100 protein-coding genes and 2 pseudogenes (3 of these 102 only partly in view) are annotated in these 113494 nt (G+C 64.7%); 60 read left to right on the forward strand and 42 right to left on the reverse strand.

Going from position 1 to position 113494, the window contains the following annotated elements:
* From AC5P5W_RS12740 to rpmH, 4 genes are all read right to left on the reverse strand, one after another.
* Nucleotides 1-332, reverse strand: the start of a protein-coding gene (locus tag AC5P5W_RS12740) for a polysaccharide deacetylase family protein (RefSeq protein ID WP_495221191.1). 2341 nt of this gene lie to the left of the window's left edge; the window shows 332 of its 2673 coding nt (coding positions 1-332); it begins with the start codon at nt 330-332; its stop codon lies off the left edge, out of view.
* Nucleotides 333-447: 115 nt separating this feature from the next.
* Nucleotides 448-2163: a membrane protein insertase YidC gene (gene yidC, locus AC5P5W_RS12745; protein ID WP_014648955.1), complete on the reverse strand. Its 1716-nt coding sequence runs from the start codon at nt 2161-2163 to the stop codon at nt 448-450.
* Entirely contained in the window at nt 2163-2657 is a 495-nt protein-coding gene (rnpA, locus tag AC5P5W_RS12750; RefSeq protein ID WP_080053031.1) for a ribonuclease P protein component, read from the reverse strand. Before rnpA ends, yidC begins: the two co-directional genes overlap by 1 nt.
* Before the next feature lie 5 nt (nt 2658-2662).
* Entirely contained in the window at nt 2663-2803 is a 141-nt protein-coding gene (gene rpmH, locus AC5P5W_RS12755) for a 50S ribosomal protein L34 (RefSeq protein WP_005411729.1), read from the reverse strand.
* Nucleotides 2804-3058: 255 nt separating this feature from the next.
* Here rpmH and dnaA point away from each other — a divergent pair, with 255 nt between their 5' ends.
* The 15 genes and pseudogenes from dnaA to AC5P5W_RS12830 all read left to right on the forward strand — a co-directional run.
* Nucleotides 3059-4390 (forward strand): chromosomal replication initiator protein DnaA, encoded by a 1332-nt coding sequence (dnaA, locus tag AC5P5W_RS12760; RefSeq protein WP_014645405.1) that lies wholly within the window; start codon nt 3059-3061, stop codon nt 4388-4390.
* Nucleotides 4391-4665: 275 nt separating this feature from the next.
* On the forward strand, nt 4666-5766 hold the full coding sequence (gene dnaN, locus AC5P5W_RS12765) for a DNA polymerase III subunit beta (protein ID WP_005411731.1): 1101 nt from the start codon (nt 4666-4668) through the stop codon (nt 5764-5766).
* 991 nt (nt 5767-6757) lie between these two features.
* Nucleotides 6758-7852 (forward strand): DNA replication/repair protein RecF, encoded by a 1095-nt coding sequence (gene recF, locus AC5P5W_RS12770; RefSeq protein ID WP_197574698.1) that lies wholly within the window; start codon nt 6758-6760, stop codon nt 7850-7852.
* Between the two features lie 112 nt (nt 7853-7964).
* The gene (gene gyrB, locus AC5P5W_RS12775; protein WP_014645407.1) at nt 7965-10424 is read left to right on the forward strand and encodes a DNA topoisomerase (ATP-hydrolyzing) subunit B; all 2460 of its coding nucleotides are present in this window, start codon (nt 7965-7967) and stop codon (nt 10422-10424) included.
* A gap of 67 nt (nt 10425-10491) precedes the next feature.
* Nucleotides 10492-11340 carry a CPBP family glutamic-type intramembrane protease gene (locus AC5P5W_RS12780; RefSeq protein ID WP_197574697.1) on the forward strand — a complete coding sequence of 283 codons (849 nt, stop codon included), beginning with the start codon at nt 10492-10494 and terminating at the stop codon, nt 11338-11340.
* A 71-nt stretch (nt 11341-11411) separates the two neighbouring features.
* Nucleotides 11412-12218, forward strand: a complete 807-nt coding sequence (locus AC5P5W_RS12785; RefSeq protein WP_014645409.1) for a M48 family metallopeptidase — start codon at nt 11412-11414, stop codon at nt 12216-12218.
* Between the two features lie 132 nt (nt 12219-12350).
* Nucleotides 12351-13544 carry a tetratricopeptide repeat protein gene (locus tag AC5P5W_RS12790; protein ID WP_014035419.1) on the forward strand — a complete coding sequence of 398 codons (1194 nt, stop codon included), beginning with the start codon at nt 12351-12353 and terminating at the stop codon, nt 13542-13544.
* A 143-nt stretch (nt 13545-13687) separates the two neighbouring features.
* A complete protein-coding gene (locus AC5P5W_RS12795; RefSeq protein WP_049408447.1) occupies nt 13688-14356 on the forward strand; it encodes an energy transducer TonB in 669 nt (222 codons plus the stop codon).
* 94 nt (nt 14357-14450) lie between these two features.
* Nucleotides 14451-15212 carry a TonB-system energizer ExbB gene (exbB, locus tag AC5P5W_RS12800; protein WP_005411738.1) on the forward strand — a complete coding sequence of 254 codons (762 nt, stop codon included), beginning with the start codon at nt 14451-14453 and terminating at the stop codon, nt 15210-15212.
* Between the two features lie 61 nt (nt 15213-15273).
* Entirely contained in the window at nt 15274-15699 is a 426-nt protein-coding gene (locus tag AC5P5W_RS12805) for an ExbD/TolR family protein (protein ID WP_005421196.1), read from the forward strand.
* A 3-nt stretch (nt 15700-15702) separates the two neighbouring features.
* Nucleotides 15703-16116 carry an ExbD/TolR family protein gene (locus tag AC5P5W_RS12810; RefSeq protein ID WP_005411740.1) on the forward strand — a complete coding sequence of 138 codons (414 nt, stop codon included), beginning with the start codon at nt 15703-15705 and terminating at the stop codon, nt 16114-16116.
* Nucleotides 16117-16289: 173 nt separating this feature from the next.
* The gene (cls, locus tag AC5P5W_RS12815) at nt 16290-17750 is read left to right on the forward strand and encodes a cardiolipin synthase (RefSeq protein WP_014645411.1); all 1461 of its coding nucleotides are present in this window, start codon (nt 16290-16292) and stop codon (nt 17748-17750) included.
* 40 nt (nt 17751-17790) lie between these two features.
* Nucleotides 17791-18060 (forward strand): hypothetical protein, encoded by a 270-nt coding sequence (locus tag AC5P5W_RS12820; protein ID WP_014645412.1) that lies wholly within the window; start codon nt 17791-17793, stop codon nt 18058-18060.
* 9 nt (nt 18061-18069) lie between these two features.
* On the forward strand, nt 18070-18813 hold the full coding sequence (locus tag AC5P5W_RS12825; RefSeq protein ID WP_014645413.1) for a pyridoxine 5'-phosphate synthase: 744 nt from the start codon (nt 18070-18072) through the stop codon (nt 18811-18813).
* Nucleotides 18814-18955: 142 nt separating this feature from the next.
* Nucleotides 18956-19192: pseudogene (locus AC5P5W_RS12830) on the forward strand (PA0069 family radical SAM protein); the annotation flags it as partial.
* A gap of 159 nt (nt 19193-19351) precedes the next feature.
* Here the strand turns inward: AC5P5W_RS12830 and AC5P5W_RS12835 are convergent.
* A complete protein-coding gene (locus tag AC5P5W_RS12835) occupies nt 19352-19576 on the reverse strand; it encodes a helix-turn-helix domain-containing protein (protein WP_012478633.1) in 225 nt (74 codons plus the stop codon).
* Nucleotides 19577-19656: 80 nt separating this feature from the next.
* Here AC5P5W_RS12835 and AC5P5W_RS12840 point away from each other — a divergent pair, with 80 nt between their 5' ends.
* The 7 genes from AC5P5W_RS12840 to AC5P5W_RS12870 all read left to right on the forward strand — a co-directional run bounded on the left by AC5P5W_RS12840 (nt 19657) and on the right by AC5P5W_RS12870 (nt 28878).
* Nucleotides 19657-19992, forward strand: coding sequence for a hypothetical protein (locus AC5P5W_RS12840; RefSeq protein WP_012478634.1), 336 nt, complete (start codon nt 19657-19659; stop codon nt 19990-19992).
* A 150-nt stretch (nt 19993-20142) separates the two neighbouring features.
* A complete protein-coding gene (locus AC5P5W_RS12845) occupies nt 20143-21234 on the forward strand; it encodes a PA0069 family radical SAM protein (protein WP_021204599.1) in 1092 nt (363 codons plus the stop codon).
* A 299-nt stretch (nt 21235-21533) separates the two neighbouring features.
* Nucleotides 21534-22322 (forward strand): hypothetical protein, encoded by a 789-nt coding sequence (locus AC5P5W_RS12850; protein ID WP_232418926.1) that lies wholly within the window; start codon nt 21534-21536, stop codon nt 22320-22322.
* A 118-nt stretch (nt 22323-22440) separates the two neighbouring features.
* Nucleotides 22441-22914, forward strand: coding sequence for an NIF family HAD-type phosphatase (locus AC5P5W_RS12855; protein ID WP_021204601.1), 474 nt, complete (start codon nt 22441-22443; stop codon nt 22912-22914).
* A gap of 619 nt (nt 22915-23533) precedes the next feature.
* Nucleotides 23534-24835, forward strand: a complete 1302-nt coding sequence (locus AC5P5W_RS12860) for a tyrosine-type recombinase/integrase (RefSeq protein WP_012478638.1) — start codon at nt 23534-23536, stop codon at nt 24833-24835.
* 90 nt (nt 24836-24925) lie between these two features.
* Nucleotides 24926-26767 carry a hypothetical protein gene (locus AC5P5W_RS12865; protein ID WP_021204602.1) on the forward strand — a complete coding sequence of 614 codons (1842 nt, stop codon included), beginning with the start codon at nt 24926-24928 and terminating at the stop codon, nt 26765-26767.
* Nucleotides 26768-26805: 38 nt separating this feature from the next.
* Nucleotides 26806-28878 (forward strand): hypothetical protein, encoded by a 2073-nt coding sequence (locus tag AC5P5W_RS12870; protein WP_005414981.1) that lies wholly within the window; start codon nt 26806-26808, stop codon nt 28876-28878.
* On the opposite strand, the gene AC5P5W_RS12875 is transcribed toward AC5P5W_RS12870, so the two are convergent.
* The 4 genes from AC5P5W_RS12875 to AC5P5W_RS12890 all read right to left on the reverse strand — a co-directional run bounded on the left by AC5P5W_RS12875 (nt 28841) and on the right by AC5P5W_RS12890 (nt 35084).
* Nucleotides 28841-29266, reverse strand: coding sequence for a hypothetical protein (locus AC5P5W_RS12875; RefSeq protein WP_146033496.1), 426 nt, complete (start codon nt 29264-29266; stop codon nt 28841-28843). The genes AC5P5W_RS12870 and AC5P5W_RS12875 overlap by 38 nt on opposite strands.
* A gap of 244 nt (nt 29267-29510) precedes the next feature.
* On the reverse strand, nt 29511-30932 hold the full coding sequence (locus AC5P5W_RS12880) for a UvrD-helicase domain-containing protein (RefSeq protein ID WP_012478642.1): 1422 nt from the start codon (nt 30930-30932) through the stop codon (nt 29511-29513).
* Nucleotides 30922-32031: an ATP-dependent nuclease gene (locus AC5P5W_RS12885; protein ID WP_495221224.1), complete on the reverse strand. Its 1110-nt coding sequence runs from the start codon at nt 32029-32031 to the stop codon at nt 30922-30924. Before AC5P5W_RS12885 ends, AC5P5W_RS12880 begins: the two co-directional genes overlap by 11 nt.
* Before the next feature lie 83 nt (nt 32032-32114).
* Nucleotides 32115-35084: a Tn3-like element TnShfr1 family transposase gene (locus AC5P5W_RS12890; RefSeq protein ID WP_024945956.1), complete on the reverse strand. Its 2970-nt coding sequence runs from the start codon at nt 35082-35084 to the stop codon at nt 32115-32117.
* Between the two features lie 210 nt (nt 35085-35294).
* On the opposite strand from AC5P5W_RS12890, the gene AC5P5W_RS12895 reads away from it, so the two are divergent.
* Genes AC5P5W_RS12895 through AC5P5W_RS12905 form a run of 3 tightly spaced genes read left to right on the forward strand, consistent with a single transcriptional unit; the run spans nt 35295 to nt 37144 of the window.
* Nucleotides 35295-35591, forward strand: a complete 297-nt coding sequence (locus tag AC5P5W_RS12895) for a double zinc ribbon domain-containing protein (protein WP_194774148.1) — start codon at nt 35295-35297, stop codon at nt 35589-35591.
* 7 nt (nt 35592-35598) lie between these two features.
* Complete coding sequence (locus AC5P5W_RS12900; protein WP_011638900.1) at nt 35599-36165, forward strand: recombinase family protein; 567 nt, start codon at nt 35599-35601, stop codon at nt 36163-36165.
* 19 nt (nt 36166-36184) lie between these two features.
* Nucleotides 36185-37144 carry a cation diffusion facilitator family transporter gene (locus AC5P5W_RS12905; protein ID WP_201938546.1) on the forward strand — a complete coding sequence of 320 codons (960 nt, stop codon included), beginning with the start codon at nt 36185-36187 and terminating at the stop codon, nt 37142-37144.
* Between the two features lie 15 nt (nt 37145-37159).
* On the opposite strand, the gene AC5P5W_RS12910 is transcribed toward AC5P5W_RS12905, so the two are convergent.
* From AC5P5W_RS12910 to AC5P5W_RS12950, 9 genes are all read right to left on the reverse strand, one after another.
* Nucleotides 37160-37792, reverse strand: coding sequence for an ATP-dependent nuclease (locus tag AC5P5W_RS12910; protein WP_445393484.1), 633 nt, complete (start codon nt 37790-37792; stop codon nt 37160-37162).
* A 686-nt stretch (nt 37793-38478) separates the two neighbouring features.
* On the reverse strand, nt 38479-39813 hold the full coding sequence (locus AC5P5W_RS12915) for an MFS transporter (RefSeq protein WP_005414984.1): 1335 nt from the start codon (nt 39811-39813) through the stop codon (nt 38479-38481).
* Between the two features lie 165 nt (nt 39814-39978).
* Nucleotides 39979-40218 carry a hypothetical protein gene (locus tag AC5P5W_RS12920; RefSeq protein ID WP_005414985.1) on the reverse strand — a complete coding sequence of 80 codons (240 nt, stop codon included), beginning with the start codon at nt 40216-40218 and terminating at the stop codon, nt 39979-39981.
* 39 nt (nt 40219-40257) lie between these two features.
* The gene (locus tag AC5P5W_RS12925; RefSeq protein WP_012478643.1) at nt 40258-40896 is read right to left on the reverse strand and encodes a hypothetical protein; all 639 of its coding nucleotides are present in this window, start codon (nt 40894-40896) and stop codon (nt 40258-40260) included.
* A 19-nt stretch (nt 40897-40915) separates the two neighbouring features.
* On the reverse strand, nt 40916-41647 hold the full coding sequence (locus AC5P5W_RS12930; protein WP_012478644.1) for a HupE/UreJ family protein: 732 nt from the start codon (nt 41645-41647) through the stop codon (nt 40916-40918).
* Nucleotides 41644-44781 (reverse strand): efflux RND transporter permease subunit, encoded by a 3138-nt coding sequence (locus AC5P5W_RS12935; RefSeq protein WP_012478645.1) that lies wholly within the window; start codon nt 44779-44781, stop codon nt 41644-41646. The genes AC5P5W_RS12930 and AC5P5W_RS12935 overlap by 4 nt, the downstream gene beginning before the upstream one ends.
* Nucleotides 44782-44790: 9 nt before the next feature.
* Nucleotides 44791-46026 (reverse strand): efflux RND transporter periplasmic adaptor subunit, encoded by a 1236-nt coding sequence (locus AC5P5W_RS12940; RefSeq protein ID WP_005411786.1) that lies wholly within the window; start codon nt 46024-46026, stop codon nt 44791-44793.
* A complete protein-coding gene (locus AC5P5W_RS12945; RefSeq protein WP_012478646.1) occupies nt 46023-47273 on the reverse strand; it encodes a TolC family protein in 1251 nt (416 codons plus the stop codon). The genes AC5P5W_RS12940 and AC5P5W_RS12945 overlap by 4 nt, the downstream gene beginning before the upstream one ends.
* A 90-nt stretch (nt 47274-47363) precedes the next feature.
* Nucleotides 47364-47732: a hypothetical protein gene (locus AC5P5W_RS12950; protein WP_012478647.1), complete on the reverse strand. Its 369-nt coding sequence runs from the start codon at nt 47730-47732 to the stop codon at nt 47364-47366.
* Nucleotides 47733-48153: 421 nt separating this feature from the next.
* Between AC5P5W_RS12950 and AC5P5W_RS12955 the strand changes: the two genes are divergently transcribed.
* The 6 genes and pseudogenes from AC5P5W_RS12955 to AC5P5W_RS12980 all read left to right on the forward strand — a co-directional run bounded on the left by AC5P5W_RS12955 (nt 48154) and on the right by AC5P5W_RS12980 (nt 51850).
* Entirely contained in the window at nt 48154-48741 is a 588-nt protein-coding gene (locus AC5P5W_RS12955) for a cyclin-dependent kinase inhibitor 3 family protein (RefSeq protein WP_012478648.1), read from the forward strand.
* 120 nt (nt 48742-48861) lie between these two features.
* A pseudogene (locus AC5P5W_RS12960) lies at nt 48862-49716 on the forward strand (PA0069 family radical SAM protein); the annotation flags it as partial.
* Between the two features lie 57 nt (nt 49717-49773).
* The gene (locus AC5P5W_RS12965) at nt 49774-50379 is read left to right on the forward strand and encodes a hypothetical protein (protein ID WP_229653730.1); all 606 of its coding nucleotides are present in this window, start codon (nt 49774-49776) and stop codon (nt 50377-50379) included.
* A 67-nt stretch (nt 50380-50446) separates the two neighbouring features.
* Complete coding sequence (locus AC5P5W_RS12970) at nt 50447-50629, forward strand: hypothetical protein (protein ID WP_041863994.1); 183 nt, start codon at nt 50447-50449, stop codon at nt 50627-50629.
* Between the two features lie 291 nt (nt 50630-50920).
* Nucleotides 50921-51124 carry a hypothetical protein gene (locus AC5P5W_RS12975; RefSeq protein WP_046427592.1) on the forward strand — a complete coding sequence of 68 codons (204 nt, stop codon included), beginning with the start codon at nt 50921-50923 and terminating at the stop codon, nt 51122-51124.
* A 207-nt stretch (nt 51125-51331) separates the two neighbouring features.
* Nucleotides 51332-51850, forward strand: a complete 519-nt coding sequence (locus AC5P5W_RS12980; protein ID WP_141098666.1) for a hypothetical protein — start codon at nt 51332-51334, stop codon at nt 51848-51850.
* 96 nt (nt 51851-51946) lie between these two features.
* Here the strand turns inward: AC5P5W_RS12980 and AC5P5W_RS12985 are convergent, their stop codons facing one another.
* The 3 genes from AC5P5W_RS12985 to AC5P5W_RS12995 all read right to left on the reverse strand — a co-directional run bounded on the left by AC5P5W_RS12985 (nt 51947) and on the right by AC5P5W_RS12995 (nt 55244).
* Nucleotides 51947-52657 carry a 2OG-Fe(II) oxygenase gene (locus AC5P5W_RS12985; protein WP_197574810.1) on the reverse strand — a complete coding sequence of 237 codons (711 nt, stop codon included), beginning with the start codon at nt 52655-52657 and terminating at the stop codon, nt 51947-51949.
* Nucleotides 52658-52765: 108 nt separating this feature from the next.
* Nucleotides 52766-53782, reverse strand: coding sequence for a class 1 fructose-bisphosphatase (locus AC5P5W_RS12990; RefSeq protein ID WP_197574808.1), 1017 nt, complete (start codon nt 53780-53782; stop codon nt 52766-52768).
* Between the two features lie 259 nt (nt 53783-54041).
* The gene (locus AC5P5W_RS12995; protein ID WP_014645417.1) at nt 54042-55244 is read right to left on the reverse strand and encodes an amino acid aminotransferase; all 1203 of its coding nucleotides are present in this window, start codon (nt 55242-55244) and stop codon (nt 54042-54044) included.
* 171 nt (nt 55245-55415) lie between these two features.
* Between AC5P5W_RS12995 and AC5P5W_RS13000 the strand changes: the two genes are divergently transcribed.
* Nucleotides 55416-57509 (forward strand): TonB-dependent receptor domain-containing protein, encoded by a 2094-nt coding sequence (locus AC5P5W_RS13000; protein WP_197576149.1) that lies wholly within the window; start codon nt 55416-55418, stop codon nt 57507-57509.
* 79 nt (nt 57510-57588) lie between these two features.
* Here the strand turns inward: AC5P5W_RS13000 and AC5P5W_RS13005 are convergent, their stop codons facing one another.
* Nucleotides 57589-57933, reverse strand: coding sequence for a hypothetical protein (locus tag AC5P5W_RS13005; protein ID WP_197576148.1), 345 nt, complete (start codon nt 57931-57933; stop codon nt 57589-57591).
* Between the two features lie 146 nt (nt 57934-58079).
* On the opposite strand from AC5P5W_RS13005, the gene AC5P5W_RS13010 reads away from it, so the two are divergent.
* The 3 genes from AC5P5W_RS13010 (at nt 58080) to ligD (ending at nt 62059) form a co-directional block, all read left to right on the forward strand.
* Nucleotides 58080-58478 (forward strand): hypothetical protein, encoded by a 399-nt coding sequence (locus AC5P5W_RS13010; protein ID WP_164077265.1) that lies wholly within the window; start codon nt 58080-58082, stop codon nt 58476-58478.
* Between the two features lie 164 nt (nt 58479-58642).
* The gene (gene ku / locus AC5P5W_RS13015; RefSeq protein WP_032958403.1) at nt 58643-59563 is read left to right on the forward strand and encodes a non-homologous end joining protein Ku; all 921 of its coding nucleotides are present in this window, start codon (nt 58643-58645) and stop codon (nt 59561-59563) included.
* A 3-nt stretch (nt 59564-59566) separates the two neighbouring features.
* Nucleotides 59567-62059, forward strand: a complete 2493-nt coding sequence (gene ligD / locus AC5P5W_RS13020; protein WP_164077264.1) for a DNA ligase D — start codon at nt 59567-59569, stop codon at nt 62057-62059.
* Between the two features lie 75 nt (nt 62060-62134).
* Here the strand turns inward: ligD and AC5P5W_RS13025 are convergent, their stop codons facing one another.
* The 4 genes from AC5P5W_RS13025 to AC5P5W_RS13040 all read right to left on the reverse strand — a co-directional run bounded on the left by AC5P5W_RS13025 (nt 62135) and on the right by AC5P5W_RS13040 (nt 65126).
* Entirely contained in the window at nt 62135-62527 is a 393-nt protein-coding gene (locus AC5P5W_RS13025; RefSeq protein WP_075075938.1) for a hypothetical protein, read from the reverse strand.
* Between the two features lie 127 nt (nt 62528-62654).
* On the reverse strand, nt 62655-63683 hold the full coding sequence (gene adhP / locus AC5P5W_RS13030; protein WP_014645423.1) for an alcohol dehydrogenase AdhP: 1029 nt from the start codon (nt 63681-63683) through the stop codon (nt 62655-62657).
* A 96-nt stretch (nt 63684-63779) separates the two neighbouring features.
* Nucleotides 63780-64418 carry a bifunctional 4-hydroxy-2-oxoglutarate aldolase/2-dehydro-3-deoxy-phosphogluconate aldolase gene (eda, locus tag AC5P5W_RS13035; protein ID WP_014645424.1) on the reverse strand — a complete coding sequence of 213 codons (639 nt, stop codon included), beginning with the start codon at nt 64416-64418 and terminating at the stop codon, nt 63780-63782.
* Between the two features lie 117 nt (nt 64419-64535).
* On the reverse strand, nt 64536-65126 hold the full coding sequence (locus AC5P5W_RS13040; RefSeq protein ID WP_014645425.1) for a cysteine dioxygenase family protein: 591 nt from the start codon (nt 65124-65126) through the stop codon (nt 64536-64538).
* A 240-nt stretch (nt 65127-65366) separates the two neighbouring features.
* Here AC5P5W_RS13040 and AC5P5W_RS13045 point away from each other — a divergent pair, with 240 nt between their 5' ends.
* Nucleotides 65367-66422, forward strand: a complete 1056-nt coding sequence (locus tag AC5P5W_RS13045) for a LacI family DNA-binding transcriptional regulator (RefSeq protein ID WP_041862907.1) — start codon at nt 65367-65369, stop codon at nt 66420-66422.
* A gap of 106 nt (nt 66423-66528) precedes the next feature.
* Here AC5P5W_RS13045 and phhA read toward each other — a convergent pair whose 3' ends face one another.
* Nucleotides 66529-67422, reverse strand: a complete 894-nt coding sequence (phhA, locus tag AC5P5W_RS13050; RefSeq protein WP_134967038.1) for a phenylalanine 4-monooxygenase — start codon at nt 67420-67422, stop codon at nt 66529-66531.
* A gap of 125 nt (nt 67423-67547) precedes the next feature.
* Here phhA and AC5P5W_RS13055 point away from each other — a divergent pair, with 125 nt between their 5' ends.
* A complete protein-coding gene (locus tag AC5P5W_RS13055; protein WP_049446786.1) occupies nt 67548-68033 on the forward strand; it encodes an Lrp/AsnC family transcriptional regulator in 486 nt (161 codons plus the stop codon).
* A 39-nt stretch (nt 68034-68072) separates the two neighbouring features.
* Here the strand turns inward: AC5P5W_RS13055 and AC5P5W_RS13060 are convergent, their stop codons facing one another.
* On the reverse strand, nt 68073-69065 hold the full coding sequence (locus AC5P5W_RS13060) for a patatin-like phospholipase family protein (RefSeq protein ID WP_032958418.1): 993 nt from the start codon (nt 69063-69065) through the stop codon (nt 68073-68075).
* 204 nt (nt 69066-69269) lie between these two features.
* Complete coding sequence (locus AC5P5W_RS13065; protein ID WP_164077262.1) at nt 69270-70289, reverse strand: TIGR00266 family protein; 1020 nt, start codon at nt 70287-70289, stop codon at nt 69270-69272.
* Nucleotides 70290-70446: 157 nt separating this feature from the next.
* Here AC5P5W_RS13065 and AC5P5W_RS13070 point away from each other — a divergent pair, with 157 nt between their 5' ends.
* The gene (locus AC5P5W_RS13070) at nt 70447-72717 is read left to right on the forward strand and encodes a TonB-dependent receptor (RefSeq protein ID WP_049408885.1); all 2271 of its coding nucleotides are present in this window, start codon (nt 70447-70449) and stop codon (nt 72715-72717) included.
* Nucleotides 72718-72850: 133 nt separating this feature from the next.
* Here AC5P5W_RS13070 and AC5P5W_RS13075 read toward each other — a convergent pair whose 3' ends face one another.
* Nucleotides 72851-73690: an acid phosphatase gene (locus AC5P5W_RS13075; RefSeq protein ID WP_049408886.1), complete on the reverse strand. Its 840-nt coding sequence runs from the start codon at nt 73688-73690 to the stop codon at nt 72851-72853.
* A 258-nt stretch (nt 73691-73948) separates the two neighbouring features.
* On the opposite strand from AC5P5W_RS13075, the gene AC5P5W_RS13080 reads away from it, so the two are divergent.
* Complete coding sequence (locus tag AC5P5W_RS13080; protein WP_032962353.1) at nt 73949-74827, forward strand: hypothetical protein; 879 nt, start codon at nt 73949-73951, stop codon at nt 74825-74827.
* Between the two features lie 11 nt (nt 74828-74838).
* Nucleotides 74839-76041: a DUF4785 domain-containing protein gene (locus AC5P5W_RS13085; protein WP_046427650.1), complete on the forward strand. Its 1203-nt coding sequence runs from the start codon at nt 74839-74841 to the stop codon at nt 76039-76041.
* Between the two features lie 130 nt (nt 76042-76171).
* Here AC5P5W_RS13085 and AC5P5W_RS13090 read toward each other — a convergent pair whose 3' ends face one another.
* Complete coding sequence (locus AC5P5W_RS13090) at nt 76172-76993, reverse strand: ABC transporter ATP-binding protein (RefSeq protein WP_164077261.1); 822 nt, start codon at nt 76991-76993, stop codon at nt 76172-76174.
* 151 nt (nt 76994-77144) lie between these two features.
* Between AC5P5W_RS13090 and AC5P5W_RS13095 the strand changes: the two genes are divergently transcribed.
* The 5 genes from AC5P5W_RS13095 to AC5P5W_RS13115 all read left to right on the forward strand — a co-directional run bounded on the left by AC5P5W_RS13095 (nt 77145) and on the right by AC5P5W_RS13115 (nt 82292).
* Entirely contained in the window at nt 77145-78347 is a 1203-nt protein-coding gene (locus tag AC5P5W_RS13095; RefSeq protein WP_164077260.1) for a DesA family fatty acid desaturase, read from the forward strand.
* Nucleotides 78344-78676: an EF-hand domain-containing protein gene (locus AC5P5W_RS13100; protein WP_164077259.1), complete on the forward strand. Its 333-nt coding sequence runs from the start codon at nt 78344-78346 to the stop codon at nt 78674-78676. The genes AC5P5W_RS13095 and AC5P5W_RS13100 overlap by 4 nt, the downstream gene beginning before the upstream one ends.
* 198 nt (nt 78677-78874) lie before the next feature.
* Complete coding sequence (locus AC5P5W_RS13105) at nt 78875-79693, forward strand: hypothetical protein (RefSeq protein ID WP_164077258.1); 819 nt, start codon at nt 78875-78877, stop codon at nt 79691-79693.
* 76 nt (nt 79694-79769) lie between these two features.
* On the forward strand, nt 79770-80582 hold the full coding sequence (gene mutM / locus AC5P5W_RS13110; protein ID WP_014645439.1) for a bifunctional DNA-formamidopyrimidine glycosylase/DNA-(apurinic or apyrimidinic site) lyase: 813 nt from the start codon (nt 79770-79772) through the stop codon (nt 80580-80582).
* 105 nt (nt 80583-80687) lie between these two features.
* The gene (locus AC5P5W_RS13115) at nt 80688-82292 is read left to right on the forward strand and encodes a glucan biosynthesis protein (protein ID WP_164077257.1); all 1605 of its coding nucleotides are present in this window, start codon (nt 80688-80690) and stop codon (nt 82290-82292) included.
* Nucleotides 82293-82816: 524 nt separating this feature from the next.
* Here AC5P5W_RS13115 and AC5P5W_RS13120 read toward each other — a convergent pair.
* The 3 genes from AC5P5W_RS13120 to AC5P5W_RS13130 are packed head-to-tail and all read right to left on the reverse strand — an operon-like array spanning nt 82817 to nt 84886.
* Entirely contained in the window at nt 82817-83437 is a 621-nt protein-coding gene (locus AC5P5W_RS13120) for a thymidine kinase (protein ID WP_008264720.1), read from the reverse strand.
* Nucleotides 83438-83446: 9 nt separating this feature from the next.
* Nucleotides 83447-84175, reverse strand: coding sequence for an SEL1-like repeat protein (locus AC5P5W_RS13125; RefSeq protein WP_032962363.1), 729 nt, complete (start codon nt 84173-84175; stop codon nt 83447-83449).
* 39 nt (nt 84176-84214) lie between these two features.
* Nucleotides 84215-84886 (reverse strand): SEL1-like repeat protein, encoded by a 672-nt coding sequence (locus AC5P5W_RS13130; protein ID WP_014645443.1) that lies wholly within the window; start codon nt 84884-84886, stop codon nt 84215-84217.
* A 99-nt stretch (nt 84887-84985) separates the two neighbouring features.
* On the opposite strand from AC5P5W_RS13130, the gene AC5P5W_RS13135 reads away from it, so the two are divergent.
* A complete protein-coding gene (locus AC5P5W_RS13135; protein ID WP_197574340.1) occupies nt 84986-86962 on the forward strand; it encodes a UvrD-helicase domain-containing protein in 1977 nt (658 codons plus the stop codon).
* A gap of 84 nt (nt 86963-87046) precedes the next feature.
* Nucleotides 87047-87571 (forward strand): GNAT family N-acetyltransferase, encoded by a 525-nt coding sequence (locus AC5P5W_RS13140; RefSeq protein WP_032962369.1) that lies wholly within the window; start codon nt 87047-87049, stop codon nt 87569-87571.
* 131 nt (nt 87572-87702) lie between these two features.
* Here AC5P5W_RS13140 and AC5P5W_RS13145 read toward each other — a convergent pair whose 3' ends face one another.
* Entirely contained in the window at nt 87703-88353 is a 651-nt protein-coding gene (locus tag AC5P5W_RS13145; RefSeq protein ID WP_014645449.1) for a YceH family protein, read from the reverse strand.
* A 101-nt stretch (nt 88354-88454) separates the two neighbouring features.
* On the opposite strand from AC5P5W_RS13145, the gene AC5P5W_RS13150 reads away from it, so the two are divergent.
* The 5 genes from AC5P5W_RS13150 to plsB all read left to right on the forward strand — a co-directional run bounded on the left by AC5P5W_RS13150 (nt 88455) and on the right by plsB (nt 95046).
* Nucleotides 88455-89378, forward strand: a complete 924-nt coding sequence (locus AC5P5W_RS13150) for a 5'-nucleotidase, lipoprotein e(P4) family (protein ID WP_032962372.1) — start codon at nt 88455-88457, stop codon at nt 89376-89378.
* Nucleotides 89375-90100 carry an orotidine-5'-phosphate decarboxylase gene (gene pyrF / locus AC5P5W_RS13155; RefSeq protein WP_014645451.1) on the forward strand — a complete coding sequence of 242 codons (726 nt, stop codon included), beginning with the start codon at nt 89375-89377 and terminating at the stop codon, nt 90098-90100. The genes AC5P5W_RS13150 and pyrF overlap by 4 nt, the downstream gene beginning before the upstream one ends.
* Before the next feature lie 218 nt (nt 90101-90318).
* The gene (locus AC5P5W_RS13160; protein WP_495221192.1) at nt 90319-91140 is read left to right on the forward strand and encodes a S1 family peptidase; all 822 of its coding nucleotides are present in this window, start codon (nt 90319-90321) and stop codon (nt 91138-91140) included.
* A 316-nt stretch (nt 91141-91456) separates the two neighbouring features.
* Entirely contained in the window at nt 91457-92410 is a 954-nt protein-coding gene (locus AC5P5W_RS13165) for a hypothetical protein (protein ID WP_197574339.1), read from the forward strand.
* On the forward strand, nt 92410-95046 hold the full coding sequence (plsB, locus tag AC5P5W_RS13170) for a glycerol-3-phosphate 1-O-acyltransferase PlsB (RefSeq protein WP_495221194.1): 2637 nt from the start codon (nt 92410-92412) through the stop codon (nt 95044-95046). The genes AC5P5W_RS13165 and plsB overlap by 1 nt, the downstream gene beginning before the upstream one ends.
* A 100-nt stretch (nt 95047-95146) precedes the next feature.
* Here plsB and AC5P5W_RS13175 read toward each other — a convergent pair whose 3' ends face one another.
* Complete coding sequence (locus AC5P5W_RS13175; protein ID WP_032962381.1) at nt 95147-95350, reverse strand: YdcH family protein; 204 nt, start codon at nt 95348-95350, stop codon at nt 95147-95149.
* Nucleotides 95351-95441: 91 nt separating this feature from the next.
* Between AC5P5W_RS13175 and ttcA the strand changes: the two genes are divergently transcribed.
* The 3 genes from ttcA to AC5P5W_RS13190 are packed head-to-tail and all read left to right on the forward strand — an operon-like array spanning nt 95442 to nt 98143.
* Nucleotides 95442-96362, forward strand: coding sequence for a tRNA 2-thiocytidine(32) synthetase TtcA (gene ttcA, locus AC5P5W_RS13180; protein WP_032962383.1), 921 nt, complete (start codon nt 95442-95444; stop codon nt 96360-96362).
* Nucleotides 96363-96398: 36 nt separating this feature from the next.
* Nucleotides 96399-97304: a recombination-associated protein RdgC gene (locus AC5P5W_RS13185; RefSeq protein ID WP_005411825.1), complete on the forward strand. Its 906-nt coding sequence runs from the start codon at nt 96399-96401 to the stop codon at nt 97302-97304.
* 59 nt (nt 97305-97363) lie between these two features.
* A complete protein-coding gene (locus AC5P5W_RS13190) occupies nt 97364-98143 on the forward strand; it encodes a M48 family metallopeptidase (RefSeq protein ID WP_111205511.1) in 780 nt (259 codons plus the stop codon).
* Between the two features lie 325 nt (nt 98144-98468).
* Here the strand turns inward: AC5P5W_RS13190 and AC5P5W_RS13195 are convergent, their stop codons facing one another.
* Complete coding sequence (locus tag AC5P5W_RS13195; protein WP_014035467.1) at nt 98469-99335, reverse strand: methylglyoxal synthase; 867 nt, start codon at nt 99333-99335, stop codon at nt 98469-98471.
* Between the two features lie 166 nt (nt 99336-99501).
* On the opposite strand from AC5P5W_RS13195, the gene AC5P5W_RS13200 reads away from it, so the two are divergent.
* Complete coding sequence (locus AC5P5W_RS13200) at nt 99502-101910, forward strand: ATP-binding protein (RefSeq protein WP_197574338.1); 2409 nt, start codon at nt 99502-99504, stop codon at nt 101908-101910.
* Here AC5P5W_RS13200 and AC5P5W_RS13205 read toward each other — a convergent pair.
* The 3 genes from AC5P5W_RS13205 to AC5P5W_RS13215 form a co-directional block, all read right to left on the reverse strand.
* Nucleotides 101896-103341, reverse strand: coding sequence for an FAD-dependent oxidoreductase (locus AC5P5W_RS13205; protein ID WP_032962391.1), 1446 nt, complete (start codon nt 103339-103341; stop codon nt 101896-101898). The genes AC5P5W_RS13200 and AC5P5W_RS13205 overlap by 15 nt on opposite strands.
* A 61-nt stretch (nt 103342-103402) precedes the next feature.
* The gene (gene gltB / locus AC5P5W_RS13210) at nt 103403-107857 is read right to left on the reverse strand and encodes a glutamate synthase large subunit (RefSeq protein WP_197574337.1); all 4455 of its coding nucleotides are present in this window, start codon (nt 107855-107857) and stop codon (nt 103403-103405) included.
* Between the two features lie 174 nt (nt 107858-108031).
* Nucleotides 108032-108421 (reverse strand): I78 family peptidase inhibitor, encoded by a 390-nt coding sequence (locus AC5P5W_RS13215; RefSeq protein ID WP_197574336.1) that lies wholly within the window; start codon nt 108419-108421, stop codon nt 108032-108034.
* A gap of 111 nt (nt 108422-108532) precedes the next feature.
* On the opposite strand from AC5P5W_RS13215, the gene AC5P5W_RS13220 reads away from it, so the two are divergent.
* Nucleotides 108533-109591: a DNA topoisomerase IB gene (locus tag AC5P5W_RS13220; RefSeq protein WP_014645460.1), complete on the forward strand. Its 1059-nt coding sequence runs from the start codon at nt 108533-108535 to the stop codon at nt 109589-109591.
* On the opposite strand, the gene AC5P5W_RS13225 is transcribed toward AC5P5W_RS13220, so the two are convergent.
* Nucleotides 109579-109887: a hypothetical protein gene (locus AC5P5W_RS13225; RefSeq protein ID WP_197574335.1), complete on the reverse strand. Its 309-nt coding sequence runs from the start codon at nt 109885-109887 to the stop codon at nt 109579-109581. The two genes, AC5P5W_RS13220 and AC5P5W_RS13225, sit on opposite strands and share 13 nt — an antisense overlap.
* A 217-nt stretch (nt 109888-110104) precedes the next feature.
* Between AC5P5W_RS13225 and AC5P5W_RS13230 the strand changes: the two genes are divergently transcribed.
* From AC5P5W_RS13230 to AC5P5W_RS13240, 3 genes are all read left to right on the forward strand, one after another.
* A complete protein-coding gene (locus AC5P5W_RS13230; protein ID WP_014645462.1) occupies nt 110105-111211 on the forward strand; it encodes an SDR family oxidoreductase in 1107 nt (368 codons plus the stop codon).
* 116 nt (nt 111212-111327) lie between these two features.
* A complete protein-coding gene (locus AC5P5W_RS13235; protein WP_197574334.1) occupies nt 111328-112743 on the forward strand; it encodes an XVIPCD domain-containing protein in 1416 nt (471 codons plus the stop codon).
* 3 nt (nt 112744-112746) lie between these two features.
* A protein-coding gene (locus AC5P5W_RS13240; protein ID WP_053495446.1) for a hypothetical protein crosses the window boundary here: on the forward strand, nt 112747-113494 show its 5' portion. It continues 65 nt past the right edge of the window; 748 of the gene's 813 nt are visible here — the first part of the coding sequence; its start codon is at nt 112747-112749; the stop codon falls past the right edge of the window.
* Nucleotide 113494 carries a 1-nt sliver of a serine hydrolase gene (locus AC5P5W_RS13245; protein ID WP_197574342.1) on the reverse strand. 1121 nt of this gene lie beyond the right edge of the window, so a 1-nt sliver of its 1122-nt coding sequence is all that appears in the window; its start codon lies beyond the right edge, outside the window; the stop codon is cut by the window's right edge — 1 of its three bases falls inside, at nt 113494. The genes AC5P5W_RS13240 and AC5P5W_RS13245 overlap by 66 nt on opposite strands.

A 113494-nucleotide genomic window follows, 5' to 3' on the forward strand; every position in this document is an offset into this window, starting at 1 on the left:
AGCAGGGTGTCGAGCTGCGCGGCGATCGCCGTGCGCTGTTCCAGGCCATCGTGGAACAGCTGCTGGCCCACACGCGTGGAGGTGACGCGGTCGGCGGCCGATTGCTGTTCCTCGTCTGCCAGCAGCACGATGATCCGGCGGTAGCCGTCGAGCTGCTTCTGCAGCGCCGCCAGCAACGGCGCGGCGGCCGGATCGGCGGCGGCTGCGGCCTGCGCGCTTGGCTGGGTGACGGTGGTCGCCGGCGCCTTCGCGTCCTTGTCGCCGCAGCCGGCAACAACCAGGGTCAACAACAGCGAGGGCAGGAACAGGCGGAACGACGACGCACGCGGCATGGCGGACTCGAAGGTGGGAGGAACGGTGTGCCGGCGATTCTACCGCCGCATGCGAAAAGCCCGCCTTGCGGCGGGCTTTTGCTGGGGTCAGCCGGCCAGCGGCCGGCTCTACCGATTACTTCTTCTTGACCGGGGCCGGAGCGGTGGTGGCCGCAACCGGCTCGCCGCCATGGCGCTTGGTCATCCACCACTGCTGCAGCAGGCCCAGGCCACCGTTGACCACCCAGTACAGGACCAGGCCGGACGGCATGAAGGCCATCATGACGCCGAACACCAGCGGCATGAACTGCATCATCTTCTGCTGCATCGGGTCCATGCCCGGTGCCGGGGTCAGCTTCTGGGTGAACCACATCACTGCCACGTTGATGACCGGCAGGATGAAGTACGGGTCGCGTGCGGTCAGGTCCTGGATCCAGCCGAACCAGGGCGCCTGGCGCAGTTCGACCGATTCCACCAGCACCCAGTACAGAGCGAAGAAGATCGGCATCTGGATGAGGATCGGCAGGCAGCCGCCCATCGGATTGATCTTTTCCTTCTTGTACAGCTCCATCATCGCGGTCTGGAACTTCTGGCGGTCATCGCCATAGCGTTCCTTCAGCTGCGCGATGCGCGGCTGGAAGCGGCGCATCTTGGCACCGCTCTTGTACTGGGTCGCCGACAGCGGGTACAGCACCAGCTTCAGCAGCACCACCAGGCCGACGATCGCCCAGCCCCAGTTGCCGACCAGCTTGTGCACCTGGTTCAGCACCCAGAACAGGCCCTGGCCGATCACCGCCATCATCGAGAAGCGGCTGTAGTCGACCACGCGGTCCAGGCCCGGCACGTCTTCCTTGGCGATCAGGTTGACCAGCTTCGGGCCGACCCACAGGCGGGCCTCGGTGCTGGTGGACTGGCCCGGGGCCACGGTGAAGGCCGGGCCACGCGCTTCAATCAGGTCACGACCGGCCACCTGCGACAGCACGTAGTGCGCGGTCTGGTCCTTCTGCGGGATCCAGGCGGTGAAGAAGTGATGCTGCAGCATCGCCAGCCAGCCGCCGGTGATGTTCTGGTTCAGTGCGCCGTCGTCCAGGTAATCCTTGAACGCACGACGCTGGTACTTCTTGTCGTTGTCGTACCAGGTGGCGCCGTTGAAGCTGAACGAATCCGGGTTGGTCATGCTCCGCGACAGGATGGTCGGGGTGCGGTCCAGGGTGCGGTAGACGTAGCCGTTCCACGGTGCGGCGCCGGCATTACTGACTTCGTCCTTGAAGCGCACGGCGTACTCGTTGCGCGAGACGGTCAGGGTGCGCTTGATGGTCACGCCGTTGTCGGCGGTCCACACGAACGGGATCTGCAGTTCGTTCTGGCCCTTGGCCAGCACGAAGTCCTTGGTATCACCGACCAGCTTGAAGCCGTCAGCGCCGGGAACCGGGGTGTTCTTGTCTTCGCTGGCCCAGCCGCTGATCGCGCTGTACGGATGCGCGGGGTCTTCGGTCAGCAGGCGAACCGGCGGGCTGCCTTCGTCCTTGGTCTGCGGGAACTGCAGCAGCTCGGCATCCAGCACACGGCCGCCGTCCAGCACCAGGCGCAGCACGTCGGTGGTGACGGTCACGCGCTGGCTGGCCGGGGTGGCGCTGGCCTGGGCCTGCACAGCGGCCTGGCCCGGCGCACCCGGGACCTGCGCGCTGGGGATGCTGCCCGGGGTCGCGCCCGGAACACTCTGTGCAGCAGCCGGGGCCGACGTGGTCGTCGGTGCCGGGGTCGGAGCAGCCTTTTCACGGCTCCACTCCATCCACAGCAGCACGGCCACCATCAGCCAGGCAAAAATGAGGAATACGCGGGTCTGGTTCATCAGCGGACAGGCTCGGCGGGGCCGGGACGCGATGCCGGCTCGGTCAAAGAAGGAGTTGCGATGCCATCAGGCGGCGGCATTGTGCCGTCCACGCCCGGCGCGGGCAATGCACGCAGGCGACGCAGCAGGCGCAGGAAGGCCTGGCGGATCTCGTCGTTGCTGGCGGAACGCGCAGCACTACGCGCCACGACGACGAAGTCGCCTGGCTGGATTTCGGTACGTGTCTGACGCAGGATGTCGCGCAGGACGCGCTTGATCCGGTTACGCCCCACGGCGTTCGGATCAACCTTGCGGGAAACCGCCAGACCCAGCCTGGCCGGCCGGTCAGCCGGCAGCCAGTGCAGGGTCATCAGCGGATCGGACACACGGCGGGCGCCGTTGAAGACCGTTGAATATTCGGCACGCGTGCGAACCCGCGCAGAGCGAGGGAATCGCTTGCGCGGGTCTGCAGTATTCACTGTCGAAGGGATTGCGTCTGCCGCGGGGTGCGGCATGGCAATCAGGCGCTCAGGACTTTGCGGCCCTTGGCGCGGCGACGCGACAGGATCTTGCGGCCGTCAGCGGTCTTCATACGGGCACGGAAGCCGTGGTCGCGCTTACGCTTGAGGTTGCTGGGCTGGTAGGTGCGCTTCGTGGCCATTGGGGGCCTCTCGTATGAATGGGACGGAAAGAACCGGAAATTCTAGAGAGGTACCCTACCCCGCGTCAACCCCTGGCAGCTACGCGAATTCACCGGGCTGTGCAATAGCTGTGGATGTTTTTGTGAATAAGTAGGGGACAAGCATTCCGAAGGCGGGCGCTCGGTGGTAGTCTGAGCCATCCATTTCCCCCCTTTCCGGCCTGTGTTTGGGCGCCTTGTCGCGTCCATGCCCCGGCCACCGGACGATTATTGCTGATGGATGCCTGGTCCCGTAGTCTCGAGCGCCTCGAAGCGGAGTTCCCGCCGGAAGACGTTCATACCTGGTTGAAGCCGCTGCAGGCCGATCTGCGCGTGGACAGCCTGGTGCTGTATGCACCGAATGCCTTCATCGTCGACCAGGTCCGCGAGCTGTACCTGGCCCGGATCCGCGAGCTGCTGGCGCATTTCGCCGGTTTCAGCGATGTTTTTCTTGAAATCGGCTCGCGCCCGCGCCCTGTGGAGGCGCAGAACGCGCCGGTTTCCACGCCGTCGGCGCATGTGTCCAGCGAACCGCAGGTGCCCTTCGCCGGCAATCTGGACAGCCACTACACGTTCGCCAACTTCGTCGAAGGCCGCAGCAACCAGCTGGGCCTGGCCGCCGCCTTCCAGGCAGCGCAGAAGCCGGGCGACCGGGCGCACAACCCGCTGCTGCTGTACGGAGGCACGGGCCTGGGCAAGACCCACCTGATGTTCGCCGCCGGCAACGCCATGCGCCAGGCCAATCCAGGTGCAAAGGTGTTGTACCTGCGTTCGGAACAGTTCTTCAGCGCGATGATCCGGGCCCTGCAGGAAAAGACCATGGATCAGTTCAAGCGCCAGTTCCAGCAGGTGGATGCGCTGCTGATCGATGACATCCAGTTCTTTGCCGGCAAGGACCGCACCCAGGAAGAGTTCTTCCACACCTTCAACGCGTTGTTCGATGGCAAGCAGCAGATCATCCTGACCTGCGACCGCTATCCGCGCGAAGTCGAGGGCCTGGAAGCGCGCCTGAAGTCGCGGCTTGCCTGGGGCCTGTCGGTCGCGATCGAACCGCCGGACTTCGAGACCCGCGCCGCGATCGTGCTGGCCAAGGCGCGCGAACGCGGTGCCGAGATTCCCGATGATGTTGCGTTCCTGATCGCCAAGAAGATGCGCTCCAACGTGCGCGACCTCGAGGGCGCGCTGAATACCCTGACCGCCCGCGCCAACTTCACCGGCCGCGCGATCACCACCGAATTCGCCCAGGAAACCCTGCGTGACCTGCTGCGCGCCCAGCAGCAGGCGATCAGCATTCCCAACATCCAGAAAACCGTTGCCGACTACTACGGCCTGCAGATCAAGGATCTGCTGTCGAAGCGTCGGACCCGCTCGCTGGCCCGTCCCCGCCAGGTCGCCATGGCCCTGACCAAGGAACTGACCGAGCACAGCCTGCCCGAGATCGGCGACGCCTTTGCCGGTCGCGATCACACCACGGTGCTGCATGCCTGCCGCCAGATCCGGACCCTGATGGAGACCGACGGCAAGCTCCGCGAGGACTGGGACAAGCTGATCCGGAAGCTGAGCGAATGATGCACGGATGCCGATGAGGCGTCATCGCACAAAACGGTGCAGAATCCGGTAGCAAGCGCGGGACACGTTGTGGATAAAAATGCCGTTTGAAATCGCGCCAGATTTATCCACAGCTTTCCCCACCCCTTGGGGGTCGGTAATGCAGAGGGTTTCGAGGTCTGAAATACCTTTAATTACAAAGACTTAGCATTGTTTTCCAGCGATTCTGTCTCTACCAGCACCACCAAGCTTTTGATTTATTCCACATTTTTTAAAGCATAGGGGCACGGAACCACATGCGTTTCACACTGCAGCGCGAAGCCTTTCTCAAGCCGTTGGCACAGGTCGTCAACGTGGTCGAACGCCGCCAGACCCTTCCGGTTCTGGCCAATTTCCTGGTCCAGGTGCAGAACGGCCAGCTGTCGCTGACCGGTACCGACCTGGAAGTGGAGATGGTGTCGCGGATCGCGGTTGAAGATGCCCAGGACGGCGAAACCACCATTCCCGCCCGCAAGCTGTTCGAGATCATCCGCGCCCTGCCCGACGGCAGCCGGATCACCGTCTCGCAGACCGGAGACAAGATCACCGTGCAGGCCGGTCGCAGCCGTTTCACCCTGGCCACGCTGCCTTCGAACGACTTCCCGTCGGTGGATGAAGTGGAAGCCACCGAGCGCGTGGCCATCGGTGAGGCGACCCTGAAGGAGCTGATCGAGCGCACCGCGTTCGCGATGGCCCAGCAGGACGTGCGCTACTACCTCAACGGCCTGCTGTTCGACCTGCGCGGCGATGCCCTGCGTACCGTTGCCACCGACGGCCACCGCCTGGCGCTGTGTGAAACCGATCTGGCCAAGCCCAGCGGGTCCAAGCGCCAGATCATCGTGCCGCGCAAGGGTGTGACCGAACTGCAGCGCCTGCTGGAAAGCGGCGATCGCGAGATCGAGCTGGAAGTCGGCCGCAGCCACGTGCGCGTCAAGCGCGACGATGTCACCTTTACCTCGAAGCTGATCGACGGCCGCTTCCCGGACTACGAAGCGGTGATTCCGATCGGTGCCGACCGTGAAGTGAAGGTTGATCGCGAAGCGCTGCGCGCCTCGCTTCAGCGCGCCGCGATCCTGTCCAACGAGAAGTACCGCGGCATCCGCGTGGAAGTCTCGCCGGGCAACCTGAAGATCAGCGCGCACAACCCGGAACAGGAAGAAGCCCAGGAAGAGATCGAAGCCGACACCACGGTCAGCGATCTGGCCATCGGCTTCAACGTGAACTACCTGCTGGACGCTCTCTCCGCCCTGCGCGATGAGGAAGTCATCATCCAGCTGCGCGATTCCAACTCCTCGGCGCTTGTACGTGAGTCCAGCAGCGAGAAGTCGCGCCACGTGGTGATGCCGCTGCGTCTCTGACAGCTGCTGTTCCACGTGGAACCGAACGACGCCCGGGATCTTCCCGGGCGTTTTTTTTGCAGGTTCCACGTGGAGCATCTAGAAGACGCAGTTCTCCGGACGACGTCACTTCCGTCGATGGGCTCGGTTGAAATCCGTTGCCTTTCCGGGATGTTCGTCTCGATCGTTGAAAACAGGATCGCTGGTTCGTAGCAATGACGAGTCGCGATTGATCGAAAGTCCAGGTGCAGGATCCGATACTCGTCGCCTGTCCCCAGATCTGGCCTGACAGGGACCGATGATCCTGCATCGCGGCGCGATGGACTTCCCTCTGCAAACGCCGCTGTCCACAGGGAAGATTCGATGCAGACTGGGGCAAGCCTAGCTTCTAAATCTGGGTATAAATCTAAAGCATGGTGGTGATGGTAAAGCCAGATCTCGTGGAAAAACACCTTATCTGACTGATTTAAAAGAAATTTATGCGCCTGAAACCCCCTGTATATCGGCCTCCCAGCCTGGGGGGGAACCTGTGGATAGTTTCGAAGGCATGGCAAAAGGGCTTTTTTATCCACAGATTGCCCATACCTTGTGTATAAGTCATACAGGGCAGCTGTGGACAGCGTGGAACGATCGGTCTGAATTCTTTGAAATCTGTGGAACCGCCCAGGGCATGGGACCGTAGATTTCAAGGAATCTGCAGGTTCATCCGCTGGTACTCGTCGGCGACGAGGCAAGCGCTGTCCACGGCATCGCCTGAAATCGGCGAAATCCAAGGCTCACACCCCCGCTACCCTTCGCAGAATCGAAGGATTTCCGGGCTTGCCGAGACCCGCATCTGCTGGGATGAGGAAACAGCGCCACGTGGAACCAGCGGTCAGGGCGCAGGCAGACCTGCGGTAACTGCTCCATAGCTGGCCGGATAGCTGGCCGGGCACGTCCGGCTTGACCGATGCAGTAAGCTGATGAATTCCCTGCCCCTCTGCCGCCCCGTGCGGATGGTCTTTCGCGCCCCATGCTTATCCGCCGCCTCGCCCTGCACCAACTGCGTCGCTTCAATGCGGTGGAGCTGTCGCCCCAGCCGGGATTGAACCTGCTGACCGGCGACAACGGTGCCGGCAAGACCAGCGTGCTCGAGGCCCTGCACCTGATGGCCTATGGGCGCAGCTTCCGTGGTCGTGTCCGCGATGGATTGGTGCGCCAGGGCCAGGAAGCGCTGGAAATCTTCGTGGAATGGGACGAACAACGTGCCAATCACCCGCCGCACCGCCGAAAGGCCGGCCTGCGGCACAGTGGCCAGGATTGGAAGGGGCGCCTGGACGGCGAAGACGTGGCCCAGCTCGGCAATCTGTGCGCAGCGCTTGCGGTAGTCACATTCGAGCCAGGCAGCCATGCGTTGGTCAGCGGTGGTGGTGAACCCCGCCGCCGATTCCTCGATTGGGGCTTGTTCCACGTGGAACCTGATTTCCTGTCCCTGTGGCGCCGGTATTCGCGGGCACTGAAACAGCGCAATGCCCTGCTCAAGCAAGGTGGCCCGTCGCGGATGCTGGATACCTGGGATCACGAACTGGCTGAAGCCGGCGAACCGTTGACCAGCCGTCGGCAGCACTACCTGGAGCGTCTGCAGCAGCGCACCGTGGCGCTGGCTTCCAGCCTGGCCCCGCAGCTCGGCATCCAGGCACTGGAACTCAGCCCGGGCTGGCGTCGGCACGAGCTCCCTCTGGCCGATGCGCTGCTTCTGGCCCGGGAACGTGACCGCCAGGCCGGATACACCTCGGTTGGTCCGCACCGGGCAGACTGGAGCGTGGATTTCCACAGCATTCCGGGTCGCGATGCGCTGTCCCGCGGCCAGGCCAAGCTGACGGCATTGACCTGCCTGCTGGCGCAGGCCGAGGACTACGCGGAACAGCGCGGCGAATGGCCGGTGATCGCATTGGACGATCTGGGCTCGGAGCTGGATCGCACCCACCAGGCGCGGGTTCTGCAGCGCCTGCTCGGTGGGCCGGCGCAGATCTTCATCACCGCCACCGAAACGCCGGCGGCGCTGCAGGAACTGACCCACATCGCCCGGTTCCACGTGGAACATGCACAGATCGTGGCTGTGCCATAGTGGGCACACCAGGGCCGCTCGACCCCGGCTGGTATAATTCGGGTTGGAATCCTTTCATTCTCGGCACATCGCTCCAAGCGGTGGCCGACCTGCGGAGCCTACGGCAAGCGCAATGAGCGACGAACAGAACACCCCGGCAAACAACGGCAATTACGACGCCAACAGCATCACCGCCCTGGAAGGCCTGGAGGCTGTCCGCAAGCGACCCGGCATGTACATCGGTGACGTGCATGACGGCACCGGTCTGCACCACATGGTGTTCGAGGTTGTCGACAACTCGATCGACGAAGCGCTGGCCGGCCACGCCGATCACGTTGCAGTGACGATCCACGCCGATGGCTCGGTTTCGGTATCCGACAACGGTCGCGGCATTCCGACCGGCAAGCACGAGCAGATGAGCGCCAAGCTCGGTCGCGAAGTGTCGGCTGCCGAAGTGGTGATGACCGTCCTGCACGCAGGCGGCAAGTTCGACGACAACAGCTACAAGGTGTCCGGCGGCCTGCACGGCGTCGGCGTCAGCGTGGTCAACGCGCTGTCGCAGAAGCTGCTGGTGGACGTGTTCCAGAACGGCTTCCACTACCAGCAGGAATTCAGCAACGGCGCCGCCGTGACCGCGCTGGCCAAGCTGGAAACCACCACCAAGCGCGGCACCACCGTGCGCTTCTGGCCGTCGACCGTCGCCTTCCACGACAACGTGGAATTCCACTACGACATCCTGGCTCGCCGCCTGCGCGAGCTGTCGTTCCTGAACTCCGGCGTCAAGATCGTCCTTGCCGACGAACGTGGCGATGGCCGTCGTGATGACTTCCACTACGAAGGCGGCATCCGCAGCTTCGTGGAGCATCTGGCCCAGCTGAAGACCCCGCTGCACCCGAACGTCATCTCGGTCACCGGCGAGCACAACGGCATCGTCGTGGATGTGGCGTTGCAGTGGACCGACTCCTACCAGGAGACGATGTACTGCTTCACCAACAACATTCCGCAGAAGGACGGCGGCACCCACCTTGCCGGCTTCCGCGGTGCGCTGACCCGCGTGCTCAACAACTACATCGAGCAGAACGGCATCGCCAAGCAGGCCAAGATCAACCTGACCGGCGATGACATGCGCGAAGGCATGATCGCGGTGCTGTCGGTGAAGGTGCCGGACCCGAGCTTCTCCAGCCAGACCAAGGAAAAACTGGTCAGCTCCGACGTGCGCCCGGCGGTGGAAAACGCCTTCGGCGCGCGCCTGGAAGAGTTCCTGCAGGAAAACCCGAACGAAGCCAAGGCGATTGCCGGCAAGATCGTCGACGCTGCGCGTGCACGCGAAGCGGCGCGCAAGGCCCGCGACCTGACGCGCCGAAAGGGCGCGCTGGATATCGCCGGCCTGCCGGGCAAGCTGGCCGACTGCCAGGAAAAGGACCCGGCGCTGTCCGAACTGTTCATCGTCGAGGGTGACTCGGCAGGTGGCTCGGCCAAGCAGGGCCGCAACCGCAAGAACCAGGCGGTGCTGCCGCTGCGCGGCAAGATCCTCAACGTGGAACGCGCACGCTTCGACCGCATGCTGTCCTCCGACCAGGTGGGTACGCTGATCACGGCCTTGGGCACCGGCATCGGCCGTGACGAGTACAACCCGGACAAGCTGCGTTACCACAAGATCATCATCATGACCGACGCCGACGTCGACGGCGCCCACATCCGCACCCTGCTGCTGACCTTCTTCTACCGTCAGATGCCGGAGCTGATCGAGCGCGGTTACGTCTACATCGGCCTGCCGCCGCTGTACAAGATCAAGCAGGGCAAGCAGGAGCTGTACCTGAAGGACGACCCGGCGCTGGACAGTTACCTGGCCAGCAGTGCGGTGGAAAACGCCGCGCTGGTGCCGGCCACCGGCGAACCGGGCATCGAAGGCCTGGCGCTGGAAAAGCTGCTGCTGGCCTATGCCGCCGCGCTCGATTCCATCGAACGCAATGCCCACCGCTATGACCGCAACCTGCTCGAAGCGCTGGTCGATTTCGTGCCGATGGACATGGACAGCCTGCGCAATGCCGGCGAAGGCGAAGGCCTGGATGCGCTGGCCAAGCGCCTCAACCAGGGCAGCCTGGGCAGCCCGCGTTTCAGCCTGGAACTGCAGGAGGCCAACGAGGAGCGCCCCGCCGCCGTGCTGGTGACCCGTCGCCACATGGGCGAGGAGCACATCCAGGTGCTGCCGCTGTCGGCGTTCGAAAGTGGCGAACTGCGTGCGATCCACCAGGCCTCCAAGCTGCTGCACGGGCTGGTGCGCGAAGGTGCAACGATTTCCCGCGGCGCCAAGTCGATCGAAGTCGACAGCTTCGCGAAGGCGCAGAACTGGCTGCTCGAGGAGGCCAAGCGCGGCCGCCAGATCCAGCGATTCAAGGGTCTGGGTGAAATGAATCCGGAGCAGTTGTGGGATACCACGGTGAACCCGGAGACCCGTCGCCTGCTGCAGGTGCGCATCGAGGATGCGGTCGCTGCCGACCAGATCTTCAGCACCCTGATGGGCGATGTGGTCGAACCGCGTCGTGACTTCATCGAAGACAATGCGCTGAAGGTCGCCAACCTGGATATCTGACACAATCGGGACCTGGCCGGTGCGCGGGGAGCTGCACCGGCCTTCGTCCCTTGAACGCAGGTACCTGATGTCCGCATCCGCCCCGGTCTCCGCCGCTCCGCCTCCGGTTCCGCCGCCGTCTACCCCGCCGCGCGCCGTGGCACCGTTGGCAGGTTTCTTCATCGACCTGGGCATCGCCGCCGTCACCCTGGTCGGCCTGAGCATGGTCATCGGACTGTTCTGGGGCTTCTACCGTGCGATCGTGGTCAGCCGCGCCAACGTCGCGGCCAATGGCGGTGCACTCACACCTGACAACGCCGGCGCGGCAGTGGGCCAGCCCGGGGCCCTGGCCCAGATCCTGATGGCCCTGATCGCCACCGGTGGTGCCGCGCTGCTGCTGTACTTCTGGCGGCGCCCGGCGAACGCCGGCGAACGCCTGGCCTCGCGACAGGCGCTGCAGCGTCCTTCCACCTGGGGCTGGACCCTGCTGGTGGCCACGCTGATCGTGGTTGGCAGCAACGGCGTCGCCTTCCTTTCCAAGCAGTTCGGCATCGAGCCGGTGCCGACCAACGTGGAACTGATGCAGAGCGCGATCGCGCGCTTCCCGTTGTTCCTGGTGCTGTTTGCGGTCGTTCTCGCCCCCGCCTACGAAGAGCTGCTGTTCCGTCGTGTCCTGTTCGGGCGCCTGTGGCAGGCCGGCCGCCCCTGGCTGGGCCTCATCCTCAGCAGCCTGGCGTTCGCCCTGGTCCATGAAGTGCCCGGTGTCAGCAAGAACTCGCTGCTGGGCATGGCGCAGCTGTGGCTGGTCTACGGCGGCATGGGTGCCGCCTTCTGCTGGCTGTACCGCCGCACCGGCACCCTGTGGGCGGCGATCACGGCGCATGCGCTGAACAACGCGGTGGCGCTCGCCGCAATGGTGTTCCTGGGGTCAACGTAACGCCGTGCCCGCTTGACGAAAGATTAAGCAGGTACGCTACACACTGCGCACATGAACACGGGGGCGGACCCATGAAACAACTGCTGCTGGCTCTAGTCATCACCACCGTGGTCAGTGCCTGTGCGACCACCACCTCGCCAACCGGAAGACGGCAGATGGTGGGCGGCGTATCGCAGGCACAGCTTGACCAGCTCGGCGCGCAGGCGTTTGCCGAGACCAAGCAGAAAGAGAAGATCAGCACCGATGGCCGCCAGAACGGCTACGTGCAGTGCGTGGTCAACGCGTTGGTCGCGCAGTTGCCGCCTCAGTACCGTGGCGTACGGTGGGAGACCGCCGTGTTCGTCGACAAAGAACCGAACGCCTTTGCCCTGCCCGGCGGAAAAGTGGGCGTGAACACCGGCATTTTCACCGTCGCCAAGAACCAGGACCAGTTGGCTGCCGTGATCGGCCATGAGATCGGCCATGTCATCGCGCGTCACCACGAAGAACGCATCACCCGGCAGATGGGCGCGCAGACCGGCCTGGCCGTGCTGGGCGCGCTGGCCGGTGCCGCCTATGGCGATGGCGCCGCCAGCACGGTCAACCAGCTGGGTGGGATGGGCGCGCAGGCGGCCTTCCTGCTGCCGGGTTCGCGCACGCAGGAAAGCGAGGCAGACGTGATTGGCCAGCGGCTGATGGCGCAGGCTGGATTCAACCCGGCCCAGGCCGTGGACCTGTGGCAGAACATGATGGCCGCCAGCGGTGGTCGCAGCCCGCAATGGCTGTCCACCCACCCCGATCCGGCCAACCGGATCCAGGAGCTGCGACGTGATGCACCGGGCCTGACGCCGGTCTACCAGCAGGCGCAGGCGGCCGGGCTGCGGCCAAAGTGCGGATGAGTGCGCAGTTCTATGCTGTATTGCAGCACATAAAACGATTTCTCACGCCATCTGTTTCTGATACGTTTGGCGGCTCAGATTTTTCTGACAGTCCGACTTTGCCGCTATCCGGCGGTTCGATCGAGGTGAACGATGATTTTCCGTAACCACAAAGCTGTGCTTTCCGTCCTCGTCGCGACCGCCCTGACCGGCGCCGTGGTCACCGATGCCTTTGCGCAGTCCTCGCGTTCCTCCGACCGTGGCAGCCGCGGCGGTAGCAGCAAGCAGGCCAAGGCCGAACCGCTGTACCCGAATGCGACCCGCCAGGAGCCGACCGCCAAGGCCTCGGCCAAGATGGGCAGCAAGCTGCAGAAAATGATCGACAGCTACAACAAGGAAAAGTTCCCGGAGACGCGCGAACAGGCTGACGCGATCCTGGCCGACAGCGCTTCCAACGAGTACGACAAGTCGCTGGCCGCGCAGCTGGCCTCGCAGGCCGCCTACCAGACCGACGACGTGCCGGGCGCCATCGCGTATCTGAAGCAGGTGATCCAGTTCAACGGCCTGGACAACAACGGCCACTTCCAGTCGATGCTGATGCTGGGCCAGCTGCAGCTGCAGGAAGACAAGACCGCCGAAGGCCTGGCCACCCTGGACAAGTACTTCGCAGAGAGCAAGTCGACCAAGCCGGAAGAGCTGATCGCCAAGGGCCAGGCGCTGTACCAGCTGGAGCGCTACCAGGAAGCGATCCCGGTGCTGAAGCAGGCCATCGCCGGCGCCGCCGAGCCGAAGGACAACTGGAACCAGCTGCTGATGGCGGCCCTGTCCGAAGCCGGCCAGACCGGTGAGGCCGTGCAGGCCGCAGAAGCGCTGGCGGCCAAGAACCCGACGGACAAGAAGGCCCAGCTGAATCTGGCCAACATGTACATGCAGGCTGACCAGATGCCGAAGGCCGCCGCGGTGATGGACAAGCTGCGCAGCAGCGGCCAGCTCACTGAAGAGCGCGAGTACAAGCAGCTGTACTCGATCTATGCCAACACCGAGAACAAGGAAAAGGACGTCATCGCGGTCATCAACGAAGGGTTGCAGAAGGGCATCCTGAAGCCGGATTACCAGGTCTACCTGGCGCTGGCCCAGTCCTACTACTACTCCGACCAGGTGCCGCAGGCGATCGATGCGTGGCAGAAGGCTGCCCCGCTCTCCAAGGACGGTGAGACCTACCTGAACCTGGCACGCGTCCTGCATGCCGAAGGTCGCGTCCCCGAGGCCAAGCAGGCCGCCCAGCAGGCGCTGGCGAAGGGCGTGAAGAACCAGGCGGATGCCAAAAAAATCATCAACCTGAAGTAAGTAGGAATAACGCCTGAATGCCTGCTCAGTTGATGCGCAGGCGCTCAGGATTGGTATAAGCTTGGAGGTTCCTGCGGTGTCATGCACCGCTGATCAGGGATCCCGCCCCCGGGATTCCGGCCCCACTATTGAGCTCTTGGCGCATGACGGAACAACTAGTCGTTCACCGGTACGAACAACCCGATGACAAGGGGCTGAGCTGGCCTCGCATCGTCGGCATCGCGTTTGTAATTGCCCTGCATCTGGCCGCCTTCATGATGCTCCTCATTCCCGCCGTGGCTCCCAAGGCCGTCGCGGAGAAGGAGCGCAACGTCATGGTGACCATCGTCGACGCGCCGCCGCCGCCCCCACCGCCGCCGCCGCCGCCGCCGCCGCAGGATACTCCGCCACCGCCGGTGAAGAATCTGTCGCCGCCGAAGCCGTCGCCCGTACCGCCGCCGCCGCAGGCGCCGGTCGTGGACGTGCCGGAGCCGCGCCCGAACGATATCGTCACCCCGCCGTCGCCCCCGTCGCCGCCGGCTCCGCCGACCTCGATCGAGGCCAGCGTTGACATCTCGTCGAAGGCCATGAATCCGCCGCGCTATCCGCCGGCCGCCTTCCGCGCGGGTATCCAGGGCGAAGTGATCCTGATCATTGATGTCGATGCCAACGGCAACGTCACCAATGTCACGGTGGAAAAGTCCAGCCGTAACCGCGACCTGGACCGTGCTGCGATGGAAGCAGCTCGCAAGTGGCGCTTCAACGCCGCTGAATCTGGCGGTAAGAAGGCGGCAGGTCGCGTTCGCGTCCCGGTCAACTTTGCGCTGAACTGATGCGTCCGGGTGGCCCTCCGGCCACCCCCGCTCCCGGTTCGATTGTTTAGCTTAGCTACACCCTTTATCACCACACACAACAAAGGTAAGCGTCATGCTGCAGGAAATTTTCATCGCCGCTGCTGCCGGGGGCAATCCGTCCAACGCCCTGTCGCAGATGGGCTTCGAGCACCTGATCCACGAAATGACCACCAAGCCGGGTGATTTCGCGGTTTCCTGGGTCGTGCTGCTGACCCTGATCGCCATGTCGGCCATGTCCTGGTACTGGACCGTCATCAACATCTTCCGTGCCACCCGCCTGAAGAGCGCCGCTGACCGCGTCGTCAGCCTGTTCTGGGACACCCCGAACGCGCAGGACGCCATCCGTGCGATGGAAGAGCAGCCGGCTTCGGAGCCGTTCTCGAAGATCGCCCTGGACGCTGCCCAGGCCGCTGCCCACCACCAGCGCGCTGAAGGCGGTGCTACCGGCGGCGTCGGTGAGAACCTGAGCCGTTCGGAGTTCGTCGACCGCGCTCTGCGCCAGGCCGTCACCCGCGAAAGCAACAAGCTGCAGTCGGGCATGACCCTGCTGGCCACCGTCGGCGCGACCGCTCCGTTCGTCGGTCTGCTGGGTACCGTGTGGGGCATCTACGGCGCGCTGATCAAGATCGGTGCCACCGGCTCCGCTTCGATCGACGCCGTTGCCGGCCCGGTGGGTGAAGCGCTGATCATGACCGCGATCGGTCTGTTCGTCGCAATCCCGGCCGTGTTCGCCTTCAACTTCTTCAGCAAGATCAACAGCGCGACCATCAGCAAGTTCGATACCTTCGCGCACGACCTGCACGACTTCTTCGCCACCGGTTCGCGCGTCCGCTAATTGCGGCGCGCGTCACCCAGCGACGAAGTAAGTAGTCACCAAGATCTAGACGGAGCCCGTTATGGCTTTCAGTAGTGGTAACAGCGGCGGCCCCATGGCCGACATCAACGTTACGCCCCTCGTGGACGTGATGCTGGTGCTGCTGATCATCTTCATCATCACGGCGCCCCTGATGTCCCACAAGGTCAAGGTGGATCTGCCGGAAGCCAACCTGATCCAGAAGCCGGAAGATGCTGAAAAGCGTCCGAACCCGATCACGCTGGCAGTCAAGGAAGACGGCTCGATCTACTGGAACGACGAAGAAATCAACAAGCAGACTCTCGAGTCCCGCTTGGCGACCGCCGCACAGCAGACCCCGCAGCCGCCGCTGAACCTGCGTGGTGACCGCACCACCAAGATGCGCGTCATCAACGACCTGACCAAGGTCGCGCAGGAACAGGGCATGCTGGACGTCGGCTTCGTTGCGACCAAAGAAAAGGGGCAATAAGCCATGGCATTCAGTAGTGGTGGTGGCAAGGGCCCCATGGCAGACATCAACGTCACGCCCCTCGTGGACGTGATGCTGGTTCTGCTGATCATCTTCATCGTGACCGCGCCGATCATGACGTACCCGATCGCCGTGGACCTGCCGCAGCGCGTGCTCAACCCACCGCCGCAGCTGGTCGAACCGCCGCCGCCGATCGAGCTGAAGATCGACGCCAGCAACCAGGTCTCGTGGAACAACAGCCCGATCAATACCAGCGAGCTGCAGCAGCGGATGGAGCAGGAGGTCCAGCGTGACCCGACCAACCAGCCGGAACTGCGCATCGACGCCAGCCCGGATTCCGAGTACGACGTGATGGCCAAGGTTCTGGCCGCCGCGAAGAATGCTCAGATGAAGAAGATCGGATTTGTGCAGCAGTAAACGCTACACCGCAATACAACAGTCATGACGCGACTGCAGACGCCCCTGGAAACAGGGGCGTTTTTTTGTGTTCTCGTCGTGGCGCACGGGTTGGGGTCAGATCCCTTTTCCTGAGGAAAGGGATCTGAGCCCATCCGACCCCATCCGGCAGCAGGCGCCGCTATGATCGGCGGATGCTCGCCCTCTTCGACTCCCTGCGCCATTGGCTCGACGGCATCGCCCACCTCGGCACGATCCTGGCGGTGGCCTACCTGCTCTACCTGTTCGCGCTGGCGGGCTGGATCATGCTGCAGAAGCGCGAGCCGGTGGCCACGCTGAGCTGGATCCTTTCGCTGGCACTGCTGCCCTACCTCGGGCTCTTCATCTACTACCTGCTGGGGCCGCAGAAGGTGAAGCGGCAACGGCTGCGTCGTGGCCGTGCACGCTCGGGCATGGAGCACTACAGCGATGTCTGCCCGCCCGATTCGGACTGCACCGAGCTGGCCAAGGTTGCCCAGGCCACCACCGGACTGGCGCCCAGCAGTGCCACCGAGGTGACCTGGCTGGTCGACGGCGCAGCCACCTATGCCGCGCTGCTCGACGCGATCGCGCAGGCGCGCGACCACGTGCACCTGGAGTACTACATCTTCAACCCCGACCATGCCGGCACCGCACTGCGCGATGCCCTGGTCGAACGTGCGCAGGCCGGTGTGCAGGTGCGCCTGCTGCTGGATGCGGTGGGCTCTTCCGCCCTGCCCCGGCGCTTCCTGCAGCCACTGCTGGACGCCGGCGGCGAAGCGATCTGGTTCCATCCGCGACAGCTGCTGAAGCCGTTCAAGCGCCCGTGGCTGAACCTGCGCACCCACCGCAAGCTGGTGATCGTCGACGGTCGCCTCGCCTTCACCGGCGGCATCAACATCACTGACGAGGAAGACGAGAGCCGCAGGCCCGACGCTTACCGCGACCTGCACATGCGTATCCGCGGCCACGTGGTGCGCAGCCTGCAGCTGGTGTTCGCCGAGGACTGGCTCTATGCCAGTGGCCAGGACCACTCGCGTTTCGACATCGCCCGCCTGTGGCCGGCCGACATGCCGCTGCGTGCGGATGGATCGATCAGCGCCCAGGTGCTGGTGTCCGGGCCCGACTCGGGCTGGGAGACCATCCACCGCCTGCACGTGGCGGCGATCCAGGAAGCACACGAGCGCGTGTGGCTGGTGACGCCCTACTTCGTGCCCGGTGAAGCAGCGAGGATGGCGCTGACCTCGGCCGCGCTGGGCGGCCTGGACGTGCGCCTGCTGGTGCCGAAGATGAGCGACTCCTGGTTCGTCACCCAGGCCGCACGGTCCTACTTCGACGAACTGCTGCACGCGGGCGTGAAGATCTACGAGTACGGCCCGCGCATGCTGCATACCAAGGCGTTCATCGCCGACGACGATGTCTGCATCGTCGGCAGCGCCAACTTCGACCACCGCAGCTTCCGGCTGAACTTCGAACTGTCGATGATGATCAGCGACCGTGACCGCGTCGCTGCACTGGCCGAACTGCTGCAGGGCGAATTCGACCGTTCCACGCGGGTGCACGACCAGGCCGGCCGCTCGCTGTGGCTGCACCGCCTGCCCGAGGCCTTCGCCCGGCTGGCCTCGCCGCTGCTCTGACGCAGCGCTACACTGCGGCGATCATCCGGGGAGCCCGACTATGTACTGGTTGTACCTGCTGCTGGCGCTGGGCTGCTTTGCCTTCGCGCTGAAGACCCCGAGCGCGGGGTTGATGACCCTGTGCCTGCTGGCGGCGCTCGGCTTCCTGCTGGCCTGGGTGCGCGGCCGCTACGTGGCCCGTTTCGGCGACCTGCAGCGCGACCCGGCCACGCTGATCGATGCCGAGGAGCTGCGCCGCCTGCGCGAACAGGCCCAGGCCCGCCGCACTGACGACCACAACGACCACGACCCGTCCCCTCTTTCCAAGTAGTCCCGTTCCATGACCCAGCTCAGCGTCAACGTCAACAAGATCGCCGTCCTGCGCAATTCGCGCGGCGGCGCCGAACCGGACGTGGTGCGTGCCGCCCAGGCCTGCCTGGATGCCGGCGCGCATGGCATCACCGTGCATCCACGGCCGGACCGCCGGCATATCACCGCCGAGGACGTGCTGGCCCTGTCCACGCTGACCCGCGCGCGTGGCGTTGAATTCAACATCGAAGGCAATCCGTTCGCGCCGCCGCGCGAGGGCTACCCGGGGCTGCTGCCGCTGTGCGAACAGACCCGTCCGGCGCAGGCCACCCTGGTCCCCGATGATGACGGCCAGATCACCTCCGACCACGGTTTCGACTTCGAACGAGATGCCGAGCGCCTGCGTCCGCTGGTGGCTGCGCTGAAGGCCATGGGGTGTCGGGTCAGCCTGTTTGTTGACGCGGGCAACCCATTGCTGGAGCAGGCAGCTGAGGTGGGGGCGGACCGCATCGAGCTGTATACCGGGCCCTATGCAGAGGCGCATGCGGCGGGCGATGCCGATGCGATGCTGGCGCTGTTCGCCACTGCTGCCCGACGAGCGCAGGCCGTCGGCCTGGGTGTCAATGCTGGCCACGACCTGTCGCAGGACAACCTGCGCGACTTCCTGGCCCACGTGCCGGAGGTGCTGGAGGTGTCGATCGGTCACGCGCTGATCGGCGAGGCACTGTATGACGGGCTGGATGCCACCGTGCGCGGGTACCTGGCGCTGCTTTGATGCATTGCAGCCGAGCGTAGGCTCGGCTCCACAAGGTCTCTGCATCAACTGTAGAGCCGAGTCCATGCTCGGCTCAGCCTCGCCCTGAACCCTTCAGGCGGCCGTCGCAGCCATTGAGACGGCCACGACGTACCCTGCCGCAATGGGTATTGCGATCAAGGGCCGAGGTTCCACGTCCCACCTTGCCGGGCGCTTTGAAAGCACCGTCAGCGAGGCGGTGGACGACGGCTGGGCGGTCGACGAAAGCGATGAGTTCCTCGCCCCGCGCCTGCGCACCGAAGTACGCGCCGAAACCGCGCGCAGCATCATCACCCGCAACAACTCGCCCGACGTCGGCTTCAGTCAATCGGTGAATCCCTACCGCGGTTGCGAGCACGGTATCAATACCCCCTGATTGTTCACTAGATAAATCCATATAGATCAACAGGTTAGAGAATAATCAGTAAACACATTGCTATCGGCACAATCCCCCGCGCAGTGCCGGCCAAACACGCCCATCCTGGAGAGGTTGGCCAACCTTCGTGGTCTGCAAAGAGTGTTAGAGCCCTGCGGCGCGCAGCAGGGCCGACATCGAGGTACCCATGCCTTTAGCAACTCGCTCCAAGGTAGCGAGAGTGAGGTTCTTTTCGCCACGCTCGATCTTGCTGTAGTAGGCGCGGTGCATCTGGATGTGGTCAGCAAAGGCTTCTTGGCTGACACCCAGATCAATGCGATGCGCGCGGATCACATCTGCAAGTTTCGCTTGGTTCGTATGCTCGACCATACGAAGCAGCTTGTGGTTCCAGTACTTTAAAGACTACGCCTCTAAAGGTAGTCTACTTATAAGTACTAATTGCATCTCCCATGAACTTTTACCTCGTATGTCCGGAACTGGAGTTCACTCTTGAGCTTCCCTTTTCTCCCATGGGCAGGGAGCAGGTCGCTATGCAGATGCGTCGAATGCAAGAAGAGGAAGGGCAAGCAAGAGGCTTTGAGTACCGCCTGGCAGAAGAGCTCTCAAAGCTCATCCCCCAGCTAACGGATTGGGACATCAAGCCGCCCACGGGTGCACAGATGGCATATGCGACTTCGCTCTGCGCACAGTTGGGCATTCCACTGCCTGCAGCAACACGTCGATCGCGGGCATTGATGCAGATCTTCTTGGCGGAAGCCAAAGCGCTCCATGGCCAACGCAGCTGATAAAGGCCTTGCCAGCCGAAGCTGTGGATAAGCCTGGGCAGAACCTACTCGCCAAACGACCGTATGGCCTACAGCTAGCTGAATTTCACGGTGTTGCGGCGCCTGTGGTTAGCAATAATACTAACGGCCCGACCTTCCCAAGTTGTCGCCATGGAACAGGATGCTCGAAAGGCCCAAGTTCCCCTCAAAGGCAGAGGGGCCGCATCGCGTGTCCCAAGCCGTTTCGATACCACTGCAACAGTGGGAGTCGACGACGGCTGGGAGTCGGTCTACCAGGAGATGGAAGACGCGCCACCGCTGAGAACTCAGGTGCAGGAAGAGCGAGCGCGCACAGTGATCAGCCACAACTCATCCCCTGACGTTGGCTTTAGCGCGTCGGTCAACCCGTACCGCGGCTGCGAGCATGGCTGTGTTTACTGTTTTGCTCGCCCTTCTCACTCCTACTTGAGCCTTTCACCAGGCTTAGACTTCGAGACGCGCCTGTTTGCAAAGACAAATGCCCCGGAGCGCCTCAGAGCAGAAATTAGCAAGTCGAACTACAAGTGCACCCCGATTGCGTTGGGGATAAACACAGACGGCTATCAGCCGATTGAAAGGAATTACCAAATTACACGCCAATGCCTTGAGGTGCTTGCTGATGCCAAGCATCCGGTGAGCTTCGTCACCAAGAGTGCCTTGATCACCAGGGACGTCGAACTGCTGGCGTCGATGGCCAAGGATCGGTTGGTTACGGTCTACTTCTCGGTCACCACGCTCGACAGGAAGCTATCTGCAAAACTGGAACCACGAGCTGCTGCTCCCCACGCAAGGCTGCGAGCAATGAATCAGCTGCACGAGGCAGGAGTACCGGTAGGGGTTTTGATCGCGCCGGTCATTCCCATGATCACCGACCATGACCTAGAAGCCATCCTTGAGGCTGCTCACGAACACGGCGCTCGGGCAGCAGGCTACGTGCTTCTCAGGCTACCCAACGAGATTAAGGACATTTGGAGAGAATGGCTCGAGCTGCACTATCCGGACCGCGCTGCGCACGTGCTTAGCTTGATGCGACAGATGCATGGTGGAAAGGAGTATGACGCCAGCTTTGGCACCAGGATGTCCGGAACTGGCCCTGTAGCGGACTTGATCCGGAAGCGCTTTGAAAAGAAGCATCGTGAACTCGGTTTCACTAGGCTGCCAGCGCTGGCCACTCATCTTTTTCAACCTCCCCAAGACAAGTCGCCACAGGGGCAACTTTTCTAGCCGAACGGAAAACGAGGCTAGCATCAGTACAAAGCTATGGATGCAGTCCGAGCGGCGCCTACAGGGACAGAGCGTCCTAGGTTTCTGAGTACTGATACCATCTCCCCGAAAAGGAAATAGCATCTCCTCCGCAGCAAGCTTAGACGGCTTTCCAAACATATTTGGTTATCCCGCTTCCTCATGAAAAGGACCAGCGTATGCCCAAGCAAGTGAGAGGTTTATCAGTCTACCGAAGCACGATTGAGCGGCTGCCACAGTTTCGCATTCTTAGCGGCCCACTCACAGAACACCAAGCGGCGATGCTGGGATTCGACGACCTTCCGCTCGCAGGCGCTTCCATTGTGCCAAGCGCCGAAGGACCCGCGACGTTATTCAATGCCCGAGGCAAAGAGATCATCCGAAAGGACCTTCCGATGGTCACCAAGTCTCGATCAATCAATACCTCGTGGAAGGACTGGCACGGACACACTCACCACGGTACTCAGACAAGATCCTATGAGACCTATCCCAGGGAATACGTTGCACCACCTGGTGAATTCCTCACTGCTGTAGATACAGACAGTGGTATCGCAATGGCTACTAGGATCATTGACCGGACGGAGCCAGAAGAGAGCATTGCAAACCTCCTCAACATCTACCTGGAATGCTTCCAACACTTCGAAATCGTTGACCCGGACCTCGCGGTGCCGGTCAGGGTCGAGAAGATCAACTGGCGCATTCTCCCTCCGGGGAAGTTCCCGTTCGATAGAGCGATGCAGGTATTGGATAGTTATCTGAAGCAGTTGACCGACAGCGACCGCGCAGTCGCTAAGCAGCGCATCCGGACCATCACTCGTCACGAGCCCGACTTCATGGCAGTCGGATTAGGCGGTTTCAGTGAGTACATCGTTTTTGGGTTCACGGGAAGGAATCGATACGTGTTCGAGAGTCCCGAGTCAGGCAATGCCACTTACATCTTCAGGAACGAGTGGGAGGCGGTGTCTCAGCTCACCAAACGCCAGATCCTTCAAGAGCAGCTGCAGGAGACCAGGATCATCCACACCTCGCGTTGGGCCGTAGAGGTCTCAGAAGCAATCCAACGGAAGTGAAGTGGTTGGGCAAAGTTTCAGAGGGGCGTAGCCCGAACCGGTACCCTGTGACCCACGCCATGGATAGCTACCTACCGATGCGTTTACTCAGGCTTAGAAGCTTAGACAGGAACTCCCAATGAAGCCAACCATCCTGGCACTGGACCTCGAAGGCACGCTCATCTCCAACGCAGTCAGTCAGATTCCTCGCCCTGGGCTTCACCGGTTCCTAGAGGATGTCCGATCGCAGTTCGAGGAACTTGTACTGTTCACTACGGTTCCCGAGGCACTTGCAAGAAGAATTGCCGGACTCCTGGCTAGGGAAGGCAGTGTTCCGGCATGGTTTGTCGAGCTTCGATACATCCACTGGTCTGGAAGGACAAAGGATCTTTCCTATGTCTCCCCCCACGTGGGTGAAGCCCTTCTCTTGGATGACCATGGCCCCTATGTGCATGATGGGCAGGAGAGACTGTGGGTCGAGATCCCGCTGTTCGGCTCCCCGTACTCGTCAGACGATGACGGGTTGCAGATCGCAGCTGAACGCCTGACCGATCGCATCATTGAACTGCAGAGTGCATCCGACCTTGGCCACATGATCGCCGATCATGGCTGAGCAGCGCGTTGTCTCGATGGCTCGTTGAAAGAGCGCGTATGCAGCGGCCGTCCTCTCGCACATTCGGCACAGTTAGGGATCAGCACGCGGGCAGCACTCGAGAAACTCTTTGATAGCGTCGCTCCGGAGAACCCGGAGACGGCCAACCAAAGGTTGCCAGCAATCAAAAGTGGTGCAGTGGCGTTGCGGCAACCTTACCTTTGCCGGCAGCAATTGAATCGGTAGCTCCAGGCGTACCCACTGCCCAGCCAACACGCTTCCCTAAAGAACGCGCAGTAGCAACCGCGGCGTCTCCCGATTGATGATGTCAACTCACTGCCAGCCTTGGGTAGCCATTGACCGCGCGCTACCGATTGCCGCGCCAAGCGGACACCAACATTGGTACTGAAGGAGCAAATCTAGCCTGCGCGACGAACGAACCCACCTCTCTGTTGCGCACTTCCCCCGTACCAGCGAGCAGGTCTTCCTTCACACCGAGCGTACCAGTAGGGTCACGATCACGCGTAAATATATGAATCAATGGAAGTAAAAAGTAGGCATGATTCTCATTTCAGTTGTTAACGTACCGTAAGGCTCACAGCAAAAAAAACTTTCCGTATACCTGATAGCTTTCGGCGCCATGGTCTATGACGTCGAAATATGCACCGCACGTGCAATCGCTTCGGAAGCGACAGGAATCAAGTGTGCGCAAGGCGTACCCTTACCCGAAGGCTTCTGCTTTTTGGTCAGCAGGTCTGATGGAACGATCGTTCAGCCCGCTTTTGAATTCTTTGCAGATGCCCATCTAACGATCGGTCCAAAGCCAAAGCTTGCCTGCAGCAAGAACACAACCGCAGCTATCGCGGCTGACCTCACCGACTTCCATCACTTTCTTGACGCAAGAAAAAAGCTCGTTTCCGACGTAGATGAGGATCTCCTCAGATCCTATGCGGACACCTTGACTGACCTGGACTCTGCGGTGACCTTGGATAAGCTCGCCGCCGCGACTATTCATCGAAGATGGTCGACCGTGACCAAGCTAATCGCATTCTGCGTGAAACGGGGATACCTGAGGAAGGCACCAGCGCTGCTGAGCAAGCAGACGAAGCGAGGAACTGTTCAAGTTCTCGACGTTGGCGTCGACCTTCCCGGGCTGAACGACGCTGACGAACTCATCACTGCGCTCCATCCCGAGACCGTCGTCGGTATTCTTGACGAACTAGGTCCAAACCCTGTGCTCGAGCGAAACGGTCTGGTTGAACTGGCATACGCAACCACGGCGCAGCGATTGATGGCTGAGCTTTGCTATCAAGCAGGACTGAGGCGGGCGGAAGTGTGCGATCTCAAAGCGAAAACCATCCTTCAGGCCCGTACGGAAGGGCGCGATCCTCTCACTGCAGTCGCCATCCCCGTGCTCGGGAAAGGTAACAAGAAGCGCAATGTTCCCGTTCCAGTCTGGCTACTCAACGCGTTGAAGCGCTATGCCAAAGGTGTTCGGCAGCGCCTCGTTGACCTCCGACTGGGATACCACAAGCTCGAGGATCACGGCGTCCTATTCGTCCTCGACGCAAACAACCGCAAGCATGCGGGCAATCCGATAACCCCGCAGATCTTCGACCGGCATTTCGCCCAGGCCAAGGACAGGCTGCTCAAACGGCTCTCCAAAGAGCGTGACCTGGCTCGCTACGAATCCACGCAGCGCGAGCGAATAACCATTCACGCCCTTCGACACACCTTCGCCTTGTACACGTACATGGAGAAGCGCGCAAACGGTGACATGGATGCGATCAAGTATGTTCAGTCGGTACTGGGACACAGTCTCAGGGATACGACTGAGTCCATCTACCTGCGAAGCGCGAACGCATTCGAGAGCGAAACCAGGGAATCGATCAGACTGCACCTTGAAGGTCAACCCTTTATGCGAATCGGCGTCGAGGCCTGACGAGTTGGAGCTCACACGGCTCCACGGCCAGCATACGCACTACTCCTCGCATGTGACCGACTCACCTTATCAAATCAGATTGAACACGGATTGGAGCGTTACGTGGCAGGAAGAAGATCCGCCCAGCTGCGGCACGCCGTAGTAGTTGAGGAAAAGGTAGGCAACACAAAGAAATGGGATGTCCGCGAGAGCGCTGGTCGCCTAGAAGTCGCGTTCAGGCGCGCCGGAGACCTGCGCGACAACATCGTTAATCTCAGCCGGTGGAAGGGCATAGGTGCAGCGGCACCGCTCTTCGCCGAGGCGTTCTGCCGAGCTAACAAGAACAGCAGGGAGACGACTAGATCCTCTTCAGCTAACAACATCGTGAGTGGCCTGGTGCAGTACCTAACCGTAAAAGGGGTAAAGATAAGCGGCCCAGACGACACTCCAATGGATCTCGGCGAGTCCTTTCTAACGTATCTGAAAGGTAGGGATACCACGCACCCGACAGTTCTCTCGGTGGAGACCCAGCGCCACTATTACGGGACCTTCAAGAAGGTCGTTCTTGCGCTGCACGAGATGGATCCACGGTGGAAGGTGATCCGTATTCCGCCAAAGCCGTTCGCAGGACTGCCACGGAAGAGCAAGCCGAAAGAGCTGGACCGTGCGGCTTGGGCCAACGTCATGAAGGCGGCGGTCGAAGAATGCATATCGACAATGGACGAAGTGTGGCCGCTTCTAGATAGGGTTCACAGTGCCCTCGCTCAGAAGAAAAAGGGCGACGCTGTATCGCTAAGCGATCCGGCAGAGGCAATTGCTCAAATATTGGCAAACTTTGACGGTCATCTTCCTCGCCAAGGCGCGGTTCACAAGCTCCCAGGCGTAGGAAAGATCAGCGAAAGCGAGTACTTCCGTCTGAGGAGACTAGCGCACCCGATCGGCGGCGATCTGATCCCATTCTTTCTCGTACTAGCCATGCACTCGGGCTTCAACGAGCAGCCACTTAGAACACTCACCCTGAATGGCATATCGGAGCACTACCCGCTTGGACAAAAGCGAACGGTGATCAAGTCCTCCAAGCGCAGGGCTGGAAGTTCCGCTCAGGGCGCGACACAGCGAGCAGCCTTCCCCGCTAGCGATCACCCGCTAGCGCCTGAAAGATTGATCAGTTTCGTTATTGCTTGGACCAAACGAATCAGAGACTACGCTGCTGGTGAGCTTGCCAATGACTTCTTCCTCCACGCAGTTTCCGAAGGCGGGCGGCACAAGCGCCGAGGAATGCACATCGACTCCTACTCAGCCAGAACCGACGACGTGACCACGCGGGTGACCGGTTACATCACGTTGTTCTGCAAACGAAGGGGGCTTAAGTACTCTGGCTCTCAAGCAAACAGGCTTGCGTTCTCCGAAGCGGTTGATGGGCTGACCGACGGCGACGCCTTCGAGCTCCGAGCAATGCTAGGCCATCGGCTACTGTCAACTGGTCAAGACAGTTACCAGACAACCACGATGCAGCATCGGCAAAAGGAACAGCTGGCAGGAGCCATGACCGCACAGGAGCGCTGGGTGACTTCAAATGGAAAGATCGACACACGCTCCGCCCGAAGTGATCGTGAGCAAACGGCAGCCACGCAGGGCTTCTGCTGTGCAGATCCATTCCAAAGTCCTCAACCAGGGCAGCGCCATGGAAAGCTCTGCACCAGCTATGGTTCCTGTCCTGCATGCCCGCTCGCCGCAGCTGATCCAAACGAAGCCTACGCGCTCGCGCGCTTTCTTCAACTGCAGGAGCTATACGAAGAAGCCAGGGCAGAGCTCGGCAGCGAGATCTGGAGGCGAAAGTTCGAGAATGCCTATCTCGCTCTCCGCGATTCATGGATCCCAGCAGTGAGCACAACTGCGAATCGACAATCAGCGATGATGATCATGCTGACGCCCCTGCCTGGACTTGAATAGTCCGGCTGTACCGCCACTAGCGAATCAATTCTAGAGATATGGCTATGCCCGCAGCAAGAAAGGTCGAAACAGCGCAGGCAGCGACCCTGCATCCTTCCTTCCAAGTTGACTATGACAGTGATGTCTGGACCTTTGCCCAGACCACGGTCGGCCAACAGAAGGAGTTTGTCACAGTTGACTGGGCAATCCCTGTGGCACGCGGAGAGTTGCTCACGGACTACAAGCACAGAGGACTGCTCTCTGAGCTGAAGTGCTACCTCAAGACCGCCATCATTGAGGACACCGTACGTATGACGGTTGGGTCTATCCCTGGCACTTACATGGGCATGAGGGAGCTGGTGAAGTTCATGGGAGAGCGGGAGATCCACTCCCTCTTCGATATCACCACGGCGATGAGCTGGGACTACGTCGAAGGTCTCGAAGAGCAGTACATGACGGCCCGAAGTGATGCCGGTCGAGACAGGGCGTGGACGCATGCGACCGCCTACAAACTCATCCATCCACTTACACAGATCTACGAAATCGCGGACAGCTTGCGCGCCAGAGGCGGACAAGCACCGTGCGAAGCGCCGTTTGACGGAAGAAAGACCTACGACGTCGTGACAGAGCCGCTCGGGCTTGCTCGAACGGGTGGATTGATGCCTGTCCCGGACGAGATCTCGGTACCGATTCTTTCCTACGCATGTGAATGGATTGAGTACGGCTCGGAGGATGTGATCAGACTTCAGGCTGAGGTCATCCCGATGCTGATCGACGCAAGAAGTGCTACGGGACCGAGACGAATCGCCTGCTTTCGTCAGATCAAACGGCACATCGAGGAGTTCCAGATGAGCCCGATCCCAGGGACACTGACACCCTGGCATGAGCCATTGGCCACCATAGATCGGATTGATGACGCTGGTGACGAGCGCGAGATTAGCGGAACTCAGGGCCTGAGACGCCTAATACTAATGACTCAAAGCGCATGCAGTGTCTTGCTGCAGGGATGCACCGGGATTCGAGCTCATGAGCTGATTGGCCTCTCCCTGGACCACGATCCGACGCTACAGCACGGTGTGGTCAAGTCAGTGACGTCGCTAGACGGACTAATGGAGGTGTTCTCCATCTGTGGCATTTCCGCCAAAAGGGAAGCGACTCGCCATGAGTGGACTGCCGGACTGCGCCCGTTGGGCACGAATCACCTGCCGATCGTGCTGAAATCCGTCGAGGTGCTGGTGCGGCTAATGGAGCCTTGGCGAGCACTATCGGGCACTAAGTCACTGATGCTCAGCTTCTCCCACGCCAAGTCCCTTCCATCGGGTCCCGATGGAATCGGCCGAATGACAGCATCCAGAAATTCTCTGCTGCAACGTGAGTTTGCCGTCGAAGCCCTCACGAAGAAGCGTGGCATCGAAACGACGCAAGCTGTTTACGAGGTGAGGTACCTACGCCCGCAGCGATGGAGGATCACCTTTGCGCACTATGTGTTCCGATCCAAGCCGGAACTAATGCCAGCGCTACGGACGCACTTCCGTCACATGAGCGAGCAGATCACGGATCAAGGGTACATTGGAAACGATGCGGCTCTGCTCGAGAACTTGGAAGGAGAGAGAGTCATGGAGACCTCTCGGTTCCTAGTTCAAATCACCCTCGGCAGGCCGATCGGAGGTGGACCGGCGCAGCGTCTTCTCATGCAGCATGCCGAATCAATGACCGAGGCACTGTCCAAGATGGACGGAGAGACGCCGATCGATAAGGCCGTGGCATACGTGAAACTCACCGACCTGCGGATATGGACAGGGACCTACGCAAGTTGCCTGATTGATATGTTGCCTGACCGTTCCAGCTGCAACCCACAAGCAAGCCTCCTCACTGTCCGCGCCTCGCCGAACTTCGGCCTACGGTCGCCCGGCCTGTGCGCGGGGTGCAAGTGCTGCATCATCCTGCCAGAGCATAAGGACTTTTGGGAGGATCGCCTCCTGAAAAATCAGGCCATTGTCCAGATGGAGCGGACCAACTCTAGGGATCAGTATTCCAAGATTGCTATGAGCCGTGTTGTTCAGAGTCGAGCAGTGCTGAGGATGATATCCAACGCTACCGGGGACGCTTCCGATCGTTCCGGCGAAAGTTGACGACATTTGCTCCATCGTCTCTCTTGGTACTCTGCTTCTGAAGCCGGGACACTGCGAGTTGGAGAGATGCGTTGTGGATGTTGGTCTTGTAAAGCAGAGCCTTCAACCTTGCGTTCTCAGCCTTAACCCTGGCGAGCTCTTCAGCTACTGAGCCTCGCCTCTCCTCCTCAGCCAGCTCCTGAATTCTAAGCCAGACGTGCCCAAGTCGAGCGTGCCTTGATCCAAAGCTCCCTCTATTTACTCCTGCCTCTGCCGCGACCGCGGTAGGCGTGATGATCCGATGACCTGCGGCCATCTTTGCCTTCAGCAGTTCATTGGTCGGGCGTCGCTTCACCAGGCGGTCAAGAGCGGCCAATGCCTTATCCTCTACTGAGTTGGGTCTGCTCATTCTGCTGTCCGCTGACGCATCATTGGTAAGCAGATAGCCTACGCCACCTTCGCCGCCCAATCATCTAGGTGGGACAAGGAGAACCTTGAAATCAATCCTGATGCAGTCGCTGCCCGGCGAGACCCACGTTCTTCAGACCCAGATGTTCAGCAACGACTTTGGGACAAGGTCCATTGTGACCATTGCAATGATGAAGCGCCGCAAAGCTTCGTGCCTGATAGGGCGCAGAATGGTTAGGTTGAGGCTATGGGGTCGGGGTCAGCGTTGGGGTACTGGAGCAGATCACCAGCCCTTTCGCACCACGCGTGAGGGCTACATAGAGGTTCTGCACGCTCATGCTCTCCGGATAGAGGACCACGGCAATGTCTGCCTCGAGACCTTTCAGAAGGAGAGTGCTGCCGACTGCTCTGCGCGCAATGGGGCGGCTGAGGTGACGATTTCGCTCGCGGGCATGAAGTGCGGCTCCTAATAGATCTTGCTCTCCGTTGATAACGCTTCGCATGGCTGATCGACAGCAGTGCAGAATCTCGGGCCGATAGACCCGAGTGCCTGTCTGTTCGGCCAAAGCGTCCACCAGCCGCAAGGCGCGCGTCATGGTCCGCTCGGACTCAAAGGCGACTGCCTCAGCTTCTACAGGAGTTGGAGGTGTCCTGGCTCTCCCTCTACGAATGGTACCGACACGCGTCACTAGATTCGCCGTGCCGACGCCCGTCATCATGAGAGCGGAGAAGGTGGCCAAGTCTTGCAGCGCACTAGGAGCCTGAAGATTGAATTGCCTGGCGAAGTTGACGAGGTCTCGCATGTCCACGGCTTCTACCGCCATTGCCCCAGGCGTTTGGCTGGTGAGTTGGTGGCGGCCTTGAACATTCATGGACTCGCCAATTACCAGAACCGTTCCTTGGCTACCAGGCGCATTGGTCCGTGCCGCAGTCAATCTTTGCTGCACTTCACTACCGGCAACCAGCTGGATCCAACGAACGGATGACGGAGCCGTAGTTAGATCAATGGGTAAGCCGGCCGTAAGAGCATGCCTTTGGGATAGCAGCCACTGGCCCAGCTCTTCATTACCTGCAATTTGCCAGCGCCAAGGGGTTCGAAGGCTACCCGCTGCTGGGAAGGACGATTGAACGTCTTGTTCCCAGTGAACCAGCCGATTTCCGCCAAATCCGAAGATGGCCTGCAGAGGGTCACCGAGGACGCACGTGGGCAAAAGCGCAGCGAGGGTGGACACGATGGAGTGCTGAACGGTGCTGCAATCCTGATACTCGTCAACCAAAAGCCGGGCGTAAGTGGCTGCGATGGGTGCAGCGATATGCCCCGAGTCCAAGAGTTGCCGGAATGATTCACGGATCGCGGGGTAGTCGCTACCCGCGTTGTTGAGCTCCAAGAGTTGGGGATGATGGCCACTGCGCGCCGGGAACTTGGCGATGAGACGCATAGCGAATCCATCAATCGTCGACAGCCGATAGGCAGAGCTGGGCACCCCCGCGCGTTTCAAGCGTGTCCTCAACGCGGTGACGCCAGCATTTGTGTGAGTCAGAACAAGGATCGGTCTGTTCCCAGAGTGGGATGCCAGCGCCTCGGCAATCAGCTGGGTTTTGCCGCATCCTGCTGGGGCGGTGATCGATCCGCGTTGGATAGCTAGCAGATCGATTTCAGGCAGCACGGGTAAAGGCCCAGAGTTGGTCTACTACTGCCTTGAAGCTAGCGTCCGCGTTTGCGTAGCCCCGAGAGACGATATCCAGGACGATTGACTGGTAAGTCGTAAGCGACTTGAACCAGCTATTCTTTTTGATACGGGAGACTTCGCCAAGCAGTACGCGAATATCAGGCGGATAGGGTGAATTCGGCCTCAGCGCTTCGATGGACGCCAAAGTTGTTAGACCGTTCGATTTGGCAACCAGCTGTTGGTTCATAAGATCTTCGCCAACACGCTCTTTAGCCTTCAGGAGCAGGGCATCAATCGATGTGTCAGGAAGGCAGAGGAACAGCTCGTCCTCCAACGTCATTCCTGCCCGCCAAGTCACGAGGCTGCCGCCTGATTGAAGATATGCTTCTGCAACACCTGGAGCGGCAGGTTTGTCAGCGTCTATGAAGACGAGGACTCGGTAACCCAGATCCATAAGCGCAGTCGCTCGGGCAAAAGCGTTGTCCGGAGTGCCTCCGCCTGCATTGACGTATGCACCACCTAAAGCCAAGAAAGAGGATTCTTTGCTGGCTACCCCCCATAGATCGAGGCCACGCACAAACCCTACCTCGCTTGCTCCCTCGCACACAATCACAGACTTCGCCAGAAAGGCCTCCGGGTCAGTGCGCAGCGTGCTTTGAATCTCGTCGGTCGAGCCAGCGGAAATGACGACATGGCCAGCCGGTCGTGGCCGAACTACAAGCAGCTGCTCACCTGAAAGCTCACGAAGTGCCACAGGGGAGTGTGTTGTGAGAAACGCTTGGAGAGGCGGCGGCGTCTCCTTGGCTCCCAAGGAATCCAGCAGCCGCATGAGCCGATGGGGCTCTAACCCATATTCCACCTCATCCACCAAGGCAATCGGCGCTGACTCCGCCGCGGCCCGTTGAAGTCCCGTCACCAAGAGTCGAGAAGAACCCGTACCAAGGGACCGAAGGGGGATGCCTGCCTCGCTGTGAAGCGCGATGGCGCCTTCGCCGATGGAGACGGAGTGCGAGTCGAGTAAGGCCTGCGGCATCGATCCGACGTCAACTCCAAGGCTCTGGGCAGTTGTCCGGACGATTCCGAGTGTCTGACTCAGGTGGGGCGATGCTTGAGCGCCAAAGTTGGCGCGCGCCTGACGCGCTGCTAGGGGTCACCTCAGAAAACGGAAAAAATCGTACGCTAAGACCCAGAGAGCGGACGTAGCGGTCGGAATTTCCCCACGCCTACTTTGGAGCTACTGCGCCAGAGGTAATCGCCGGTCAGGTTGATATGCTCCCAACCCAGCGGCGACAGGTACTGCAACAGCCCTTCATCGACACCATGGCCGTGGCCGCGCAAAGCATTCGCGGCGCGCTCCAGGTAGACCGTGTTCCACAGCACGATGGCCGCCGTCACCAGGTTGAGGCCACTGGCCCGGTAGCGCTGCTGCTCGAAACTGCGGTCGCGGATTTCGCCCAGCCGGTTGAAGAACACCGCCCTGGCCAGCGCATTGCGGGCTTCGCCCTTGTTCAATCCGGCATGCACACGACGGCGTAGTTCCACGCTTTGCAGCCAGTCCAAGATGAACAGCGTGCGCTCGATGCGCCCCAGCTCGCGCAGCGCAACGGCCAGGCCGTTCTGGCGCGGGTAGCTGCCGAGCTTGCGCAACATCAGCGAGGCCGTCACCGTGCCCTGTTTGATCGAGGTAGCCAGGCGCAGGATTTCATCCCAATGGGCACGAATAGCCTTGATGTTCAACTTGTCGCTGCTAATCGTCGGTCTGAGTGCGTCGTAACTGGCTTCACCCTTAGGGATGAACAGCTTGGTGTCGCCCAGGGCGCGGATGCGCGGCGCGAAGCGGAAGCCCAGCAGATGCATGAGGGCAAAGACATGATCGGTGAAGCCCGCCGTGTCGGTGTAGTGCTCCTCGATGCGCAGGTCGGACTCGTGGTACAGCAGGCCGTCGAGCACGTAGGTCGAGTCGCGCACGCCGACGTTCACGACCTTGGTGTGGAACGGCGCGTACTGGTCGGAGATGTGCGTGTAAAACGTCCGCCCTGGGCTGCTGCCATATTTCGGGTTGATGTGCCCGGTGCTCTCGGCCTTGCTGCCGGTGCGGAAGTTCTGGCCGTCCGACGATGACGTGGTGCCGTCACCCCAATGCTCGGCGAAGGGATGCCGGAACTGCGCGTTCACCAATTCGGCCAGCGCCGTCGAATAGGTTTCATCGCGGGTATGCCAGGCTTGTAGCCAGGCGAGCTTGGCATACGTTGTGCCGGGACAGGACTCGGCCATCTTGGTCAGGCCGAGATTGATCGCGTCGGCCAGTATGGTGGTCAGCAGCAGGTTCTTGTCCTTGGCCAGGTCGCCCGATTTCAGGTGCGTAAAGTGGCGGGTGAAGCCCGTCCATTCATCCACTTCCATAAGCAGTTCGGTGATCTTGATGTGCGGCAGGATCATCGCGGTCTGGTCGATCAGCGCCTGCGCGGTGTCAGGCACCGCCGCATCCAGAGGCGTGATCTTCAGGCCAGACTCGGTGATGATGGCGTCCGGCAGGTCGTTGGCCGCCGCCATGCGGTTGACGGTCGCAAGCTGTGTTTCTAGCAGCGTCAGCCGGTCATGCAGGTACTGGTCGCAGTTGGTGACCACAGCCAGCGGCAGTTCGCTGGCCAGCTTGAGGCTGGCGAATTTCACAGGCGGTACCAGGTAGTCCTCGAAATCCTTGAACTGGCGTGAGCCTTGCACCCAGATGTCGCCGGAGCGCAGCGCGTTCTTCAGTTCCGACAGTGCGCACAACTCGTAGTAGCGCCGGTCGATGCCGGCATCGGTCATCACCAGCTTCTGCCAGCGCGGCTTGATGAAGTCGGTCGGCGCATCGGCAGGCACCTTGCGTGCGTTGTCGCTGTTCATGCCGCGCAGCACCTCGATGGCGTCCAGCACATCCTTGGCAGCGGGCGCAGCCCGCAGCTTGAGCACGGCGAGGAATTCCGGCGCGTACCGGCGTAACGTGGCGTAGCTCTCGCCGATGCGGTGCAGGAAATCGAAGTCCTCGGGCTGCGCGAGCTTCTGCGCTTCGGTGACATTTTCGGCGAAAGCATCCCAGGATAGTACGCCCTCGATGGCGGCGAACGGATCGCGGCCCGCTTGCTTGGCCTCGATCAGCGCCTGACCGATGCGCCCAAACAGCCGCACCTTGGCGTTGATCGCCTTGCCGGATGCCTGGAACTGCTGCTGATGCTTGTTCTTGGCGGCGTTGAACAGCTTGCCCAGGATTCGATCATGCAGGTCGATGATTTCATCGGTGACGGTGGCCATACCCTCGATGGCGAGCGCGACCAGGGTGGCGTAGCGCCGCTGCGCCTCGAACTTGGCCAGGTCGGCGGGTGTCATCTGGCCACCCTCGCGGGCGATCTTGAGCAGGCGATTCTGGTGCACCGACCGCTCGACGCCGGAAGGCAGGTCGAGCGCCTGCCATGCCTTGAGGCGTTCGATGTGTTCGAGCATGTGCCGCGAATTGGGCTTGACGGGTGACTGGCGCAGCCAGGCCAGCCAGGTCGTTTTGCCGTTGTCCCGGCGTTTGAGCAGATCGTCAAGGCGGCGACGATGCGCGTCCGATAGCGGTTCGGACAAGGTTTCGTAGATTTGCCGGTTGGCGCGGGTGATCGCCTCGGCACAGACGCGCTCGACAACATCCAGCGTCGGCAAGATGACGTGTCGGTGCCGCAGGTCGTCGAGAACACTGTTGGCCAGCATGATGCCCTTGTCGGTTTGCAAGGCCAACTCGGTCGCGGCATGGACAGCCTGCCGATAGTGCGCCAGGCCGAACGGCTCCATGCCCAAATATGCACGCAGCTCAAGCAGATGCTCGCGCCGGGTTTCTTCCCTCTCTGCATACTGTGGCCAGCACGATGGATCGATGCGCAGTTGCCGTCCGATCCATTGCAGCAGGGGCATCGGCACCGCAGCGTCGGGCAGCAGGCCCTGACCGGGAAAGCGCAATAAGCATAATTGCACCGCGACACCCAGGCGGTTGGCGTCACCGCGCCGCTGGCGGATTAGTGACAGGTCGGGTTCGCTGAACGTGTAGAGCCGGATGAGTTCGTCTTGGGTATCGGGCAACGCCAAGAGACTGTCGCGCTCTGCGGCGGAGAGGATTGAACGGCGGGGCATGCAGTCTCCTTCTTCTCAAAAACGTAGGTTTGCGACAAGCCCGCTCAACCCTCTGGCGCGGCACGGGAAATCAAGGCATTGCGATTCTCGAAAACAGTTCTTGAAACTTTATTCTTGAATTCTTATCATATCAACGCGTTTCGAGAAATAGGGATGTAGCCAACCGCTGCCCCAAGTGGCTTTGACGTGTTTACGAAAGGAGAAAGACTCATGGGTATTTTTGACAGACTTTTCGGTGGCCACCACGGTGGTGGTTACAGCGGTGGTGGGCATCACGGTGGTGGGCATCACGGTGGTGGCGGTGGGTACGGAAGCGGCGGGCCTCCAGCGGGCGGGTGGGGTAATGGCGGCCTTGCTTGCCCCAACTGCAAGGCATCTAACGCGCCAGGCGCTCGCTTCTGCCAGCAGTGCGGGACTTCGTTGGTTCCTTCGGCTTGCGCGCAATGTGGAACCACACTGCAACCGGGTGCGAAGTTTTGCGCTCAGTGCGGCAAGGCAGCGGTTTGACCGTGCCATGCTGGTTGGCTATGCGCGCGTCTCGACGCAGGATCAGAACCTGGAGCTACAGCGGGAGGCCTTGACCCAGGCCGGGTGCCAAAAGCTCTTTGAGGACAAATTAAGCGGCACGAGAGCCGAGCGCCCCGGCTTGGCCAAGGCGCTTGAAATGCTACGCAAGGGAGACACGCTGGTCGTCTGGAAGCTGGATCGCCTGGGCCGCAGCGTCAAGCAATTGGTCGATCTGGTCAGCGAGTTGCACAAGCAGAGCATCCAGTTCAAGAGTCTCACCGACGCCATCGACACCGGCACGCCGTCGGGACGGTTCTTCTTTCACGTCATGGCCAGCCTCGCCGAAATGGAGCGCGAGCTGACGGTGGAGCGGACCCGAGCAGGATTGGCGGTCGCCCGGCTGTCAGGCCGCAAGGGAGGGCGCAAACCGAAGATGACCAAAAGCAAGATTGAATCGGCCAAGAAGCTGCTCGCCAGCGGGATCGCTCCCAAGGACGTGGCCAAGAACCTCGGGGTCTCAATCCCGACGTTGTATCGCTGGGTGCCGGCTTCCGGTCACGCTGAACAAAAATGAACTCAGAAGAAGGACGAAAATGAGCACCGGTCACACCCATGCCCTACCCAGCGAGCGCAATGAAAAATCGCTCTGGATCGCCCTGGCGCTGACCGGGAGCTTCTTGCTGGCCGAAGTCGCCGCAGGCATCGTTTTCAACAGCCTGGCCCTGCTCTCAGATGCGGCGCACATGTTCACGGATGCAGCGGCGCTGGCCATCGCCTTGGCGGCTGTACGGGTGGCGAGACGGCCAGCCGATGCCAAGCGCACCTATGGCTACTACCGCTTCGAAATCCTTGCGGCCGCATTCAACGCCCTGTTGCTCTTCGGCGTCGCTGGCTACATCCTGTATGAGGGCTGGCAGCGTTTGCGCGAGCCAGCGCAGGTTCAGTCCAGCGGGATGCTGGTGGTAGCAGTGCTGGGTCTGATCGTCAACCTCATCAGCATGCGTATGCTTCAGGGCGGCAAGGACAAGAGCCTCAACGTCAAAGGCGCTTATCTGGAGGTCTGGAGCGACATGCTTGGCTCCATCGGCGTGATCGGAGCTGCGCTGGTCATCCGATTCACCGGCTGGGTGTGGGTAGATGCGGTCGTCGCCGTGGCAATTGGGCTTTGGGTGCTGCCACGAACTTGGCTGCTACTCAAGGAAAGCCTGAATGTCTTGCTGGAGGGAGTCCCAGACGGCATTGACATGGGAGCCTTGATGGCATCTGTTCAGGCCGTGCCAGGCGTGACAGGGCTGCATGACTTGCACGTATGGGCGCTCACGAGCGGCAAGGTCAGCATGACCGCTCATATCGTGTATGCGCCGGAAATAGGGCCCGACGAGTTGCTCAAAACCCTCAAGTTGTTGCTGGCTGACCGATTCAGCATCTTCCATACGACGCTGCAACTGGAGATTGTTGCCTGTGAGCACAGCGTCGATGGGTGCAACTTCGTGGATCATCGCCACAAAGAACCGAGTTCTCAACCAGACCAAGCCGCAGCCCGGCAGGCGTGACTAATGGGACTCCTACTACCCGGCTAGCCAAACCGGTCTTAGCGTACGATTTTTTCCGTTTTCTGAGACGACCCCTGCTAGAGCGAGCTGGGCTCCCAATTCTGCGCGCTCGTCTGTTAGCCGGTTGAGCACCGACCCGCGGCTCCAAGATAAGTTGGAGCTTGTAAAGCTGCCGATGCGTGCCGGAGCTAACACGATGCGTTCTTTCCAAGGCAGGCTTCGTTCCAAGCCTTGTTGAAGCGACCTATCGGAGATCAGCGTCCAGCTGGGCTCAAGGTCCGCCCCGACTTGAAGCAGCAGCGTAAGCACTGTCTCCAACCCCGCGGCGGGTTCGTCTTCTAGGGTGTCAAATACCGAATCGAATCCTCGCAAGAAGTCGCCATAGACATCAATGTCCATCAGCGATGCCGGCAGTTCCCCGAATGTCACGGCAATACGAATGGGCTCTGAGACATCGAGGTCAAAAAAGTCCATGTCGCCGAAGGAAATGCTTCGTCGAGCACCCAAGCACAGGTCGATGGCATCGAGGATGGTGGACTTGCCACTATCGCCAGGACCGATCAAACAGTTGATGCCCGGGGCGGGCGACCAGTCGAGCGCCTTGATGGATCGAAAGTTCCGAATGGCCAAATGGCGAATTCGAGGCATGGGGCGTCCTGTAAGAGGCTTGGTCAACGGTCCGTGTAGGACGCAGACTGACACCAACTCCTACTACGCCCCTGAGGCAATCCTAGCCCTAAAGCGTTCTGCCAGTCATTGGCTCATTGGTGGAACTTGGCGCCACGCCGAGCTGCTTCGCGAACTTCCCTAACCTGTAACGCGGCAACACTGAGAGAGCGGTTCCAGGTCGCTTCTTCCGTGGTCACCTGCCCGCTTGCAGGCGACGGAGGTCCGTTCATCGCCAACAGCGGACTTCCCTGAGCGAAGGAAATTGGTTCGCGAAGCTGAATAGGCTTGAGCTGGTGTCCGCCCGGCGCGCGGCGGTGCTAGGATTCGGCCATGGACATCGGTCGGACAACCTTAACCGTCGGCGTCGCCATAGTCGCGGTTTCTTGCGGCGGGTCCCAGGGGCGCTGGACTGCCTTTGTCTATCCGCCCGGCGCGTCCACTCAGGAAGTCCGTCACGCTGTTTATGGCGATTACGACACCTTCGAGCATTGCCAGGCGGCTGCAATAGCCGCCCTGAGAAATAGCCCTCCACTGCCAGGGGCGCAGGAAGTGGGATCTTACGAATGTGGGCGCGCGTGTCGATATGACGTCGACATGGACTTGTACGTCTGCGACCAAACTCGCAAGTAGGTAGCTCCGTGCTCGCCGCCCGCCTGGCGCCTTGGTCAGCCTGGCCAGCGTGTGTGAAGTTGATCGATGACAAACCGGTGACGGTGCGTGCCATCCACGTCTCGGTGTGCCAAGAGGTGCGGGTCGTCCTCAGCAAGATGTTCGTGCTTATGCGCTATCTCCTCTGGATCGTGCGCCGGCCATCTGCGCCACGCGGCGACCAAACCGAGTGTGGCCAGAATCCCCAAGGCGGCCAAGGCAACATGCAAGCCGTAGCGCGCACCAACCCACCCGGCGAGTGGATAGGCGATCAACCAGCAAACATGCGATAGGGAAAATTGGGCAGCGAAGAGGAATGGTAGATCGGCGGACTCAGCCGAACGCCGCAGCAGCCGCCCGCCGGGGGTAACCAAGCCGGCATACGCCATGCCCAGCAGCGTCCAGGCCGGAATGACCGCCGTCCACCCGGGATGTCCCTTCAGGGCAAACCAGACGCCAAGGAAGGTAACCAGGACAACTGACATGAACAGTCCTGCAGCCAACATTACTGTCCGGTCCGAAATGCGGTCGAGAACCTTCGGAAGAAGAAGTGCGACCAGCATGGACCCGCCTCCGAAGGCCGCCAGCGCCCATGCAACCTGCTCCTCCGCCCCGCCCAGAACGGTGCGGACCATAACCACCGTATTGACGAACACCATCGCGCCGCCGGCTGCGGCGCAGAGGTTCAACGCGAGCAGGCCCTGCAATCGCGGTGTGCGGAGGTAGATTCGCATTCCACGGATGGCTCGGGCATAGGGACCGTCCTTGGAAGAGACCGCAGCGAGGGCCGGGAAGGTGGTGGACGCGACGAGCAGCGCCGAGAGGATGAAACCTACCGAGGTACCAGCGAACAGCCCGTGGAAGCTAATGATCGTCAGCAGTGCGGCAGCAAGCGCCGGGCTCAGCAGGCTTTCAAGGTCATATGCCAATCGGGAAAGTGAGAGCGCACGGGTGTAATCACGCTCTTCTTGAAGAATTTCGGGGATGGTGGATTGAAACAGCGGCGTGAAACATGCCGATGCCGACTGCAGCACAGCGATGAGGACATACACCTGCCAGATCTCGGTGACGAAGGGCAGGCAGACCGCCACAACCGCACGAACCAGATCGAGTGCGATCAGCACCCGCTTGCGCAGCCGTGCAGGGACCAACGCTCCTGAAACGGGCGCCAAGGTCACGTACACGACCATCTTGATCGCCAGCGCGGTGCCCAACACCGCTCCGGCCTGGCTGCCAGCGAGGTCGTAGGCCAGGAGGGCAAGGGCGACAGTCGCCAAGCCGGTTCCGACCAGGGCGACTATCTGGGCACCAAACAGGCGCCGAAACGCCGGGTGACTCAGTACTTCGAGCATGGGATTGTCCTGGTAGCAACGTTCTGACGGCACCAACCCGTGTGCGCCCTTTTGCCCGGATTCAGGGCAGAGGCGGCAGACAGGCGGAGTGTACGCCCACCACTGTTCGGGTCGAGGTGACGACCCCGCCGGAATGGCAGGGTCGTTGGCTAAATCCGAGTGGATTTACTTCTTCTTCGGAGCTGCCTGTGCGTCGCAACGTTCCTTCAGCGCCTTGGTCTGGGCATCCTTGAGGTCCACCTTGTACTTCGAACGGTCGGCAAGCTGTTCGCAAGTCGTCGGCTTGGCCTTGGGAGCAGCCGGGGGAGCCGGATCGGCATGGAGGGCAGGATCATGAGCGGATGCCGTGGTGAAAAGGGACATGCTGAAAAGCAGGCCGGCAATTACTGCGCTATGAGTTTTCATGTTGTTTCTCCTCGGGTTGGGTCGGCGAAGTGCCGGGTGTTACGGCTGATAGATGTCGGCTTGGTAGCCCACAAGTTCGATGCTCACGGTCACCGGCGTGTCGCTTCGGTTCTGCCAGTACCACCCATGAGTTCCTTCAAATGGCGCGACGAAGGTGCCGTGCGCCTCCCGCTGCGCAGCTTCGACGGCGTAGCTGGTCCATGCACCCTTCACGTCGGGCCGCTCACCATGCATATCGACTGCTACATCACCGGTCGCCTTCCAGCTGAACAGAATTCCCGCGCCAGCAGCCATGTGGGATTTGACCTCTTTGCCTTTCCCCGGCTCCAGCGTGATCGTCATCGCGTCCTGGCGAAGCTCACCGTTGGTGAGCGATACCGCGGCTGGATCAAGCGATTGCCCCTTGTTCGCCCCGAACGCAGCCGCAGCCTTTTCCGCCAAGGTGGTCGCTGCGTCCGATGCTGTCGAGGACGTCGGCGTAGCCGGGTCTGCGGCGGTGCTTCCGCCGTCTGCCAGGGCAGTCAGGCCCAGCGCTCGGCCGATCCCGGTGGGATCAATGCCGTACTCCGCCGGCAGAACGGCCGTAACGAGAAGCGCGCCGGCAATGGCGGCAGCGACAAGGGTCGACTTCAGCAGGCGGCCAGTCGTGGGAAGTGGTTGATTGATAGTGATTGACATGATGGGTCTCGGTCAGAAATCAGGAAGCGAAGTAGCCGGTGAGCTGCATGCCGATGAGCACGAAGCCGGCCGTCATCAAGATGGTGTTCACGCCGTAGGCCTGGCGGTTGAAGGAAGGCAGCCGACGCCAGAAGCCCATCACGATCAAGATGCCGGCAAGCGCCAGAAGTTGGCCGAGCTCAACGCCCACGTTGAACGCAAGCATGTTGGGGACCAGCCCGTCCGGCGATAGCGAGAAGTCCTGAAGCTTCGTGGCCAGGCCGAAGCCGTGGAAGAAGCCGAAGACAAGGACTGCAATCTTGGTGTTGGGTTGCACGCCGAACCACCGCTTGAACGCGCCCATGTTGTCCAAGGCCTTGTAGACCACCGAGAGACCGATGATCGCGTCGACCAGATAGGCGTCGACATGAAAGCCGCCGAGCACGCCGAGCAGCAGCGTCGTGCTGTGGCCAATGGCGAACAAGGTGACGTAGATGCTCACGTCCCGCATGCGGTATAGGAAGAAGATCACCCCGAACAGAAATAGAAGGTGGTCGTATCCAGTCACCATGTGCTTGGCGCCAAGGTAGGTAAACGCGATCAGTTGCCTACCGGTGCTTTCTTCAAGGAAGGCCTGGTCTCCCTCGCTTACACCGTGCGCGAACGCCGCAAACGGCAGGAGGACTGCGGCAAGCATCGAAAGCCAAGCAAAGAGCTTGTTGGAAGAAGTCAAAGACAAGTTCCTTGTGCAGAAAGGGGACGGGTGGTTCATGAGGAGCGACTTTCCAGAACAGAATCTTCGCGGTGAACCAATCGATACAGCGCCGGCAGCACGAGAAGTGTCAGCAGCGTTGAAGAGATGATTCCGCCGATAACAACAGTGGCGAGCGGACGCTGAACTTCCGCGCCAGCACCGACGTTCAGGGCCATAGGAAGGAAGCCCAGACTCGCCACCAAGGCCGTCATCAGGACTGGCCGGAGGCGGGTAAGAGCACCTTCGGTGACAGCCTTGTGCAGGGGGACGCCTTCTTCCCGCAGGTTCTTGATGAAGCTGATCATTACCAGGCCATTGAGCACGGCAACGCCCGAAAGAGCGATGAAGCCCACACCTGCGGAGATGGACATGGGAATGTCGCGCAGCCACAGCGCCACCACGCCCCCGGTCAGTGCAAGCGGCACGCCACTGAATACGATCGCAGCGTCCTTCCCTGAGCCGAATGCCATGAACAACAATCCGAAGATCATCACCAGAACCACTGGCACGACGACGGACAGCCGCTTGCTTGCCGAGATCAACTGCTCAAACGTGCCGCCGTACTCGATCCAGTACCCTTCCGGCAGCTGGACCTCCTGTCCGACCTTGGTGCGCAACTCCTCGACAAAGGACCCTAAGTCGCGCCCGCGCACATTGCTTGTGATCACCACCCTGCGTTTACCATTCTCACGGCTGATCTGGTTCGGACCAGGCGCGATCTCGACCTTGGCCAACTGGCCCAGCGGCACGAAGCTGCGCTCTTGGCCTGTGCTCACCCCGGGCGCGACGGCCACAGGTAGTGACGCCAGTGTCCGGACGTCCTGGCGAAGGTTCTCCGACAGACGAACCACGATATCGAAGCGCCGATCGCCTTCGAACACCTGGCCGACCGATTCACCTCCCAGCGCCACCGAGATGGTCTTCTGCACGTCGTCAATGGCTACGCCGTATCGTGCAAGTGCATCCAGGTCCGGCGTGATCGTCATCAATGGCAGACCGGTGATCTGCTCAAGTTTCACGTCGGCCGCTCCCTGGATCTCACTGGCAACGTTCTCTACCTGGCTGCCGATGGTTGCCAGTTGCTCCAGGTCGTCGCCGTACAGCTTGACAGCAACCTCAGCCCGAACGCCCGCAATGAGCTCGTTCATCCGCATCTGCACCGGCTGGGTGAACTCATAGTTGTTGCCAGGAATGGCGCGAACCACTTTCTCGAGCTCGGCAACAAGCTGTGCCTTCGGCTTGCGCGGATCAGGCCATTGGTCCCGATCTTTGAGCATGATGAAGGTGTCGGCTACGGAGGGGGGCATGGGATCGGTGGCCACCTCGGCAGTGCCGATCTTTGCGACGACTTCATCTACCTCGGGGAACTGTTTGATCGCCGCTTCCAGCTGACGTTGCATGCCGATCGCCTGGGTCAAGCTGGTCCCTGGAATTCGAAGCGCATGCAAGGCGATATCGCCCTCATCCAGGTTCGGAATGAACTCGGTGCCGAGGCGACTTGCAAGCAGGCCCGCCAGGACGGTGAGCACCGCAGCAGAGGCCACCACTACCTTGCGTGCATTGACGGCACGCTCAAGCATCGGGCCATACACGTTGGTGACTCGGCGCATGGCTTTGGTTTCCTTCTCCGAAACCTTTCCCGTTACGAACTGAGCCACAGCGGCAGGTACGAATGTCAAGGACAGTGCCATGGCACCGGTAAGCGCGATGACCACGGTAAGCGCCATCGGGTGGAACATCTTCCCTTCCACGCCGGAGAGGGCAAAGATCGGGATGTAGACCGCCGCGATGATGAAAAGGCCGAACAGGCTTGGCTTGATCACCTCTGCACTGGCACTTGCCGCCAAGGAAAATCGTTCTTCCCGAGTCAACAAACGGCCCTGAAGGTGTTGCCGCTCGCCAAAGCGACGCAGGCAGTTCTCTACGATGATGACTGCCCCATCGACGATCAAGCCAAAATCCAGTGCGCCCAGGCTCATCAGATTCGCAGAGACGCGATTCTGGACCATGCCTGTGATCGTCAGCAGCATCGTCAATGGAATGACCGCCGCAGTGATCAGTGCCGCACGAAGATTGCCCAAAAGCAGGAAGAGCACCGCGATGACGAGCAAGGCGCCTTCGAGGAGGTTCTTCTTCACCGTCTCGATGGTCCGATCCACCAGTTCGGTTCTGTCATACACAGGATGCGCCCGAACGCCGTCAGGCAGCGTAGCGTCGATGTCCTTGAGCTTGGCCGCGGTTCGCTGAGCCACGTCCCGGCTGTTTTCGCCGATGAGCATGAACGCCGTACCAAGGACCACTTCGTTGCCATCCTTGGTTGCCGCGCCTGTACGAAGTTCGGTGCCTTCTACAACTTCTGCCAGATCGCCAACACGCAATGGCATGCCATCACGGTTAGCCACTACGATCTTGCGCAAACCCGCCATGTCGGCCACTTGGCCCGGCACGCGTACCAAGTACTGCTCACCGCTTTTCTCGATGTAGCCGGCACCCACGTTAGTGTTGCTGCGGGCCACGGCTTCGAGCACATCCTGCAGCGTCAGTCCGTATGCTTGGAGCTTCTTCGGGTCCGGCGTGATGTGAAACTGGCGAACATAGCCTCCGACGGTGTTGACCTCGGTTACGCCTTTCAAGTGGCGCATCTGCGGTCGGATCACCCAGTCCTGCAGCGTACGAAGCGCCATTGGTGTCCACGTCTCTTCAGCACCGGACTCCGCTTCCACGGTGTACATGAAGATCTCACCCAGGCCCGTCGCTACCGGTCCAAGGCTTGGCTTTAGTCCCACGGGCAATTGGGATCCCGCTTGCTGAAGTCTCTCTGCGACCTGCTGACGGGCGAAGTAGATATCTGTGCCATCTTCAAACACGACCGTGACCTGAGACAGGCCGTAGCGTGAGATGGAACGGGTGTATTCCAGCTTTGCCAACCCGGCCAACGCTGTTTCGACCGGGAAGGTGACCCGTTGCTCGGCCTCCAGCGGTGAGTAGCCCGGAGCTTCGGTGTTGATCTGCACCTGGACATTGGTAATGTCAGGAACGGCGTCGATGGGAAGCTTGCTGTAGTTCCAGATCCCAAGGCCTGAGAGGGCCAGGACCAGAAGGAGCACAAGCCATCTGTGCGCGATAGACGCGCGAATGATTCGCTCTAGCATGGTGCGTCCTTAGTGGTCGTGGCTTGCGCCGGACTTTTCGATGTCGGCACGAATCAGGTAGCTCTGCTCGGAAACGTACCGGGTTCCCGGCTTAAGCCCTTTCAGTACCTCCACGCGATCGCCATCGCGCCTACCCAGTTCAAGCATCCGCACCTCATAGCTGTTGCCCACTTGGGCGAATACCACGGTGAAGTCCCGAAAACGCTGCAGGCCCGATTCCTTTACTGTTAATGGAACCTCCGTTTCCGCGATGACGACTTCGGCGGATACGGCCATTCCTGGTCGCCACCTGCCCTCGCTGTTGGTAAGGGCCACACGTGCCACCACGGTCTGGCCAGCGCTGGCCAACGGAAGGATGCCCTGCAGCTTTCCCGTTGCTTCCAAACCGCCTGTTGCCGAGCGAATGGTCACCATCTGGCCTGGCGACAGTCGCTCGGCATCGCTTCCCAGCGCACGCAGGTCCACCCAGACCTCCGAAAGGTCGGCAATTTCAAACAGCGTGTTGTCGGCAGCGACATCGCCTACCGACGTGCTGCGCGCGAGTACGACTCCACTGAAAGGTGCCGTGACGGAGTAGGTCCGCATGCTGTCATTGCCCTCGACTGTGGCCAACGTCTGACCAGCCGAGACGCGTTGTCCCATCTCGACCGCCACACTGCGGACCACGCCAGGGAAGCGTGCCTTGACCGCAGCAAATCGGCCGGTGTCGACCGCGACGTTGCCCATGAGGGAAACGGTGTCCCGGATGGTCCCCGGTTCGGCGGACTCGACCACGACACCTGCGTCGGCAGCGGCTTTCGGATCTATCGTGGTGCGCCCTTCATAGGAGGCGTAAGACCAGGCGTAGTTCTTTCCACCCACCACCGCATCGGCTTTGACATCAAAGGAATGCGGCTCGACCACCTCCCCGCTGCCGACCAGGTAGTCCTTCTCTGGAATAAAGCTGAAGTTGTTGACTTCGCCGTCCAGACGCTTGAGTTGTATCGTCGCTTTGACTTCTCCAGGTGCCAGCGGTTTGTCGTTGCGATAGGCATACAGCCGGAAATGAGGCGGGGTATTGGTTTCGTAAACAGTTACTTCAAGGGCGAAGTCGCCGTCGCGAAGCATGCGACCGCGATGCGGCCCTCGCTCATAGTCGCCTGCGGTCGCAGCAGTGTCCTCTGGCTTTGCTCGTTGCGACGATTCGTTGCCACCGCACGCAGCCAGGGCAATTGGAAGCAGGATCAGGAATACGTATCGGTTCATGGGCGAATGTCCAAGGCAGAAGCGGTGAGGCGGTCGGCCTCGACCAGGAGACGGAGATAGCGCGCGGCGGCTTCGACTTCCCGTTCGCGAAGATCGAAGAGCCTTTGCTGAGCCTGGCTGAGTACCAGGAAGGAGAAGCGTCCTTCCTCAAAGCCCCTGCGGCTCTGATCAAAGGCCTGCTGGGCCTTTGGCAACTGACGCTGGCGCACTGACTCCACTTCCGATTGCGCTTGCTTGAGCTGTTGGTAGATGCCAAACAGCTCCTGACGCATTTCCAGCATCTGCGCCTGGCGCCGGTATTTGAGAGAGGTGAGTTCGTAGTCCGCTTCAGCCACGGAGAAGTCCGATCGCCGACGGCTCCCCAACGGGACGGAGACGGACATCACCAGGCCGCTGTCCTTGGTGGCTTCCAGTCGGCGGATGCCGAGGCCAACGCTGACATCCGGCTTGGCGCTAGCGCGGGCGATCTCCCTCCTTGCATCTATAACTCCGGCTTGAGCGTCCAAGGCGCGCTGTTGTGGTGTCGTGGCGAGGCGCCGGCTCAGATCATCAAAATCATCCAGAGGGGGAAGGACCGCGGTATCCCCTGCAACCGAGCCGAAATCCGGACTTGGCGCCCCCCACGTGGCAGCCAGCGACATTCGCGCGCTTTCCAGAGCCTGCAATGCCTGCTCCCGCTTCAGCTCGGCATCGAGCAGGGCGATCTCGGCGGATCTCAGGTCCGAGTCGGGATTGCGGGCGGCCGCGACCCAACGGGCCACTTCACGGCGCATGGCGCTGGCCATTTTGATGCGCTCTTCGGCGTGCTCGACATGCTCCTGGGCGGCCAGCACGTCGACGAAACGCCCTGCGGCCAAAGTTGCGATAGCGATACGGGTGACGTCCGCTTCGCTTCGGGCAGCGTCCACCTCGGCGCCGCCGAGCGCTTGGCGCGCAGCCCGCTTCCCACCCAGTTCTAGAACCTTGGAGATGCGGAAGGTGGATTCGGCGGCGTCTAGGCCGCTCAGGCCGCCTGAGCCAGCCACGTTTTCAAGCTCGCCGCCCAGCACGAGCGGCGTAGGCAATGCCTCCCGGCCCGCCCGGCTTCTGACAGCTTCCAGTCGAGCGGTGTCTGCCTGGACGCTGGGATGGGTGCCGAGGGCGCGGGCGACCACATCCTCCAAGCGCAGCACTTCAGCGGCATGGCCAGGCACGGCCACACCGTAGGCGCCGGCTATGGCGAGCGCCCACAAACTACGTAATTTCACGGAAAATCTCCGACGATGGTCATGACGACGCGCTGCCGGCCAACATTGGGTGGACAGCGCGCTCAGGCCGCTACAGCGCGGCAGGTGTCGTCAGACGATCGGAGGTCTGAATGGCGAGCCGCGATGACCAGAGGGCTCATCGACGGAGTGCAGGCCGGGCAGTAAAGATGCCGGCGGAACAGTTGCTAGGTTCAGATTCGAAGACACCAGCATGCCGGCAAAGCTCACATCGGCCTGGTGAAGGACGCTGTGCACGCCCGATGCATGCTTCGGATCTACGTTGTCGCCAGTTCCAGGACCGTGTGAGTGCCCGTGCTCTGCCGTTGCAGCGATGTCGTGCTCGGCAGTATGGAGCTCGCCCTGTTGGATCACGATCGGCCGAACAACGACGCTCAACAGCATCAGCACGAAAAGGCTGAACCGGATGAGTCGACGGTGGCGGGCCGAGAAGGCGGACATGAAAGGAAGAATAGAGGCAGTCAAGCTGAGTTGTCGAGAGCCCTGAGTTGGAGCCCCCCCTGATCCAGTTATGGCTTGGCGCTCGAGGGAGGGCGTCGCTTAAGCCCACTCCGATCAGATCGCATTGCCTCAGGTATCGCCGCGCCTGCTGCCGCTTCTGGCCGATAGCGGCCGCCCAGTAAGGATGGTGCCGGCCAGAGGCTGGAACTGGGCCTCACTGCTCTCTGGAACCGCGTCCTCCAGGCTCGTTCCAACGTCGAATGGGGCCTGGCCCCTCTCTCAGGCGTTGGGCGATTCTGCGCTGCTTATGGGATTCAGTAAGACCATATCCGTACCACTAGGCTCACCGTTGGACTTTCAGGTTAAAAGGGCGCAGCGTTCGCTTCTCGCCCAACAGGGCCATTGATTTCGGAGAGCGCAGGTGAGCAGAACAAGTAATTCTCATCCACTGCAGATTGCGACGCTGCCTATCGGCGTGAATGGCGGTGCGATCGGCGTTACCTTTGCACCGGGAAAATATCAGGACGTCGCAATGACGGGGTCTTGGGCCCGAGACTTGGATATCGATCTGGCGTCGATAGTCGCGTGGGGAGCACAGCATCTGATCACGTTGATTGAGCCGTGGGAGTTCGAAGAGCTACGAATTACCTCCTTGGCAGAGCGTGCCAAAGCGCATGGCTTGATGTGGCACGGCCTACCGATTAAGGATGGTGCGGCTCCTGATGCACGGCTGCTTCTGCCATGGCAATCCACAGGACCCCAGTTCGCAGCCGAGCTCTTGTCCGGAAGCAGGATCGTGGTGCACTGCAAAGGAGGCCTAGGGCGAGCGGGGACCGTGGCGTCGATGCTTCTCATTGACACGGGCTGCGCTCCAGACGGCATCGATGCGATCGCTAAGGTGCGCTCGGTGCGCCCTGGTGCAGTGGAGACTGCGGAGCAGGAAGAATTCATCCTGAATTGGCCTGCTCGCAGAGCCTCAAGTCTGGGGGTAGTCGCAATGCCCGGCTAACCTACCCTTTACCGCCTTGGGCTGGAATACAAGAGGACGGAACTCCGCAGGTAGTCTGTAGGGAAGCCGCCGTAGGGGACGCAGTGCTGAACACTTTTCCTCGAACACATATAGTGTTGCTGCTCGTACTGCTTCGCCCGCCCTTCGCATGCCTATCTGAACCTGTCGCCGGGGCTGGACTTCGAGACCAAGCTGTTCGCCAAGACCAATGCGCCGCAGCTGCTGCGCAAGGAACTGTCGAAACCGGGCTATGTGCCGCAGCCGATCGCACTGGGCATCAACACCGATGCGTACCAGCCGATCGAACGCAAGTTCAAGCTGACCCGCCAGCTGATTGAAGTGATGCTGGAGACCAGGCATCCGTTCTCGCTGATCACCAAGAACGCGCTGGTCGAGCGCGACATCGATCTGCTCGCGCCGCTGGCCGCGGAGAACCTGGTCAGCGTGCACTTCTCGGTGACCTCGCTGGACCCGCATCTTTCCGCGAAGCTGGAACCGCGTGCATCAGCGCCACATGCACGGCTGCGCGCGATGAAGCGCCTGCATGACGCCGGCATTCCGGTCGGTGTGATGGTGGCACCGGTGATTCCCTGGATCAACGACAGCGAGCTGGAAGCCGTGCTGGAGGCTGCGCACGGCGCAGGTGCGAGCACCGCCGGTTACGTGCTGCTGCGCCTGCCGCTGGAAGTGGCACCGCTGTTCCGCGACTGGCTGGATACGCACCATCCCGATCGCGCTGCGCACGTGATGAGCACCATCCAGCAGCTGCGCGGTGGCAAGGACTACGACAGCCAGTTCGGCACGCGTGTGCGTGGCCAGGGCGTGTATGCCGATCTGTTGAACAACCGCTTCAAGCTGGCACGCAAGCGTCTGGGCTTCAATGCACAGAACAGCCATTGGCCGAAGCTGGATTGCAGCCGGTTCCAGAAGCCGCTGCCGCCGAAGAAGGAGTCGCCGCAGGGCAGTCTGTTCTAGGGCTCTGGACCGCAGCGCGATCCACCGGTAACAATCCACACCCTGCCGCATCGCCTGGTGTTGTACACGATGAAATGCAGTCACTGCTTCCGTGCCAGTGGTCTTCTTCTCTGCCTTGCGACCCTGCAAGTCCAGGCCCGCGCCCTGCACGAATGCATCGTCGTTCCGCAGGCCGCGGTCGTCACTGAAATGCCGGCTGGCCTGGACGAGTTCGAACAACGTTTGTGGACAGCAAATGCAGGTCAGGTGGTCAGCAAGGGCACCGACACCCTTCTTCTGCTTCGCCTGTTCTCGGAATCACCGGGCGTGATGGATTCCCAAGAGTTCACCAAGGTCACCGGCACCCTGTCTGGATACACTCCGTCCTCTGAAGGGATTCCGGCCGTGCTCGGCGCACGCCTGAGCAGTGGCAGCGCGGGCTTCGCGCACAAGGGAGACTACTGGTTGTCCGATTCAGCGGATATCGAACTACATCGGCCGCACAAGGGCGACAGTCGGATCGAAGTCAAAGTGACGGCTGTTGGGTGGAACAGCTATCGAAAGGAGGACCGTTCCTTCTATCTCCAGTTCACCTGTCAACTCGAGGAGATCCCCGTCGAGAAGCTCAGTGCCTGGCAAGGCGGCAACGGCAACCTCTTGGGATCCTTTGGACCTGCCAGATAATCGAGCGGATCAACCTTTACCCAATACTGGCTTATTTCGATGTATCTGGAACAATGCGATAACTGAAATGAAGATCATCCACCGGCTCGGCATCGCGTTCCTTTGGATGCTTCCACTGAACTTTCTTCTGCTGACGACTGCCAAGCTGATGTCAGGAAACGCGCTTGGGAACGAAGAACTCGTGGGCTTCGGCGTCGCCCTCTTTGGTCTGATGGCGGGAGGGATTCTCTATCGCCGCCGCCCTCGGTAGAGGTGAGTTCGTTCGACCGTGGTCCGGGTCCATTGCTGAGAAAGCATTGACTGGAGGTCCTGGCATGGCAGCCTTGAAGAGTGGCGGAGCTCTGCTGGGGCATCACAGAGCCAAGGCAGTCAGAATCATTTCTGACTGGACGACCGCTCGCGGCGGATTCAAGGCACTGGGTACATCATCCGCGGTAAGGCGACTGTGCGAGGAACTTATGGCACCGCGAAAAAGCAGGAAAAGAGATCCAGGATTGCCAGTCGTCCAGCACTGGTTTGTGCGATCGCGATTTGGAGAGTGATGAAGATTCTACTTTGGGTACCTGTTGGTTTATTTGCTTTGCTGTCATTGAGAGCAATCGCGTTCGTCGCCTATCAAGGGCTAAATGGAACTGCCTTCGAGGAAGAGGAAATCATTGTCGCGGGGATCGGATTGGTCTGCGGCTGGATCGCCTGGGTCATGCACAAGACCTTGATCAGGCCAGGTAGGAAGCCGAGACCCTGATTCTGAGCCGGTGGTTCCGGGCGAGCTGGTCGGTGTCGACCGCCGTGGTTACGACGCGAGCGATATAAAAAATTCGCACCGTACAAGTAGATGTTTCTGGGGAGCGCGACTGTGCGAACGAGATTGTTGATTGCGCTTGTTCTAGGCTTGAGCTGCAGCGCGTGCACGTCGCTGCTTCCTGGTAGCCATAAGATCAGCGCCTTCTACGTGTCTAACGCCAACTCTGATGTGACCGGCTGCGAAAGGTCTGACTACAGGGAAATTTCACTTGCGTGCCATCGGATTGTTGATGGCGACAATGTCGTAGTGGCATTGCGCGAGTACACAGCGACCAAGATTGAGAATGAAAGATACAGGAAGCTGACATTGATCCTTCCCCCGAATCTGGCGGAGGGCGATGTCTTCAGTTTGACGGAGGGTGATATCAGGGCGTTCTACAGCACTGGCCTTAGCCTGAGACCTGGCAGCACTGGATGCTACGGAAAGGCCGTTTCAGGCAGCGTCGAAATCCTCAGGAAATCCAATGATCTGATGCAGCTTCGCATCAACGCGCGCTTTGATCTCGATAGCCCCGCGGGCTGGAAGGACCACTGCAAGATGCGCGAGCTCAGCTATGAACTGAATGCCATCCGGAGACCGCTGGGTCAGGTGGGCGCCTGGGAAGGCGTGCACGCCCCTGGAGATTCTCTTATCAGCGAGGGCAGCCCGAGTAGCGGATTGCCTTAGGAGATAGCACCAACTGCCCGCACGACAGCACAGGATCTCGGGGGCCCGCTTCTTGATCCGGACAAGATGCTGAGAACATCGAGTGACCAGTTTGCTTCACCCTCCTCCAAACAACTGCTGCGCACTCTGGAACAGGATCCAACTGGTCGCGATGAACTTGTCGCCGCCCTGTGGCCGATTCCCGCGATGGGTGTGGGTGAACGCCGTCGGGGCGATCAACAGGCTGCCGGTACGTGGCGCGATCTTGCGGCCCTGGAACATGAACTCGGTTTCGCCCTCTTCGAATTCGTCGTTGAGGTACAGCGTCCACAGCACATGCCGGTGCAGGGTCTCGGCCTGCGCATCCTTCGGGTACAGCTCGCAGTGCCAGTACGGGTAGCCGCCCTCGCCCGCCGCATACCACTGCAGGTTGATCGCACCCGGGCGCAGGCAGGTGCGGGCCAGGTCGGCCAGCTGCTGCTGCGGCATGTCGGGGAAGTCCTCGGCAGACAGGCGTCGCGGTTGGCCGTTGCTGTCCTGGATCTGCAACATCAGTGGGGCGATCAACGCCTGTGGATAACGGCGTAGATAAGTCAGCAGGCCGTTGAACACCGCAATCTGCAGCTGCTGATCAACATCCTGCCAGCCGTCCAGGCCACTGATGCGCAGATCCTTGCTGTGCTTGAGTTCCGGGAACACGCCACTGCCCACCGCACCGGGCAGCAGGCCACGCGTCGCACGCATGCGCTCGACGATCGCCGCACAGACCTCGCTGGGGACGGCGTTGTGGATGACTTCGATGAAATCGACCGGGCCCTGCTCGTGCATGCGTGCATTCCTTAGGCGGCAACGGCTTGATGGTGCCGTTTGCCGCCCTCGGTGTCACCCCACGGTCATGTCATCGATCTGCCATGACCGCCGTCAGGCGATCGGTTGTCAGCCCTGTGCGTCGTCGTGTGCGTGGTGGTAGCGCACGGCCTCGGCCACTTCCTCGCGCGAACCGAGGAACACCGGCACGCGCTGGTGCAGCTGGTCGGGCTGGATGTCGAGGATGCGCTCGCGGCCGGTCCAGGCGGCACCGCCGGCCTGCTCGACCAGCAGGCCCATCGGGTTGGCTTCGTACATCAGGCGCAGCTTGCCGGCCTTGGACGGGTCCTTCTTGTCCCACGGGTAGATGAAGATGCCGCCGCGGGTCAGGATGCGATGCACGTCGGCCACCATGCTGGCGATCCAGCGCATGTTGAAGTTCTTGCCGCGTACGCCTTCCTTGCCCGCCAGCAGGTCGCCGACGTAGGCCTGCATCGGCGCTTCCCAGTGGCGCTGGTTGGACATGTTGATCGCGAATTCCTGGGTGGCCGCCGGGATCTGCATGTTCTCGGTGGTCAGCACGAACTCGCCCTTCTCGCGGTCCAGGGTGAAGGCGTGGGTGCCATGGCCGACGGTCAGCACCAGCTGGGTGCTGGGCCCGTAGATGCAGTAGCCGGCGGCGATCTGCTTGCTGCCCGGCTGCAGGAAGGCGTCGTCGCCCGGCAGCTCGACATTGGTCGGGCAGCGCAGCACGGAGAAGATGGTGCCGACGGAGACGTTGACGTCGATGTTGGAGCTGCCATCGAGGGGATCGAACAGCAGCAGGAAATCACCGCGGGGATAGATGTCCGGCACCGGCTGGCTGTGGTCCATTTCCTCCGAGGCGCAGGCGGCGAGGTGGCCACCCCAGGCGTTGGCTTCGAGCAGGATCTCGTTGCTGATGACGTCGAGCTTCTTCTGCGCTTCACCCTGCACGTTGCCGGTACCGGCGTCGCCGAGCACGCCACCGAGGGCGCCCTTGCTGACGGCGATGGAGATGCTGGTGCAGGCGCGGGCGACGACCGCGATCAGCTGGCGCAGGTCGGCATTGATGAGGCCGGCGTGCTGTTCCTGGATCAGGAAGCGGGTCAACGAAGTACGGGACATGAGCGGGCAGGTCTCGGCAGCGGGAAAACGCCTATTGTCGCCCGTCTGGCGGGGGCGTGCGTGAGCGCGGGAAGGCGTAATCGTTTCCAGATGCGTTGCGCTCGTGGCGCCTTCCTTCTGTAGAGCCGAGCCCGCGCTCGGCTGCTCTTCGTCCTTCATGCCGCACAAGCCGAGCGTAGGCTCGGCTCTACAGAGACCAGGGCGCAAAAAACAAAGGCGCCTTTCGGCGCCTTTGTCCTCAAGCTACTGGAGCGTTGCTTCAGCCCTTGGCGACGGTGGCCACGGCCTTGGCGACGTATTCCAGGTTGTTCTGGTTCAGCGCGGCCACGCAGATACGGCCGGTGCCGACGGCGTAGATGCCGAACTCGTCGCGCAGGCGCTCGACCTGCTCACGGCTCAGGCCGGAGTAGGAGAACATGCCGGCCTGCTCGTTGATGAAACCGAACTGCGGTGCACCGGCAGCGGCCAGCTTCTCGACCAGGCCGTGGCGCAGGGCGTGGATGCGCTCGCGCATCTCGGTCAGCTCCTGCTCCCACATCGCACGCAGTTCCGGGTTGGTCAGCACGCCGGCCACCAGTGCAGCGCCGTGGGTGGATGGGCTGGAGTAGATGGTGCGGATCACGCGCTTGACCTGCGATTGCACGGCCTTGGCGTCAGCGGCGGTCGGCGCCACCATCGACAGCGCACCCACGCGCTCACCATACAGCGAGAACGACTTGGAGTACGAGTTGGCGACGATGAAGCTGTCGATGCCGGCTTCGGCGATGATGCGCACCGCTGCGCCGTCCTGCTCGATGCCCTTGTCGAAGCCCTGGTAGGCCATGTCGATGAAGGGGAACAGCTGCTTGTCCTTCAGCAGTTGCGCGACCTGCTTCCACTGGGTGACCGTGAGGTCAGCGCCGGTGGGGTTGTGGCAGCAGGCGTGCAGCAGCACCACGGTGCCGGCTTCCAGCTTGCCCAGGTCGGCCAGCATGCCGTCGAAATCGACGCCATGGGTGCCCGGGTCGAAGTAGGTGTAATCCAGCACCTCGAAACCGGCGGCGCTGAACACCGCACGGTGGTTTTCCCAGCTCGGGTTGCTCAGCGCAACGGTGGCGTGCGGCAGCAGCTTCTTCAGCACGTCGGCGCCGACGCGCAGCGCACCGCTGCCACCAACGGTCTGCGCGGTGGTCACGCGGCCGGCGGCCAGCAGCGGCGAATCCTTGCCGAACACCAGCTCACGCGTCGCCTGCGTGTACGCCGGCAGGCCATCGATCGGCAGGTAGCCGCGCGGTTTGGCTTCAGCGGCGAGCTGCTGCTCGATCTGCTTGACGGCGCGCAGCAGCGGAATGCGGCCGCTCTCGTCGTAGTAGATGCCCACACCCAGGTTGACCTTGGTCGGGCGGCTGTCGGCGTTGTACGCCTCGGTCAGGCCCAGGATCGGGTCGCCTGGGACCAGTTCCACGTTTGCAAAGAAGGACACGGCGGTACTCGTTCGGTAGACGGAAAGGGGGAGGAAGTGCGCTACGCGGTCCGCGGCTTTTCGGCCGGAAACAGCCCATCGTAACAAAGCCTGCCGGGGCTGGCCGCCGCCATCGTCATCCGCGGCCCCGTACCATGGCGTGCGTTGCCGCCCGATCCATCAACCTGAATCATGAATCCCGCCGCACGACGCCGTTGCCTGCCGCTGTCCGCCCTGCTGCTGTCGCCTTGGACGGCGGTGGCCGAGCCTGCGCCCACCGCCCTGCCTGCGGTGCAGGTACAGGCCGCCCGGGTGCCGGGCATCGATCCGTTCGCGCTGCCGGCCAGCCAGGACACGGTCTGGATCGACGCCAGCCGCGCGGGCACCGGTGCGCAGCTGTCTGAGGCCTTGGCCGGGGTCCCCGGACTGCTGGCACGTGACCGGCAGAACTTCGCCCAGGACACGCAGCTGTCGATTCGTGGCTTCGGCGCACGCTCGACCTTCGGCGTGCGCGGGGTGCGGGTGCTGATCGACGGCGTGCCGGCCACCATGCCTGACGGCCAGGGCCAGCTGTCGCATGCCAGCCTGTTGGGCGCCGAGCGCATCGAGGTGCTGCGCGGGCCGTTCTCGGCGCTGTACGGCAATTCCTCCGGTGGCGTGCTGCAGGTCTGGAGCGCGCAGGGCCAGGCCGGTGACCCGTGGCGGTTGCGCGTGAATGCCGGCGCCGACAACACGCTCAGTGTCGGCGCACAGCTCAAGGGTGCCGGCCCAGCGCTGGACTACAACATCGCGGCCAACCACTTCCGCACCGATGGCTGGCGGGACCACAGCCGTGCGCGCCGCGAATCGCTCAACGCACGCATTGGTGGTGATCTGGGCGGTGGGCGGCTGGAGCTGCTGCTCAATGCGCTGGATGCCCCCGATGCGCAGGATCCGCTGGGCCTGAGCCGTGCCCAGGTGGCGGCTGATCCGCGCCAGGCCACGGCAGTCGCGCACCAGTACAACACCCGCAAATCGGTGCGCCAGCAGCAGGCTGGCCTGCGCTGGACCCGGGAGACCGGGGCACAGCGCTGGCAATTGATGGGCTATGCCGGCCAACGCACGGTGACCCAATACCTGCCGATTCCGCCGGCACCCCAGACCAACAGCCCGCTGCATGCCGGCGGCGTGATCGATCTGCAGGGCGGGTATGGCGGGCTGGACGCGCGCTGGGGCTGGCACGGCGATCTGGCCGGCCGGCCGCTGGACCTGGTGGCCGGGCTCAGCGCCGACCGCCAGCGCCAGCACCGCACCGGCTACGAGAACTTCGTGAGCAGCGCCCTCGGGGTGCGCGGGCGCCTGCGCCGTGACCAGATCGATACCGTGCAGAACGTGGACCAGTTCGCCCAAGCCTGGTGGCAATGGAGTCCGCGCTGGTCGCTGCTGGCCGGGGTGCGCCACAGCGCGGTGCGTTTCGACTCGGACGATCGCTACATCACCACCCGCAACCCGGATGACAGTGGCCACCGGCGCTACCAGGCGACCACGCCGGTGGCAGGCGTCAGCTTCGAGGCCAGCCCGCAGTGGCGCCTGCATGCCGCCGTGGGGCGTGGATTCGAGACCCCCACCTTCAACGAGCTGGGGTATCGCGCCGATGGTCAGGCGGGTCTGGCGCTGGATCTGGCGGCCGCCCGCAGCCGCAGCCTGGAGCTAGGCAGCAAGTGGCACGCACAGGATGGAACCCAGTTCGATGTCAGCCTGTTCCGTGCAGATACCGACGATGAGCTGGCAGTTGCCAGCAATATCGGCGGTCGCAGCACGTATCGCAACATCGGCCGCACCCGCCGCCAGGGTGTGGAACTGCAGTATCGCCAGCCGCTGGCCGAGCAGCTGGAGCTGCAGCTGGCGTGGACCTGGCTGCAGGCGCAGGCGCGTTCGCCGTACCTCACCTCCAACACCCTGGTTGCCGCCGGCAGCCGCCTGCCCGGGGTACCGCGCCAGCAGGCCTTTGCCCGGCTGCAATGGTCGCCCGGCCAGTGGCATTGGGCGCTGGAGGCCTCCGCCAGCAGTGATACCGTAGTCAACGACGTGGCGACCGAACGCGCGCCCGGCTTCGCCCTGCTGCATCTGGAAGGCGGCCGTCGCTGGGCCCTGCCGGGTGGCGAGCTGCGCGCCTTCGCCCGGATGGAGAACGTGCTGGACCAGGCCTACATAGGCTCGGTGATCGTCAACGATGGCAACGGGCGCTTCTACGAACCGGGACCGGCACGGCGGGCCAACGTCGGCCTGCAATGGTCGTGGCGTTGAAGGGGTAGTGCCGGCCGCTGGCCGGCATCGCGCCGTGCAGGACGTCAGGAGGTTGCCGGCCAGCGGCCGGCACTACCCGTCAGTCGGGGGCCTTGGCTGGCACGAACGGCGATGTCGGGTCGCTGGCCGGGAAGGTCTCCTCCAGCGCTTCGTCCTGGTTGTCGCTGGCGCGCTGCTTGCGTTCGCGGCGCTTGAGCGGGCTTTCCTGGCCACCGCGATGGCGGTCACCGCCATCCTTGCGGTCCTGCGCCGCCTGTTCAGCCTCGTGCTTCACCGGCAGATGGTCGCTCCCGTGCTCGGCATCGAAGAACGGTGCGCCGGTGCCGCGGTAGTCGGCGTTGTCGGCATCGCGTTTGCCGCGCTGCTCGCCCGGCATGGGCGGGTGGTTTGCGCGCAGCGGGTCGCGGGAGGTCTCTCGGCTCATGGTCTGGCTACCTGCGCTTGGGGTTCCCACTACACCGCGACGCAGGTAAAGCCGCCGCGAACCTGGCGTCATGAACATCTCGCTCACCCGCTGGTAACGGCACCGCGCGTATTCCTGCCCACCCGCCCCCGCTGCAGGAGCCGGCCATGCCCCGTCTTGAACGACCCGCACCGTCCGTGTTCAACGCCCTGCTCGATCCGCTCGGCCAACGTACCGCGCAGCGCCGCACGCGCCGCCATGAGGATCCGCAGGCGGTGGCCCAGGACTATCTGCAGTACATGCTCAGTGACTACGAGGAACGTCGCGGGCAAAGTCATCGCAACTGGCGTGACCTGTGCCCGGTCTATGCCTTCGCGTTGACAACCCATGCTGCCGACTGGCCGCGCGGCGACGCTGCCGATACCTGCGAGGAATTGGCCGAGCACTGGGAACAGATGCGCGGGCAGTCGCGGCTGGGCTGGTCGCAGGCGCGGCCGGTGGTGGAGGACGCCTGGCGCGCGCTGGACCATATTCCGCCGGCGGCGGTGAGGCCGTTGCTGCAGTAGTGCCGGCCGCTGGCCGGCAACCCCAGGACACTTGAGGCCGCGAGCTCTGCCGGCCGGCGGCCGGCACTACCGCACCTGCGTGGAACCCACGTGCACGGTATCGACACGGGTGGTTTACACCGCCCATCCGAAGCTGGGTGCCCTGCCCCATCAAAGGTGCGTCCATGGCCCGCCCGATCTGGACCGGTACGCTGTCCTTCGGACTGCTCAATGTGCCGGTGTCGCTGATGTCCGGCGAACGCAAGGTTGACCTGCAGTTCCGCATGCTCGACTCGCGCGATCGCAAGCCGATCCGTTTCGAAAGGGTCAACGCCGACACCGGCGAGGAAGTGCCCTGGAAGGACATCGTCAAAGCCTATGAGTACGACAAGGGCAGTTATGTCGTGCTGGAGGAAGGCGACATCCGATCGGCGGCGCCGGAAAGCCACGAAGCGGTGGAGGTGGAATCCTTCGTGGACGCAGCGCAGATCGACCCGCGCTACTACGAGAAGCCGTACCTGCTGGTGCCCGGCAAGAAGGCCGAAAAGGGCTACGTGCTCCTGCGCGAAACGCTGCGCAGTACCGGCAAGGTAGGCATTGCCCGGGTGGTGGTGCGCACGCGCGAGTACCTGTGTGCGGTGATGCCGCATGCGGACGCGCTGGTGCTGATGATCCTGCGCTATCCGCAGGAACTGGTGGATCCCGAGGACTACAAGCTGCCTGCCGGCAAGCTGTCCGACTACCGCATCACCAGCAAGGAAACGGCGATGGCCGAGCAGTTGATCGAGTCGATGTCCGGCGATTGGGACCCATCGCACTACCACGATGAATTCCGCGAGCGCCTGCAGCAGGTGCTGAACAAGCGCATCAAGTCCAAGGGCGGCACCACGCGGGTGGAAGATGAGCCCGCACCACACGAGGATGCGACAACGAACGTTGTCGACTTCATGGCGTTGCTGCAGAAGAGCCTGGATGCGAACAAGCGCACGCCGGCGAAGAAGGCCGCAACGCGCAAGGCAGCCGCAAAGTCGACGGTGAAGAAGGCCGCAAAGAAGACAACGAAGAAGGCTGCGAAGAAGGCCGCACCACGGCGCAAGGCAGGTTGAACCATGTCGCTGCACCAGTACCGGCGCAAGCGCCGGCTTGGCGGAGGCACAGGGCAGACGCCGGAGCCTGACGACACACCCGCACGCGGTGATCCGCAGCGGCGGCCAACCTTCGTCATCCAGCTGCATCATGCCAGTTCGCGCCACTATGACTTCCGCCTTGAGATGGACGGCGTGCTGAAGAGCTGGGCGGTGCCGAAAGGTCCTTCGCTTCGCGTCGGCGAGAAGCGGCTGGCCGTGGAAGTGGAAGATCACCCGTTGTCCTACGCTGGCTTCGAGGGCGACATTCCCGAAGGCCACTACGGCGCGGGGCACGTGGAGGTGTTCGATCAGGGCACCTGGGCCTGCGAAGGCGATCCACTGCAGGCGCTGGCAGCTGGAAAGATCGACTTCGTACTGCATGGACAACGCCTGGCCGGTGGCTGGAAGCTGGTGCGCACGGCAATGAAGGGACGCCAGGTGCCGTGGCTGCTGATCAAGCGCGACGACGAGCAGGCGCGCGATGCCGAAGCAGACGATCTGCTGGACGCGCACGTGCCCAAGCGCGCATCCACCGTGATGAAGCGCACTGGGGGGAAGGCAGGGCGTGCTGTGCCCGCCGCACGCACGGCTACCCGCAAGGCCGATGCACGCTGGCATGCGCGCGCGCTGAAACTGGACGGCGCACGTGACACGCCCTACCCGCATGGGTTCAAACCGCAATTGACCGATCATCGCGACAGCGCGCCGGACGGCGCGCGTTGGCTGCACGAGATCAAGTGGGACGGCTATCGCCTGCTGGCCGATCTGCACGACGGCGAGGTGAAGCTCCGCTCCCGCAATGGCCTGGATTGGACCGATGACTTCCCCGAGGTCGTGCAGGCCGTGCAGGCGCTGCCGGTGCGCGATGCGCGCCTGGACGGTGAGCTGGTGGTGCTGGACAAGGAAGGGCGCAGCGATTTCGCAGCGTTGCAGCGCGTGATCGATGGAAGCTCGAAGCAACCGCTGCGCTACATCGTGTTCGATCTTCCGGGTGTGGCCAACGCGGACATCAGTCGTGCGCCATTGCTGGAACGCAAAGCGCTGCTGAAGGATCTCATCGGACCGGTGCCCGGCATCCTGGCCTTCAGCGAACATGTGATCGACCAGGGCCCGCAGGTGTTCGATGCCAGTGGCCAGGCGGGATTCGAAGGCATCGTCAGCAAGCAGGTGGACGCGCCGTACGTGAACACCCGCGCACGCAGCTGGGTGAAGGTGAAGCACGAAGACACCGACGAGTTCGTGATTGTCGGCTACACGGCCCCCAGGGGCTCGCGGGTGGGTTTCGGATCATTGTTGCTGGCAACGCCGGACAAGGAGGGTCTGCGCTATGTGGGCCGCGTCGGTACCGGCTTCGACGACGAGAACCTGCGCGCGCTGCTCAAGGCATTGCAGCCACTGGCAGTAAAGACGCCCGTGCTGCAGCTTCCGGCGCATGTGCCGTTCCGCGCCGCCAGCGTGCGCTGGGTGAAGCCGGTGACGGTGGCGGAAGTGGCGTTCCGTGGCTGGGGCAAGGAAGGCCTGCTGCGCCAGGCCAGTTTCAAGCGGCTGCGCAGCGACAAGCAGAAGGAGGACCTGGGAATGAGCAACGCAACAGCAGTTGCTGAAGCCGGGGGTGAGGTCCAGATCACGCATCCGGAGCGGGTGGTGTTTCCCGGTCAGGGACTGGGCAAAGGCGACGTGGCCGACTATTACCGGCGCATGGCGCGCTGGATCCTGCCCGAAATTGCCGGACGGCCGCTGTCATTGCTGCGCTGCCCCGATGGGGTGGGCAAGGCCTGTTTCTTCCAGAAGCATCATGGCCCCGGCCTGGGCGACGCGGTGCACGCGGTGCCCCTGCAGCAGAAGAGCGGCCGCGAGGACTACGTCTATATCGACGACGCACGGGGCCTGCTGCAGCTGGTGCAGATGAACACGCTGGAGCTGCATCCGTGGGGTGCGACCGTAGCAGACACCGAGCATCCGGATCGACTGGTATTCGATCTCGATCCTGGCAACGGCGTCAGCTGGGCACAGGTGAAATCGGGTGCACGCGATGTGCGTGACCGCCTGCAGCAGGTGGGCCTGGAGAGCTTCGTGCGGCTGTCTGGCGGCAAGGGGCTGCATGTGGTGGTACCGCTGCAGCCCAAGGCTGGCTGGGACGAGGCGAAGGCGTTCTGCGAGGCCTTTGCGCAGGCAATGGCAAAGGAGCAACCTGATCGCTATGTGGCGACGATGAGCAAGGCCAAGCGCAGTGGCGTCATCTTCATCGACTGGTTGCGCAACACCCGAGGGGCCACCAGCGTGTGCTCGTGGTCGCTGCGCGCGCGCGATTCCGCCGGTGTGGCAGTGCCGCTGCGCTGGGAGGAACTGGCGCGTATCAGTGCTGCCGACGCCTTTCCCATGGGCAAGGCGCTGGCGAGGGCGCAACGCCTGAAGAGTGACCCATGGCAGGGCATCGCGCAGTTGGAGCAGACGCTGCCGCGCATGGACCTGTAGAGCCGAGCCCAAGCTCGGCTGCCTGTGTCGATGTGCATGAAAGCCGAGCATGGGCTCGGCTCTACAAAGGCGGCGTTACCCTGCGTCGCGCGAGGCGCGGCGGCCGAACCACCAACCGGCCAGCAGTTGCAGCGGCAGCGATGCCAGCAGCGCAATGACGAACCAGAACGGGAAATCCGCACCGGCCGTCCACATCGCGTAGCCACAGCCCAGCGCGATCAGCGACCAGATCGAGAAGCCATGCGAACGCGGCCAGCAGGGGGCGTAATAGGTGGCAAAGGAAACGCCCGCGATGCCACCAAGAACGCTGAAGGTGAGGTCCCAGCCCAGCTGCACGCTGTTGTTGTCCGGCGACAGGCCCAGCAACGGGGGCAGCCAGCTGGCGACGCTGCTGACCAGCGCAAGCGACAGGACGCCGCCGATCAGGGCGACGATGGACAGGAACAGGGTCTTGAGCAGGCCGGGCATGCGCGCATTGTACGGCGGCCACAGAGTGCCCGCGTTGCCGGCCAGCGGCCGGCACTACCGATGAATCGGCATGGCCGCCGCGTCCGTGGGAGAGGGGGACGGAGCGACGGCGGCCATGCACGGGCGGTCAGGCAGCGAAGTCGAGTACCACGCGGCCCTCAATGGTGCCCGCGTGCATGCGCGCGAACACGTCGTTGATGTTCTCCAGGCGGTCGGTGCTGACCGTGGCCGCGACCTTGCCTTCGGCGGCGAACTGCAGCGACTCCTGCAGGTCCAGCCGGGTGCCGACGATCGAGCCGCGCACGGTGATGCCGTTGAGCACCATGCCGAAGATGTCCAGCGGGAAATTGCCGGGCGGCAGGCCGTTGAGCGAGACGGTGCCGCCACGGCGGACCATGCCCAGCGCCTGCTCGAACGCCTTCGGTGAGACCGCCGTGACCAGGGCGCCGTGCGCGCCGCCGATCTCCTTCCTGAGGAAGGCGGCCGGATCGGTGGTACGCGCGTTCACGGTGATCTGCGCGCCGAGCTGCCGGGCCAATGCCAGCTTGTTGTCGTCCACGTCCACCGCAGCCACGTTCAGGCCCATCGCACGGGCGTACTGCACCGCCATGTGGCCCAGGCCACCGATGCCGGAAATCGCCACCCAGTCGCCGGGCTTGGTGTCGGTGACCTTCAGGCCCTTGTAGACGGTCACGCCGGCGCACAGCACCGGTGCGATCTCGACGAAGCCCACGTCCTTCGGAAGCAGGCCGACATAGTTGGCATCGGCCAGTGCGTACTCGGCGAAGCCGCCGTTGACCGAGTAACCGGTATTGCGCTGTGTCTCGCACAGCGTTTCCCAGCCACCCAGGCAGTGTTCGCAATGGCCACACGCCGAGTACAACCAGGGGATGCCGACCCTGTCGCCTTCCTTGACGTGCCCTACCCCGCCTCCCACGGCCACGACGTGCCCCACGCCCTCGTGGCCGGGGATGAACGGCGGGTTCGGTTTCACCGGCCAGTCGCCCTCGGCGGCGTGCAGGTCGGTGTGGCAGACGCCACAGGCCTCGATCCTGACCAGTACCTCGCCCGCCCCCGGGCGTGGTACCGAGACTTCCTCGATCACCAGTGGCTTGCCGAACTCACGCACGACAGCGGCCTTCATGGTCGAATTCATGTTCGGATCTCCGTAGTGCGCTTGCCCACAGAATGACGCCGGCACGAGGCCGGCGCTTTGATCACGATCAAACCTTTGAAGATTCGCGGAGCAGGTTCAGCTGGCCAGCACGGACGCCTCGCGGGCCAGGCGTTCGATCGCCTCCCAGTCGCGGGTCTGCAGCAGTGCCGGGGTGGTCAGCCACGAACCGCCGACGCACAGCACGTTGGGCAGATGCAGGAACTGCGGCGCGGTCTGCGCACTGATGCCGCCGGTCGGGCAGAAGCGCACATCGGCGAACGGACCGTGCCAGGCCGCCAGCAGTGCAGCGCCGCCGGCCTGCACCGCCGGGAAGAACTTGAAGGTGTCCTGGCCATGCTCCAGGCCCAGGATCAGGTCCGAGGCGGTGGCGGCACCGGGCAGGTATGGCAGGTCGGCATCACGCGCGGCCGCATACAGCGCCGGCGTGGCACCGGGGGACACCGCGAATCGCGCGCCGGCCTGCTTCGCTGCCTGCATCTGCGCGGCGTCGAGTACGGTGCCGGCACCGATCACCGCGTCCGGCACGGCCTCGACCATCGCCTTGATCGCATCCAGCGCCTGCGGCGTGCGCAGCGTCACCTCGATTACCGGCAGGCCGCCGCGGAACAGTGCCTGGGCGACGTCGACCGCTTCATTCACATCTTCGGGGGTGTACACCGGGATCACCGGTGCCAGCTTCAACAGCGCGCGCAGGCGCGGATCAGCGCTGGACATGGTCTTGCTCCTTGCCCGACGGGGCATCGCGGATCGCCGCCGGGTACGGCAGCGCAGCGGCGCATGATGCCACGTGGCTCACGAAGGTGCTGGCAGCGTCGCCCCGCCCTGCCCCGGTCAGGCCGGGTCGGCCTGCAGCGCCTGGATGCGGCGCTGGTACCAGTCGCCACCGAGCGGGTCGAACACCGCCGAGCGCTCCATCTGCGACTCGTACACGTGCACAGAAATCGCCAATGCGTCGTCGCTGGCGTTGCGCAGGGTGTGGTACTCGTGCGGCGGGATCAGGCTGCCGGCACTGCCGCAGCCTCCGCGCAGCGTGGCGTGGCGGTGGAAACGCCAGCGCTCGCCGGCGCGCTCCAGCAGCTCGTAACGGGTGATCTCCAGTTCGCCCAACCACACTCCCTCCACACACCACATGGCATCGTGGTCGTGCAGCGGCGTGCCCTGCCCTGGGCCCCAGCTCATGGCGATCACGCTGTAGCCGTGTTCGCGGCTGTGGTACAGCGGACGTCGCGCGTAATGATCACTGACCGGCCGATGCACGCATTCGGGCAATTCGATGCGGCTGTCGGTTATGGCTTCCTGCAGCGCCAGCTGCAGGTCGGCGGTGATGCGCCCGGCATCACCGGCGGTCACCGCCGCGTCGACCGCAGCGATCAACCGGTCGCGGCCACGGAACGGCGGAAACGGAGAGGTCTGCAGGTCCATGCACCTGACTGTAGCGGAGCATGGTTAAGGGAATGTTGGCGTTCGCGCGCGTCGCGTCCGCATTCAGGGTGAACACGCGCAGAAGAACGGTTCAGATGCAGAGGCACTAGAGCAATCACAAGGGAACCTCGCGCAGCAAAACGTGTCGAACACGACGCGATTCAGATCCGCTGCGACGTTCCGCAACTTCGCATCCGACGGGTGCAAGGCTAGAATTCTCCGACTTACCTGGTTCTATACATGTCAGTGCGAAATATGAGCGATGCCGCGTTGCCGGCATCGAAAGGCAAGGCTGCCACGATCAACGACATCGCACGACTGTCGGGAGTTTCCAAGAAAACGGTTTCAAGAATCATCAACAACTCGCCGCTGGTGCGCAAAGACACCCGCGACAAGGTCGAGGCGTTGATGCGCGAGGTCGGTTACGTGCCCGACCCGCTGGCGCGCGGACTCGCGTTCCGCCGCTCCTTCCTGATCGGCCTGGTGTATGACGACCCCGGCGCCCAATGCATTGTCGACCTGCAGCACGGCGCGCTGGAAGCGCTGCGCGGCACCGGCTATGAGCTGGTGGTGCACCCGTGCAACAGCCAGGATCCGGACTGTGCGGACGGCGTGCGCCGTTTCGTGCAGCAGCAGAAACTGCATGGCGTGATCCTCGGCCCGCGCGCCTCCGAATCGATGGCGCTGGCGCAGATGCTCGACGCGATCGACTGCCGCCACATCCGCATCAACGCGCATGCGTCGGAAGAAGACGTGCAGGCGGTGGTCACCCACGATCGCGATGGTGCGGCGGCGGCTGCGGGCTACCTGCTCTCGCTCGGCCACCGCGACATCGCGGTGATTGCCGGTCCCGGTGACCGGCGCGCTGCCCGCGAGCGGACCCACGGCTTCCTTGATCGGCTGGCCCAGGTCGGCGTGACCCTGCCGGGCGAGCGCGTGCTGGAAGCGGGCGACACCTTCGAGTCCGGCGTGCATGCCGCCGAACGCCTGCTGATGGGCGGACAACGCCCCAGTGCGATCTTCACCGGCAACGACGAAATCGCCGCGGGCGTCTACCAGGTGGCATTGCGTGCGGGCATCGCGGTGCCGCAGCAGTTGTCGATCGTCAGCTACGACGACAGCCCGCTGGCGTCGCGGCTGTGGCCGCCGCTGACGTCGGTACGCCGCCACGTCTCCGACATCGGCCGCATGGCTGCCGCGATGCTGGTGCAGACCGACGTACCGGAGGCGCCGGCTGCGGCCAGCGTGCATCCGCAACTGATGGTGCGCGGTTCCTGCCGGGCCGTGGACGGCTGAGTGTCCTGCCCTCGCCTGCGCCGTCGCGACAGAACGGTGCAGGCAACAACGAAAACGGCGCACCAGGGTGCGCCGTTTCCACTGCGAAGCGGTGTGCGTTACGCGCTTACACGTCGCCGCCGTCGGCCCAGCCTTCACCCGTGCCCTTCTGGAACACGCGGTCGTCGTCCTGCACCTCGCCGGCCGGCAGATGCGCCTGGTCGGCCAGTGCCGCGTAGATCGGGGTGAAGTCCGGCGACGTCGCCTGCATCAGCTGTTCGAAGCTGTCTATGACGAAGTAGGTCTTCTGGAAGGTGTCGATGCGGTACTTGGTGCGCATGATCCGCTGCAGGTCGAAACCGATGCGGTTGGGCGCGGGCGATTCCAGCGAGTACAGCGACTCGCCCTTCGACGACACGATGCCGGCGCCGTAGATGCGCAGGCCGTCGGGCGTATCGATCAGGCCGAATTCCACCGTGTACCAGTACAGGCGGGTCAGGTTCTGCAGTGCATCCGGGCCGATCGCGTGGGCCTTGACGCCGCCACGGCCGTACGCCTCCATGTAGTCGGCGAACACCGGGTTCATCAGCAGCGGCACGTGGCCAAACAGATCGTGGAACAGGTCCGGTTCGGCGATGTAGTCGATCTGGTCCGGGCGACGGATCCACCAGGTCACCGGGAAACGGCGGTTGGCCAGGTGGTCGAAGAAATCCAGTTCCGGCAGCAGGCCTTCAACGCCGACCAGGGTCCAGCCGGTGGCGGCGCCCAGTACTTCGTTGAGCTGGTCGAAGCGCGGAATCATGTGTGCGCTCATGCCCATCTCGTCCTGCGCGTCCAGGAACTCCTGGCAGGCGCGGCCGACCAGCAGTTCGCGCTGGCGCTGGTACAGCGTGCTCCAGGTGGCGTGGTCGTCGGCGCTGTAGGTGTCCCACGGCTGCTCGACGAGCGCGGTGGTATACACCGGCACGTAGCCCTTGTCGGTCTGCTGGTGTTCGACGCGGCGGGGCTGGGCGAGGTCCATGGGGCACTCCTTGACGGGATACCCACGATGCTAGGGCAGGGCGCGCGCAACAGGGTTGCAAAAGTTGCGTCGATTGGCCTTGTTGGCGCAATATCCTTGCGTACTCACCATGTTGCGGGGCAACAATGGCCGGAGAAGTCCAGTTCGATCGCACGGATATACGTCTACTGGCTGAAATCCAGCGGGATGGGCGCGCCACCAACGCCGAGCTGGCGACACGGGTGAACCTCTCGCCCTCGGCCTGCCTGCGCCGCCTGCAGCGGCTGGAAAGCGAGGGCGTGATCGTCGGCTATGGCGCGCGGCTGGAACCGCGCCAGCTGCGCCTGGGCCTGCAGGCCTTCGTGCGCGTGCAGCTGGAAAAGCATGACCAGGCCGCCATTGGCCACTTCGTGGACAGCGTGCAGGGCTGGGATGAAGTGGTGGCCTGCCATGCGCTGACCGGCGACATGGACTACCTGCTGCACGTCTACGTGCGCGACCTGGAGCACTTCTCGCACTTCCTGCTGGACCGGCTGCTCAACGCCGGCGGCGTGGCCGATGCCAATTCCAGCTTCGTGCTGCGCACGGTGAAGGGTTTCCAGGCGTTGCCGTTGTCGCAGCTGGAGCCCTGAGCAGCCACCAGGCGTGCCCGGTGGCCTGGCATCAATGGATCAGCACTTGTCCTTGCGGCCCATCAGCTTGCCCAGGCGCGAGGCTTCCTCGCACTTTGGTGCGGCCACCGGCGCGGGTGCCGCCGCGGCGGCGCGCGCGCGCTGCAACTGCTGGATCTTCGCGCGGATCTGCGGCATGGCCGCCATTGCGGCCTTCTCGCCTTCCAGGATCGCGGTGCCGCGCTGGCTGAAATCGGCGGCGCCGATGTCCAGTACCTTCGGACGGATGACGATGTCGGCGCGCGCCAGCTCCTGCTCGCCCAGGCGCTGGCCCATGATCGAGATGGACTGGTTGACGATGCCCAGCATGTCCGTCGGTGCCTTGCCGCTGGCCTTGCTGGAGATGTCCACGGCGATCACGAAGTCGGCGCCGAGCTGGCGCGCGGCATCCACCGGCACCGGGCTGACCACGCCGCCGTCGATGTAATTGCGGCCGCCGATCTTCACCGGCTCGAACACACCGGGGATGCTGCTCGACGCGCGCACCGCCTGGCCGACGTTGCCGCGCACGAAGATCGCGCGCTCGCCCGTTTCCAGCTGGGTGGCAACGGCGGCGAACGGTTTCTTCAGGCGCTCGGCGGGACGGTTGGCGACCTGCTCGTTGACGTAGTCCTGCAGCTTCTGGCCCTGCACCAGGCCACCGGAGAACAGGCGCACGTCGCGGATGCTGGCTTCGTCCAGCGCGACTGCCTTGCTCTGCATCTGGAAGGCGTCCATGCCGCTGGCATACAGCGCACCGACCACGCTGCCGGCGCTGGTGCCGGAGACCACGGCCGGCTCGAAGCCGTTGGCTTCCAGCATCTTGATCACGCCGATGTGCGCGAAGCCCTTGGCCGCGCCGCCACCGAGGGCGATGCCGATCCTGATCGGCTTGGCCTGCGGCACCACGGTCGGCGCCGGCGGCGGCGTGGGGCGGACCGGGTCGCCACCGCAGCCGGCCAGCAGGCCGATCAGGGCGACGGACAGCAGCATGCGGGGGCGGAACAGGCTCATCGGCAGTGCGCTCGCGGCGCTGGATTCAGGAAAGGGCGCCAGCATACCGAAGCCGTGGCGGGGCGGGCAGGGTGGGGGGAACTCCCTATTCAGCAAAAAAAACGTGAATCGCTTCTGGTGGGTGCGGACCTTGGTCCGCACAAATGCCTGGTCGCGCGCTGAAGGAATGTGCCAACCAAGGTTGGCACCTACCAAATGAGTGGGTCAGAACCGGTTGTCACCATCCAGCATCCGGCCCAGGCCGCCCAGCACCGAGCCTTCGCCGCGGCTCTGGCCGCCGCCCTGCGGTGCGGCCATCCACATGCGGCCGGCCAGGCGCGAGAACGGCAGCGACTGCAGCCAGACCTTGCCGGGGCCGGTCAGCGTGGCCAGGAACACGCCTTCGCCGCCGAACAGCATGCTCTTGATGCCGGCCACCCGGCGCACGTCCATGTCCACGCTGGAGTGGTAGGCCACCACGCAGCCGGTATCCACGTCCAGGCGCTCGCCGGCGGCCAGCTCGCGCTCGATCACGCAGCCACCGGCGTGGATGAACACCCAGCCGTCGCCTTCCAGCTTCTGCATGATGAAGCCCTCGCCGCCGAACAGGCCGGTCATGATCCTGCGCTGGAACTGCACGCCGATCTGCACGCCGCGCGCGCCGGCCAGGAAGCTGTCCTTCTGGCAGATCAGGCGGCCGCCGTGCTGGTCCAGTTTCATCGCCAGCACCGTGCCGGGGTAGGGCGCGGCGAAGGCGACCTTGCCCTTGCCATGCCCGCTCTGGGTGTAGACGGTGGCGAACAGGCTCTCGCCGGTCAGCACACGGCGGCCGGCGGCCATCACCTTGCCCATGAAGCCGCCCTGGTCACCGTTGGCAGCGCCAAACACCGTGTCCATCTGTACCGTGGCGTCCTTGAACATCAAGGCGCCGGCCTCGGCAATGGCGCTCTCGCCGGGGTCGAGCTCGAGCTCCACGAACTGCATTTCATGGCCGACGATGCGGAACTCGATGTCGTCGGCGCGGCCGCTGGCGCCGGCGGCGACCGGGACCGGCGGCGGTGTGTTGGGCATGCCCGGGGCCGGAGCCTGCAGCTCGGCCACCTCGGCGATCGGCGTCCACCCGCTCATGCCCTGGCACCATGCCAGGGCGCGTGGATTGGCCTGCGCGTAGCGGCGTGCGGCCCCGTCATCAAGCGGGCCGATGCGCTCGGCCTGGGCGGAGGCATGGAAGTACCACTGGGTCATGGCGGCGGGTCCGTCGCGTGGAAACCCCGAGTCTAGCGAGCGCCCGGGGGTGCCGGCGACGGGGCCATGAACGGCGGGCATTTGCGGCGTAGGTGCTGTATTGCAACAATTATCTGGTAGCGCCGTTTTACCACCCCTCCAAACACAGCCTACCGCCATGTCCCCGACCCGCACTTCCCGTGGCCGATTTCCGGTCGCGCGCCCCCTCGTTGCCGCTCTTTCCGCCCTGCTGCCGCTGGTAGCAGCCGCCCAGGAAACCCCCGCTGCCAAGGATCCGGTTGCCCTCGACGCCCTGCAGGTGACCGCGCAGCGCCGTGTCGAGAACGCCAAGGACGTGCCGGTCGCGCTCTCCGCGATCCAGGGCGAGAAGCTGGATGTGCTCGGTTCGGCCGGCGATGACATCCGTTTCCTGGCCGCACGCGTGCCCAGCCTCAACATCGAGTCGTCCTACGGCCGTGCCTTCCCGCGCTTCTACATCCGCGGCCTGGGCAACACCGACTTCGACCTCAATGCGTCGCAGCCGGTGTCGCTGGTGTACGACGACGTGGTGCAGGAAAGCCCGCTGCTGAAGGGCTTCCCGCTGTTCGACCTGGCCAACGTGGAAGTGCTGCGTGGTCCGCAGGGCACGCTGTTCGGCCGCAACACCCCGGCCGGCGTGGTCAAGTTCGATTCGGCGCGTCCGTCGCAGGATGCCGATGGCTACATCCGCGTCGGCTACGGCAGCTACAACAGCTGGAACGTACAGGGCGCCTACGGCGGCCCGCTGACCGATCGCTGGTCGGCACGCGTCTCGGCGATCTACCAGCGCCGCGATGACTGGGTCGACAACACCCGCGTCGGCGCTCCCAACAGTGGCTTCGAAGGCTATGACGAAGCCGCCGGCCGCGTGCAGTTCCTGTACGAAGGCGATGACTTCGAAGCGCTGTTCAACCTGCACAAGCGCAAGCTCAATGGCACCGCCCGCCTGTTCCGCGCCAACATCATCGAGAAGGGTGGCAACTCGCTGGTCGAGAACTTCGACCGCGACAAGGTGGCCAACGACGGCGTCAACTTCTCCGACCTGAAGACCTGGGGTGGCAGCGCGCGCCTGCAGTGGAACCTCGGCTCGGTGACGCTGCACTCGATCACCGGCTACGAAACCGCCGAATCGCTCAACCGCGGTGACATCGACGGTGGCTACGGCGCGGCGTTCCTTGGCGCCGGCAACTACGGCCCCGGCCTGATTCCGTTCTCGTCGGAGTCGGCTGACGGCCTGCCGCATCACCGCCAGTGGACGCAGGAAGTCCGCATCGAGTCCAACGAGTGGGGCCGCTTCGACTGGCAGGCCGGCGTCTTCTACTTCGATGAAGACGTGACCATCAACAACTTCAACTACGACTCGCTGGCCCCGGGCAATCCGCAGACCGGCCACGTGGTGCAGAACCAGCGCAACAAGGCCTGGGCGGTGTTCGCCTCGGGTGACTTCGATGTCACCGACCGCTTCAAGCTGCGTGCCGGCGTGCGCTACACCCAGGACAAGAAGGACTTCAGCGCCAGCGTGCTGCAGGCCGTTCCGTTCGGCACCCCGGTCAGTGGCCCGTACCTGGCCAACACCGACGTCAACGACGTCAGCTGGGACCTCAGCGGCGTCTACAAGCTGACCGACGACATCAACGCCTATGCCCGCGTGGCCAAGGGCTTCCGCGCGCCGTCGATCCAGGGCCGCCTGGCCTTCGCGCCAGGCCTGTCGCAGGCCGATTCGGAGAAGGTGATCTCGTACGAGGCCGGCATCAAGGCCGACCTGTTCGAGCGCCGCGCGCGCCTGGGCCTGAGCGTGTTCCGCTACAACGTCGATGGCCAGCAGCTGATCGCGGTGGGCGGCAGCAACAACACCGCCACCCTGCTCAACGCCGACAAGACCATCGGCCAGGGCGTCGAGCTGGACCTGGAGGCCTACCTGGCCGACAACGTCCTGCTGACCTTCGGCAGCAGCTACAACGACACCGAGATCAAGGACAAGAACCTGGCGGTGGCGATCTGCGGCGGTGGCTGCACCATCACCGACCCGACCACGGTGATCAACGGCCAGACCTATGCGCTGGTGAACGGCAACCCGCTGCCGCAGGCGCCGAAGTGGATCCACAACGCGACCCTGCGCGTGGGCTTCCCGCTCAGCGATGGCAGCGAGCTGTACGCCTACACCGACTGGGCCTACCGCAGTGCGGTGAACTTCTTCATCTACGAGTCGCCGGAATTCCGCGGCCGTAGTTCGCTGGAAGGCGGCCTGCGCCTGGGCTACAACTGGGATTACGGCCAGTACGACGTGGCGGTGTTCGGTCGCAACCTGACCAACCAGACCCGCGTGGTCGGCGCGATCGACTTCAACAACCTGACCGGCTTCCTCAACGAGCCGCGTACCTGGGGCGTGGAGTTCACCGCGAAGTTCTGATGCGGTGGCTGCGTTGATGCAATGCAGAAGGGCCGGCGCAATGCCGGCCCTTCTGGTTTCCTGCTTCGTGTAGAGCCGAGCCTGCGCTCGGCTGCTCTGAGCCGAGCATGGCTCGGCTCTACAGAGGCGTGGCCTACAGCGCGCTCTGCGGGCGCACCTTCAGCACCGCATTCTCGGTGGCGCAGTCGCGGCTGGAGTGCCGACCGGCCTTGCGCGCCGCCTCGATCTCCTTGCGTGCGGCCAGCAGGTCCTTGTTGAAGGCAGCGTTGTCATGCAGGCGGGCCACGGCGGCCGCGCCCATGAAGCGGCCTTCGAGGATGTCGCTCTGCCAGTGCACGTTGCACACCAGGCGGCTCTCGCCGTAGTTGCGGCCGCGGGCCTGGATGGCATCGGCGCGGTCCGGCGCGATCTCCGACAGGATCAGGGCCCAGGCCCAGCCGATCGAGGTGTGGCCGGACGGATAGGAACCGTTCTTGCGCAGGCCGTCCTCGTCCTTCGGCGAGCAGGTCGGCTCACCGTTGACCATGAACGGGCGCGGGCGCTGGTAGTGGTTCTTGGCCGCCTTGGTGGCGGCGCTGGCGTCGATCCGGCTGCGCTCCAGCAGTCGGTACAGCGCCGGGGTCTTCACTGCATCGACGTCGATGTCGGCGGCGCAGGAGAAGTGGTTGGCGCCTTCGGGGAAGCCGAGTTCCGCATCGACGCCGGCCTGGGCGAAGCGCGGGCTGCCACGCAGCGCGCGGGCTTCACGGCTGACCTGTTCGTCCAGGGCGAGGGCGGCCGAACCGGCCGCCGGTGGTGCCGGCACCAGGTCCAGGCTGGCCGGAACCGCGCTCGTGTCCAGATAGCCCACCGCCTTGGTGGTGATGTTGGCTTCGACGGCGGTCGGCTTGCTGGCGGTGGCTGCGCAGCCAGCCAGGACCGCGACAACGGTGAGACCGAGCAGTGGGCGGGCGGTGTGGGAAATCAGCGACATGGACGGCTCCAGAGGAAAAACATCGCGTCATGATCGCAGCCCGTATGCGACACCGCAGTGGCCATCGGTCATACGGCCAGACCCGGCATGGTCATCGGGGCAGTATGAAAAACGTCATCGAGTGTCGTCAGTCTCCTGAATCCGGGCGCAGCGCACGGACTTTCACGCGCCTGCGCCGCGAGCATCGACACAACGGGGTCGAGAGGCCGTCCAGTTCCAGCCGGGTCGGGGGGATCCACTGACAGAGGGAGAGAAGCGATGCGCAGCACCGCAACAGGAAGTACCGTCCTGGCCCTGCTCCTCGGGCTGGCAACCGCCCCGGCGCAGGCCGCCGACGTGGTCGGCGTGGCCTTCGTGCATGGCACCGGCGCGCAGACCAATGCCACCCAGGACTACTGGCAGCCGGCGATCATCGACACCGTGCGCCAGGGCCTGCCGAACAGCAGCAACTACGTCGTCATCAACTGTGACTTCACCCAGTACATGTGGAAACCGGAAGCGGCCGGTTGCCTGGCCAACCAGCTGACCGGCTTCATCGACAGCCGTGGCATCACCCAGCTGGTGGTGATCACCCACTCCAACGGCGGCAATGTGATGCGCTGGATCCTGTCCAACCCGACCTACGACAGCCGCTATCCGAAGATCATCCGCACGGTGCGCAAGGTCAATGCACTGGCTCCGTCCTCGGCGGGCACGCCGCTGGCCGATGCGGTGCTCAACGGCAATACCTTCGAAACGTCGCTGGGCTGGCTGCTGGGCTACAAGAACGACGCGGTACGCCAGCAGCAGGTGGCGAGCATGGCCACCTACAACGCGCAGAACCTGTACGGCACGGCCGGTCGCCCGGCGCTGCCCAAACCGTTCCGTGCGGTGGTCGGCAGCGATGTGGAATCGGCGGTGTGGGACAGCAACAGCTACTGCGGTGGCTACGCCGCCAATGTCGGCCTGGAGTTCACCCAGAACTGGCTGTCGTCCTGCTCCGATGGCTTCCTGGAGTGCAGCAGCCAGAAGGCTGCCGGCACCACCTGGTTCACCGACAAGGCACGCACCCAGGGCGCCGAACCACTCAGCCACAACCAGAGCCGGCGCGAGTGCTTCGGCCTCGGCACCCTGCTGCGCAACGACCTGAACCAGTGAGGGAGATGACCATGACGAACCATTCCACCCTGCTGGCCAGTGCTTTGCTGGCCGTGCTGTCCCTTTCCGCAGCGCAGGCCGCGCAGCCGCTGCAGGCCGCCCGCGCGGGCGATCAGGTGCCTGCCGCACTGGTGGCCGCGCCGCTGCCCGCCGATGAAAGCGAGCACGCGCCGCTGTCCTTTGCCTGGGCGCTGGACCCGGCACAACCGCTGCAGGCGGCCACGCCGTATGCCTCGGTCAGCCGCAGCTACTGGCAGCAGGTCGATGGCACGCAGCTGCAACGCGGCCTGGACCTGCCGCTGACGGCGCCCGATGCGGTGATCCAGCTGAGCCCGGCCGCAGGTGCCCGCGCGCTGCCGGCCAACACCCTGCAGGTGCGCGACCCGGCCGGCCGCAGCAGCGTGGCCCGCAGTGTCGATGCGCGCGCGCTGCAGGATGCCGGCATGCCGGTGAGTGATGGCAGCAGCATGCTGCGCACCGGCGCGACCAGTTCGGCCGGTGCGTACACGCTGCAGAGCACGCAGGCGCAGGGCCGCTATGTGGTGCAGGTGCTTGAGCCGAACAGCCCGCTGCGGCTGGAAGTGCAGGCCAACCAGGCGCAGGTGCTGGCTGGTGGCAACGTGCAGCTGCAGGCACGCCTGCTGGAAGACGGCGCCACCACCGCGCAGCTGGCATCGCGCCGTGGCGGCCTGGGCGGTGAAGCCCTGCTGGTCGCACCGGATGGCCGCAGCTGGCCGCAGCGCCTGCTGCGCACCACCGACGGCAGCCTGCGCGCGCAGGTGCGCATCCCCGCCGATCTCGGCAGCGTGCAGGGGCTGTGGGAACTGCAGGTGTTCGCCCAGGCCGATGGCGTGCTGCGCGACGGCAAGGTGGCTTTCGCGGTGGCACGGCCGACCGCGCGCTTCAGTGGCCAGGCGGCACCGGACCCGTCCAGCCGCCAGGTGGCACTGCCGCTGCAGGTGGCCGCCGCTGGCCGCTACGAAGCACGCGGCACGCTGTACGCCACGGCCCGCGATGGCCAGTTGAAGCCGGTCGCGCAGGCACATGCGGCGGCGTGGTTCGATGGCCCCGGTGCAGGCCAGCTGGTGCTGCCGTTCGACCAGGCCGCATTGCCGGCCGGTTTCGGTGCGCCGTACGAACTGCGCGACCTGCAGCTGCAGGACCAGAGCCGGATGGCACCGATCGAGTCGCGCGCGCTGGCGTTGCGGTTCTGAGCACGGCGGTGGCGGGCCGGGATATCCGGCCCGCTGCATTGCATCCTGTAGAGCCGAGCCGATGCCCGGCTGCTGTTTGTCGTGATCAGGAGCAGCCGAGCATCGGCTCGGCTCTACAGTGGCATGTCGATCACCCCGCGTACGCGGTCAGCCGGCCTTCCTGCTCGCATACGGTGATCGCGCCGCCGAACACCGCCGACAGCGGTTCGTTGCGCAGCAGCTCGGCGCGGGTGCCGTCGGCCAGTACGCGACCATCGCGCAGCAGCACCACGCGCTCGATCTCGGGAATGATCTCTTCGATGTGGTGGGTCACCAGCACCAGGGTGATGCCCTGCTGCGCCAGCACCCGCATGGTCGCCACCAGCTGCTCGCGGGCGACCAGGTCCAGCCCGGTGGAGGGTTCGTCCAGCAGCAGTGCCTGCGGTCGATTGACCAGCGCGCGGGCGATCAGCACGCGGCGGGTCTCGCCGGCCGACAGCTCGGCATAGGCGCGCTCGCGCAGCGTCAGGGCACCGGTCATCGTCAGCGTTTCGCCGACGCGTGCACGCATGTCGGCGGTCACCTCGCGGAAGGCCGGCACCACGTAGCTGGCGAAGAAGCCGGACAGCACCGCCTGTTCCACGGTCAGGCCGGGCATGTCGGCCAGGTTGCTGCTGAGGTCGCCGGTGACGATGCCCAGCTGCGAGCGCAGCCGGTCCACCTGCCAGCGGTTCTGGCCCAGCACCTTCACCGCCACCGTGCCGTCGCCCTGCGCCAGTGGATACAGTTCGCGGGTGATCAGCTTGATGAAGGTGGATTTGCCGCAGCCGTTGGGGCCGAGCAGGGCGGTGTGCTGGCCCTGCGCGATGCGCAGGCTGAGCCCGTGCAGCACCTTCACCTGGCCGCGCACCACGGTGGCGCGGTCCAGTTCGATCAAGGGGGGCAGCTCCGCGACGGGCGGGGCGGCGGTCATGGCGCTGGCGCGTGGATCAAGGCTCGACAACTCAGGTCCCCAACTGTGAACGGTGCCACGGATGGCGATGCGATACATCGCCGCAGGGATGCAGTTTGCAACGCAAGCGGCCATCATGTCTGCCATCCCCGCGTCGATCCGGAGAGCCGTCATGCCTGATGCCCTGATGTCCCTGTTGACCGGTGGTGTGCTCGGCCTGGGGTGGTGGGCCATGCTGGCAGTGCTGCTGGTCTTCACCCAGATCACCATCTTCTCGGTGACCCTGTACCTGCACCGCAGCCAGGCCCATCGCGGGGTCGATTTCCACCCGGCGCTTGCCCACGTGTTCCGTTTCTGGCTGTGGCTGACCACCTCGATGATCACCCGCGAGTGGGTGGCCATCCATCGCAAGCACCACGCCAAGGTGGAGACCGAGGACGACCCGCACAGCCCGGTCACCCGCGGCATCGGCAGGGTGTTCTGGCACGGCGTGGAGCTGTACCGGGAGGCACGCGGCATGCGCGCGGACATCGAACAGTACGGGCGCGGTACCCCGGACGATGCGATCGAGCGCCACCTGTATACCCCGCACCCCACGCTGGGCCCGGTGCTGCTGCTGGTGATCAACAGCGTGCTGTTCGGCCTGCCCGGCGTGGCCCTGTGGGCGATCCAGATGGCATGGATCCCGTTCTGGGCGGCCGGCGTGGTCAACGGCCTGGGCCACTGGTGGGGCTACCGCAACTACGAGTCTGCCGATACCTCCACCAATCTCACGCCGTGGGGGTTCTGGATCGGTGGCGAGGAGCTGCACAACAACCACCATGCCTTCCCCAGCTCGGCGCGCTTCGCGATGCGGCGCTGGGAATTCGACATCGGCTGGAGTGCGATCCGCCTGCTGCAGGCGCTGCGCCTGGCCAAGGTGCTGCGGGTGGCACCGGCCATGGACGTGCGTCCGAACATCGCCGTGCCCGATGCCGAGACCCTTAAGGCGCTGCTGTCGCATCGCTTCCAGGCGATGACCGACTACCAGCGCAATGTGTTCATGCCGGCCCTGCGCGAGGAAGCCGCCCAAGCCGGAGCCAAGCTGCGCCGCCTGCTGCCGCGCCGGCTGCGCCGTGGACTGGTCAACGATGGTCGCTGGCTGAAGCCGGACAGCCGTGCCCAGCTCAGCGCATGGGTGGCACAGCGCCCGCGCATCCGCACCCTGGTCGAGTACCGCGCGCGGCTGGCGGCGTTGCTGGAAGCCCGAGGCCACGACGCCGCCGAGCGCCTGCACCAGTTGCAGGCGTGGTGCCGCGAGGCCGAGGAAAGCGGTATCGCGGCGTTGCAGGCCTACGCCGCACGCTTGAAGGGCTACAGCCTGGTGGGCGCATGAGGGCAGGGTACGGGCTTCTGCTGGCGGCACTGCTGCCGGGCGCGGCGCTGGCCCAGGTCAACGACACCGCCAGCTATCTGCAGCGGATGGACAGCGATGGCGACGGCAGGGTCAGCGAGGCCGAGTACGTGCAGTGGATGCTGTATGCCTTCGACCGCATGGACCGCAACGGTGATGGTGTGCTGACGGCCGAGGAGCTGCCCGGTGGCAAGGGCAGGGCGATCAGCCGCGAGCAGCAGCGGCAGGTGATCGTGCAGCGCTTCCACAAGCAGGATGCCAACGGTGATGGTTTCCTGGATGCGCGCGAACTGGCGGCGCCTCCGCGCTAAAGATTCCCGGCGTGCTGCCGATGGTGGGTTCGACGCGATCCCGGGTACCGGTCGATCCGCACGGGTAAGGCGATCTGGCATGTCGACCGCGATGGATCGCGGTAGGGGGAAGGACATGGAAGGGAGTGCGGTGCCATTGCGATGATCGATGCCGAACGGAATCGCCTGCACTGGCCCGACACGACCCAAGGATCCCCCATGAAATCGAACCCACCCCTGCTGGCGGCCGCGCTGCTCGGCAGCCTCGTCATCGCCTCGCCTGTGCTGGCCAATGAGCCACCCCCGACCGCCCCGTCCGACACGGCGACGGCTGCAGACGTTCCCGCCGCTGATGCCGGCGTTGTCGCCGCCGTGGCGGAGCTGCCTGCCTGGGAAAGCCGGGTGCCGGTGAGCGTAAAGCTGCAGATGGGCGCGGATGGCCAGCCAGTCGGCGACAAGACGCTGCGCCTGGTGCAGCGTTCCACCACCGGCAAGCTGGTGGCCGCGCAGGTTGCCGTGTCATTGTTTTCCGGCACGCTCGGCGGCAGCTCGTTCAAGAAGGACCAGCTGAAGGGAACCCGGGTGGAGACCGTTCCGAACCCGGCCCTCGGTTACCTGCAGGACCAGGTGCGCATGCGCCTGGCCGAGTACTTCACCGCGCATCCGGGCGCCGTGCCGGCAGAGGTACGGCCGGTGCAGATCACCGCCGATGGCTTCACCCTGATCTACAAGGAACTGGGCGATGCCGATACCCAGTACGAGCTGCGCCAGACCCAGCACGTCGGCTTCCCGTATACCCGCAAGCTGTTGCGCCTGGTCGGTGGCGAAGGCGTGCAGTGCCAGGTCGACGCACCGGTGGCCGCACCCCTGGAAGCCTGGCAGGCCGACGACTATGCGTTGGTCAAGCAGACGGCCGAGCGCTACAGCGACCAGTGCCTGGCCCGGTTCGTGGAAACGCTGCCGTCGCTGTTCCCGGACCGTCCCGCCGCTGCGGCACCGGTTCCGGCGGAGCCTGTGCGCGCCGGCCAGGGCGCCTGACACCGGTCGATGCCGGGGATCATTCCCCGGCATCGACGGCCAGGTGCCGGCCGCAGAGCGGGGATAGAATCCCTGCATGCCTGAACTGCCCGAAGTCGAAACCACCCGCCGCGGCCTGGCGCCGCACCTGCAGGGCCGCCGCGTGCATGGCGTGATCCTGCGCCGCGCCGACCTGCGCTGGCCGATTCCACCGGAAGTGGCCGAGCTGCTGCCGGGGCAGCGCATCGAGGACATCCGCCGCCGCGCCAAGTACCTGCTGCTGGATACCGCCATCGGCAGCGCGGTGCTGCACCTGGGCATGTCCGGCAGCCTGCGCGTGCTGCCGGGTGACACACCGCTGCGCGCCCACGACCATGTGGATATCAGTCTGGACAACGGCCGCCTGCTGCGCTTCAACGACCCGCGCCGATTCGGCAGCCTGCTCTGGCAGCCCGCCGGTGAGATCCACCCGCTGCTGCAGGGGCTGGGCCCGGAGCCACTGGACGAGGGATTCGACGGCGACTACCTGTTTGCGCGCAGCCGTGGCCGCAGTGCGCCGGTGAAGACCTTCCTGATGGACCAGGCGGTGGTGGTGGGCGTGGGCAACATCTACGCCGCCGAGAGCCTGTTCAAGGCCGGCATCAGTCCGCTGCGCGAGGCTGGGAAGATCTCGCGCGAACGCTACCAGCGGCTGGCCGACGCGGTGAAGGAGATCCTGGGCTATGCCATCACCCGTGGCGGCACGACCCTGCGCGATTTCATCAGCCCCGATGGCGCGCCGGGCTACTTCGAACAGGAACTGCTGGTGTACGGCCGTGACGGGCTGCCCTGCCCGAACTGTGGCCGCGCGCTGAAGCACGCCACCATCGGCCAGCGCGCCAGCGTCTGGTGCAGCCACTGCCAGCGCTGAGCCGGCAGCCAGCGGCAGCTGAACGGGCAGGGCGCGTCTCCGCTGCCCGTTAACGTTTGTCTGCCTATGATGGCCGACCTTCCTCCCTGTGCCTGACGCGCCTGCATGCAACGACGCGACTTCATCCGCAATGCCTCCCTCGCCCTGGCTGCATTCGGCCTGCCGTCCCTGCCCGCGTGCGCGGCCAGCAGGAGCGGCCAGATGGGCCTGCGCCGCCTCGGCCAGCCGCAACCGTTCGACTTCGCTACCCTGAAGGGCCAGGCGCGCGCGCTGGCGCAGGCGCCCTACAAGAGCCACAAGCGGGTGCTGCCGGGCCGTCTGGAAGGACTGGACTGGGACCAGTACCAGTCGATCGGCTACCGCCAGGACCATGCGCTGTGGGCCGACCAGCCCGGCAAGTTCCAGGCCAAGTTCTTCCACCTGGGCCTGTACTTCCATTCGCCGGTGCGCATGTTCGACGTGGTCGACGGCAAGGCGCAGGAACTGGCCTATGACGGCGCGGCGTTCAACTACGGCAAGAGCGGCATCAAGGATGGCGAGCTGCCGGCCGACCTCGGCTTCGCCGGCTTCCGCCTGAACACCCGCAAGGACACTGACCGCGACTTCGCCGCCTTCCTCGGCGCCAGCTACTTCCGCGCGGTAGGCAAGGAAGGCCAGTACGGCCAGTCCGCGCGCGGCCTGGCGATCGACACCGGGATGGGCAAGCCGGAGGAATTCCCGGATTTCATCGCCTACTACCTGGAACAGCCATCGGCTGATTCGGACACGATCGTGGTCTACGGCCTGCTGGATTCACCCAGCGTGGCTGGCGCCTATCGCTTCGCGATCACCAATGGCGACGTGCTGCTGATGGACATCGACAGCGCGCTGTACCCGCGCAAGCCGATCGAGCGGCTCGGCATCGCACCGTGCACCAGCATGTACCAAGTGGGCGAGAACGACCGCCGCATGGCATGGGACTGGCGCCCGGAGATCCACGATACCGATGGCCTGTCGCTGTGGACCGGCGCTGGCGAATGGATCTGGCGGCCGCTGCTGAACCCGCGCAACCTGCGCTTCAACATGTTCGTGGACCGCAACCCGCGCGGCTTCGGCCTGCTGCAGCGCGACCGCAATTTCGACCATTACCAGGACGACGGCGTGTTCTACGAGAAGCGCCCGTGCCTGTGGGTGGAGCCGAAGGGCGAATGGGGCGAGGGCTCGGTGCAGCTGGTGGAGATTCCCACCGTGGACGAGACGTTCGACAACATCGTGGCGTTCTGGAACCCGAAGGAAAAGCCGCAGCCGGGCCAGGAGCTGCTGGTCGGCTACCGCCTGTACTGGGGCGCCGAACCGCCGGCGCGCCCGCCGCTGGCGCACTGCGTAGCCAGCCGCACCGGCCTGGGCGGTGTGGTCGGCAAGAAGCGCGAGTACTTCAGCTGGCGCTTCGCGGTGGACTTCGAAGGGGGCGAGCTGGCCAGCCTGATCGACAAGGGTGAGGTCGAGGCGGTGGTGGAAGCCAGCCGTGGCCGGGTCGAGATCGTGTCGGCGCGCCCGCTGCGCGAGATCAACGGCTATCGCGCGATGTTCGACCTGGTGCCGCCGGAAGGCAGTACCGAGCAGATCGACATCCGCCTGTTCCTGCGCAGTGGTGGCAAGACGCTTACGGAAACCTGGCTGTACCAGTTCACCCCGCCGCCGGCGGGTGCGCCGGAGCGCACGCTGTACTAAGAGGGGTTGGGTTTGCAGGGCTTGCAGCCCTGCACCTGCAGAGGCCAGAGCAACAGCAACAGCCGAAGCAGAAGCTGGTTTCCTGAGGGTAGGCGGGGTGGGTCCGGCGGCGGGAGACGCCGTAAACCCTTCCCTGGGGGCTTGGTCGCGGCATCCATGCCGCGAACACTCCCGCCACCGGACCCACCCCGCCTTCGACAGATCGCCGCGATCTGTCGGAATTGCTCATGGGGTCAGATCCGTTTTACGAAGGAAAACGGATCTGACCCCGGAATTTCATTCGATATCTGACAGATGTGTCGACCAAGGTCGACACCTACCAACAGCCGCGGCCAACTGTCAGAGGTGGGGCGGTGTCGGAGTGCGGGGTGTCAGCCGCATGGATGCGGCTGCCAAGCTTACAGGGACGTACTTGCAGCGTCCCCGCACTCCGACACCGCCCCGCCATCCCACGGAATGCCCGCTGTTGCCGTTGCTGTTGTCTCTGCAGGTGCAGGACTGCAAGCCCTGCAAAAGAACACCCCTTACAGCGGCAGCGGCGCCTGCGCCGGGTCGATCCGCCCTTCGCCGCGGGTGATCTTCTTGAACTCCGCACGGCTGACCGACACGTAGCGATCGTTGCCACCGATCTCCACCTGCGGGCCATCCTGCACGGCGTGGCCATGCTCGTCCACGCGCACGGTCATGGTCGCCTTCTTGCCGCTGTGGCAGATGGTCTTGATCTCCTGCATCTCGTCGGCCCAGGCCAGCAGGTACTGGCTGCCCTCGAACAGCTCGCCGCGGAAGTCGGTACGCAGGCCGTAGCACAGCACCGGAATTCGCAGCTGGTCGACTACCTCGCTGAGCTGCCAGACCTGGGCGCGGGTCAGGAACTGCGCCTCGTCCACCAGCACGCAGCCCATCGGGCCGTTGGCCGCCAGATCCTGCTCCACCCAGCGCTGCAGGTCGGTATCGCGGTCGAAGGCCATGCCATCGGCGCGCAGGCCGATCCGCGAGGCGACCACGCCGGCGCCGGCACGGTCGTCCAGGCGTGGGGTCAGGATCGCCACCCGCATGCCGCGCTCGCGGTAGTTGTGTGCGCTCTGCAGCAGGGTAGTGGTCTTGCCGGCGTTCATCGCCGAGTAGTAGAAGTAGAGCTTGGCCATCGGCCAATTCTAGTCGCCACCCGGCCCGCCGTCGCGGATCTGCTGCGGTGCACCGATCTCGATGCTGGGCGCAAGCGCTGGCCGCCAGTAGTTGTCCTGCAGGCACCAGTAGTCGGCGGCCTTCCAGTAGTCGTTGTCGTAGACGATGTTGCCTGGTGTTGCGATGCCCTGCTCGTCGCCGCGGCGCTGCACGACGACCAGGGCCGAGCTCACGTAGCCGACGCGGCTGCCGGTGATCTGCCGGCGCCCGTCGCTGAGCGCCCGTTCCATGCGGGGCTTGGCTACGCGGTCGCCATAGTCGGCGTATACCTGTTGGCCGCGCTCGATCGCCTGTGCCTGCTGCAGCGGATCAAGGCGTGCCCAGTAGTGTTCCCGCAGGACCAGGAAGTCGTGGTACATACGCTCGGCGGCCAGGTCCATCCAGATGTAGGCCATCACCGGGTCCGGCGCAGTGCCGATACCCTCCTGGTACAGCCTTGCCACCATTGCCTGGGAGAACTTGTCGGCGTAGCGTGCCGAGCGTTTGTAGTAGACCAGGGCCCTGGCGGGCTGTTTATCCTGTTCGGCCCGTTGGGCCATGCTTCGCCAGAAGAGGTCCGGGTGCGAATCGAAAAACCCTCCGGTCAGGACGGTGGGCGGAATCCGTCGCGGGGCCTCAACCGGACATTCCTTTGCGGCGACGGCAGCGGCCGTCGACAGAAGCAGCAACAGGCAGAGTGGAGCGTGTTTCGCCTTCATGATCGCCCTCCTGGCCATGGCCATGGAAAAAAACCAACGTCATCGCCCCGACTTCGCCAACGCCTCGTCCTGCCATTGCCGGTAGGCCACCGGATCCCAGTAACGGGCCAGCTGGTGCTTCTCCGGTTGCAGCACGCGCGGCCCGGCATCGCCGCGGCCCTGGCTGCGCATGGCGCCGCTCCAGCCGGCGCGGCTGCCGGTCTGCTGCATGCTGCCGGCGCGCAGTTCGCGTTCCAGCCGCGGTGTGGCGGCGGGGTCACCGAACTCGGCGTACAGCGCGCGGCCCTCGCGCACCGCGCGCTCGCGTTCGTCGGCGGACAGCGCCTCCCAGAAGCGTTCGCGCTGCACCACCAGCCACTCGGTGCCGCGCTCGGCCGCCAGGTCCATCCACGCGTAGCCCAGGGCGCGGTCAGCCGGGCCGCCTTGCCCGTTCCAGAGCATGTCGGCCAGCGCTGCCTGTGACAGCTTGTCGCCGTAGCGCGCGGCATTGCGGAAGTCGATGCGGGCTTCTTCGTGGCGGCCCCGTTCGCGGGCCTGCATGCCGAGCCCACGGAAGCGCAGGTCCGGATGGTAGACGAGGAACTCGTGCGACTGCAGCACGATCGCTTCATAGGCATCCGTGCGCGGCGGCGGGCCGGACCCGGCCGCAGGCAGGGCCAGCAGGCCGAGCAGGGCGGCCGCAAGCGGACGGGCGATGACAGTCGGGGACATGGACCACGCTCCTGTGTTCCGGTGCCGATTCAATACCTTACGGGCGGGCGCCATGCAAGTCAGGTGGGCCTGCCGGCACCCCGCTACAATCCTGTCCCCATGCACGGTCTGAATCCTCCCCAAGCTGCCGCGGTCCTGCACGTCGAAGGCCCGTTGCTGGTGCTCGCCGGCGCCGGCAGCGGCAAGACGCGCGTGATCGTGGAGAAGATTGCCCACCTGATCGGCTGTGGCCGCTACCCGGCCCGCCGCATCGCTGCGATCACCTTCACCAACAAGTCGGCCAAGGAAATGCGCGAGCGCGTGGCCAAGCGCCTGCGCGAGCAGGACGCCGACGAGGTGACCATCTGTACCTTCCATGCGCTGGGCCTGAAGTTCCTGCAGATCGAACATGCCGCCGTGGGCCTGAAGCGCGGTTTCTCGATCTTCGATGCCGATGATGCCGCCGCGCAGATCAAGGACCTGATGTACGGCGCCAAGCCCGATGACATCGAGGACATGAAGAACCTGGTGTCGCGCGCGAAGAACGCTGGCCTGTCGCCCGAACAGGCGATGGCCGCCGCGCGCAGCAACCGCGAGAAGGAAGCGGCCAGCGTCTACGAGCGCTACCAGCTGCGGCTGACCGCGTTCAATGCGGTCGACTTCGACGACTTGATCCGCCTGCCGGTGCAGATCCTGGAAGAGAACCCGGAGATCGCGCTGGCCTGGCGCGAGCGCATCGGCTACCTGCTGGTGGACGAATGCCAGGACACCAACGACGCGCAGTACCGCCTGCTCAAGCAGCTGGCCGGTGAGAAGGGCAACTTCACCTGCGTCGGCGACGATGACCAGTCGATCTACGCCTGGCGCGGCGCCAACCCGGAAAACCTGCAGCAGATGGGGCGCGATTACCCCACGCTGGAAATCATCAAGCTGGAGCAGAACTACCGCTGCTCCAACCGCGTGCTGCGCGCCGCCAACGCGCTGATCGCCAACAATCCGCATGAGCACCTGAAGAAGCTGTGGAGCGATCAGGCCGACGGCGAACGCATCCGTGTTTGGGAATGCCGCAACAGCGAACATGAAGCGGAGAAGGTCGCCGCCGAGATCGCCTTCGTGGCGCAATCGCGCAACGTGCCGTGGAGTGACTTCTGCATCCTGTTCCGCGGCAACTTCCAGTCGCGCCCGCTGGAAAAGGCGATGCAGCTGCTGCGCATTCCCTATCACCTGACCGGCGGCACCATGTTCCTGGAGCGCCAGGAAGTGAAGGACACGCTGGCCTGGCTGCGCCTGCTGGTGAACCCGGACGACGACACCGCGTTCATGCGTGCGGTGCAGTCACCCAAGCGCGATGTCGGTGCCGGCACGCTGGCCAGGCTGGCCGAACTGGCGCAGGAGAAAGACATGCCGATGGCGCAGGCCGCCGAGGCGATCGGCGCCCTGCAGCAGTTGCCGCCGCGTGCGGCCAACAGCCTGGCGCGTTTCACCGACATCCTGCGCGACCTGCGTGCGCAGATGCGCCAGGTCAGTTCCGGCGACATGATCCGCAAGGTGGCCAAGGAGTCCGGCCTGCTCAGCGAACTTCGCCAGCAGGCCAAGGAAGAAGCCAGTTACCAGCGCCGTGCCAACAACATCGAGGAACTGGCGCAGTGGTTCGAGGGCGGCCCGCGCGGTGCCACTGCGGCCGACCTGGCCGGACAGCTGGCGCTGCTGTCGCGCAGCGACAAGGACGAGGGCGGCAACCAGGTGCGCATGATGACCATGCATGCCTCCAAGGGCCTGGAGTTCCCGTACGTGTTCATCGTCGGCTGCGAGGACGGCGTGCTGCCGCACCAGGTCAGCCTGGACGAGGGCAACCTGCAGGAAGAACGTCGCCTGCTGTACGTGGGCATCACCCGCGCCAAGATCCAGCTGTGGATGAGTTACAGCAAGCTCACGCGCAAGTTTGGCGAGCACGTGCGGCTGAAGCCGAGCCGGTTCTTCGATGAGATCCCGGCCGAGGAGATCCAGCGCGATGGTGCGGACCCGGTGGCCGATGCGGCGCGGAAGAAGGAGCGGGCGAGTGCCGGGTTGGCGGCGATCGAGGCGTTGTTCGATTGACCGGGGCCGGACCGCTTCCCGATGGGAAGGGATCCGATCCCAGCTCACGGCTCTACAATCGGTTTTTCCATTGGAGGTCTGCGCGTGCATCCGATTGAAAGTGAACGCCTGCGCCTGCGTGCGATCGAACCTGATCGCGATGCGGTGCCGATGCTGGCGCTGTTGAACGATCCGGGTTTCCTGCGCTTCATCGGCGACCGTGATGTGCGCAGTGAGGCGCAGGCGCGGGAGTACATCGCGCTGCGGGTGCTGCACAGCTATGCGTTGAACGGGTTCGGCATGTATGCCATCGAGCGCTTGTCCGATGGTGCCTGGCTGGGCAACGCCGGGCTGGTGCGGCGTGATGGCCTGCCGGGGCCGGATATCGGCTATGCGGTGCTTTCGGAATTTGCCGGGCAGGGTTATGCCGGCGAGGCGGCGCGGGCAGTGTTCGCGCATGCACGCGGAGCGCTGGGCCTGCACGATCTGTATGGCATCACCGACCTGGACAACGTGGTGTCCGGAAAGATCCTGCTGGGCCTGGGCATGCAGGAACGCGGGGTGATCCAGCTGCCGGGCGTGGACAGCCCGAGCCGGCTGTATGCCACGCCGGGCGCGGCCGAGGTTTGATCATGATGGGTGCCGACAGTTGGTCTGCACTGCATCGGCAGGACATCCGGTAGTGCCGGCCGCTGGCCGGCAACCCGGGATAGCACTGGGGTCAGAGCCCGCCTTGCGGGATCCGACCCCAGTAGATTGCCTCAACCGCGCAGTTCGGCCAGCTGTGCCTGCAGCTCGGCCACGGCCGCTTCCAGCTGGGCCACGCGCTCGGCCAGGCCCGGGTCGGCCGCATCGCTGCTGCCGCTGCTGCTGGCGTACTTCGCCGCCAGCGCCGCGCCATCCACCTCGCCGCACAGCAGGTGCATGTAGCGGTCTTCGCGCTGGCCACTGGCACGCGGCAGCACCACCAGCAGGGCACGCTGCTGCAGGCGCTCGATGGCATGGCGGGCTTCGTCGGTGTCGGCGAAGCGGTGCAGGCGCTCGCTGCGCGTGACCAGCTCGCCCAGCGTCTGTGGACCGCGCAGCAGCAGCAGCGCCAGCAGCACGGTCTGCTGCCGGGTCAGGTCCAGCGCGGCCTGCAGGCGGTGTTCGTAGCGATCGGCGCGCGAGGAGAAGTGCTGGCGGGCCAGGCCCAACGCCTCCAGCTGGCGCAGCGCGTGCTGCACGCTGCCAGCGTCCACGTTCATCACCGGCTCGCGCGCGGTCTTCTGGTTGGCCGCCGATTGGGCCGCGTTGACCGTCAGCGGGTAGGTGTCCGGGGTGGTCGCCTCCTTCTCCACCAGGCAGCCCAGCAGGCGGGCCTGCACGGCGTCGAGCAGGGGGACGTCAGGGGTCTGGGCGGAATCGGTCATGGCGGCCTCCGGAAGGGCAACGGGTCAACCGCCAAGCATAGCCGTCCCGGGGCCGGCTTTGCCGGTAAAATGCGCCGGTATATCTGATTGCCGGTGAATCCATGCGTCGTCCCGTTTCCCTGTCCCTGACCCTGCTCGCCACTGCGGCGCTGGGCCTGTCCGCCTGCAAGCGCGTGGAGGCGCCCGCCGCCGAAGCCGCGGCCCCGCAGGCGCCCGCTGCCGCCGCCAAGGCCGACGGCGCGCTCGATGCCACCGCCAACGACAACCTCAACGCAGTGCTGTGGATGCAGCGCGCGCAGGAGTACAGGGCGATCACCGAGCAGACCTACCGCGCCGCCGCCGACCACCTGGATGCGGCGTTGAAGGAAGCCCACTGGGATGCGCTGGTGCCGGAAGAGCGCGGCAACGACGCCAAGGGCCTGAAGCCGGCCGTAGTGCTGGACGTGGACGAGACCGTGCTGGACAACTCGCCCTACCAGGCGCGCCTGGTGCGCGACGGCAAGGAATATGACGAACTGACCTGGGACCAGTGGGTAGCCGAAAAGAAGGCCAAGGCGATCCCGGGCGTGGTCGACTTCGCCAAGGCCGCCAATGCCAAGGGCGTGACCCTGCTCTACATCTCCAACCGCGCCGTGCACCTGAAGGACGCGACCCTGGCCAACCTGCGCGAGCAGGGCCTGCCGGTGGCCGACGACAGCGTGTTCCTTGGCCTGGGCACGGTGGTGCCGGGCTGCGAGCAGGCCGGCAGCGAGAAGAACTGCCGCCGCCGCCTGGCAGGGCAGAAGTACCGCGTGCTGATGCAGTTCGGCGACCAGCTGGGTGACTTCGTCGAAGTGACCGCCAACACCAACGACGGCCGTGACGCGCTGCTGCAGCAGTACCACGACTGGTTCGGCGAGCGCTGGTGGATGCTGCCGAACCCGACCTACGGCGGCTTCGAGCCGGCGCAGTTCAACAACGACTACAGCCAGTCGCGCCAGGCCCGCCACGACGCCAAGCGCGCCGCCCTGGACTACGCCCCGTGAGCCGCGCACCGCTGCCGTTGCGCGCCGATGAGCGCCTGATCTTCGCGCTGGACGTGCCTGATCGCGTGCAGGCACTGGACTGGGTCGATCGCCTTGGTGACAGCGTGGCGTTCTACAAGATCGGCATGGAACTGCTCGCCTCCGGCGAGTACTTCCAGGTGCTGGATGAGCTGGCCCGCCGCGACAAGCGCGTGTTCGTCGACCTGAAGTTCTTCGACATCCCGGCGACCGCTGCGGCGGTGATCAAGCGCCTGTCGCAGTGGCCGGTCAGCTACGCCACCATCCATGGCTGGCACCCGGCGATGATGGAGGCCTGCGCGGCCGCCAACAGCAGCGACATGCGGCTGCTGGCGGTGACCGTGCTGACCTCGATGGGGCGCGCCGATCTGGCGCAGATGGGCGTCGACCGCGAGCCGGTGGACGTGGTGGTCGAACGCGCGTTGGCCGCCCAGGCAGCGGGCGTCGATGGCGTGATCGCCTCGGGCCAGGAGGCTGCACCGATCCGTGCCGCGACCGGTAGCGGGTTCTCGATCGTCTGTCCGGGCATCCGTCCCGGTGGTCCGGTCGGCGATGACCAGAAGCGCACCGTTGGCGTGGCCCAGGCCTTCGCCGATGGCGCCGACGCCATCGTGGTCGGACGCCCGATCCGCCTGGCGGCTGATCCGCAGGCCGCTGCGCAGGCAATCCAGCAGGAAATCGCGTCGGCTCTGGCTGCACGCTGAGCCCACCGCTGACGCCGGTCACGCCGGCACCACGAACGCCATTCCGATCCATGCGGGATGGCGTTCGCAATTGTTGGCCTGCGACTGTCGCAGGCAGCGCATTGCACCGAAACTGTGCGCGCGTTCGCGCTGCAGGCTTCATCCCTGCTTCCCAATCGATGCACCGGCACGGACCGCGGCCGCGCCGGTTCCAACCATTGATAGAGGAGTACAGGGATATGTATCGCAGCACCTCTTTGTTCATCGGCCTGTTGTTGGCCGCGTCCGCCGTACCCGCCTTCGCTGCGCCACAGGTGCGCGAAGCACCGCGCATCATCGGCGGTGAAGCAGCGCCGGCTGGCGAGTACCCGTTCATGGTCAGCATCCAGGGCATCTTCGACGGCGATTCGGATCATGACCGCCACTTCTGCGGGGGCACCCTCATCTCGCCTTCGTGGGTGCTGACCGCCGCGCACTGCATGCAGGGGGAAGCGCCGGGCGGCATCGCCGTCGTCGGCAACGCCGCGGCCCTGTCCACCGAAGCCTCGCCCCGCGCCTCCAACGTCAAGGCGATCCACGTCCATCCGGCATTCAACAGCGGCAACTCGTTGGAGCACGACGTGGCCCTGATCCAGCTCAACGCCCCCCTGGACGGTGCACAGCCGGTGGCGCTGCGGCTGCGGCCCGACGCCAGTTATCTCAAGCCGGGCCGCGAATTCACCGTGATCGGCTGGGGCGACACCGACATCGGCGATGGCCGGGTCTACCCGACCCAGCTGCAGACCATGCAGGTGCCGTTCGTGGCATTCGATGAATGCCAGCAGGCCTACGGCGGGGAACTGTCGCGCGGCAAGGTGATCTGCGCCGGCCGCGAGGGCATCGACAGCTGCCAGGGGGACTCCGGCGGGCCGCTGCTGCTGCGCCTGCGTGAGGGCTGGACCCAGTTCGGCATCGTCAGCTGGGGCGAGGGCTGCGCGCTGGCCGGCTATCCGGGGATTTATGCCCGAATCGCCGAAAAACACGCCGTAGATTTCATTGAATCCGTCTGGCAGCACGATTGATTCAATAAAATCAAATACATACATGGTATTACGTGAAGTGTTGCCTTAACTTGAAGGGCAGCGTAGGATCGCCGCCATCCGGTCCTCGGACCGGACATGTGCCACAACACTGTCCTCCGGCCCCGTGCCGGTTTGAAGAGCCTGTGATCCCCGTGATCCGGGCTCTTTTTTTATCCCGCTGGTGGTTCTGGGGTCAGATCCCTTCTGCCTGCCGGCAGAAGGGATCTGACCCCCTTGGTTGGAAACGTGACCGCACGGCTTGCCGCTGTCACGTCGCAGGCCGCAAGATGCGGGCCGGTCCGGGGAGTCCGAGTGCATGAGCGTGGCGGTGCGAGGAAGGTCTGCGCGTGGATGGGGGCTGGCGGCCATGCTGCTGCTGGCCGTTGCGGCATGCCGCGAGTCTGTGAACGATCCGGCCAGGCCGGCGGCCGAACCGGTGGCTGCGGTGCAGGCGATGGCGTTGCGCCTGGCCGAAGATGATCTGGTCGGCTACGTAAAGCTGTCGGTACCGCCAGGCCAGTATCAGCGGCTGCAGCAGGCCTGGGCGGAGGGACACAGCCAGTGGCCGCTGACCGAGCTGCCGCTGGGGGACCAGCTGCTGCCGATGCTGGCCGCGCTGCGCAAGCCCGATGCCAGCACCGAACTGCAGCGCAGCTTCGACCGCCAGCTGGCCGGCCAGGCCAGCGCCGTGCGCCAGGCCGCGCAGTCGATGGGCAATTTCGGGGTGCAGTACCTGCGCCATCAGAAGGGCTACACGCCCGGCCAGCAGGCCCATTACATCGCCCTGGTCGAAACCCTTGCTGTCTGGGCGCAGGGCGCGCCGATCAGTGACCGCGCCCGTGCACGCAGCACCATCGCCGCGCTGGTCGGCGCGGCCGGCAAGGTCGGCTTCGATGACGAGGCTGGCCTGCAGGCGGCTGGCATGGAGGGCAGCCTGCAGCAGCTGGCGCCGTTCATCCACACCCTCAAGGCGGTGCTTGGCAGCTACGGGCTGGGCGTGGATGACGCGCTTCGCAGCGTGCGGGGCGAGCTGCTCTCGGTGGAAGGCGACAATGCGCTGGTACGCCTGCACTATGACCTGGCCGGCCGCGAGATGAGCCTGCAGCTGCCACTGAGCCGGCGCGAGGGCCACTGGTACCTGACCCGTACCCTGGCCGACACCGACGCGCTGCTGCGCAAGGCCGACGCGGCCCGCGCGGCTGCGTCGCCGGCAGCCGCTGACGCCCCCGCCGAAGGTGGGGAAGCGGCAACGCCGCCGCCTAAGCCATAATGGCGCCGATGTCGAAACAGAACCCGCTGCCGTTCCCCGGCGAAGAATCCCAGTTGACGCCCGCCGATACGGTGCCGGCGTCCCCCTCGACCGGTACCGGCCCGAACCCGGTACCGCCGCCCGCGCACGCGCGTCCGGCCGGCCGCCGCCCGCTGTGGGCTCGCCTGCTCGGCCGCCTGGTCGAGCCGTGGCTGTCGCTGAAGATCGAACCGGAAGACCCGGGCCAGTACAACGATGGCCGCCCGGTCATGTACGTGCTGGAAGACTACGGCCTGTCCAACGCGCTGATCCTGGACAAGGCCTGCCGCCAGGCGGGCCTGCCGTCGCCGCTGGTGCCGCTGGCCGGTGACCCGACCGGCCGCAAGCGCGCCTACCTGGCGCTGTCGCGGCGCAGCTCCAGCAACTCGCTGATTCCCGAGCAGCGCGGCGCCAAGACCCACTCCGACTCGCTGGCCAAGGTCCTGCAGGCGCACCGCGTGCGCGATGACCTGGACGTGCACCTGGTGCCGGTGTCGATCTTCGTCGGCCGCGCCCCGGACAAGCAGAGCGGTTGGTTCGCGGTGCTGTTCTCGGAAAACTGGGCACTGGTCGGCCGCTTCCGTCGCCTGCTGGCGGTGCTGCTCAACGGCCGCAGCACCATCGTCCGCTTCGCCCCGCCGATCTCCCTGCGCAACACCGTGGATGAAGGCCTGGAGCCGGAGCGCACGGTGCGCAAGCTGCAGCGCGTGCTGCGTACGCACTTCCGACGCATCCGTGAATCGGTGATCGGGCCCGACCTGTCGACCCGGCGCCTGCTGGTGGACCAGGTGCTGGCCGCCGAGCCGGTACGCGAAGCGATCGCCGCACAGGCCAAGCGCGACAACTCAAAGCCGGCCGATGCCTGGAAGAAGGCACACGCCTACGCCTGGGAAATCGCTGCGGACTATTCCAGCCCGGTAGTGCGCTCGGCCAGCTTCATGCTCAGCCACGTGTGGAACCGCATCTATGCGGGCGTGCTGGTGCACCACCTGGACAAGTTCAAGGCCGCCGCGCCGGGGCACGAAGTGGTCTACGTGCCCAGCCACCGCAGCCACATGGACTACCTGCTGCTGTCCTACCTGCTGTACGACCGTGGCATCGTGCCGCCGCACATCGTGGCCGGCATCAACCTGAACCTGCCGGTGGTCGGCACCCTGCTGCGCAAGGGCGGTGCATTCTTCATCCGCCGCTCGATCCGTGGCAACGCGCTGTACTCGGCGGTGCTCAGCGAATACGTCGCGCAGCTGGTGGCCGGCGGCTACTCGCTGGAGTACTTCGTCGAAGGCGGCCGCTCGCGTACCGGCCGGCTGCTGCAGCCCAAGGGCGGCATGATCTCGATGACGCTGCGCGCGTTCCTGCGCCAGCCGCGCAAGCCGGTGCTGTTCCAGCCCATCTACATCGGCTACGAGAAGCTGATGGAAGGCGGCAGCTACCTGGACGAACTGTCCGGCCGGCCGAAGGAGAAGGAATCGATCTGGTCGCTGCTGTGGGGCATCCCCAAGGTGCTCAAGCAGAACTACGGCCAGGTGGTGGTGAACTTCGGCGAGCCGATCGCGCTGAACGACGTGCTGGCCGAGAAGGCGCCGGAGTGGAAGGGCGAGGCGGTGTCCGAGGACGAAAAGCCGGCCTGGCTGTCGACCACGGTGGACACGCTGGCCGAACGCATCCAGGTGCGCATCAATGGCGCCGCCGACGTCAACCCGATCAACCTGCTGGCGCTGGCCCTGCTGTCCACGCCGAAGCACGCGATGGGCGAGGCCGACCTGATCGCGCAGATCGAACTGTGCAAGACCCTGCTGGTCGAGATGCCGTACTCGGACCGGGTGACGGTGACGCCGCACTCGCCGGAGCGGATCATCGCCCACGCCGAGGAAATCAACGTCCTCACCCGCATCAAGCACCCGCTGGGCGATGTGCTCAGCGTCAGTGGCGACACCGCAGTGCTGCTGAGCTACTTCCGCAACAACGTGGTGCACCTGTTCACCGCCTCGTCGTGGGTGGCCTGCTGCTTCCAGAACAACCGCCGCATGAGCCGCACCGGCCTGGTCCAGCTGGGCCGTACGGTGTACCCGTTCCTCCAGGCCGAGCTGTTCCTGCCGTGGAGCGAGGACGAGTTCGCCCAGCGCATCGACCGGACCATCGATGTGTTCGTGCGCGAGGGCCTGCTGCAGAACGTCAACGATGACGACGGCGGCATCCTGGCGCGCAACACCGGGCAGACCGACGAGGTGTTCCGCCTGCGCGCGATCGGCCATTCGCTGCAGCAGGCGTTCGAGCGCTATTACATTGCCATCTCGGTGCTGGTGAAGAACGGCCCCGGCGTGCTCGGCGCTGCCGAGCTGGAAAGCCTGTGCCAGCAGGCCGCGCAGCGGCTGAGCCTGCTCTATGCGCCGGCCGCGCCGGAGTTCTTCGACAAGTCCCTGTTCCGTGGCTTCATCCAGAAGCTGCGCGAACTGCGCCTGGTGTGGCCGGACGAGAACAGCAAGCTGCTGTTCGACGAGCGCCTGGATGCCTGGGCCAAGGATGCCAAGTTCATCCTGGGCCGTGAGCTGCGCCACACCATCGAACGGGTCAGCCCGGAAGCGGCCCGCCCGGACGAGCCTGCGCCGCAGGATTGAAGGCAGCGCCGGGTCCTGCCCGGCGAACGACATGCCAACCAAGGTTGGCATCTACCGGGGCGAAGCAGTAGGTCCACGCCATGCGTGGATGGGCCACCGCTCAGGCCGGCTCGTCGGGAATCTGCAGGCTTTCCAGCCTGGCGATGCAGTCCTTCAGCTGCAGCTTGCGCCGCTTCAGGCGCTTGGACTCCAGCTCGTCCTCGCCGTTGGCGGCCATGCGGGTGATCTGTTCATCCAGCAGGCGGTGCTCGGCGCGCAGGGCGACGAGGCGCTCGACGATCTCGGCGGGGCTGTAGGTGTCCACAGCCTCCGAGCATACACAGCGATGATGACCGCCGGGAGAGGGGAATCCCGATCCCCGGCCGGGGCGGCTCCGAGCCGTTAGAATGGAACCCATGAGTGCCGTGATTTCCCTTCCCGATCCCCCACCGCGCGCCGCCCGCGATCCGCGCGTGGCCGAGCGCGAGCAGCACAAGCTGGCCAAGCGCCTGCGCCGCCAGGTCGGCGAGGCGATTGCCGACTTCGGCATGATCGAGGCCGGCGACAAGGTCATGGTGTGCCTGTCCGGCGGCAAGGACAGCTACACCCTGCTGGACGTGCTGCTGCAGCTGCAGAAGAAGGCGCCGGTGCCGTTCGAGCTGGTGGCGGTGAACCTGGACCAGAAGCAGCCGGACTTCCCCGAGCACGTGCTGCCGGAATACCTGGCAGGCCTGGGCGTGCCGTACCACATCATCGAGCAGGACACCTATTCGGTGGTCAGCCGGGTCATCCCGGAAGGCAAGACCATGTGTTCGCTGTGCTCGCGCCTGCGTCGTGGCGCGCTGTACAACTACGCCGAGACCCACGGCTTCACCAAGATCGCGCTGGGCCACCACCGCGACGACATGGTGGCCACGTTCTTCATGAACCTGTTCCACCACGCCAAGCTGTCGGGCATGCCGCCGAAGCTGCGCAGCGACGACGGCAGGCACGTGGTGATCCGGCCGCTGGCCTACGTGCGCGAGAGTGACATCGTCGAGTACGCGCAGGCACGCCGGTTCCCGATCATTCCCTGCAACCTGTGCGGCAGCCAGGAGAACCTGCAGCGCCGCCAGGTCGGCCTGATGCTGAAGCAATGGGAAAAGGACCACCCGGGCCGCATCGAGCAGATCGCGCGCGCCATGGGTGAAGTCCGGCCCTCGCAGCTGGCCGACACCACCCTGTTCGACTTCATGGCGCTGGGCCGTCGCGACGACGCGCCGCTGCCCGACGCCCATGCCTGGCTGGCCGGCTCCCCGGCCGACGCCGACGCAGATCCCGAGACGCCCACCGTTTAAGGTCGGGCGCCCTTCCTCTTCGCCATCCGGAATTCCATGTTCTTTCGCAACCTGACGTTCTTCCGTTTCCCGACCACCACCGATTTTTCCGAAGTCGACACCCTGCTGCCGCACGCCCTGCTGAAGCCGGTCGGCGCGCTGGAAATGAATTCGCGCGGCTTCATCTCGCCGTTCGGCCGCGAGGAGAAGGAACTGCTCTCCCACCGCATCGCCGAACACCTGTGGCTGACCGTGGGCGGCGAGGACAAGATCCTGCCGGCGGCGGTGGTCAACGACCTGCTCGAGCGCAAGCTGGAGGAGATCGAGGAGAAGGAAGGCCGCCGCCCGGGTGGCCGCGAGCGCAAGCGGATGAAGGACGACCTGCTGCATGAACTGCTGCCGCGCGCCTTCGTGAAGTCCTCGCGCAATGATGCCTTCATCGACCTGCAGCACGGCTACGTGGCGGTGGATACCTCCAGCCGCAAGACCGGCGAGTACTTCATGTCCGACATCCGCGGCCTGCTCGGCAGCTTCCCGGCGATGCCGCTGAACGCCGAAGTCGCACCGCGTTCGATCCTGACCGGCTGGATCGCCGGCGAGCCGCTGCCGACCGGGCTGAGCCTGGGCGAAGAGTGCGAGATGAAGGATCCGGTGGAAGGCGGCGCCGTGGTCAAGTGCCAGCACCAGGAACTGCGCTGCGACGAGATCGACAAGCATCTGGACGCGGGCAAGCAGGTGACCAAGCTGGCGCTGATCTTCGAGGACAACCTGTCCTTCGTGATCGGCGACGACCTGATCGTGCGCAAGCTGAAGTTCCTCGACGGCGCACTGGACCAGCTGGAGCATGCCGACGAAGACGGCCGCCGCGCCGAGTTCGACGCCCGCTTCGCCCTGCAGAGCGCCGAGATCCGCCGCCTGTTCCTGTTGCTGGAAGAAGCGTTCAAGCTCAGCAAGGCTGACTGAACAGGCACCCTGTGGGCCGCCGGTCATCCGGCGGCCCGAAGCAGCGCTATGCTGGGCGCATGAGCCGTCTGCTGCGCCGCCTGATCAGCCCGACCCCGCCCGCTACCGTGCAGCGCGACACCGTTCGCCTGCGCCTGGAGGATGCCGAGATCGAGGTGCTGCGCGTGCGCGATCCGCGCGCGCGCCGGATCAAGCTGAGCGTGGACGAGCGCGGCGCACGGTTGACGCTGCCGCCGCGGGCCAGCCTGGTGATGGGCGAGCGATTCCTGGAACAGCACCGCGACTGGTTGGCGCTGCAGCTGCGCCAGTACCAGAGCCAGGGCCTGCCCGCCCCGTTGCAGCCGGGCGAGGACGGCGTGCTGCCACTGCGCGGCGACCTGTTGCCGCTGCGCTGGCAGGAAGGCCGCTATGCGCGGCTGGAGATCGATGAACACGGCGCCTGCGTGCAGTGGCCGACCCGTGCCGGCGATGCCACCCTGCGCCGCCTGCTGCGCGAGTTCTACGAAGCACAGACCCGCGCCGATGTCGGCCGCTGGCTGCCGAAGTACCTGCCCACCCTGCCACGTGCACCCAGCCGCCTGCGGCTGAAGGTGATGTCTTCGCAGTGGGGCTCGCTGGCGCCGGACGGCAGCATGGCACTGGACCTGGCACTGGTGCTGGGGCGCCCTGAAGCATTCGAGTATGTGCTGGTGCACGAACTCTGCCACCTGATCCAGCCGAATCATTCGCCCGCGTTCTGGTACGAAGTGGAACAACGTTTCCCCGCGTGGCGCGAGCAGCGCGACTACTTCCAGCTGGAAGGGCGCAGGCTGAAGGCGATGCTTCGCCAGCTGCTGTAGAGCCGAGCCGATGCTCGGCTGACGCGCGTGGCGCGGATATCCAGCCCTCGCGATCGACAGCAGCCGAGCATGGCTCGGCTCTACAAAAGCGCGCGCAGCGCGCGACCCGCTCCTGCTCTTCCTTCTTTCTTCCGTGATGGGCACACAGGAAACTGTCCGTGGCCGGGCGGGGTGGGTTGCGCAGGGGCGTGAGCCGCATGGATGCGGCGACCGAGCTTGCAAGGACGTACTTGCAGCGACCCCTGCGCAATCCACCCCGCCCGGCAGAGCACGGCTTCTGATTTGAACGACCCACCACGAGGGGCTCAGCCGTTGGCCGAAACCCTCACCCCGCCCGCAACGCCGCCGCTGCCGCCCAGCGTGCCGCCACCCGCGGCGCCGTGATGCACACCGCCTGGTCGGTCACCGTCGTCACCGCGCGCTCCAGCAGCTGGATATCGGCCTCGTGCTGGCGTGCCACATGCGGGTCCTCGAAGAAGATCGCGCGCTGGCAGCGCCCCTCCAGCACCCGGTCGGCAATCTGTGCATCGCCGCCCATCGGGCCGCTCTGGTAACGCGTCACCCACGGCGTATCGCTGGGCCAACCCCGGCTCCAGGCCAGCTCGTTCAAGCGCTGCCCGGTGGTGCCCGTCGCAACGCGTTGGCCAAACCGGGCCAGCACATCGAAGTGTTCATCGGCGAAGGCCAGCATCGCCGGCTTCATCGCATCATGCGCGATCAGCGCCAGCGTCTGCCCCTGGAAGGCATGCAGGTCGTCGGCACCGGTGTCGGCAGCCAGCCCGGCGTGGATGCGCTCCACCTCGATCCAGTCGCGTGCAGTGGCCACGGTTGAAATGAACGGCTTGCCGTGGATCACGCACTGCCGCTTGAGCGCGGTTGCTTCCGGAAACACCGAGGACGGATCGACCGGGTCGATCAGGTAGATCGCACCGTCCAGTGTCCGCTCCGGCCCCATGCCGACCACTTCGGCCACCAGCTTCATCAGGCCTCCCTCGCGCCCGTAGGGATACCGGTGCAGGCCGCCGTAGCCGGCCAGGAATCCCTGCCGTTCGATTGCATCGTGGGTGCGCCCGACCGCATGCAGTGACACCCCCAGTTCGCGCAGGCCTGCCTCGCTGGCACGCAGCCAGCGGAACAGCGCCGCGCGCGCATCGTGGTGATGGAGACGGTTGGCAGCCAGGCCGATACGCATCGAGCGCTCCGTAGGACGGGTAGAAGCGGCAGTGTATGTCGGCATTCGCCGATGCGGATGCTTTTCCAATTTTTCTCATTGTCGCGGAAGCCTGCCTCGCTAGCGTGGCTGGCAGCGGTACCGCTGCGCGGCCGTGGTTCCTGCCCGCGAAATGAGGACGTCTACCGTGAATGTCGCCGGCCGCCGCGCCGTCGCCGCCGTCATGGCATCGCTGTTGCTGCCCGGCATCGCCGCTGCATCCGGTTGTACGGGCCCCCTGCAGGTGGCATGGCGCTCCGACCGGCCGCCCCTGTCATACAGCCAGCAGGGCGAGGTTGCGGGACTGGCCGCGGATTACCTGCCGCTGCTGGGCATGCAGGCGGCGCAGCATGCGAAGCCGTTGCCTGCGACGGTACTTACCGAGGGAGCACTGCCGGCCGGCACCCAGGTGCTGCTGGGCTGGCCGCGCGCACAGCTGCCGACAGGCTGGGTGGCCAGCAGGGCCTACCTGGAGGTGCCGCAGGTGATCGTGCGGCGCGAGGGCGCCGCTGCGGTGCTGGGGCTGGAGGGCCTGCGTGGCCGCAGCGTGGCCAGCCCGGACCGGCTGCCGCTGGAGCCATTGCTGGCCGAGCAGGCCCCGGGGGCGCAGCTGCTGGCCCCTGCGCCGCTGGACCACGCGCTGTCACTGCTGCGTGCCGGGCTGGTCGACGCCGTGGTCGCCAATCTCGCTGAACTGGAGGCCGCGCTCCGCGCGGAGCCAGGCGATGCTGTGGTGATCGCGGCACCCGCGGGCTTCGGCGATGCACTGGTACTCGCGGCCGTGCCGGCCTGTGCCGAGGTGGTCGCTGCTTTCGACCAGCGGCTCCTGCAGGAGAGCGATGCACATCGCGCGTCGAGCCGCAGCGCCTGGCTGCCGGACCGGCCACGCGCGCGGCTCACCGGTTCGGCGCTGCGCTGGCTGGTGCCGGCGTCGCTGATCCTGCTCGCGCTCGTGCTGCTGCATGCCTTCGGCTACTGGCGCGTGCATCGCGAGAGCGTGCGTCGCCGCGTGCTGGAGCAGCGGTTGCACGACGTCACCGCGAACCTGCCGGCGGTGGTCTACCAGGCCCGCCGTTCGGCAACCGGCCACTACAGCCTGGCGCAGATCGCCGGTGACGTGCAGGCGTTGTTCGGCGTAAGCGTGGAGACTGCGCGGATCGACCATCTGCAACTGCTGGCCGCGGTGCATGCCGACGACCGCAGCCGGGTGATGGCGTGCATCGAAGCGGCCGCGCTGGTGCGCGGTCCCATCGACGTTACGTTCCGCACCCGGTCGGCGCAGGGCTGGCGCTGGGTCCGATCACAGGGACGACCGCTGCAGTGCGATGACAGCAGCGTGGAGTGGAGCGGCTACTGGTTGGATGTCAGTGAAGCACAGGCGCGTGCAGTAGCGCTGGCCGAGGCGCGCCACGCGGCCGAGCAGGCGGCGCTGGCCAAGAGCCATTTCCTGGCGACCATGAGCCACCAGATCCGCACGCCGATGAGTACCCTGCTGGGCATGCTGGAGCGATTGGCTGCCAGTGACCTGGATGCGGGCCAGCGGCAGGTGCTGACCACCGTGGGTGATGCCGCGCAGATGCTGCGGCAGATCCTGGACGATGTGCTGCACAGCCAGCGCCTGCAGCCAGCGCCACTGCAGCTGCGGCCGACCGATCTTGCGGCGCTGGTGCGCGCGGTGCAGCAGCTGTTGATGCCCGTCGCGGCCAGCCGCGGCCTGCACCTGCACAGCGAGATCGACCCCATGCTGCAGCAGTGGTCGCTGGCCGATGGGCTGCGCCTGCGCCAGGTCCTGTTCAACCTGGCCGGTAATGCACTCAAGTTCACTCTGCAGGGAAGCGTGGTGCTGCAGGCCCATGTGCTGCAGCAGCGCGATGGCGGGCAGCGGTTGCGCCTGCAGGTGACCGATACGGGCGTGGGCATCAGCATGGAGCGGCAACAGGCGGTATTCGCTGCCTACGAGCAGGCCGAGACCTCGACCACGCGCCGCTTTGGTGGCAGTGGGCTGGGCCTGTCGATCTGCCGCGAGCTGGCGGCATCGATGGGGGGCCAGCTGCACCTGCGCAGCGCGCCGGGCAAGGGAACCACCGTATGGCTGGAACTGGTGCTGGCGGCCTGTGCGGCACCGACGGTGGTACCGGTGCTCACGACGGCCGTGCAACGGCCGCTGCCGCCGGCGCGGGCACTGGTTGTTGAAGACCATCCGACCAACCTGCAGTTGCTGGTGCAGCGCCTGCGCGAGCTGGGGCTGCAGGTACACGCCTGCGACGACGGCCAGCAGGCATGGGAGGCCTGGCAGGCGCAGCCCTTTGATCTGGTCATCACCGACTGCCATATGCCGCACATGGACGGCTTCGCGCTGGCACGGGCGATCCGTGGCGATACCTGTGCCATCCGTGCGCAGATGCCGATCGTCGCGCTGACTGCCAGTGTGCTGGAACGCACACGCGAGGCCTGCCGTGATGCGGGCATCGACCATTTCCTGGCCAAGCCGGTGGCGCCGTGCGAACTGCGCGCGCTGCTGGAGGAGCTGCTGTTGCCGGACTCAGTGCGCCAGTAGGCGGACGATGCTGGCAGCGGCATCGCGGCCTTCGGCCACGGCGGTCACCACCAGGTCTGCACCGCGTACCGCGTCGCCACCGGCGAACAGGCGTGGATGCGCGGTCTGGAACGGCAGGCGGTCCTTGCCCCCGGCGACGATGCGGCCGTTGGGCTGGCCTTCCACCCCCAGGTCCGCCAGCCACGCCGGCACGCTCGGCGAGAAGCCGAAGGCGATGATCACCACGTCCGCTTCCAGCAGGGATTCACTGCCTTCGATCGGCACGGCGTTCTGGCGGCCATTGGCATCGGGCTCGCCCAGCCGGGTTTCGACCACGGTCACGCCGATCACTTCATCGTCGGCGCCGGCTTCGATCGACAGCGGCTGGCGGTTGAACAGGAAGCGCACGCCCTCTTCGCGCGCATTGGCCACTTCGCGAGCGCTGCCGGGCATGTTGGCTTCGTCGCGCCGGTAGGCGCAGGTGACCTTGGCCGCGCCGAGGCGCACCGCGCTGCGCACGCAGTCCATGCCGGTATCGCCACCACCGAGCACCACCACCCGCTTGCCGTTGAGGTCGGGCAGGGCGATGGTGTCTTCCCAGCCGGCAATCGGCCGGCCCTTCGGGTCATCGCCGCCGACGATGCGGCTGTTCTGCACCAGGAACGGCAGCGCCGGCAGCACGCCCTTCAGGTCCTGGCCGTCGAGGCCACCATCGGTGTAGCGGTAGGCGCCGGTACCGATGAACACCGCATCGTGGGTGTCCAGCAGCTGCTGCACGCTGAGGTCGCGGCCGATCTCCACGCCGAGGCGGAACTGCACGCCCATGCCCTCCAGCACGTCGCGGCGCCGGTGGATCACGTCCTTGTCCAGCTTGAAGCTGGGAATGCCGAACTGCAGCAGGCCGCCGATCTGCTCGTAGCGGTCATAGACCACCGCGGCAATGCCGGCGCGGGCCAGGCGGTCGGCGCAGGCCAGGCCCGCGGGACCGGCCCCGATCACCGCAACGCTGCGGCCGGTCGGCTGCACCGCGCCCAGGTCAGGGCGCCAGCCGCTGGCCAGCGCGGTATCGACGATGTATTTCTCCACCGCACCGATGGTGACCGCACCGAACTCCTCCAGCGTGCAGCTGCCCTCGCACAGGCGATCCTGCGGGCAGACCCTGCCGCACACCTCCGGCAGCGGGTTGGTGCTGTGGCACAGCGTGGCGGCTTCGTGGATGCGGTTCTCCTGCACCAGCTGCAGCCACTGCGGAATGGCGTTGTGCACCGGGCACTTCCAGCTGCAGTACGGGTTGCCGCAGTCCAGGCAGCGGCCCGCCTGGTACTGGGCGTCCTCCTTGCCGAATTTTCCGTACAGCTCGCCCCAGTCGCCGGACGTGCGCAGTTCCACCGGGATGCGCTGCGGCATGGTGCGGGGCAGGTCGAGGAACTGGAAGGCGTGCTTGCGGCTCATGGCGGGCTCTGGAATGCGAGGGGGAACGTTGCCGGCCAGCGGCCGGCACTACCGGAAAACATCACGCGGCGCGTCGCAGGGTTTCAGTCAGCGACTCGATGCTGGCGGCCTTCGGTTTGACCAGCCAGAACTTGCCGATGTAATCGCGGAACTCGTCCAGGATCTGCTGTGCCCAGATGCTGCCGGTCAGTTCGCGATGGCGGCCGATCAGGCGGTGCAGGTGCTGGCGGTAGTTCTCGAAGCCTTCGGCGGACACGCGATGGATGTCGATCAGCTCGTGGTTGTAGCGGTCGACGAAATCACGGTCCACGTCCAGTACGTAGGCCAGGCCGCCGGTGAAGCCGGCCCCGAAGTTCAGCCCGACCTTGCCCAGCACCAGCACCACGCCATCGGTCATGTACTCGCAGCAGTGGTCACCGGCACCTTCGACCACGGCCAGTGCGCCGGAATTGCGCACCGCGAAGCGCTCGCCGGCGCGGCCGGCAGCGAACAGCTCACCGCCGGTGGCGCCGTACAGGCAGGTGTTGCCGATGATGGCGGTGCTGCGCGCCTCGAAGCGCGCGCCACGCGGCGGCCGCACCACCAGCCGGCCGCCAGCCATGCCCTTGCCGACGTAATCGTTGGCTTCGCCTTCCACTTCCAGGTGCAGGCCACCGACATTGAAGGCGCCGAAGCTCTGCCCGGCGCTGCCACGGAAGCGCAGTTCCAGCGGTGCCTCGGCCATGCCCTGGTTGCCGTGCGCGCGTGCCACCGCACCCGCCAGGCGGGTACCGATGCTGCGGTCGGTGTTGTGGATCAGGAAGCGATGCTCGCCGCCGCGCTTGTGCTCGATGGCCGGGGCCAGCAGGCCATCCATCTGCGTGGCCAGGCTGTCCGGCGATTCGTACAGGCGCTGCGCGGCGCAGTGGCTGCCCTCGTAGCGGCTGTCGGCCAGCAGGCGCGACAGGTCCACGCGCACGCCGTCGCGCGGCGCGGATTCGATCTGGCGCAGCAGGTCGGTACGGCCGACGATCTCTTCCAGCGAACGCGCGCCCAGGTAGGACAGCCAGCCACGCACTTCCTCGGCCAGCAGCCGGAAGAAGTTCTCCACGCGCTCGGGCTGCCCGGTGAAGTGGTTCTCGCGCAGGCGCTCGTCCTGGGTGGCCACGCCGGTGGCACAGTTGTTGAGGTGGCAGATGCGCAGGTACTTGCAGCCCAGCACGATCATCGGCGCGGTGCCGAAGCCGAAACTGTCGGCGCCCAGCAATGCGGCCTTGACCACGTCCAGCCCGGTCTTCAGGCCGCCATCGGTCTGCAGCAGGGTACGGCCGCGCAGGTCGTTGGCGAGCAGCGCCTGGTGCGCCTCGGCCACGCCCAGCTCCCACGGCACGCCGGCATAGCGGATCGAACTGACCGGCGAGGCACCGGTGCCGCCATCATGGCCGGAGATGGTGATCAGGTCCGCACCGGCCTTGACCACGCCCGCCGCAATCGTTCCGACGCCGGCATGGCTGACCAGCTTCACCGACACCAGCGCGGTCGGGTTGACCTGCTTGAGGTCGTAGATCAGCTGCGCCAGGTCCTCGATCGAATAGATGTCGTGATGCGGCGGCGGCGAAATCAGGCCGATGCCCGGGCGCGCATAGCGCAGCCGCGCGATCAGTTCGTTGACCTTGTGCCCGGGCAGCTGGCCACCCTCGCCGGGCTTGGCACCCTGCGCGACCTTGATCTGCAGCACCTCGGCATTGACCAGGTACTCGGCGGTCACGCCGAAGCGCCCGGAGGCCACCTGCTTGATCTTGCTGCGCCTGGCGGTGCCATAGCGTGCGGGGTCTTCACCGCCTTCGCCGGAATTGCTGCGGCCACCCAGGCGATTCATCGCAATCGCCAGCGCTTCATGCGCTTCCGGTGACAGGGCGCCGAGGCTGATCGCCGCGGTATCGAAGCGCGGGAACAGTTCGCTGGCCGGGGCCACTTCATCGAGCGGTGCGGGCGTGGCGGCAGGGACCAGTTCCAGCAGGTCACGCAGTGCCGAGGGCGGGCGCGCATGCACCGCATCGCAGTACTGCTGCCAGGCACGCGGATCGCCGCTGCGCGCCGCGCGCTGCAGGGTGGTGACCACGTCCGGGTTGTACATGTGGTACTCGCCGCCGTGCACGTACTTCAGCAGGCCGCCGACATCCACGTCCTGCTGCGCGTCCCACGCCTGCGCGCACAGCTCGCGCGCGTCGGCATCCAGGCGCGCGAAACCCGCGCCACCGATGCGCGAAGCGGTATCCGGGAAGCACAGATCGACGACCTCCGGTTCCAGGCCGATGATCTCGAACAGCTGCGCGCCGCGGTAGCTGGCCACGGTACAGATGCCCATCTTCGAGATGATCTTCGACAGCCCCTTGTAGACGCCCTTGCGGTAGCGGCGGCCGATCTGCGACTGCTCACCGCCCTTGCTGAGCTTGAGGATGCCGCGGCGGCCCAGGTCGAACAGGGTCTGGTAGGCCAGGTACGGATACACCGCCGTGGCGCCGAAGCCGAGCAGGCAGGCCATGTGGTGCGGGTCGCGCGCGGTGCCGGTCTCGACGATGAGATTCACGTCGCAGCGCAGGCCCAGCCGCGAGAGGTGGTGGTGGATGGCGCTGGTGGCGAGCAGGGCATGCACCATCGGCCGCCCGGCCACCGGGTAGCGGTCGGACAGCAGCAGCATCACCATGCCTTCGCGCGCGGCCTGTTCGGCCTCGGCGCAGATGCGCTCGATGCCGGCACGCAGGCCCTCGTCTTCGCTGTAGGACAGGTCGAGCAGACGGTTGGCCTGCACGTACTGCTCCATCTTCAGCAGCTGGCGCAGCTTGCGCTGGCTGAGCACCGGCGAATTGAGGATGACGTGGTTCACCGTCTCCGGACCGGCATGGAAGATGTTGGTCTCCTTGCCGAGCTGGGTGGACAGGGACATCGCGCAGTCTTCGCGCAGCGGATCGATCGGCGGGTTGGTGACCTGCGCGAAGGCCTGGCGGAAATAGTCGTACAGCGGGCGGCTGCGCTGGCTCAGCACCGCCATCGGCGTGTCGTCGCCCATCGAGCCGGTGGCTTCCTGCTCGGTCTCGGCCAGCGGCCGCAGCACCTGCTCCACTTCCTCGCTGCTGAGCTGGTACAGCTTGTGGTAGCTGCGCAGGGTGGCTTCGTCGAACGGCTCTTCCACCAGCGACGGGTCGATCAGTTCGGTCTGCAGGTAGGTCACGCCCTGCTGCAGCCACTGCTTGTAGGGCGCGCGGCCGCGGTTGATGCGGTCGACCGCATCGGAGTCGAGCAGGTCGCCGCGCTTGAGGTCGATCGCGATCATTTCGCCGGGGCCGAGCTTGCCCTTGCGCACCACCCGCTCGGTGGGCACTTCCCACACGCCCGCTTCAGAGGCAACCAGGAAGTGGCGGTCGGCGGTCAGCATCCAGCGTGCCGGGCGCAGGCCGTTGCGGTCGAGGGTGCAGACGGCGTAGCGGCTGTCGCAGGCAACGATGCCGGCCGGGCCATCCCACGGCTCGCTGTTCAGGCCGTGGAACTCGTAGAACGCGGCCAGGTCCGGGTCCTTGAACTCCAGCGACTGGGTGGCCGGCGGCACCAGGATGCGCAGCGCCTGGATCAGCTCCATGCCACCGGCGACCATCAGTTCCAGCATGTTGTCCAGGCTCTGCGAGTCCGAGCCGTGCATGGAGATCACCGGGTCGAATTCGGCGATGTCGAAGCGCGGCGTCTTCCACACCTTGCTGCGCGCCTGGGCCCAGCGGCGGTTGCCTTCGATGGTGTTGATCTCGCCATTGTGGGCGAGCATCCGGAACGGGTGGGCAAGCGGCCAGCGCGGCAGCGTGTTGGTCGAGAAGCGCTGGTGGAACACGATCGCGCTGGAGGCCAGTTCGCGCCGCTGCAGGTCGGGATAGAAGCGGCTGAGCTTGTCCGGCAGCACCATGCCCTTGTAGCTGATCGCATCGGGGGTGAGGGTGGTGACGTAGAAATCAGCGTGATCGCGCAGCTGCTGCTCGCTGCGGCGACGGGCCAGGAACAGCGCCAGCGCGAAGCCGGCATCGTCCTGGCCGACACCGGCATCGACGAACACCTGTTCGATGCGCGGCAGGGTATCGCGCGCCAGCTGGCCGCAGACGCTGTCATCGGTGGGTACCTCGCGCCAGCCGGCGACCTTGCAGCCGACCGCTTCCACCTGCGCCTGCAGCTGGGTACGGCAGGCGTCGGCGGCCTCGGTGTCGTGCGGCAGGAACACCAGGCCGGCAGCGAAGCGCGCGCCGGTGGTGATGCCGGCTTCGCTGGCCAGCAGTTTCAGGAATGCATCGGGGCGGCGCAGCAGCAGGCCACAGCCATCGCCGGTCAGGCCATCGGCGGCGACGCCGCCACGGTGGGTCATGCGCGAAAGCGCGGCGATGGCGGTATCAACCAACAGGCGCGAAGGTTGATCGTCGAGCTGGGCGACCATGCCAAATCCACAGGCATCGCGCTCGGAGCGCGGGTCGTAAAGCCCTTGGCGGTTGCGGGGGGCCATCTCTACCTCGATGCGTATAGGGTTGGCGGCGACACTCGTCCCCGCTCATTCCCTGGAGCGCATCGTGAGGCCACCGGATGCCTCGACTAGATCACAGGTTGCTGCAGCGCCGCAATACACGGTTGCAGGTGCAACAGAACGCGCCGGCAACCCCGTGCCGGCGCGGGGTCGCCCTCAGCCGCAGCGCACGCCGCTGACCAGGCCCTTGTCGTCCACTTCGATGTTCAGGCGGTCGCCGAGGAATTCCATCGTGGCCACGTCGTTGGGCTTCATGACGCGCAGCTGGTGGGCACCGGCATCTTCCTGCGCCTGCTTGCCCAGCGCGTCGGCGTAGGCCTGGCCGACCAGGCTCTGCACCTGGCTGGCATCGCAGGTGCCGACCGGCGGTGCCTCGGTGGCCTTGCCGGCTTCGTCGGCCGGTGCCTTGGCGGCTTCGGCAGCCTGCTGGGCATGGGCCGTGGCCGAATCCTGTTCATCCAGCGCCGGTGCCTGGCAGGCGGTCAGGGCCAGCGCGGCCGGCAGCAGCAGGGCGGAGAGCGAACGGGCGCGAATCGGGAACGACATCATGACTCCGGAAGGGATTGTGAAAGCCCGAGCATAGCGGCGAACCGATCCTCACGTGTTTGTCTTGTGTTATCGACAGGATCGCGGCAGCGCGGCAGCGACACTGCGCGCATGCCGACCCCCTCTACCCCCGAACGACAGGCCGCGCGCGCTGCGGGCCTGCGCTATGTCGATGACACCCAGCCGGGCATCAGCCGGCGCCGCGCCGGCAAGGGCTTCAGCTACCGCGATGCCGATGGCCACGCGGTGCGCGATGCCGCCACCCTGCAGCGCATCCGCGCGCTGGCGATTCCACCGGCCTATACCGCCGTATGGATCTGCGCCCACGCCAATGGCCATCTGCAGGCCACCGGCCGCGATGCCCGCGGGCGCAAGCAGTATCGCTACCACGCCGATTGGGCCGCAGTGCGCGACGCCGGCAAGTTCGACCGGGTGATCGCCTTTGGTGAAGCACTGCCCGCGCTGCGGCGCCGGCTCAGCCGCGATCTCAAGCACAGCGGCTTCCCCCGCGAAAAGGTGCTGGCGGTCGTGGTCGCGCTGCTGGCCGACACCCTGGTGCGGGTAGGCAATGAGTCCTATGCCAAGGAAAACAGATCCTTTGGCCTGACCACGCTGCGCAACCGGCACCTCGACCTGCTGCGCGGCGGGCGCGTACGGATGCGCTTCCGCGGCAAATCCGGGCAGCTGCACGAAGTGACGGTAGGTGACCGCCGGCTGGGCACGCTGGTGCGCGGCGTGCAGCAGTTGCCGGGCCAGGCGTTGTTCCAGTATCGCGACGACGACGGTGCCATCCAGCCGGTCGACTCCGGTGCGGTCAACGATTACCTGCGCGAGGTGATGGGCGAGGAATTCACCGCCAAGGATTTCCGCACCTGGGGCGGCACCCTGGCCGCGGTGCAAGCGTTCGCGGCCACCGAGTTGCCCGAACCGGCCAGCCAGCGTGCGCTGGCCAAGGTACAGCGTGAGGTGGTGTGCAAGGTGGCGACCCAGTTGGGCAATACGCCTGCGGTGTGCCGCAAGGCCTACATCGACCCCTGCGTGTTCGCCGGCTGGGAGCGCGGCGAACTGGCGGAACTGGCCGGCCTGCGTGGGCCGCGCCAGTGGGAACAGGCCACCCTGCGCGTGCTGCGCAGGGCGCGCCGGCTCAGCCGCAGGCGTCAGCCGCAATAGATCGCGGTGATGTTGTTGGTGCGGCCCTTCTCGATGGTCAGGCGGTCACCGCCTTCGTGTGCCGGCGGCACGCGCGGGCCGTCATGGCGCAGCACCTGCACGTGCAGGCTGTCGCTGTCCACGCGCGCGCGCTCGACGGTTGCGGCGGAGGCGGCCAGGCCGAGCGCACCACGCACCCTGTCGCTGTGGCACTGGCCGGAAATCACGCCGTCGATCGACTGCACCTGGGCCACCGGCGTGCTGCTGCAGGCGGCGAGGGCGAGACAGACGGCGGCGGTGGCGATGGCATGCTTCATGGAAGGGTTCCTTGGTGTGGTTGCGTGCAGCGTGCGACGGCGCACGTGGTGGCGGAATGAACACCGTGCACATCGTGGACACGGTGCGCTCACCCCCGCCAACAGCCTGGGTGGAGACACTGCAGTCGCGGCGGATGCCGCCCCCGGTACTGCGGCGCATGCGCCCGGTAGTGCCGGCCGCTGGCCGCCGATCCCATTCCCCCCCGAGGAGACCTGCATGGCCACCACCCGAAAGACCCCCGCCCGCCGCAAAGCCTCACCCAAGGTGCGCAAAGGCAGCACCGCGACCCAGACCGCTGCCGACCCCGCTCGCCCGCGGGTGGTGAAGACCGCAACCCGCAAGGCGGCGGCTGGTGATCCCCGCGCCGCCCGCGTTGCCGCCCGGCAGCGGCGCCTGCAGGATCAGGAAAAGGCCAAGGACGCCCGCGCGGCCAAGAAGGCCACGAAAAAGACCGCGACCCAGGCCGGCGCACGCCGCCAGCCGGAGGCCATGCCGGCCCAGCAGCTGGCAAAGCCGGGGCACGAACACGAACTGGAGCTGGCGCCGCGCTTCCTCGCGCCGGACTACACCGGCAGCGGCAAGCTGCAGGGCATGCGGGCGATCGTCACTGGCGGTGATTCCGGCATCGGCCGTGCTGTGGCCGTGCTGTTCGCACGCGAAGGCGCCGATGTGGCGGTCCTGCACCTGGACGAGGCCGAAGATGCCGACATCACCCGCCAGCACGTGGAGCGCGAAGGTGGCCGCTGTGTGGTGATCGCCGGTGACGTGCGCGACCCGCGCTTCTGCAACAAGGCGGTCAAGCAGGTGGCCAAGGCCTTCGGTGGCATCGACATCCTGGTCAACAACGCCGCGTTCCAGCTGCACTGCGAGCGGCTGGAGGATCTGGAAGACGCGCACCTGCAGGAGACGCTGCAGACCAACATCGGCGGCTACATCCAGATGGCGCGTGCGGTACTGCCGCATCTGGGCGAGGGCGCCAGCATCATCAACACCGGCTCGGAAACCGGACTCTTCGGCAGCAAGGCGCTGATCGACTACTCGGCCACCAAGGGCGCGATCCATGCGTTCACCAAGGCCCTGGCCAGCCAGCTGCTGCCGCGCGGCATCCGGGTCAACTGCGTGGCGCCGGGGCCGGTATGGACGCCGCTGAACCCGGCCGACAAGCAGGCCGGGGATGTCGCCGAGTTCGGAAAGGACAGCGACATGGGCCGGCCTGCACAGCCTGAAGAGCTGTCACCGGCGTATGTGTTCCTGGCCTCGCCGGTCTGTGCAAGCTACATCAGCGGGGCGATCCTGCCGGTGATGGGTGGGCCGCGCGGCTGAGTCGTGTCGGTTCCCGCCTGGATCCGGCGGCAGCGAAGGTGTGCGGCCTGTCAAAGGCCCCACACCGTGCGATTGGGGTAGGCTGATCCTGTACCGACCATGTTCAAGGACCGACCATGCCCGAAATGGATATCAATGCCGCAGCCAACGAGGTCGTCGCCCTGCTGTGGCGGAACGATGCGCGTGCTGCCGCCACCCGCCTCCAGGCCCTGCACGACGGCCAGAGCGCAGTGGTGCAGGAATCGCTGGATCGCTATATCTCGGCGCGTGCGGCCGCCGAGCTTGAGGGCTTGCGCCGGAACGGGGGCGTGGCCGCAGCGGATGCAGCTACGGTGAATCCGATGCTGGATCGCTTGGGCGAGGCGACGCGCCCGCCGCGGATGCCCGATGCTGCCGAGACAGCGGGATTGAGCCAGGCCCAGCAGTACGACGTTTATGGCAGCATCGTGGCCCAGCGCGGCAACATCGCAGCGAACGATGCAATGGCAACCCAGGACCGCGTGGTGCTGGGGTTGCGCGATGAGAACCGCACGACCGAGGCGCGCGGACGTGGCGTCTACGATGATCGCATCGTGGTGCTGTGGAAGGATGCGCAGGGCCGCGGCCACGTGCGCGAGTTCAACCAGGCCACGACCGAGCCGACCGCCCAGTACGACGGCCATGCCAAGACCGCGCCGCGCAGCCCGGGCTTTGGCAATGTGGCGCCGCGTACCAAGACCGAGGGCGAGGACGTCAACGGCGACCGGGTCAAGGATCTGGGGCGCCTGGGCGAGGGCACCATCGAGATGCGCGTGACCACCCATCCGCGCAATGGGCATCCCGATGAGTTCGCGCTGCGTCCTTCGCAGGACGCGATCACTGCGGGCGCCGGACGGGTGGAGCGCGACAGCAATGGCGATGGCTGGTTCGATGCGCGTGATACCCAGGGCGTGCAGGACCTCAACGACACCTTCAAGATCCATCGTGGCAGCCGTTCCAACACCGATTCGGCCGGTTGCCAGACCATCGGTGGCGGCGAGTATGACGACTTCGTGTCGACGGTGCGCGGCACGCCTGGGCAGAACCGCTGGCAGTACGTGCTGACCTCGGTTGCACCCGGCCAGACGCGCGAATTGGGGCAGGACGTGCCGCTCGCGGCCAACGAGGACCCCCGTCAGCCGCAGCATCGCGATCATGCCCTGCAGCAGCAGATCAGTACGCGCCTGCAGGCCCTGGGCGGACGCTACGCCGAGCATGCCGAGGACTACAGCCTGGTGATGCTGCGCGAAGCGAAGGCCGCGGGCATCACCCGGGTCGACCAGATCGTGGCCAGCAATCCCAGCGCCGGCCGTGCGGCTGGCGAGACACTGTTCCTGGTGCAGGGCAGCCCGGGCGATCCTGCGGCGCTGCGCGCAGGGGTCAATGCGGCCGAGGTGCGCGAGACCGCGGTGGAATCCAGCCTGCGCCAGCTGCAGCAGCAATCGCGCGAACAGGCTGCACCTGCGCCCGCGCCGGCACAGCAGCAGGACGCGCCGGCGATGGGAGGGCGTTGATCGATGATCCGATCGCAGTTGACGCCGAGCGTTCCATTGATGCTGCTGCTGGCCTGCAGTGCCTGCGCGCCCGCTGGAGAGCGCGTCGCGCCGGTGGCGCCCACTGCCAGCTCGGCCGCGAAACCGGAGGCCCTGCCTGCGCAGACCCTTCCCACGGATCGCGGACTGCCCGCATTGCCGAAGGCTTCCGGCAGCGGCCATCCCGGCGGCCGCTACGCTACGCTGCCCGAACCTGCCAGGCAGGTGCTGGCGCAGTTGAAGTGCAACGTGGAGAGCGCCAGCAAGGTGCAGGTGCTCTCCATTCCCGCGCAGGATGGCCAGCAGGATTTGATGGTTACTGATCGCAGCGGGCCGCGTTTCCGCTATTGGATGCGGTCGTTCTCCGGCAGTGGTGGTACCACCGGCTATCTGGTGCAGCTGCAGGGCTGCCCGGCAACCACCACGGGCATGCGCGCCTACATCGCACAGGGAGCCGCACCGCTGCAGGATGTCACCGCATCCATCCTGGCGCAGGCCGGATTGCCCGATGCGGCGACCATGACGGCCTACCAGGAAAAGGGCGCGGGCGATCTGTTCGCCTTCATCGGCGTGCTGGACAAAGTGCCAGTACTGCGCTGGGTGGCCGAAGCCGACCCCGAACAGCCACTGGCCGCCGATGCACGCAGCTTCGACCATGGCAATGCCATCCACGGCGGTTTCCTGCACTGGAACCAGGATCACTTCGAAGTGGCCAGGTCCGTTCCCGCCGCGC

The organism is Stenotrophomonas sp. YJH_SMC_123 (assembly GCF_059368215.1).

Excerpts from the sequence above, each read along its gene's own strand:
- AC5P5W_RS12905 (WP_201938546.1), top strand. The coding sequence starts at position 36,185 with ATGAGCACCGGTCACACCCATGCCCTACCCAGCGAGCGCAATGAAAAA.
- mutM (WP_014645439.1), top strand. The coding sequence starts at position 79,770 with ATGCCTGAACTGCCCGAAGTCGAAACCACCCGCCGCGGCCTGGCGCCG.
- AC5P5W_RS12935 (WP_012478645.1), bottom strand. The coding sequence starts at position 44,781 with ATGCTAGAGCGAATCATTCGCGCGTCTATCGCGCACAGATGGCTTGTG.
- AC5P5W_RS12825 (WP_014645413.1), top strand. The coding sequence starts at position 18,070 with ATGACCCAGCTCAGCGTCAACGTCAACAAGATCGCCGTCCTGCGCAAT.
- AC5P5W_RS13045 (WP_041862907.1), top strand. The coding sequence starts at position 65,367 with ATGTCAGTGCGAAATATGAGCGATGCCGCGTTGCCGGCATCGAAAGGC.
- dnaA (WP_014645405.1), top strand. The coding sequence starts at position 3,059 with ATGGATGCCTGGTCCCGTAGTCTCGAGCGCCTCGAAGCGGAGTTCCCG.
- plsB (WP_495221194.1), top strand. The coding sequence starts at position 92,410 with ATGGCGCCGATGTCGAAACAGAACCCGCTGCCGTTCCCCGGCGAAGAA.
- AC5P5W_RS13185 (WP_005411825.1), top strand. The coding sequence starts at position 96,399 with ATGTTCTTTCGCAACCTGACGTTCTTCCGTTTCCCGACCACCACCGAT.
- AC5P5W_RS13230 (WP_014645462.1), top strand. The coding sequence starts at position 110,105 with ATGGCCACCACCCGAAAGACCCCCGCCCGCCGCAAAGCCTCACCCAAG.
- AC5P5W_RS12925 (WP_012478643.1), bottom strand. The coding sequence starts at position 40,896 with ATGTCAATCACTATCAATCAACCACTTCCCACGACTGGCCGCCTGCTG.
- AC5P5W_RS12875 (WP_146033496.1), bottom strand. The coding sequence starts at position 29,266 with ATGAGCAGACCCAACTCAGTAGAGGATAAGGCATTGGCCGCTCTTGAC.
- AC5P5W_RS12990 (WP_197574808.1), bottom strand. The coding sequence starts at position 53,782 with ATGTCCCGTACTTCGTTGACCCGCTTCCTGATCCAGGAACAGCACGCC.
- AC5P5W_RS12840 (WP_012478634.1), top strand. The coding sequence starts at position 19,657 with ATGAACTTTTACCTCGTATGTCCGGAACTGGAGTTCACTCTTGAGCTT.
- AC5P5W_RS13095 (WP_164077260.1), top strand. The coding sequence starts at position 77,145 with ATGCCTGATGCCCTGATGTCCCTGTTGACCGGTGGTGTGCTCGGCCTG.
- AC5P5W_RS13125 (WP_032962363.1), bottom strand. The coding sequence starts at position 84,175 with ATGAAGGCGAAACACGCTCCACTCTGCCTGTTGCTGCTTCTGTCGACG.
- gyrB (WP_014645407.1), top strand. The coding sequence starts at position 7,965 with ATGAGCGACGAACAGAACACCCCGGCAAACAACGGCAATTACGACGCC.
- AC5P5W_RS13065 (WP_164077262.1), bottom strand. The coding sequence starts at position 70,289 with ATGACCCAGTGGTACTTCCATGCCTCCGCCCAGGCCGAGCGCATCGGC.
- AC5P5W_RS13010 (WP_164077265.1), top strand. The coding sequence starts at position 58,080 with ATGCCCCGTCTTGAACGACCCGCACCGTCCGTGTTCAACGCCCTGCTC.
- AC5P5W_RS13085 (WP_046427650.1), top strand. The coding sequence starts at position 74,839 with ATGACGAACCATTCCACCCTGCTGGCCAGTGCTTTGCTGGCCGTGCTG.
- AC5P5W_RS12915 (WP_005414984.1), bottom strand. The coding sequence starts at position 39,813 with ATGCTCGAAGTACTGAGTCACCCGGCGTTTCGGCGCCTGTTTGGTGCC.
- AC5P5W_RS13005 (WP_197576148.1), bottom strand. The coding sequence starts at position 57,933 with ATGAGCCGAGAGACCTCCCGCGACCCGCTGCGCGCAAACCACCCGCCC.
- AC5P5W_RS12890 (WP_024945956.1), bottom strand. The coding sequence starts at position 35,084 with ATGCCCCGCCGTTCAATCCTCTCCGCCGCAGAGCGCGACAGTCTCTTG.
- AC5P5W_RS13195 (WP_014035467.1), bottom strand. The coding sequence starts at position 99,335 with ATGCGTATCGGCCTGGCTGCCAACCGTCTCCATCACCACGATGCGCGC.
- AC5P5W_RS13025 (WP_075075938.1), bottom strand. The coding sequence starts at position 62,527 with ATGCCCGGCCTGCTCAAGACCCTGTTCCTGTCCATCGTCGCCCTGATC.
- AC5P5W_RS13135 (WP_197574340.1), top strand. The coding sequence starts at position 84,986 with ATGCACGGTCTGAATCCTCCCCAAGCTGCCGCGGTCCTGCACGTCGAA.
- AC5P5W_RS13215 (WP_197574336.1), bottom strand. The coding sequence starts at position 108,421 with ATGTCGTTCCCGATTCGCGCCCGTTCGCTCTCCGCCCTGCTGCTGCCG.
- gltB (WP_197574337.1), bottom strand. The coding sequence starts at position 107,857 with ATGGCCCCCCGCAACCGCCAAGGGCTTTACGACCCGCGCTCCGAGCGC.
- AC5P5W_RS13090 (WP_164077261.1), bottom strand. The coding sequence starts at position 76,993 with ATGACCGCCGCCCCGCCCGTCGCGGAGCTGCCCCCCTTGATCGAACTG.
- AC5P5W_RS12835 (WP_012478633.1), bottom strand. The coding sequence starts at position 19,576 with ATGGTCGAGCATACGAACCAAGCGAAACTTGCAGATGTGATCCGCGCG.
- rnpA (WP_080053031.1), bottom strand. The coding sequence starts at position 2,657 with ATGCCGCACCCCGCGGCAGACGCAATCCCTTCGACAGTGAATACTGCA.
- AC5P5W_RS12900 (WP_011638900.1), top strand. The coding sequence starts at position 35,599 with ATGCTGGTTGGCTATGCGCGCGTCTCGACGCAGGATCAGAACCTGGAG.
- AC5P5W_RS12975 (WP_046427592.1), top strand. The coding sequence starts at position 50,921 with ATGAAGATTCTACTTTGGGTACCTGTTGGTTTATTTGCTTTGCTGTCA.
- phhA (WP_134967038.1), bottom strand. The coding sequence starts at position 67,422 with ATGGACCTCGCCCAGCCCCGCCGCGTCGAACACCAGCAGACCGACAAG.
- dnaN (WP_005411731.1), top strand. The coding sequence starts at position 4,666 with ATGCGTTTCACACTGCAGCGCGAAGCCTTTCTCAAGCCGTTGGCACAG.
- cls (WP_014645411.1), top strand. The coding sequence starts at position 16,290 with ATGCTCGCCCTCTTCGACTCCCTGCGCCATTGGCTCGACGGCATCGCC.
- yidC (WP_014648955.1), bottom strand. The coding sequence starts at position 2,163 with ATGAACCAGACCCGCGTATTCCTCATTTTTGCCTGGCTGATGGTGGCC.
- ttcA (WP_032962383.1), top strand. The coding sequence starts at position 95,442 with ATGAGTGCCGTGATTTCCCTTCCCGATCCCCCACCGCGCGCCGCCCGC.
- AC5P5W_RS13225 (WP_197574335.1), bottom strand. The coding sequence starts at position 109,887 with ATGAAGCATGCCATCGCCACCGCCGCCGTCTGTCTCGCCCTCGCCGCC.
- AC5P5W_RS12870 (WP_005414981.1), top strand. The coding sequence starts at position 26,806 with ATGGCTATGCCCGCAGCAAGAAAGGTCGAAACAGCGCAGGCAGCGACC.
- AC5P5W_RS13145 (WP_014645449.1), bottom strand. The coding sequence starts at position 88,353 with ATGACCGATTCCGCCCAGACCCCTGACGTCCCCCTGCTCGACGCCGTG.
- AC5P5W_RS13235 (WP_197574334.1), top strand. The coding sequence starts at position 111,328 with ATGCCCGAAATGGATATCAATGCCGCAGCCAACGAGGTCGTCGCCCTG.
- AC5P5W_RS12985 (WP_197574810.1), bottom strand. The coding sequence starts at position 52,657 with ATGCACGAGCAGGGCCCGGTCGATTTCATCGAAGTCATCCACAACGCC.
- AC5P5W_RS12810 (WP_005411740.1), top strand. The coding sequence starts at position 15,703 with ATGGCATTCAGTAGTGGTGGTGGCAAGGGCCCCATGGCAGACATCAAC.
- AC5P5W_RS13040 (WP_014645425.1), bottom strand. The coding sequence starts at position 65,126 with ATGGACCTGCAGACCTCTCCGTTTCCGCCGTTCCGTGGCCGCGACCGG.
- recF (WP_197574698.1), top strand. The coding sequence starts at position 6,758 with ATGCTTATCCGCCGCCTCGCCCTGCACCAACTGCGTCGCTTCAATGCG.
- rpmH (WP_005411729.1), bottom strand. The coding sequence starts at position 2,803 with ATGGCCACGAAGCGCACCTACCAGCCCAGCAACCTCAAGCGTAAGCGC.
- AC5P5W_RS12920 (WP_005414985.1), bottom strand. The coding sequence starts at position 40,218 with ATGAAAACTCATAGCGCAGTAATTGCCGGCCTGCTTTTCAGCATGTCC.
- AC5P5W_RS12930 (WP_012478644.1), bottom strand. The coding sequence starts at position 41,647 with ATGAACCACCCGTCCCCTTTCTGCACAAGGAACTTGTCTTTGACTTCT.
- AC5P5W_RS13220 (WP_014645460.1), top strand. The coding sequence starts at position 108,533 with ATGCCGACCCCCTCTACCCCCGAACGACAGGCCGCGCGCGCTGCGGGC.
- adhP (WP_014645423.1), bottom strand. The coding sequence starts at position 63,683 with ATGAATTCGACCATGAAGGCCGCTGTCGTGCGTGAGTTCGGCAAGCCA.
- AC5P5W_RS13150 (WP_032962372.1), top strand. The coding sequence starts at position 88,455 with ATGCGTCGTCCCGTTTCCCTGTCCCTGACCCTGCTCGCCACTGCGGCG.
- AC5P5W_RS13165 (WP_197574339.1), top strand. The coding sequence starts at position 91,457 with ATGAGCGTGGCGGTGCGAGGAAGGTCTGCGCGTGGATGGGGGCTGGCG.
- AC5P5W_RS13055 (WP_049446786.1), top strand. The coding sequence starts at position 67,548 with ATGGCCGGAGAAGTCCAGTTCGATCGCACGGATATACGTCTACTGGCT.
- AC5P5W_RS13130 (WP_014645443.1), bottom strand. The coding sequence starts at position 84,886 with ATGTCCCCGACTGTCATCGCCCGTCCGCTTGCGGCCGCCCTGCTCGGC.
- AC5P5W_RS12805 (WP_005421196.1), top strand. The coding sequence starts at position 15,274 with ATGGCTTTCAGTAGTGGTAACAGCGGCGGCCCCATGGCCGACATCAAC.
- AC5P5W_RS13000 (WP_197576149.1), top strand. The coding sequence starts at position 55,416 with ATGAATCCCGCCGCACGACGCCGTTGCCTGCCGCTGTCCGCCCTGCTG.
- AC5P5W_RS12790 (WP_014035419.1), top strand. The coding sequence starts at position 12,351 with ATGATTTTCCGTAACCACAAAGCTGTGCTTTCCGTCCTCGTCGCGACC.
- AC5P5W_RS13205 (WP_032962391.1), bottom strand. The coding sequence starts at position 103,341 with ATGAGCCGCAAGCACGCCTTCCAGTTCCTCGACCTGCCCCGCACCATG.
- ligD (WP_164077264.1), top strand. The coding sequence starts at position 59,567 with ATGTCGCTGCACCAGTACCGGCGCAAGCGCCGGCTTGGCGGAGGCACA.
- AC5P5W_RS12795 (WP_049408447.1), top strand. The coding sequence starts at position 13,688 with ATGACGGAACAACTAGTCGTTCACCGGTACGAACAACCCGATGACAAG.
- AC5P5W_RS12845 (WP_021204599.1), top strand. The coding sequence starts at position 20,143 with ATGGAACAGGATGCTCGAAAGGCCCAAGTTCCCCTCAAAGGCAGAGGG.
- AC5P5W_RS13190 (WP_111205511.1), top strand. The coding sequence starts at position 97,364 with ATGAGCCGTCTGCTGCGCCGCCTGATCAGCCCGACCCCGCCCGCTACC.
- AC5P5W_RS13070 (WP_049408885.1), top strand. The coding sequence starts at position 70,447 with ATGTCCCCGACCCGCACTTCCCGTGGCCGATTTCCGGTCGCGCGCCCC.
- AC5P5W_RS13075 (WP_049408886.1), bottom strand. The coding sequence starts at position 73,690 with ATGTCGCTGATTTCCCACACCGCCCGCCCACTGCTCGGTCTCACCGTT.
- AC5P5W_RS12820 (WP_014645412.1), top strand. The coding sequence starts at position 17,791 with ATGTACTGGTTGTACCTGCTGCTGGCGCTGGGCTGCTTTGCCTTCGCG.
- AC5P5W_RS12860 (WP_012478638.1), top strand. The coding sequence starts at position 23,534 with ATGGTCTATGACGTCGAAATATGCACCGCACGTGCAATCGCTTCGGAA.
- AC5P5W_RS12850 (WP_232418926.1), top strand. The coding sequence starts at position 21,534 with ATGCTGGGATTCGACGACCTTCCGCTCGCAGGCGCTTCCATTGTGCCA.
- AC5P5W_RS12970 (WP_041863994.1), top strand. The coding sequence starts at position 50,447 with ATGAAGATCATCCACCGGCTCGGCATCGCGTTCCTTTGGATGCTTCCA.
- AC5P5W_RS12910 (WP_445393484.1), bottom strand. The coding sequence starts at position 37,792 with ATGCCTCGAATTCGCCATTTGGCCATTCGGAACTTTCGATCCATCAAG.
- AC5P5W_RS13060 (WP_032958418.1), bottom strand. The coding sequence starts at position 69,065 with ATGAGCCTGTTCCGCCCCCGCATGCTGCTGTCCGTCGCCCTGATCGGC.
- exbB (WP_005411738.1), top strand. The coding sequence starts at position 14,451 with ATGCTGCAGGAAATTTTCATCGCCGCTGCTGCCGGGGGCAATCCGTCC.
- AC5P5W_RS12940 (WP_005411786.1), bottom strand. The coding sequence starts at position 46,026 with ATGAACCGATACGTATTCCTGATCCTGCTTCCAATTGCCCTGGCTGCG.
- AC5P5W_RS13120 (WP_008264720.1), bottom strand. The coding sequence starts at position 83,437 with ATGGCCAAGCTCTACTTCTACTACTCGGCGATGAACGCCGGCAAGACC.
- AC5P5W_RS12895 (WP_194774148.1), top strand. The coding sequence starts at position 35,295 with ATGGGTATTTTTGACAGACTTTTCGGTGGCCACCACGGTGGTGGTTAC.
- AC5P5W_RS12785 (WP_014645409.1), top strand. The coding sequence starts at position 11,412 with ATGAAACAACTGCTGCTGGCTCTAGTCATCACCACCGTGGTCAGTGCC.
- AC5P5W_RS13080 (WP_032962353.1), top strand. The coding sequence starts at position 73,949 with ATGCGCAGCACCGCAACAGGAAGTACCGTCCTGGCCCTGCTCCTCGGG.
- AC5P5W_RS12855 (WP_021204601.1), top strand. The coding sequence starts at position 22,441 with ATGAAGCCAACCATCCTGGCACTGGACCTCGAAGGCACGCTCATCTCC.
- ku (WP_032958403.1), top strand. The coding sequence starts at position 58,643 with ATGGCCCGCCCGATCTGGACCGGTACGCTGTCCTTCGGACTGCTCAAT.
- eda (WP_014645424.1), bottom strand. The coding sequence starts at position 64,418 with ATGTCCAGCGCTGATCCGCGCCTGCGCGCGCTGTTGAAGCTGGCACCG.
- AC5P5W_RS12950 (WP_012478647.1), bottom strand. The coding sequence starts at position 47,732 with ATGTCCGCCTTCTCGGCCCGCCACCGTCGACTCATCCGGTTCAGCCTT.
- AC5P5W_RS13115 (WP_164077257.1), top strand. The coding sequence starts at position 80,688 with ATGCAACGACGCGACTTCATCCGCAATGCCTCCCTCGCCCTGGCTGCA.
- AC5P5W_RS13160 (WP_495221192.1), top strand. The coding sequence starts at position 90,319 with ATGTATCGCAGCACCTCTTTGTTCATCGGCCTGTTGTTGGCCGCGTCC.
- AC5P5W_RS13105 (WP_164077258.1), top strand. The coding sequence starts at position 78,875 with ATGAAATCGAACCCACCCCTGCTGGCGGCCGCGCTGCTCGGCAGCCTC.
- AC5P5W_RS12780 (WP_197574697.1), top strand. The coding sequence starts at position 10,492 with ATGTCCGCATCCGCCCCGGTCTCCGCCGCTCCGCCTCCGGTTCCGCCG.
- AC5P5W_RS13100 (WP_164077259.1), top strand. The coding sequence starts at position 78,344 with ATGAGGGCAGGGTACGGGCTTCTGCTGGCGGCACTGCTGCCGGGCGCG.